General features: G+C 60.6%; 94 protein-coding genes, 4 tRNA genes and 2 rRNA genes (2 of these 100 cut by a window edge). 79 read left to right on the top strand and 21 right to left on the bottom strand.

All coding sequences use genetic code 11. The annotated features are described in order from the left end of the window. The 51 genes from M1D78_RS18020 to M1D78_RS17770 all read left to right on the top strand — a co-directional run. A 23S ribosomal RNA gene (locus tag M1D78_RS18020) occupies positions 1-1,238 on the top strand; it begins 1,653 nt to the left of the window's first position. Positions 1,239-1,373: 135 nt separating this feature from the next. Then, positions 1,374-1,489: ribosomal RNA gene (gene rrf / locus M1D78_RS18015) — 5S ribosomal RNA — on the top strand. A 128-nt stretch (positions 1,490-1,617) separates the two neighbouring features. Then, positions 1,618-2,580 carry a bifunctional biotin--[acetyl-CoA-carboxylase] ligase/biotin operon repressor BirA gene (birA, locus tag M1D78_RS18010; protein WP_437423011.1) on the top strand — a complete coding sequence of 321 codons (963 nt, stop codon included), beginning with the start codon at positions 1,618-1,620 and terminating at the stop codon, positions 2,578-2,580. Beyond that, a complete protein-coding gene (locus M1D78_RS18005) occupies positions 2,570-3,307 on the top strand; it encodes a type III pantothenate kinase (protein ID WP_437423012.1) in 738 nt (245 codons plus the stop codon). Before birA ends, M1D78_RS18005 begins: the two co-directional genes overlap by 11 nt. Before the next feature lie 12 nt (positions 3,308-3,319). After that, on the top strand, positions 3,320-3,979 hold the full coding sequence (locus M1D78_RS18000; RefSeq protein WP_437423013.1) for an SPOR domain-containing protein: 660 nt from the start codon (positions 3,320-3,322) through the stop codon (positions 3,977-3,979). A 142-nt stretch (positions 3,980-4,121) separates the two neighbouring features. Continuing rightward, a tRNA-Tyr gene (locus M1D78_RS17995) sits at positions 4,122-4,206 on the top strand. Positions 4,207-4,231: 25 nt separating this feature from the next. Continuing rightward, positions 4,232-4,305, top strand: a tRNA-Gly gene (locus tag M1D78_RS17990). 24 nt (positions 4,306-4,329) lie between these two features. Beyond that, positions 4,330-4,405 (top strand) — tRNA-Thr (locus tag M1D78_RS17985). 84 nt (positions 4,406-4,489) lie between these two features. Beyond that, on the top strand, positions 4,490-5,683 hold the full coding sequence (gene tuf, locus M1D78_RS17980) for an elongation factor Tu (RefSeq protein ID WP_423706861.1): 1,194 nt from the start codon (positions 4,490-4,492) through the stop codon (positions 5,681-5,683). Positions 5,684-5,735: 52 nt separating this feature from the next. After that, positions 5,736-5,811 (top strand) — tRNA-Trp (locus M1D78_RS17975). A 40-nt stretch (positions 5,812-5,851) separates the two neighbouring features. After that, entirely contained in the window at positions 5,852-6,220 is a 369-nt protein-coding gene (gene secE / locus M1D78_RS17970) for a preprotein translocase subunit SecE (RefSeq protein ID WP_437423010.1), read from the top strand. A 9-nt stretch (positions 6,221-6,229) separates the two neighbouring features. Further along, on the top strand, positions 6,230-6,763 hold the full coding sequence (gene nusG, locus M1D78_RS17965) for a transcription termination/antitermination protein NusG (protein ID WP_019342058.1): 534 nt from the start codon (positions 6,230-6,232) through the stop codon (positions 6,761-6,763). Positions 6,764-6,876: 113 nt separating this feature from the next. After that, positions 6,877-7,308: a 50S ribosomal protein L11 gene (gene rplK, locus M1D78_RS17960; protein ID WP_437423009.1), complete on the top strand. Its 432-nt coding sequence runs from the start codon at positions 6,877-6,879 to the stop codon at positions 7,306-7,308. After that, positions 7,309-8,004 (top strand): 50S ribosomal protein L1, encoded by a 696-nt coding sequence (rplA, locus tag M1D78_RS17955; protein WP_437423008.1) that lies wholly within the window; start codon positions 7,309-7,311, stop codon positions 8,002-8,004. It abuts the gene before it with no gap. Between the two features lie 212 nt (positions 8,005-8,216). Then, positions 8,217-8,717 carry a 50S ribosomal protein L10 gene (gene rplJ / locus M1D78_RS17950; RefSeq protein ID WP_437423007.1) on the top strand — a complete coding sequence of 167 codons (501 nt, stop codon included), beginning with the start codon at positions 8,217-8,219 and terminating at the stop codon, positions 8,715-8,717. A gap of 78 nt (positions 8,718-8,795) precedes the next feature. Further along, positions 8,796-9,164, top strand: coding sequence for a 50S ribosomal protein L7/L12 (gene rplL, locus M1D78_RS17945; protein ID WP_102852776.1), 369 nt, complete (start codon positions 8,796-8,798; stop codon positions 9,162-9,164). A 217-nt stretch (positions 9,165-9,381) separates the two neighbouring features. Then, complete coding sequence (gene rpoB / locus M1D78_RS17940; protein WP_437423006.1) at positions 9,382-13,452, top strand: DNA-directed RNA polymerase subunit beta; 4,071 nt, start codon at positions 9,382-9,384, stop codon at positions 13,450-13,452. A gap of 64 nt (positions 13,453-13,516) precedes the next feature. After that, a complete protein-coding gene (gene rpoC / locus M1D78_RS17935) occupies positions 13,517-17,716 on the top strand; it encodes a DNA-directed RNA polymerase subunit beta' (protein WP_437423005.1) in 4,200 nt (1,399 codons plus the stop codon). A gap of 139 nt (positions 17,717-17,855) precedes the next feature. Beyond that, the gene (rpsL, locus tag M1D78_RS17930; protein ID WP_437423004.1) at positions 17,856-18,227 is read left to right on the top strand and encodes a 30S ribosomal protein S12; all 372 of its coding nucleotides are present in this window, start codon (positions 17,856-17,858) and stop codon (positions 18,225-18,227) included. A 98-nt stretch (positions 18,228-18,325) separates the two neighbouring features. Then, entirely contained in the window at positions 18,326-18,796 is a 471-nt protein-coding gene (gene rpsG, locus M1D78_RS17925; protein ID WP_437423003.1) for a 30S ribosomal protein S7, read from the top strand. A 30-nt stretch (positions 18,797-18,826) separates the two neighbouring features. Then, on the top strand, positions 18,827-20,956 hold the full coding sequence (gene fusA / locus M1D78_RS17920) for an elongation factor G (protein ID WP_437423002.1): 2,130 nt from the start codon (positions 18,827-18,829) through the stop codon (positions 20,954-20,956). Between the two features lie 30 nt (positions 20,957-20,986). Further along, the gene (gene tuf / locus M1D78_RS17915) at positions 20,987-22,180 is read left to right on the top strand and encodes an elongation factor Tu (protein WP_423706861.1); all 1,194 of its coding nucleotides are present in this window, start codon (positions 20,987-20,989) and stop codon (positions 22,178-22,180) included. A gap of 148 nt (positions 22,181-22,328) precedes the next feature. Beyond that, on the top strand, positions 22,329-22,640 hold the full coding sequence (gene rpsJ / locus M1D78_RS17910) for a 30S ribosomal protein S10 (protein ID WP_003186070.1): 312 nt from the start codon (positions 22,329-22,331) through the stop codon (positions 22,638-22,640). Between the two features lie 80 nt (positions 22,641-22,720). Then, entirely contained in the window at positions 22,721-23,356 is a 636-nt protein-coding gene (gene rplC, locus M1D78_RS17905; RefSeq protein ID WP_437421308.1) for a 50S ribosomal protein L3, read from the top strand. 12 nt (positions 23,357-23,368) lie between these two features. Then, positions 23,369-23,971 carry a 50S ribosomal protein L4 gene (rplD, locus tag M1D78_RS17900; protein WP_019339977.1) on the top strand — a complete coding sequence of 201 codons (603 nt, stop codon included), beginning with the start codon at positions 23,369-23,371 and terminating at the stop codon, positions 23,969-23,971. After that, positions 23,968-24,267: a 50S ribosomal protein L23 gene (gene rplW, locus M1D78_RS17895; protein ID WP_437421307.1), complete on the top strand. Its 300-nt coding sequence runs from the start codon at positions 23,968-23,970 to the stop codon at positions 24,265-24,267. The genes rplD and rplW overlap by 4 nt, the downstream gene beginning before the upstream one ends. A gap of 14 nt (positions 24,268-24,281) precedes the next feature. Continuing rightward, the gene (gene rplB / locus M1D78_RS17890; protein WP_437421306.1) at positions 24,282-25,103 is read left to right on the top strand and encodes a 50S ribosomal protein L2; all 822 of its coding nucleotides are present in this window, start codon (positions 24,282-24,284) and stop codon (positions 25,101-25,103) included. Between the two features lie 16 nt (positions 25,104-25,119). Then, positions 25,120-25,395, top strand: a complete 276-nt coding sequence (gene rpsS, locus M1D78_RS17885) for a 30S ribosomal protein S19 (protein WP_065983037.1) — start codon at positions 25,120-25,122, stop codon at positions 25,393-25,395. A 13-nt stretch (positions 25,396-25,408) separates the two neighbouring features. Beyond that, positions 25,409-25,741: a 50S ribosomal protein L22 gene (rplV, locus tag M1D78_RS17880; RefSeq protein ID WP_003103908.1), complete on the top strand. Its 333-nt coding sequence runs from the start codon at positions 25,409-25,411 to the stop codon at positions 25,739-25,741. A gap of 13 nt (positions 25,742-25,754) precedes the next feature. Further along, complete coding sequence (rpsC, locus tag M1D78_RS17875) at positions 25,755-26,441, top strand: 30S ribosomal protein S3 (protein WP_131651934.1); 687 nt, start codon at positions 25,755-25,757, stop codon at positions 26,439-26,441. Positions 26,442-26,453: 12 nt separating this feature from the next. After that, positions 26,454-26,867: a 50S ribosomal protein L16 gene (rplP, locus tag M1D78_RS17870; protein ID WP_003176421.1), complete on the top strand. Its 414-nt coding sequence runs from the start codon at positions 26,454-26,456 to the stop codon at positions 26,865-26,867. Continuing rightward, positions 26,867-27,058, top strand: coding sequence for a 50S ribosomal protein L29 (rpmC, locus tag M1D78_RS17865; RefSeq protein ID WP_243605764.1), 192 nt, complete (start codon positions 26,867-26,869; stop codon positions 27,056-27,058). The genes rplP and rpmC overlap by 1 nt, the downstream gene beginning before the upstream one ends. Positions 27,059-27,060: 2 nt before the next feature. Beyond that, positions 27,061-27,327, top strand: coding sequence for a 30S ribosomal protein S17 (gene rpsQ, locus M1D78_RS17860; RefSeq protein WP_025240347.1), 267 nt, complete (start codon positions 27,061-27,063; stop codon positions 27,325-27,327). 23 nt (positions 27,328-27,350) lie between these two features. After that, the gene (gene rplN, locus M1D78_RS17855; RefSeq protein WP_003289207.1) at positions 27,351-27,719 is read left to right on the top strand and encodes a 50S ribosomal protein L14; all 369 of its coding nucleotides are present in this window, start codon (positions 27,351-27,353) and stop codon (positions 27,717-27,719) included. 11 nt (positions 27,720-27,730) lie between these two features. Further along, positions 27,731-28,045: a 50S ribosomal protein L24 gene (gene rplX, locus M1D78_RS17850; protein WP_019339971.1), complete on the top strand. Its 315-nt coding sequence runs from the start codon at positions 27,731-27,733 to the stop codon at positions 28,043-28,045. Positions 28,046-28,064: 19 nt separating this feature from the next. Beyond that, positions 28,065-28,604, top strand: a complete 540-nt coding sequence (rplE, locus tag M1D78_RS17845; protein ID WP_243605766.1) for a 50S ribosomal protein L5 — start codon at positions 28,065-28,067, stop codon at positions 28,602-28,604. Between the two features lie 13 nt (positions 28,605-28,617). Further along, entirely contained in the window at positions 28,618-28,923 is a 306-nt protein-coding gene (rpsN, locus tag M1D78_RS17840) for a 30S ribosomal protein S14 (protein WP_437421305.1), read from the top strand. Between the two features lie 183 nt (positions 28,924-29,106). Beyond that, positions 29,107-29,499, top strand: a complete 393-nt coding sequence (gene rpsH / locus M1D78_RS17835; protein ID WP_003281824.1) for a 30S ribosomal protein S8 — start codon at positions 29,107-29,109, stop codon at positions 29,497-29,499. 12 nt (positions 29,500-29,511) lie between these two features. After that, on the top strand, positions 29,512-30,045 hold the full coding sequence (gene rplF, locus M1D78_RS17830; protein WP_437421304.1) for a 50S ribosomal protein L6: 534 nt from the start codon (positions 29,512-29,514) through the stop codon (positions 30,043-30,045). A gap of 10 nt (positions 30,046-30,055) precedes the next feature. Beyond that, the gene (gene rplR, locus M1D78_RS17825) at positions 30,056-30,406 is read left to right on the top strand and encodes a 50S ribosomal protein L18 (RefSeq protein ID WP_019339967.1); all 351 of its coding nucleotides are present in this window, start codon (positions 30,056-30,058) and stop codon (positions 30,404-30,406) included. Positions 30,407-30,409: 3 nt separating this feature from the next. Continuing rightward, positions 30,410-30,910: a 30S ribosomal protein S5 gene (rpsE, locus tag M1D78_RS17820; RefSeq protein ID WP_243605769.1), complete on the top strand. Its 501-nt coding sequence runs from the start codon at positions 30,410-30,412 to the stop codon at positions 30,908-30,910. Positions 30,911-30,912: 2 nt separating this feature from the next. After that, positions 30,913-31,092, top strand: coding sequence for a 50S ribosomal protein L30 (gene rpmD, locus M1D78_RS17815; protein WP_003281818.1), 180 nt, complete (start codon positions 30,913-30,915; stop codon positions 31,090-31,092). 3 nt (positions 31,093-31,095) lie between these two features. Beyond that, the gene (rplO, locus tag M1D78_RS17810; protein WP_019339965.1) at positions 31,096-31,530 is read left to right on the top strand and encodes a 50S ribosomal protein L15; all 435 of its coding nucleotides are present in this window, start codon (positions 31,096-31,098) and stop codon (positions 31,528-31,530) included. After that, positions 31,531-32,859: a preprotein translocase subunit SecY gene (gene secY, locus M1D78_RS17805; protein WP_423706859.1), complete on the top strand. Its 1,329-nt coding sequence runs from the start codon at positions 31,531-31,533 to the stop codon at positions 32,857-32,859. A 27-nt stretch (positions 32,860-32,886) separates the two neighbouring features. Then, the gene (rpmJ, locus tag M1D78_RS17800) at positions 32,887-33,003 is read left to right on the top strand and encodes a 50S ribosomal protein L36 (protein WP_037025762.1); all 117 of its coding nucleotides are present in this window, start codon (positions 32,887-32,889) and stop codon (positions 33,001-33,003) included. A gap of 131 nt (positions 33,004-33,134) precedes the next feature. Beyond that, entirely contained in the window at positions 33,135-33,491 is a 357-nt protein-coding gene (rpsM, locus tag M1D78_RS17795) for a 30S ribosomal protein S13 (protein ID WP_003289190.1), read from the top strand. 30 nt (positions 33,492-33,521) lie between these two features. Further along, positions 33,522-33,911 carry a 30S ribosomal protein S11 gene (rpsK, locus tag M1D78_RS17790; protein ID WP_014854207.1) on the top strand — a complete coding sequence of 130 codons (390 nt, stop codon included), beginning with the start codon at positions 33,522-33,524 and terminating at the stop codon, positions 33,909-33,911. Between the two features lie 17 nt (positions 33,912-33,928). Continuing rightward, positions 33,929-34,549, top strand: a complete 621-nt coding sequence (gene rpsD, locus M1D78_RS17785; protein WP_102838124.1) for a 30S ribosomal protein S4 — start codon at positions 33,929-33,931, stop codon at positions 34,547-34,549. A 22-nt stretch (positions 34,550-34,571) separates the two neighbouring features. Next, positions 34,572-35,573, top strand: a complete 1,002-nt coding sequence (locus M1D78_RS17780) for a DNA-directed RNA polymerase subunit alpha (RefSeq protein WP_003289187.1) — start codon at positions 34,572-34,574, stop codon at positions 35,571-35,573. A 45-nt stretch (positions 35,574-35,618) separates the two neighbouring features. Further along, complete coding sequence (gene rplQ / locus M1D78_RS17775) at positions 35,619-36,005, top strand: 50S ribosomal protein L17 (protein ID WP_340555115.1); 387 nt, start codon at positions 35,619-35,621, stop codon at positions 36,003-36,005. Between the two features lie 164 nt (positions 36,006-36,169). Beyond that, the gene (locus M1D78_RS17770; RefSeq protein WP_437421303.1) at positions 36,170-37,627 is read left to right on the top strand and encodes a catalase; all 1,458 of its coding nucleotides are present in this window, start codon (positions 36,170-36,172) and stop codon (positions 37,625-37,627) included. A gap of 55 nt (positions 37,628-37,682) precedes the next feature. On the opposite strand, the gene uvrA is transcribed toward M1D78_RS17770, so the two are convergent. Continuing rightward, the gene (uvrA, locus tag M1D78_RS17765) at positions 37,683-40,520 is read right to left on the bottom strand and encodes an excinuclease ABC subunit UvrA (RefSeq protein ID WP_437421302.1); all 2,838 of its coding nucleotides are present in this window, start codon (positions 40,518-40,520) and stop codon (positions 37,683-37,685) included. 132 nt (positions 40,521-40,652) lie between these two features. Between uvrA and M1D78_RS17760 the strand changes: the two genes are divergently transcribed. From M1D78_RS17760 to M1D78_RS17745, 4 genes are all read left to right on the top strand, one after another. Further along, positions 40,653-42,020 (top strand): MFS transporter, encoded by a 1,368-nt coding sequence (locus M1D78_RS17760; protein WP_437421301.1) that lies wholly within the window; start codon positions 40,653-40,655, stop codon positions 42,018-42,020. 156 nt (positions 42,021-42,176) lie between these two features. After that, positions 42,177-42,662, top strand: a complete 486-nt coding sequence (locus M1D78_RS17755; protein ID WP_243605778.1) for a single-stranded DNA-binding protein — start codon at positions 42,177-42,179, stop codon at positions 42,660-42,662. Between the two features lie 10 nt (positions 42,663-42,672). Beyond that, complete coding sequence (locus tag M1D78_RS17750) at positions 42,673-43,557, top strand: sugar nucleotide-binding protein (RefSeq protein ID WP_437421300.1); 885 nt, start codon at positions 42,673-42,675, stop codon at positions 43,555-43,557. Further along, positions 43,550-44,479: an NAD-dependent epimerase/dehydratase family protein gene (locus tag M1D78_RS17745; RefSeq protein WP_437421299.1), complete on the top strand. Its 930-nt coding sequence runs from the start codon at positions 43,550-43,552 to the stop codon at positions 44,477-44,479. Before M1D78_RS17750 ends, M1D78_RS17745 begins: the two co-directional genes overlap by 8 nt. Before the next feature lie 77 nt (positions 44,480-44,556). Here M1D78_RS17745 and M1D78_RS17740 read toward each other — a convergent pair whose 3' ends face one another. After that, complete coding sequence (locus M1D78_RS17740) at positions 44,557-45,243, bottom strand: OmpW/AlkL family protein (protein ID WP_437421298.1); 687 nt, start codon at positions 45,241-45,243, stop codon at positions 44,557-44,559. Positions 45,244-45,520: 277 nt separating this feature from the next. On the opposite strand from M1D78_RS17740, the gene M1D78_RS17735 reads away from it, so the two are divergent. The 6 genes from M1D78_RS17735 to M1D78_RS17710 are packed head-to-tail and all read left to right on the top strand — an operon-like array spanning position 45,521 to position 50,394. Beyond that, a complete protein-coding gene (locus M1D78_RS17735; protein WP_437421297.1) occupies positions 45,521-46,291 on the top strand; it encodes a DUF3450 domain-containing protein in 771 nt (256 codons plus the stop codon). Further along, a complete protein-coding gene (locus M1D78_RS17730) occupies positions 46,288-47,634 on the top strand; it encodes a MotA/TolQ/ExbB proton channel family protein (protein WP_437421296.1) in 1,347 nt (448 codons plus the stop codon). Before M1D78_RS17735 ends, M1D78_RS17730 begins: the two co-directional genes overlap by 4 nt. Next, positions 47,627-48,172, top strand: coding sequence for a MotA/TolQ/ExbB proton channel family protein (locus tag M1D78_RS17725; RefSeq protein WP_437421295.1), 546 nt, complete (start codon positions 47,627-47,629; stop codon positions 48,170-48,172). The genes M1D78_RS17730 and M1D78_RS17725 overlap by 8 nt, the downstream gene beginning before the upstream one ends. 10 nt (positions 48,173-48,182) lie before the next feature. Next, positions 48,183-48,596 (top strand): ExbD/TolR family protein, encoded by a 414-nt coding sequence (locus tag M1D78_RS17720; RefSeq protein WP_243605785.1) that lies wholly within the window; start codon positions 48,183-48,185, stop codon positions 48,594-48,596. Beyond that, the gene (locus M1D78_RS17715) at positions 48,596-49,303 is read left to right on the top strand and encodes an energy transducer TonB (RefSeq protein WP_437421294.1); all 708 of its coding nucleotides are present in this window, start codon (positions 48,596-48,598) and stop codon (positions 49,301-49,303) included. Before M1D78_RS17720 ends, M1D78_RS17715 begins: the two co-directional genes overlap by 1 nt. Continuing rightward, complete coding sequence (locus M1D78_RS17710) at positions 49,303-50,394, top strand: tetratricopeptide repeat protein (RefSeq protein WP_437421293.1); 1,092 nt, start codon at positions 49,303-49,305, stop codon at positions 50,392-50,394. Before M1D78_RS17715 ends, M1D78_RS17710 begins: the two co-directional genes overlap by 1 nt. Positions 50,395-50,486: 92 nt before the next feature. Here the strand turns inward: M1D78_RS17710 and M1D78_RS17705 are convergent, their stop codons facing one another. The 4 genes from M1D78_RS17705 to M1D78_RS17690 form a co-directional block, all read right to left on the bottom strand. Beyond that, positions 50,487-50,999 (bottom strand): DUF3299 domain-containing protein, encoded by a 513-nt coding sequence (locus M1D78_RS17705; RefSeq protein ID WP_437421292.1) that lies wholly within the window; start codon positions 50,997-50,999, stop codon positions 50,487-50,489. Positions 51,000-51,007: 8 nt separating this feature from the next. After that, positions 51,008-52,273 carry an ABC transporter permease gene (locus M1D78_RS17700; RefSeq protein WP_437421291.1) on the bottom strand — a complete coding sequence of 422 codons (1,266 nt, stop codon included), beginning with the start codon at positions 52,271-52,273 and terminating at the stop codon, positions 51,008-51,010. A 2-nt stretch (positions 52,274-52,275) separates the two neighbouring features. Then, entirely contained in the window at positions 52,276-52,983 is a 708-nt protein-coding gene (locus tag M1D78_RS17695) for an ABC transporter ATP-binding protein (protein WP_437421290.1), read from the bottom strand. A 66-nt stretch (positions 52,984-53,049) separates the two neighbouring features. After that, positions 53,050-53,649, bottom strand: a complete 600-nt coding sequence (locus M1D78_RS17690; RefSeq protein WP_437421289.1) for a DUF2796 domain-containing protein — start codon at positions 53,647-53,649, stop codon at positions 53,050-53,052. Positions 53,650-53,758: 109 nt separating this feature from the next. Between M1D78_RS17690 and M1D78_RS17685 the strand changes: the two genes are divergently transcribed. Then, positions 53,759-54,109 (top strand): hypothetical protein, encoded by a 351-nt coding sequence (locus M1D78_RS17685; protein ID WP_437421288.1) that lies wholly within the window; start codon positions 53,759-53,761, stop codon positions 54,107-54,109. Here M1D78_RS17685 and ypfJ read toward each other — a convergent pair. Both ypfJ and M1D78_RS17675 read right to left on the bottom strand, forming a co-directional pair. Then, positions 54,106-54,957 carry a KPN_02809 family neutral zinc metallopeptidase gene (gene ypfJ, locus M1D78_RS17680; protein WP_437421287.1) on the bottom strand — a complete coding sequence of 284 codons (852 nt, stop codon included), beginning with the start codon at positions 54,955-54,957 and terminating at the stop codon, positions 54,106-54,108. The two genes, M1D78_RS17685 and ypfJ, sit on opposite strands and share 4 nt — an antisense overlap. A gap of 91 nt (positions 54,958-55,048) precedes the next feature. After that, complete coding sequence (locus tag M1D78_RS17675) at positions 55,049-55,483, bottom strand: DUF411 domain-containing protein (RefSeq protein WP_437421286.1); 435 nt, start codon at positions 55,481-55,483, stop codon at positions 55,049-55,051. A 148-nt stretch (positions 55,484-55,631) separates the two neighbouring features. Between M1D78_RS17675 and M1D78_RS17670 the strand changes: the two genes are divergently transcribed. Next, on the top strand, positions 55,632-56,192 hold the full coding sequence (locus M1D78_RS17670) for a DUF4345 domain-containing protein (RefSeq protein ID WP_437421285.1): 561 nt from the start codon (positions 55,632-55,634) through the stop codon (positions 56,190-56,192). Here the strand turns inward: M1D78_RS17670 and M1D78_RS17665 are convergent. Continuing rightward, positions 56,189-56,974, bottom strand: coding sequence for a type IV pili methyl-accepting chemotaxis transducer N-terminal domain-containing protein (locus M1D78_RS17665; protein ID WP_437421284.1), 786 nt, complete (start codon positions 56,972-56,974; stop codon positions 56,189-56,191). The two genes, M1D78_RS17670 and M1D78_RS17665, sit on opposite strands and share 4 nt — an antisense overlap. 253 nt (positions 56,975-57,227) lie before the next feature. On the opposite strand from M1D78_RS17665, the gene M1D78_RS17660 reads away from it, so the two are divergent. After that, entirely contained in the window at positions 57,228-58,481 is a 1,254-nt protein-coding gene (locus M1D78_RS17660) for a molybdopterin molybdotransferase MoeA (RefSeq protein WP_437421283.1), read from the top strand. Positions 58,482-58,500: 19 nt separating this feature from the next. On the opposite strand, the gene trmA is transcribed toward M1D78_RS17660, so the two are convergent. Then, a complete protein-coding gene (gene trmA, locus M1D78_RS17655; RefSeq protein ID WP_437421282.1) occupies positions 58,501-59,589 on the bottom strand; it encodes a tRNA (uridine(54)-C5)-methyltransferase TrmA in 1,089 nt (362 codons plus the stop codon). Between the two features lie 122 nt (positions 59,590-59,711). Continuing rightward, the gene (locus tag M1D78_RS17650) at positions 59,712-61,007 is read right to left on the bottom strand and encodes an NCS2 family permease (protein WP_437421281.1); all 1,296 of its coding nucleotides are present in this window, start codon (positions 61,005-61,007) and stop codon (positions 59,712-59,714) included. 278 nt (positions 61,008-61,285) lie between these two features. Between M1D78_RS17650 and M1D78_RS17645 the strand changes: the two genes are divergently transcribed. The 5 genes from M1D78_RS17645 (at position 61,286) to M1D78_RS17625 (ending at position 66,725) form a co-directional block, all read left to right on the top strand. Further along, the gene (locus tag M1D78_RS17645) at positions 61,286-62,263 is read left to right on the top strand and encodes an XdhC family protein (RefSeq protein ID WP_437421280.1); all 978 of its coding nucleotides are present in this window, start codon (positions 61,286-61,288) and stop codon (positions 62,261-62,263) included. Then, the gene (locus M1D78_RS17640; RefSeq protein WP_437421279.1) at positions 62,256-62,849 is read left to right on the top strand and encodes a nucleotidyltransferase family protein; all 594 of its coding nucleotides are present in this window, start codon (positions 62,256-62,258) and stop codon (positions 62,847-62,849) included. Before M1D78_RS17645 ends, M1D78_RS17640 begins: the two co-directional genes overlap by 8 nt. Before the next feature lie 158 nt (positions 62,850-63,007). Further along, positions 63,008-63,541, top strand: a complete 534-nt coding sequence (locus tag M1D78_RS17635) for a (2Fe-2S)-binding protein (protein WP_437421278.1) — start codon at positions 63,008-63,010, stop codon at positions 63,539-63,541. Further along, a complete protein-coding gene (locus M1D78_RS17630) occupies positions 63,538-64,524 on the top strand; it encodes an FAD binding domain-containing protein (protein WP_437421277.1) in 987 nt (328 codons plus the stop codon). Before M1D78_RS17635 ends, M1D78_RS17630 begins: the two co-directional genes overlap by 4 nt. Further along, complete coding sequence (locus tag M1D78_RS17625; protein WP_437421276.1) at positions 64,521-66,725, top strand: xanthine dehydrogenase family protein molybdopterin-binding subunit; 2,205 nt, start codon at positions 64,521-64,523, stop codon at positions 66,723-66,725. The genes M1D78_RS17630 and M1D78_RS17625 overlap by 4 nt, the downstream gene beginning before the upstream one ends. A gap of 56 nt (positions 66,726-66,781) precedes the next feature. Here the strand turns inward: M1D78_RS17625 and M1D78_RS17620 are convergent, their stop codons facing one another. Both M1D78_RS17620 and M1D78_RS17615 read right to left on the bottom strand, forming a co-directional pair. Continuing rightward, entirely contained in the window at positions 66,782-68,008 is a 1,227-nt protein-coding gene (locus M1D78_RS17620) for an MFS transporter (protein ID WP_437421275.1), read from the bottom strand. Positions 68,009-68,126: 118 nt separating this feature from the next. Next, complete coding sequence (locus tag M1D78_RS17615) at positions 68,127-69,254, bottom strand: methyltransferase (protein WP_437421274.1); 1,128 nt, start codon at positions 69,252-69,254, stop codon at positions 68,127-68,129. A 101-nt stretch (positions 69,255-69,355) separates the two neighbouring features. Here M1D78_RS17615 and M1D78_RS17610 point away from each other — a divergent pair, with 101 nt between their 5' ends. After that, positions 69,356-70,132, top strand: coding sequence for a ferredoxin--NADP reductase (locus tag M1D78_RS17610; RefSeq protein WP_437421273.1), 777 nt, complete (start codon positions 69,356-69,358; stop codon positions 70,130-70,132). A 543-nt stretch (positions 70,133-70,675) separates the two neighbouring features. On the opposite strand, the gene siaD is transcribed toward M1D78_RS17610, so the two are convergent. The 5 genes from siaD to ettA form a co-directional block, all read right to left on the bottom strand. Then, positions 70,676-71,461: a biofilm regulation diguanylate cyclase SiaD gene (gene siaD / locus M1D78_RS17605; RefSeq protein WP_437421272.1), complete on the bottom strand. Its 786-nt coding sequence runs from the start codon at positions 71,459-71,461 to the stop codon at positions 70,676-70,678. A 7-nt stretch (positions 71,462-71,468) separates the two neighbouring features. After that, positions 71,469-71,849 (bottom strand): biofilm regulation phosphoprotein SiaC, encoded by a 381-nt coding sequence (gene siaC / locus M1D78_RS17600; RefSeq protein WP_437421271.1) that lies wholly within the window; start codon positions 71,847-71,849, stop codon positions 71,469-71,471. Positions 71,850-71,868: 19 nt separating this feature from the next. Further along, positions 71,869-72,414 (bottom strand): biofilm regulation protein kinase SiaB, encoded by a 546-nt coding sequence (gene siaB / locus M1D78_RS17595; protein WP_437421270.1) that lies wholly within the window; start codon positions 72,412-72,414, stop codon positions 71,869-71,871. A gap of 28 nt (positions 72,415-72,442) precedes the next feature. Beyond that, positions 72,443-74,434, bottom strand: coding sequence for a biofilm regulation protein phosphatase SiaA (gene siaA / locus M1D78_RS17590; RefSeq protein ID WP_437421269.1), 1,992 nt, complete (start codon positions 74,432-74,434; stop codon positions 72,443-72,445). 157 nt (positions 74,435-74,591) lie between these two features. Further along, complete coding sequence (ettA, locus tag M1D78_RS17585; protein ID WP_437421268.1) at positions 74,592-76,259, bottom strand: energy-dependent translational throttle protein EttA; 1,668 nt, start codon at positions 76,257-76,259, stop codon at positions 74,592-74,594. A 243-nt stretch (positions 76,260-76,502) separates the two neighbouring features. Between ettA and M1D78_RS17580 the strand changes: the two genes are divergently transcribed. The 6 genes from M1D78_RS17580 (at position 76,503) to M1D78_RS17555 (ending at position 83,948) form a co-directional block, all read left to right on the top strand. Then, positions 76,503-79,427 carry an EAL domain-containing protein gene (locus tag M1D78_RS17580; RefSeq protein ID WP_457933088.1) on the top strand — a complete coding sequence of 975 codons (2,925 nt, stop codon included), beginning with the start codon at positions 76,503-76,505 and terminating at the stop codon, positions 79,425-79,427. A 132-nt stretch (positions 79,428-79,559) separates the two neighbouring features. After that, positions 79,560-80,813: a serine hydroxymethyltransferase gene (glyA, locus tag M1D78_RS17575; protein WP_437421267.1), complete on the top strand. Its 1,254-nt coding sequence runs from the start codon at positions 79,560-79,562 to the stop codon at positions 80,811-80,813. 161 nt (positions 80,814-80,974) lie between these two features. After that, positions 80,975-82,327 carry a cache domain-containing protein gene (locus tag M1D78_RS17570; RefSeq protein WP_437421266.1) on the top strand — a complete coding sequence of 451 codons (1,353 nt, stop codon included), beginning with the start codon at positions 80,975-80,977 and terminating at the stop codon, positions 82,325-82,327. 31 nt (positions 82,328-82,358) lie between these two features. After that, positions 82,359-82,991 (top strand): response regulator, encoded by a 633-nt coding sequence (locus M1D78_RS17565; RefSeq protein WP_437421265.1) that lies wholly within the window; start codon positions 82,359-82,361, stop codon positions 82,989-82,991. 66 nt (positions 82,992-83,057) lie between these two features. After that, positions 83,058-83,519 carry a methyltransferase family protein gene (locus tag M1D78_RS17560; protein ID WP_437421264.1) on the top strand — a complete coding sequence of 154 codons (462 nt, stop codon included), beginning with the start codon at positions 83,058-83,060 and terminating at the stop codon, positions 83,517-83,519. Between the two features lie 60 nt (positions 83,520-83,579). Then, a complete protein-coding gene (locus M1D78_RS17555) occupies positions 83,580-83,948 on the top strand; it encodes a PilZ domain-containing protein (protein ID WP_437421263.1) in 369 nt (122 codons plus the stop codon). Between the two features lie 2 nt (positions 83,949-83,950). Here the strand turns inward: M1D78_RS17555 and radA are convergent, their stop codons facing one another. Continuing rightward, on the bottom strand, positions 83,951-85,312 hold the full coding sequence (gene radA / locus M1D78_RS17550) for a DNA repair protein RadA (RefSeq protein WP_437421341.1): 1,362 nt from the start codon (positions 85,310-85,312) through the stop codon (positions 83,951-83,953). Between the two features lie 115 nt (positions 85,313-85,427). On the opposite strand from radA, the gene M1D78_RS17545 reads away from it, so the two are divergent. Continuing rightward, positions 85,428-85,862, top strand: a complete 435-nt coding sequence (locus tag M1D78_RS17545; RefSeq protein ID WP_437421262.1) for a CopD family protein — start codon at positions 85,428-85,430, stop codon at positions 85,860-85,862. A 55-nt stretch (positions 85,863-85,917) separates the two neighbouring features. Here the strand turns inward: M1D78_RS17545 and M1D78_RS17540 are convergent, their stop codons facing one another. Then, on the bottom strand, positions 85,918-86,187 hold the full coding sequence (locus M1D78_RS17540; RefSeq protein ID WP_437421261.1) for a YdcH family protein: 270 nt from the start codon (positions 86,185-86,187) through the stop codon (positions 85,918-85,920). Positions 86,188-86,447: 260 nt separating this feature from the next. Between M1D78_RS17540 and mscL the strand changes: the two genes are divergently transcribed. Next, positions 86,448-86,861, top strand: coding sequence for a large-conductance mechanosensitive channel protein MscL (gene mscL, locus M1D78_RS17535; RefSeq protein WP_437421340.1), 414 nt, complete (start codon positions 86,448-86,450; stop codon positions 86,859-86,861). Positions 86,862-86,889: 28 nt separating this feature from the next. Here the strand turns inward: mscL and M1D78_RS17530 are convergent, their stop codons facing one another. Then, positions 86,890-87,921: a cytochrome-c peroxidase gene (locus tag M1D78_RS17530; RefSeq protein ID WP_437421260.1), complete on the bottom strand. Its 1,032-nt coding sequence runs from the start codon at positions 87,919-87,921 to the stop codon at positions 86,890-86,892. A gap of 217 nt (positions 87,922-88,138) precedes the next feature. Here M1D78_RS17530 and M1D78_RS17525 point away from each other — a divergent pair, with 217 nt between their 5' ends. Further along, positions 88,139-88,870: the 5' end (the start) of a Lon protease family protein gene (locus M1D78_RS17525; RefSeq protein WP_437421259.1), read on the top strand. 1,719 nt of this gene lie beyond the right edge of the window; the window shows 732 of its 2,451 coding nt (coding positions 1-732); it begins with the start codon at positions 88,139-88,141; its stop codon lies beyond the right edge, outside the window.

Below are 88,870 nucleotides of genomic sequence, written 5' to 3'. Positions count from 1 at the left end.
AAGGAACTAGGCAAAATGGCACCGTAACTTCGGGAGAAGGTGCGCCGGTGAGGGTGAAGGGTTTACCCCGTAAGCTCATGCCGGTCGAAGATACCAGGCCGCTGCGACTGTTTATTAAAAACACAGCACTCTGCAAACACGAAAGTGGACGTATAGGGTGTGACGCCTGCCCGGTGCCGGAAGGTTAATTGATGGGGTTAGCGCAAGCGAAGCTCTTGATCGAAGCCCCGGTAAACGGCGGCCGTAACTATAACGGTCCTAAGGTAGCGAAATTCCTTGTCGGGTAAGTTCCGACCTGCACGAATGGCGTAACGATGGCGGCGCTGTCTCCACCCGAGACTCAGTGAAATTGAAATCGCTGTGAAGATGCAGTGTATCCGCGGCTAGACGGAAAGACCCCGTGAACCTTTACTATAGCTTTGCACTGGACTTTGAATTTGCTTGTGTAGGATAGGTGGGAGGCTTTGAAGTGGGGACGCCAGTTCTCATGGAGCCATCCTTGAAATACCACCCTGGCAACTTTGAGGTTCTAACTCTGGTCCGTTATCCGGATCGAGGACAGTGTATGGTGGGTAGTTTGACTGGGGCGGTCTCCTCCTAAAGAGTAACGGAGGAGTACGAAGGTGCGCTCAGACCGGTCGGAAATCGGTCGCAGAGTATAAAGGCAAAAGCGCGCTTGACTGCGAGACAGACACGTCGAGCAGGTACGAAAGTAGGTCTTAGTGATCCGGTGGTTCTGTATGGAAGGGCCATCGCTCAACGGATAAAAGGTACTCCGGGGATAACAGGCTGATACCGCCCAAGAGTTCATATCGACGGCGGTGTTTGGCACCTCGATGTCGGCTCATCACATCCTGGGGCTGAAGCCGGTCCCAAGGGTATGGCTGTTCGCCATTTAAAGTGGTACGCGAGCTGGGTTTAGAACGTCGTGAGACAGTTCGGTCCCTATCTGCCGTGGACGTTTGAGATTTGAGAGGGGCTGCTCCTAGTACGAGAGGACCGGAGTGGACGAACCTCTGGTGTTCCGGTTGTCACGCCAGTGGCATTGCCGGGTAGCTATGTTCGGAAGAGATAACCGCTGAAAGCATCTAAGCGGGAAACTTGCCTCAAGATGAGATCTCACTGGAGCCTTGAGCTCCCTAAAGGGCCGTCGAAGACTACGACGTTGATAGGTGGGGTGTGTAAGCGCTGTGAGGCGTTGAGCTAACCCATACTAATTGCCCGTGAGGCTTGACCATATAACACCCAAACAATTTGATGTTTGTGTGTCAGACGGTCGAAGTCGACAAACAAACCGAAAATCAGCATCACTCGCAAAACACCACATGCCCAATTCGGGGAAGCGACTCAACACCGACTCCCCAACCAGATTGCTTGACGACCATAGAGCGTTGGAACCACCTGATCCCATCCCGAACTCAGAAGTGAAACGACGCATCGCCGATGGTAGTGTGGGGCTTCCCCATGTGAGAGTAGGTCATCGTCAAGCTTATACACCAAACCCCCGACCATCTATGATGGCCGGGGGTTTGTCTTTGTGGGCTGGAAAAGGGAAATAGAAGTTCTGGGCCGCCTGGCACGGTCGTTATTATGCTCAGCTTGCTAAAGGAGTTCGACATGAACAGTATCTTGGGCTTACTTAGCGACGGGCAGTTCCATTCTGGCGAAGAGCTAGGCTTAGCGCTTGGAATAAGCAGGGCTTCGATTTGGAAGGGCTTGAAAAAACTCGAAGCCGAGCATGGAATCGAGGTTTTTCGAGTGCCAGGTAAGGGCTACAGGCTGGCTGAACGTTTGGATTTGCTCGACCAGGGTCGTCTGGAGGCTTTCTTAGGGCGTCAGGGATGGCGAGTCCACGTAGCGGAGCATCTCGACTCGACAAACGCTGAGGCGTTACGGCTACTCCAGCGCGGGGTGCCGCCGCCTTTTATCGTGATCTCTGAATGTCAGGTCAACGGCCGGGGCCGACGCGGGCGTCAATGGGTCAGTCCTGCATACAAAAACCTTTATTACTCTTTAGCGTGGAGTGTTTCGAACGGATCCGCAGGTCTCGCTGGCTTGAGTCTCGTGGTCGGACTAGCCGTGCTGGAGACGTTGACTCGTTGTGGGGTGGCCCGGGTTGGGTTGAAGTGGCCGAACGACATATATGCCGACGATAAGAAAATTGCCGGCATTCTTTTGGAGCTGATAGGTGATCCTGCAGACGTATGCTCTGTCGTTATTGGCGTAGGTATAAATGTAAACATGGTCGGCCAAGCACTAGAGATAGCCCAGCCGTGTATATCCCTTAGGGACGTTGTTAATCGGGTCTTTGATCGGAATGAGCTCTCATGTTTGCTCAGTGAAAGCTTGGAACGCTATCTGCGAAAGCACGCACTTTCTGGTTTCGCCAGCATGCGCGAGGAATGGGAGTCCAATCATCTATGGCAAGGAAAGGCCTGCGTGCTAAGTTCCGGCGTTGTTGAGGTGAAAGGGCGCGTCTTGGGTGTAGATGATCAGGGCGCTTTGAGGCTCGACGTTGATGGCGTCGAAAAACGTTTTAGTGGTGGTGAATTGAGCTTGAGGCTCGGCAATGATTCTTGAGCTCGACTGCGGCAACAGTTTTATCAAGTGGCGGATAGTATGTGGCGTCTATGGCAGGCCAGTCTTGCGTGGCATTGCGGCTGGGGTTGATGAATTGCTACAAGCCATCTCTGCAGCTGGCAGGCCGATCGACCATTGCCGGATGGTGAGCGTTAGGGGAGATGCTGAAACTGCAAGTCTTGTCAGTGCGGTTGGCGCCGCACTTGGAGTAGACGTATCGCGAGCAGTTCCATCACGAGCGATAGGTGCTGTCATCAACGGTTACCGAGATTTTGAGCGCCTCGGAATGGACCGTTGGCTCGCGATCATCGGCGCTTATCATCTCTGCGGTCGCGCATGCTTGGTAATCGATACGGGCACGGCGGTAACTGTGGACTTCGTTGGCGACGACGGGCGCCATATGGGTGGCTACATTGCTCCCGGAATCGGTTTGATGAGAGAGCAGCTATTAAGTCACACTCGAAAAGTCTATTACGGGACGCTAGAGGCGCAGGCTGCCTTATCTAATCTTGCCCCGGGTCGGTCCACTGCAGAGGCAGTTGAGCGTGGGTGCGTCAGGATGATGCGGGCTTACATTAAATCTCTGCTAGACGAAGCGAGCACGACTCTTGGTGAGAACTTCGATGTCTTCGTGACCGGTGGAGACGCGGCCCTGGTCGTCGATCTTCCAGGGGTGACGTTCGTTCCGGATTTGGTTTTCGACGGGCTGGCTGTTGTTTGTCCTTAATGCGAGGTGGCGATGCGTTGGCTTTTTTTTATCCTGGTCGCGCTGAACGTGCTTTTTTACGTCTACCAGGTGACTAATCCGACAAAGCAGCCTAGGCCGGTGATTAATCAGGAGCGAACAACCGATCGAGGCACGATAAAGCTATTAAGCGAAACTTCGGCCCCGGCGCGCAAAAGCGACTTGTCGGCGGGTGATTCGTGTCTCTTTCTGGGGGGGTTCGACGAAGAAGGGATAGCCACAGCTTTAGAGCAGCGTTTGCTTAGCTTAGATATTGATTCTGTTGTTCATCCGTTGGATATGCAGGCTGGGGTCGATTACTGGGTATATTTACCGCCGTTGGTTTCGCGGCAGGCCTCCCTGCGGCAGCTACGTGAACTCCAGTCAAGGAATATTGATAGCTATGTGATCACGGTCGGGGACCTTGCAAATGGCGTATCGCTCGGGATTTTCTCGCGTAAAGATTCCGCTGAGAGCGTCGTGTCTCGTTTACAGGCGCTGGATTACGCGGCGTCAATACGTGAATTGCCTCGTGCGCATCGTCGGTACTGGGTGAAGGTGGCTCAGAAAGGACAGCGTTTGCTGAGTAATCACATGCTTCAGAATTTGGCTAGAGACTTCCCGGCTCTTGAAAGCCAACAAATGCCGTGCTCCAGCGTTGCAACATTGGAATAGTTTAAATAGAATAGCGCCCGCTCCGAAGCGCAGGCTCTTACCTGTGTGACGTGAGTAGCCAAATAAAGCGCTAAGCTCAAGATTTTAAATGAGAAAGTGCTTGACAGTGAGGTGGTAGGCAAGCAGAATGCCGCCTCGTTTTGGAGGGGTTCCCGAGCGGCCAAAGGGATCAGACTGTAAATCTGACGTCATCGACTTCGAAGGTTCGAATCCTTCCCCCTCCACCAGATTTAAGCGTAGGCCTACAGATAGGCGGGTATAGTTTAGTGGTAGAACCTCAGCCTTCCAAGCTGATGATGCGGGTTCGATTCCCGCTACCCGCTCCAGTTTAGGTCTAGGCGGCATGTTTTGCTCATGTAGCTCAGTTGGTAGAGCACACCCTTGGTAAGGGTGAGGTCAGCGGTTCAAATCCGCTCATGAGCTCCAGGTACCCAAAGGCAGATATGAGAATATCTGCCTTTGTTTTAATGGTGGCGTGACTAGTCAATTCAACGGTGGGAGACGGTCTCGATGGCTAAAGAAAAATTCGAACGTAACAAACCGCACGTCAACGTCGGCACCATTGGTCACGTTGACCATGGCAAGACCACTCTGACTGCTGCTCTGACTCGCGTGTGCTCCGAGGTTTTCGGTTCCGCTCGTGTCGACTTCGACAAGATCGACAGCGCACCGGAAGAGAAGGCTCGCGGTATCACCATCAACACCGCTCACGTCGAGTATGACTCGAACGTTCGCCACTACGCGCACGTTGACTGCCCCGGCCACGCCGACTACGTCAAGAACATGATCACCGGTGCTGCGCAGATGGATGGCGCGATCCTGGTTTGCTCGGCTGCTGACGGCCCCATGCCGCAGACGCGTGAGCACATCCTGCTGTCCCGTCAGGTAGGTGTTCCGTACATCGTTGTGTTCCTGAACAAGGCTGACATGGTCGACGACGCCGAGCTGCTCGAGCTGGTCGAAATGGAAGTTCGTGACCTGTTGTCGACCTACGACTTCCCAGGTGATGACACGCCGATCATCATCGGTTCTGCGCTGATGGCGCTGAACGGCGAAGACGACAACGAGCTGGGCACCACTGCGGTCAAGAAGCTGGTCGAGACGCTGGATACCTATATCCCTGAGCCGGTTCGTGCCATCGACAAGCCGTTCCTGATGCCGATCGAAGACGTCTTCTCGATCTCCGGTCGCGGTACCGTAGTAACCGGTCGTGTCGAGCGCGGCATCGTCAAGGTTCAGGAAGAAATCGAGATCGTTGGTCTGCGTGACACCACCAAGACTACCTGTACGGGTGTTGAGATGTTCCGCAAGCTGCTCGACGAAGGTCGTGCGGGCGAGAACTGTGGTGTGCTGCTGCGCGGCACCAAGCGTGATGACGTCGAGCGTGGTCAGGTTCTGGCCAAGCCGGGCACCATCAAGCCGCATACCAAGTTCGAAGCGGAAGTGTACGTTCTGTCCAAGGAAGAAGGTGGTCGTCACACCCCGTTCTTCAAGGGCTACCGTCCTCAGTTCTACTTCCGGACTACTGACGTGACCGGTTCGTGCGAACTGCCGGAAGGCGTCGAGATGGTTATGCCGGGTGACAACATCAAGATGGTCGTTACCCTGATCAAGCCGATCGCTATGGAAGACGGCCTGCGCTTCGCTATCCGCGAAGGCGGTCGTACCGTTGGTGCTGGTGTGGTCGCCAAGATCGTCGAATAATCGATTGATCTGATCCATTCGGGCCGGCATAATAGTCGGCCTGACTCTTGTTAGGCCAGTAGCTCAATTGGCAGAGCGGCGGTCTCCAAAACCGCAGGTTGGGGGTTCGATTCCCTCCTGGCCTGCCAACTTCAAACGAATTTGGCAGTATTTACAGGGTTCTAGCAGATGAATGTCAAAGCAGAAGCCAAAGACTCGCGCTTCGATCTGTTGAAGTGGTTTGTTGTGGCTGCTTTGGTGGTTGTGGCTGTTGTGGGTAACCAGTATTACGCTGCAGAGCCGATTCTGTATAGAGTCCTTGCGCTAATCGTGTTTGCTGTGGTGGCAGCTTTTGTTGCTCTGCAGACGTCCAAAGGTCGCTCTTTTTTCATTCTTTTGAAAGAGGCGCGCGTCGAGATTCGAAAGGTCGTTTGGCCAACCCGTCAAGAAACCACGCAGACTACGTTGATAGTTGTTGCGGTTGTACTGGTTGTGGCGCTGCTGTTGTGGGGGCTTGACTCCCTGCTCGGCTGGTTGGTTTCTCTGATCGTAGGCTAAAGGTGTTCCGTGGCTAAGCGTTGGTATGTGGTGCATGCTTACTCAGGTTACGAGAAGCATGTCATGCGCTCCCTCATTGAGCGTATCAAGCTTGCTGGTATGGAAGATCATTTCGGTGAGATTCTGGTTCCGACCGAGGAAGTGGTCGAGATGCGTAATGGCCAGAAGCGCAAGAGTGAGCGCAAGTTCTTCCCCGGCTATGTCCTTGTTCAGATGGATATGGCTGAGGGAGCTTGGCATCTTGTCAAGGATACGCCCAGGGTTATGGGCTTTATCGGTGGTACCGCCGACAAGCCTGCGCCTATCACCGACAAGGAGGCGGAGGCCATCCTTCGTCGCGTTGCCGATGGCAGTGATAAGCCGAAGCCGAAAACGTTGTTTGAGCCGGGCGAGGTTGTCCGTGTTGCTGACGGGCCTTTTGCGGATTTCAATGGCGTCGTCGAAGAAGTCAATTACGAAAAGAGCCGGATTCAGGTGGCTGTCCTTATCTTTGGGCGATCCACCCCGGTTGAGTTGGAGTTCAGTCAGGTCGAAAAGGTCTAGCTGATCAAAGCATCCCATACCCCCGCAGCTGCTGGCTGCGGGGTTTTGTCGTCACCGGGATATTCGAGTGAACAGGGGAGCCGATAGGCGTTATCACCCGCAACGGAGTATTTATGGCTAAGAAGATTCAGGCTTACATCAAGCTTCAGGTCAAGGCCGGCCAGGCCAATCCGTCTCCGCCCGTTGGTCCTGCGTTGGGTCAGCATGGCGTGAACATCATGGAGTTCTGTAAGGCGTTCAATGCGCGCACGCAAGGTCAAGAGCCTGGCTTGCCTACCCCGGTGATCATCACCGTTTACAGTGACCGCAGTTTCACGTTCGAGACCAAGAGCACTCCAGCTGCCGTGTTGCTGAAGAAGGCCGCCGGTATCGCCAGTGGCTCCGCTCGCCCCAACACTCAGAAGGTGGGCACTGTTACGCGCGCACAGCTGGAGGAGATCGCAAAGACCAAGAATGCCGATCTCACCGCTGCTGATCTTGAAGCGGCCGTGCGGACAATTGCCGGCTCCGCTCGGAGCATGGGCCTGAACGTGGAGGGCGTGTAAATGGCTAAGTTGACTAAGCGTCAAAAAGCTATCGCTTCGAAGATCGAAGCGGGTAAGCAGTACGCATTTGAAGACGCCGCCAAGCTGCTGGCCGAGCTCTCAGCTGTGAAGTTCACCGAGTCGTTCGATATCGCCATCAACCTTGGTGTTGATCCGCGTAAATCCGACCAGGTTGTTCGTGGAGCCACTGTTCTGCCCAATGGCACCGGCAAGACTGTTCGCGTAGCGGTCTTTACTCAGGGTGCGGGTGCTGAAGCTGCTTTGGCCGCTGGTGCCGACCGCGTAGGTATGGATGAGTTGGCTGCTGAAATGAAGGGCGGCGACCTTAATTACGACGTGGTGATCGCTTCTCCTGATGCCATGCGTGTAGTCGGTCAACTGGGCCAGGTGCTAGGGCCGCGTGGTCTGATGCCCAACCCGAAAGTGGGTACCGTTACTGCTGACGTGGCTACTGCCGTCAAGAATGCCAAGGCTGGCCAGGTACGGTTCCGTACCGACAAGAACGGTATCATTCACACTTCCGTGGGTAAGGTTGGCTTCGAGGCGGGTCATGTGAAGCAAAACGTTGAGGCTCTCCTGTCAGATCTGAAGCGCCTGAAGCCATCCACGTCGAAGGGTATCTACGTCAAGCGCGTGACGCTTAGCACCACTATGGGGCCAGGGCTAGTCATTGATCAGGCTTCTCTCGAGGCCTAATACAGATATGTCGTGGCGACACTGCCACGGCTCACGATTGGGGTCCCTGCCTGGCGGGGGCTATCCAAGACCGTAGGCGGCAATTGTCTTAAACCGTCGAAGCAATGTTTCGTCAAGCCTACGCAGAGGTGCTCCCGATTCGTACCGAATCAGACACCAAAACCCGCCCGGTCTCGACTGGGCGAACCGGTAACATCCAGGAGTAAACACCCGTGGCAATTAAACTCGAAGACAAGAAGGCCATCGTCGCTGAAGTCAACGAGGCTGCCAAAGCTGCCCTGTCCGCTGTCGTGGCTGATGCCCGCGGCGTGACTGTAGGTGCCATGACCGGACTCCGTAAAGAGGCCCGCGAAGCTGGCGTATACGTACGGGTTGTACGTAATACGTTGCTGCGCCGCGCTGTTGAAGGCACTCAGTACGACGTGCTCAACGACGTGTTCAAAGGCCCGACCCTAATTGCGTTCTCCAACGAGCATCCGGGCGCTGCTGCCCGCATTTTCAAAGAGTTCGCCAAGGGTCAGGACAAGTTCGAAATCAAGGCTGCTGCGTTTGAGGGTCAGTTCATCGCAGCCAACCAGATCGACGCTTTGGCAACCCTGCCGACCTACGACGAAGCCATTTCCCAGCTGATGAGCGTGATGCAAGGCGCCACCAGCAAACTGGCTCGCACTCTGGCGGCTATTCGCGACCAGAAGGAAACAGCAGCAGCCTGAGGGCCCGCGCTGGATCTTTCGAATTTCTTTTCGCTTAGATGGCCGCAGGCCGTCACCTAATAGACAGGAACTAGAGTCATGGCTCTGACCAACGAAGATATCATCAACGCCGTTTCCGAAATGTCCGTGATGCAGGTTGTTGAACTGATCAAGGCAATGGAAGAAAAGTTTGGCGTAACCGCTGCTGCTGCTACCGTAGCTGCTGCTGGCCCGGCTGCTGCTGCTGCTGAAGAGCAGACCGAGTTCACCGTAGTCCTGGCTGAAGCCGGCGACAAGAAAGTAAACGTCATCAAGGCGGTTCGTGAATTGACCGGCCTGGGTCTGAAAGAAGCCAAGGCAGTCGTTGACGGTGCCCCGGGCGTTGTGAAGGAAGGCGTCTCGAAGGAAGAGGCCGAAGCGGCCAAGAAGGCTCTGGAAGAGGCAGGCGCCAAAGTCGAGCTCAAGTAAGCACGACCTTGCGTCTACAGCCTAAGCGAGTCGCGTAAGGCTGATGGCTGGTGGCTTATGCCACCGGCCTTTTTCCGTTATAGCTGCCTATGTTCAGTGCAGCGATGTGCGGAAAGCCGCTCAGTTGGGCGGAGCGAATCCCAGGGATTCGCAAGATTTTCTGGTTGCTCTCGTCGGGAGCAACCAAACAAGCAGGTGACCAAGCTGGGGAACGCTGATGGCTTACTCATACACTGAGAAAAAACGAATCCGCAAGGACTTTAGCAAGTTACCGCACGTGATGGACGTGCCGTATCTTTTGGCCATCCAGCTGGATTCGTACCGCGAATTCCTGCAGGCGGGAGCGACCAAGGATCAGTTCCGCGATATTGGCTTGCATGCAGCCTTCAAATCTGTTTTTCCGATTATCAGCTATTCCGGCAATGCGGCGCTGGAGTACGTCGGCTATCGCCTTGGCGACCCGGCTTTTGATGTCAAGGAATGTGTCCTGCGCGGCGTGACCTTTGCGGTTCCGCTGCGCGTAAAGGTTCGTCTGATCATTTTCGACAAAGAATCGTCGAGCAAGGCGATCAAGGACATCAAGGAACAGGAAGTCTACATGGGGGAAATCCCCCTGATGACCGAAAACGGTACCTTCATCATCAACGGCACCGAGCGCGTAATCGTCTCCCAGCTCCATCGCTCGCCTGGTGTGTTCTTCGATCACGACCGTGGCAAAACTCATAGCTCTGGCAAACTGCTGTATTCCGCTCGCATCATTCCTTACCGCGGCTCCTGGCTGGACTTCGAGTTCGACCCGAAGGATGCCGTGTTCGTCCGTATCGACCGTCGCCGCAAGCTGCCGGCGTCGGTGCTGCTGCGCGCCCTAAACTACAGCGCCGAGGAAATCCTCGACGCGTTTTATGACACCAATGTTTTCCATGTAAAGGGCGAAACCCTGAGCCTGGAGTTGGTTCCACAGCGGCTGCGTGGTGAGATCGCGTCCTTCGATATCAAGGACGAGAACGGTAAGGTGATCGTCGAGCAAGGTCGCCGCATCACTGCGCGCCATATCAACCAACTCGACAAGTCGGGCATCAAGTCGCTCGAGATGCCGATGGAATATGTCTTGGGCCGTACGACGGCGAAGGCAATCGTGCATCCGGCGACCGGCGAGATCATTGCCGAGTGCAATACCGAACTGACTGTCGATATGCTGGCCAAGTTGTTAAAGGCGCAGGTTGTCCGCTTCGAGACCCTCTACACCAACGATATCGACTGCGGTCCGTTCATTTCTGACACGCTGAAGATCGATTCGACCACCAATCAGCTCGAAGCGCTGGTTGAGATCTATCGGATGATGCGTCCTGGCGAACCGCCAACCAAGGATGCGGCCGAGACGCTGTTCAATAACCTGTTCTTTGCATCCGAGCGCTACGACCTGTCGGCCGTTGGCCGGATGAAGTTCAACCGTCGGATCGGTCGCGCCGAAATCGAAGGGCCGGGCGTCCTGAGTCGCGAAGATATCGTCGCGGTGCTCAAGACCCTAGTCGACATTCGCAACGGCAAAGGTATCGTCGACGACATCGATCACCTCGGTAACCGTCGTGTGCGCTGCGTTGGCGAAATGGCAGAGAATCAGTTCCGGGTGGGCTTAGTGCGTGTCGAACGTGCGGTCAAGGAACGTCTGTCGATGGCCGAGAGCGAAGGCCTGATGCCGCAGGATCTGATCAATGCCAAGCCGGTAGCGGCTGCGGTCAAGGAATTCTTCGGCTCTAGCCAGCTATCTCAGTTCATGGACCAGAACAACCCGCTCTCCGAAATCACCCACAAGCGCCGCGTTTCCGCGCTTGGCCCGGGCGGTCTGACCCGTGAGCGTGCCGGTTTTGAAGTCCGCGACGTACACCCGACGCACTATGGTCGCGTCTGCCCGATCGAAACGCCTGAAGGGCCGAACATCGGTCTGATCAACTCCCTGGCTGCCTATGCTCGCACCAACCAGTACGGTTTCCTCGAGAGCCCGTACCGCGTGGTCAAGGAAGGCGAGGTCACTGACGAGATCGTGTTTCTGTCGGCGATCGAAGAAGCGGACCATGTCATCGCCCAGGCCAGCGCCAAGCTGGACGGCCGCAAGCTGGTCGACGAGCTCGTGGCTGTGCGCCATCAGAACGAATTCACGGTCAAGGCGCCGGAAGACGTGACGCTGATGGACGTATCGCCGAAGCAGGTCGTTTCCGTTGCTGCATCGCTGATTCCGTTCCTCGAACACGACGATGCCAACCGCGCGCTCATGGGCTCGAACATGCAGCGCCAGGCCGTGCCAACCTTGCGTTCGGACAAGCCGTTGGTAGGCACCGGCATGGAGCGCAACGTTGCCCGAGATTCGGGTGTCTGCGTCGTGGCCCGGCGTGGCGGTGTGATCGATTCCGTCGATGCCAGCCGTATTGTCGTTCGTGTGCGTGACGACGAAGTCGAGACCGGTGAGGCCGGTGTCGACATCTACAACCTGACCAAGTACACCCGCTCCAACCAGAACACCTGCATCAACCAGCGCCCGCTGGTGAGCAAGGGTGACGTGGTCGCGCGTGGCGACATCATGGCGGACGGTCCGTCCACCGACATGGGTGAGCTTGCGCTCGGGCAGAACATGCGCGTCGCGTTCATGCCCTGGAACGGCTACAACTTCGAAGACTCCATTCTCCTTTCCGAGCGTGTGGTCCAGGAAGATCGTTTCACCACCATTCACATTCAGGAACTGACCTGCGTATCTCGCGATACCAAGCTCGGCCCAGAGGAAATCACCGCGGATATCCCCAACGTGGGTGAGGCTGCGCTGAACAAACTGGACGAAGCGGGCATCGTTTACGTTGGTGCCGAAGTTGGGCCGGGCGACATCCTGGTCGGCAAGGTCACGCCGAAAGGTGAAACCCAGCTGACCCCGGAAGAAAAGCTGCTGCGCGCCATCTTTGGTGAGAAGGCGTCTGACGTGAAAGACACTTCCCTGCGCGTGCCGACCGGTACCAAGGGGACGGTCATCGACGTGCAGGTGTTCATCCGTGACGGTGTCGAGCGCGACTCGCGCGCGCTGTCGATCGAAAAGATGCAGCTAGACGAGATCCGCAAGGACCTGAACGAAGAGTTCCGTATCGTCGAGGGCGCTACTTTCGAGCGTCTGCGTTCTGCTCTGGTTGGTACCGCGGTCGAAGGTGGTGCAGGCCTGAAGAAGGGTGCGGTCATTACCGACGAGACGCTCGACGGCCTCGAGCATGGGCAGTGGTTCAAGCTGCGCATGACCGACGATGCGCTGAACGAGCAGCTGGAAAAGGCTCAGGCGTATCTGTCCGACCGCCGTCAGCTGCTCGACGACAAGTTCGAGGACAAGAAGCGCAAGCTGCAGCAGGGCGATGATCTGGCGCCGGGCGTGCTGAAGATCGTCAAGGTCTATCTGGCCATCAAGCGGCGTATCCAGCCGGGCGACAAGATGGCCGGTCGTCACGGTAACAAGGGTGTTGTCTCGGTGATCATGCCGGTCGAAGACATGCCGCATGATGCCAATGGCACGCCGGTCGACATCGTGTTGAACCCGCTGGGTGTACCTTCGCGTATGAACGTCGGTCAGATCCTTGAAACCCACCTGGGCCTTGCGGCCAAGGGCTTGGGCGAGAAGATCAACCGCATGCTCGAAGAGCAGCGCAAGGTCGCCGAGCTGCGCAAGTTCCTGACCGAGATCTACAACGAGATCGGTGGACGCCAGGAGAATCTGGAAAGCTTCAGCGACCAGGAGATTCTGGATCTGGCGAAGAACCTGCGTGGCGGTGTGCCGATGGCGACGCCGGTGTTCGACGGTGCCAAGGAGCGTGAGATCAAGGCCATGCTGAAGCTGGCCGATCTGCCGGAAAGCGGCCAGATGCAGCTGTTCGATGGTCGTACTGGTAACAAGTTCGAGCGCACCACCACCGTCGGCTATATGTACATGCTGAAGCTGAACCACCTGGTCGACGACAAGATGCACGCGCGTTCCACCGGTTCCTACAGCCTGGTTACCCAGCAGCCGCTGGGCGGTAAGGCGCAGTTCGGTGGCCAGCGTTTCGGGGAGATGGAGGTCTGGGCGCTGGAAGCCTATGGCGCCGCCTACACCCTGCAGGAAATGCTCACGGTCAAGTCGGACGACGTGAACGGGCGGACCAAGATGTACAAGAACATCGTGGACGGCGATCACCGCATGGAGCCCGGCATGCCGGAATCCTTCAACGTGTTGATCAAAGAGATCCGCTCGCTCGGTATCGACATCGATCTGGAAACCGAATAACCACGCACCGCGATGCGGTGACCGGCATCAGCCGCTCACCGCAGGTCCGTGAGGAGGAAAGGCCTTGAAAGACTTGCTGAATCTGTTGAAAAACCAGGGTCAAATCGAAGAGTTCGATGCCATCAAGATTGCATTGGCTTCGCCCGAGATGATCCGTTCCTGGTCCTTTGGCGAGGTCAAGAAGCCAGAGACCATCAATTACCGTACGTTCAAGCCCGAGCGTGACGGCCTCTTCTGCGCCAAGATCTTTGGCCCGGTCAAGGACTACGAGTGCCTGTGCGGCAAGTACAAGCGCCTCAAGCACCGCGGCGTGATCTGTGAGAAGTGTGGTGTCGAAGTCGCACTGGCCAAGGTTCGTCGCGAGCGCATGGCGCATATCGAACTGGCTTCGCCGGTTGCCCACATCTGGTTCCTGAAGTCGCTGCCGAGCCGTATCGGCCTGCTGTTGGACATGACCCTGCGTGACATCGAGCGCGTACTCTATTTCGAGAGCTACGTGGTCATCGATCCGGGCATGACGACCCTGGAAAAGGGCCAGTTGCTCAATGACGAGCAGTACTTCGAAGCCCTCGAAGAGTTCGGTGACGACTTCGACGCGCGCATGGGCGCCGAAGCCGTGCGCGAGCTGCTGCATGAAATCGATCTGGAGCACGAGATCGGTCGGCTGCGCGAAGAGATTCCGCAGACCAACTCGGAAACCAAGATCAAGAAGCTGTCCAAGCGTCTGAAGCTGATGGAAGCCTTCCATGGCTCGGGCAACCTGCCGGAGTGGATGGTACTCACCGTTCTGCCGGTACTGCCGCCGGATCTGCGTCCGCTGGTTCCGCTCGACGGCGGCCGCTTCGCGACATCGGATCTCAACGATCTGTATCGCCGCGTGATCAACCGTAACAACCGTCTCAAGCGCCTGCTCGACCTGTCGGCGCCGGACATCATCGTGCGCAACGAAAAGCGCATGCTGCAGGAGGCCGTCGACGCACTGCTCGACAACGGTCGTCGTGGCCGCGCCATCACTGGCTCGAACAAGCGTCCTCTCAAGTCCCTGGCCGACATGATCAAGGGCAAGCAGGGTCGTTTCCGTCAGAACCTGCTCGGCAAGCGTGTGGACTACTCCGGTCGTTCGGTAATTACCGTGGGCCCGACCCTGCGTCTGCACCAGTGCGGTCTGCCGAAGAAGATGGCTCTCGAACTGTTCAAACCGTTCATTTTCGGCAAGCTGGAAATGCGCGGTATGGCGACCACCATCAAGGCTGCCAAGAAGATGGTCGAGCGCGAACTGCCTGAGGTCTGGGACGTTCTGGCTGAAGTCATCCGCGAACATCCCGTGCTGCTCAACCGCGCACCGACGCTCCACCGTCTGGGTATCCAGGCGTTCGAGCCCGTGCTGATCGAAGGTAAGGCGATCCAGCTGCATCCGCTGGTCTGCGCCGCGTACAACGCCGACTTCGACGGTGACCAGATGGCCGTGCACGTGCCGCTGACGCTGGAAGCCCAGCTCGAAGCGCGCGCGCTGATGATGTCCACCAATAACATTCTGTCGCCCGCCAACGGCGAGCCGATCATCGTTCCCTCGCAGGACGTGGTCTTGGGTCTGTACTACATGACCCGCGAAGCCATCAATGCCAAGGGCGAGGGCCGCGTGTTTGCCGACTTGCAGGAAGTCGACCGCGTATTCCGCGCTGGCGAGGCTTCTTTGCATGCCCGCGTCAAGGTTCGTATTAGCGAAACCATCAAGGCACGCGATGGCAGCATTACTCGCAATACCCGCATCGTTGATACCACCGTCGGCCGCGCGCTTCTGTTCCAGGTAGTGCCCGAAGGGCTGGCGTTCGAGGTAGTCAACCAGCCGATGAAGAAGAAGGCGATTTCCAAGCTGATCAACCTGTGCTACCGCACGGTGGGTCTGAAGGACACCGTCATTTTCGCCGACCAATTGATGTACACCGGTTTCGCTTACTCCACCATTTCTGGGGTATCGATCGGCGTGAACGATTTCGTGATCCCTGACGAAAAGGCTCGCATCATCGACGCGGCCACCGAAGAAGTGAAGGAGATCGAGTCGCAATACGCGTCCGGCCTGGTAACCCAGGGCGAGAAGTACAACAAGGTGATCGACCTCTGGTCCAAGGCCAACGATGAAGTGTCTAAGGCAATGATGGCCAACCTCTCGAAAGAGAAGGTCATCGATCGTGAAGGCAACGAGGCCGAACAAGACTCCTTCAACTCGATGTACATGATGGCTGACTCTGGCGCACGGGGTTCCGCAGCCCAGATCCGTCAGCTTGCTGGTATGCGTGGTCTGATGGCCAAGCCGGATGGCTCGATCATCGAAACGCCAATTACCGCGAACTTCCGTGAAGGTCTGAACGTACTCCAGTACTTCATCTCGACCCACGGTGCTCGTAAGGGTCTGGCGGATACCGCACTGAAGACGGCTAACTCTGGTTACCTGACTCGCCGTCTGGTTGATGTTGCGCAAGATCTGGTCGTTACCGAAATCGATTGTGGTACCGAACAGGGCCTGCACATGACGCCGCACATCGAAGGCGGTGACGTCGTCGAGCCGTTGGGCGAGCGTGTACTGGGTCGTGTCATTGCGCGTGACGTGCTCAAGCCCGGCAGCGACGATGTGCTCGTCCCGGCGGGTACCTTGATCGACGAGCAGTGGGTCGATTTCATCGAGCTGAACAGTATCGACGAAGTCGTTGTGCGCTCGCCGATCAGCTGCGAAACCCGCTACGGCATCTGCGCCAAGTGCTACGGTCGCGACCTGGCTCGGGGCCATCTGGTCAACATTGGCGAAGCGGTTGGTGTCATTGCCGCTCAGTCGATCGGTGAGCCGGGTACCCAGCTCACGATGCGGACATTCCACATCGGTGGTGCGGCGAGCCGTACCTCGGCGGTCGACAATGTCATGGTTAAGAACGGCGGCACCATCCGCCTACACAACCTGAAGTATGTCGAGCGTGCCGATGGCGCCCTTATTGCAGTTTCCCGCTCCGGTGAACTGGCGGTCGCTGACGACTATGGTCGTGAGCGCGAGCGTTACAAGCTGCCGTACGGTGCTGTCATTTCCATCAAGGAAGGCGACAAGGTCGATGCCGGGTCCGTTGTAGCGAAGTGGGATCCGCACACTCACCCGATCGTCACCGAGATGAAGGGTGTAGTGACCTTCGTGGGTATGGAAGAGAACATCACCATCAAGCGCCAGACGGACGAGCTGACTGGCCTGACCAACATCGAGGTAATGGATCCGAAGGATCGTCCAGCATCCGGCAAGGATATTCGTCCGGCAATCAAGATGGTCGATGCCAGTGGCAAGGAGCTGTTGTTGCCAGGTACCGACGTGCCGGCTCAGTACTTCCTGCCGGCTAACGCTTTGGTCGGTGTGGCCGATGGTGCTGAAATCAACGTCGGTGACGTTATCGCTCGTATTCCTCAGGAAACGTCGAAGACTCGCGACATTACCGGTGGTCTGCCCCGCGTTGCCGATTTGTTCGAAGCGCGTCGTCCGAAAGAGCCGTCGATCCTAGCGGAAATCAGCGGGACGATTTCCTTCGGCAAGGAAACCAAGGGCAAGCGCCGGCTGGTCATCACGCCTACCGATGGAACGGATCCTTACGAAGAGCTGATCCCGAAATGGCGTCACCTCAACGTCTTCGAAGGCGAACAGGTAAACAAGGGTGAAGTGATCTCCGACGGGCCGAGCAACCCGCACGACATCTTGCGCCTGCTGGGTGTCAGCGCGCTGGCCAAGTACATCGTCAATGAGATCCAAGACGTCTATCGCCTGCAAGGTGTGAAGATCAACGACAAGCACATTGAGACCATCCTGCGCCAGATGCTGCGCAAGGTCGAAGTGGCTGAGTCGGGAGACTCCAGCTTTATCAAGGGCGACCAGATGGAGCTGACACAGGTGCTGGAAGAGAACGAGCGTCTGTCCGAGGACGACAAGTTTGGCTCCAAGTACACCCGCGTCCTGCTGGGTATCACCAAGGCGTCCTTGTCGACCGAGTCCTTCATCTCTGCGGCTTCGTTCCAGGAGACCACTCGTGTCCTCACTGAAGCTGCCGTTACCGGCAAGCGCGACTACCTGCGTGGCCTGAAGGAAAACGTCGTCGTGGGTCGCTTGATTCCGGCTGGTACCGGTCTGCAGTATCACAGCGAGCGCAAGCGCAAGCGTGACGCGGACAAACCGCTCCGGGTGAGTGCGGACGAAGTGGAAGCGGCGCTCACCGAAGCGTTGAATTCCAGCGGCAATTGATAGGCACATGTCCCGGCGTGAGCCGGGCGCGCCTTGACGGTGTGCAGGAAGGTCTTTAGACTCTTGTACCCCTAATTTGGCGGGGCTTCATGCCCTGCCATTTTTCGTTTGTGTCGAAAGACAACAGTGGAGCTAGTAGATGGCAACGATCAACCAGCTGGTACGTCAGCCGCGTAAGCGCGTCGTCGAGAAGAGCGACGTCCCTGCGCTGCAGAACTGCCCGCAGCGCCGTGGTGTGTGCACTCGCGTGTACACCACCACGCCAAAGAAACCGAACTCTGCACTTCGTAAGGTGTGCCGTGTTCGTCTGACCAATGGCTATGAAGTCGCCTCGTACATCGGTGGTGAAGGTCATAACCTGCAAGAGCACAGCGTCGTACTGATTCGTGGAGGCCGTGTGAAGGACCTTCCAGGTGTTCGCTACCACACCGTGCGCGGCTCGCTGGATACCTCTGGCGTCAAGGATCGCAAGCAGGGCCGCTCCAAGTACGGCACCAAGCGTCCGAAGTAATCGTATCTTTTATTTTTTTGAGTCGATAAGAGTAAGGTCGGGCGTAACCTCAGCGTTATAGTTCCGAGCTAACCTGAAGACCGTTTGAGGGCTTATCAATGCCAAGACGTCGTGTAGCAGCCAAGCGCGAGATCCTTGACGATCCGAAGTACGGAAGTCTGATCCTGGCCAAGTTCATGAACCACGTGATGGAAAGCGGCAAGAAGGCCGTTGCCGAGCGCATCGTTTATGGTGCTCTGGAGAAGGTCAAGGAACGCAAGAATGGAGACCCCCTGGAAATCTTCGAAAAAGCACTCGACGCCATCGCTCCGCTGGTCGAAGTGAAGTCCCGCCGTGTTGGCGGTGCGACTTACCAGGTTCCGGTCGAAGTTCGTCCGTCCCGTCGTAACGCGCTGGCCATGCGCTGGCTGGTAGACGCTGCGCGTAAGCGCGGTGAGAAGTCCATGGCTCTACGTCTTGCAGGCGAGCTAGTGGATGCATTTGAAGGTAAAGGCGCTGCGGTCAAGAAGCGCGAAGATGTGCACCGTATGGCTGAAGCCAACAAGGCCTTCTCGCACTACCGCTTCTAATTTTCAGCGTCACTAACTCGCGAGGGCTTTATGGCTCGTACTACAGCAATTAACCGCTACCGTAACATCGGTATCTGTGCTCACGTTGATGCGGGCAAGACTACCACTACCGAGCGGATCCTGTTCTACACAGGCCTGAGCCACAAGATGGGCGAGGTGCATGATGGCGCCGCGACCACTGACTGGATGGTTCAGGAGCAGGAGCGTGGTATTACCATCACGTCAGCTGCCATCACTACCTTCTGGGAAGGTTCTCGTCGTCAGTACGATAAGTACCGCGTGAACGTGATTGATACCCCCGGTCACGTTGACTTCACCATTGAAGTAGAGCGTTCCCTGCGTGTGCTCGACGGTGCTGTTGTCGTGTTCTGCGGCACCTCCGGTGTCGAGCCGCAGTCCGAGACCGTTTGGCGCCAGGCTAACAAGTATGGCGTCCCGCGTATCGTCTACGTCAACAAGATGGACCGCGCCGGCGCCAACTTCTTGCGCGTAGTCGCTCAGATCAAGAATCGCCTGGGTCACACTCCGGTGCCGATTCAGATCGCTATCGGTGCCGAGGATAACTTCCAGGGCCAGGTCGATCTGATCAAGATGAAGGCGATCTACTGGAACGATGACGACAAAGGTACTACCTACCGCGAGGAGGAAATTCCTGCGGAGCTGGTCGATCTGGCGAACGAGTGGCGCTCCAACATGGTTGAGGCTGCTGCTGAGGCTAACGAAGAGCTGATGAATAAGTACCTCGAAGAGGGTGATCTCTCCGAGGAGGATGTCAAGGCTGGCTTGCGCCTGCGTACCTTGGCCAGCGAGATCGTCCCAGCCGTCTGTGGTTCGTCCTTCAAGAACAAGGGTGTTCCCCTGGTCCTTGATGCGGTCATCGACTTTCTGCCTGCTCCGACTGAAATCCCTGCTATTCAGGGCGTTCATCCAGACAGCACCGATGAAAACGAGATTCACGACGAGCGTCATGCGGACGATAACGAGCCGTTTTCGGCCTTGGCGTTCAAGATTGCTACCGACCCGTTCGTGGGTACGCTGACATTCGTTCGTGTTTACTCGGGCGTCCTCGAGTCCGGCCAGTCGGTCATCAACTCGGTGAAGGGTAAGAAAGAGCGTGTTGGTCGTATGGTGCAAATGCACGCGAACCAGCGTGAAGAGATCAAGGAAGTGCGCGCGGGTGATATCGCTGCTCTGATCGGTATGAAGGACGTCACTACGGGTGAGACCCTTTGTGATCCAGACAAGCCGATCATCCTCGAGCGCATGGATTTCCCTGAGCCTGTCATTTCGGTTGCTGTCGAGCCGAAGACCAAGGCTGACCAGGAGAAGATGGGTATCGCTCTGGGCAAATTGGCCCAGGAAGATCCGTCCTTCCGCGTCAAAACCGATGAAGAGACAGGTCAGACCATCATCTCTGGCATGGGTGAGCTGCACCTGGACATCCTCGTTGACCGCATGAAGCGCGAATTCAACGTTGAGGCCAACATCGGCAAGCCGCAAGTTTCCTACCGTGAAACTATCACCAAGGACGGCGTTGAGATTGAGGGCAAGTTTGTCCGTCAGTCCGGTGGTCGTGGTCAGTTCGGTCATTGCTGGATCCGCTTCTCGACGCCGGATGTCGATGACAAGGGCAACATCACCGAAGGTCTGGTTTTCACTAACGAAGTCGTCGGTGGCGTGGTTCCGAAGGAATATATCCCTGCTATTCAGAAGGGTATCGAAGAGCAGATGAAGAACGGTGTTGTAGCCGGTTATCCGCTCATCGGTCTGAAGGCGACCGTTTTCGACGGTTCCTACCACGACGTTGACTCTAACGAGATGGCGTTCAAGGTGGCGGCATCCATGGCGACCAAGCAGCTGGCCCAGAAGGGTGGCGGCAAGGTGCTCGAGCCGATCATGAAAGTCGAGGTTGTCACTCCTGAGGACTACATGGGCGACGTTATGGGTGACCTGAACCGTCGTCGCGGTTTGATCCAGGGTATGGAAGATACGGTTTCCGGCAAGGTCATCCGTGCCGAAGTTCCGCTAGGCGAGATGTTTGGTTACGCTACCGACGTCCGTTCCATGTCTCAGGGTCGCGCCAGCTACTCCATGGAATTCTCCAAGTACGCAGAAGCTCCGGCGAACATCGTCGAAGCACTGGTCAAAAAACAAGGCTAATCCCGCCCTTTAAGTAAGAGGTTTACTGTCGTGGCTAAGGAAAAATTTGAACGTAACAAACCGCACGTCAACGTCGGCACCATTGGTCACGTTGACCATGGCAAGACCACTCTGACTGCTGCTCTGACTCGCGTGTGCTCCGAGGTTTTCGGTTCCGCTCGTGTCGACTTCGACAAGATCGATAGCGCACCGGAAGAGAAGGCTCGCGGTATCACCATCAACACCGCTCACGTCGAGTATGACTCGAACGTTCGCCACTACGCGCACGTTGACTGCCCCGGCCACGCCGACTACGTCAAGAACATGATCACCGGTGCTGCGCAGATGGACGGCGCGATCCTGGTTTGCTCGGCTGCTGACGGCCCCATGCCGCAGACGCGTGAGCACATCCTGCTGTCTCGTCAGGTAGGTGTTCCGTACATCGTTGTGTTCCTGAATAAGGCTGACATGGTCGACGACGCCGAGCTGCTCGAACTGGTCGAAATGGAAGTTCGTGACCTGTTGTCGACCTACGACTTCCCGGGTGACGACACGCCGATCATCATCGGTTCTGCGCTGATGGCGCTGAACGGCGAGGACGACAACGAGCTGGGCACCACCGCGGTCAAGAAGCTGGTCGAGACTCTGGATACTTACATCCCTGAGCCGGTTCGTGCCATCGACAAGCCGTTCCTGATGCCGATCGAAGACGTCTTCTCGATCTCTGGTCGCGGTACGGTAGTGACGGGTCGTGTCGAGCGCGGCATCGTCAAGGTTCAGGAAGAAATCGAGATAGTTGGTCTGCGTGACACCACCAAGACTACCTGTACGGGTGTTGAGATGTTCCGCAAGCTGCTCGACGAAGGTCGTGCGGGCGAGAACTGTGGTGTGCTGCTGCGCGGCACCAAGCGTGATGATGTCGAGCGTGGTCAGGTTCTGGCCAAGCCGGGCACCATCAAGCCGCATACCAAGTTCGAAGCAGAAGTGTACGTTCTGTCCAAGGAAGAAGGTGGTCGTCACACCCCATTCTTCAAGGGCTACCGTCCTCAGTTCTACTTCCGGACTACTGACGTGACCGGTTCGTGCGAACTGCCGGAAGGCGTCGAGATGGTTATGCCGGGTGACAACATCAAGATGGTCGTTACCCTGATCAAGCCGATCGCTATGGAAGACGGCCTGCGCTTCGCTATCCGCGAAGGCGGTCGTACCGTTGGTGCTGGTGTGGTCGCCAAGATCGTCGAATAATTCGATCGGTCTCGAAAAGGGCCCCTCGGGGCCCTTTTTCTATTGTTGCTCATTTATTGACACCCCTAGGGCGCATCCGTACAATTGCGCCTCCTTTTACCAGGCGTATGCGTTTGGTAGGGATGGCTAATTGGAGTCTGAGGTCAAAATGCAAAACCAACAAATCCGTATTCGGTTGAAGGCTTTTGACCATCGCCTGATCGATCAATCAACCCAGGAAATCGTGGAAACCGCGAAACGTACTGGTGCTCAGGTGCGTGGTCCGATTCCACTGCCGACCCGCAAGGAGCGGTTCACTGTTCTGGTTTCCCCGCACGTCAATAAGGACGCGCGCGACCAGTACGAGATCCGTACTCATAAGCGAGTGCTGGACATCGTTCAGCCCACCGACAAAACCGTCGATGCGCTTATGAAGCTTGATCTTGCGGCCGGCGTGGAAGTGCAGATCAGCCTCGGCTAAAGCTCTAGCTTTGGTCGTGTAACGCTCTGAAATGGGCGGCCATAGCGGGTGAAAGCCCCGTACACTCAAGAGGTTACAACATGACTATTGGTGTAGTCGGTCGTAAGTGCGGCATGACCCGCATTTTCACCGAGGAAGGTGTCTCTGTTCCGGTTACGGTCATCGAGATCGAGCCGAATCGCGTCACTCAGTTCAAGAATGAAGAGAGCGATGGCTATCGCGCCGTGCAGGTTACTGTGGGCGAGCGTCGTGCCTCTCGTGTTACCAAGGCACAGGCTGGTCATTTCGCCAAGGCGAATGTGGCTGCTGGTCGCAGCGTTTGGGAGTTTCGCCTCGATGGCGAGGAGTTCCAGGTCGGTGATCAGATTAGTGCTGAGATTTTCCAGGCTGGGCAGATGGTGGATGTCACCGGGCAGTCCAAGGGTAAAGGCTTCGCTGGTACCATCAAGCGCTGGAACTTCCGTGGTCAGGACAATACCCACGGTAACTCCGTATCCCACCGCGTCCCGGGTTCCATTGGCCAGTGCCAGACTCCGGGTCGTGTTTTCAAGGGCAAGAAGATGTCCGGGCACATGGGCGCCGAGCGCGTAACCGTGCAGTCCCTGGAAATCGTGCGTGTCGATGCCGAGCGTAATCTCCTGCTAGTCAAGGGCGCAGTGCCCGGGGCCACTGGCGGTGACGTTGTCGTGCGTCCGGCTGCCAAGGCTCGCGGGTAAGGGGGAGTTCACATGCAATTGAATGTTAATGGCGCGCAAGCCATCGAAGTCTCCGAGCAAACCTTTGGTGGTGAGTTCAACGAGACGCTGGTGCACCAGGCAGTCGTCGCCTACATGGCTGGCGGGCGTCAGGGTAGCAAGCAGCAGAAGACTCGCTCCGATGTGTCCGGTGGCGGTAAGCGCCCCTGGCGTCAGAAGGGCACAGGCCGTGCACGTGCTGGTACTTCGCGTGGCCCGATCTGGCGTGGCGGTGGCGTGACCTTCGCGGCTCGTCCGCAGAATCACGAGCAGAAGCTCAACAAGAAGATGTACCGCGCAGCCCTGCGCTCCATCCTCTCCGAGCTGGTTCGCTCCGAGCGTCTGGTCGTGGTTGAAGACTTCGCTGTCGACAGCCCGAAGACCAAACTGCTGGCCAACAAGCTGACCGGCATGGGCCTGAACGACGTACTGATCGTTTCCGATGCCGTCGACCAGAACCTGTATCTGGCAGCTCGCAACCTGCCGCACGTCGATGTGCGCGATGTGCAGGGTTCGGATCCTGTCAGCCTGATCGCCTATGACAAGGTGTTGATCACCGTGTCGGCTGTGAAGAAATTCGAGGAGCTGCTGGGATGAACCAGGAACGCGTATTCAAAGTCCTGCTTGGTCCGCACGTCTCCGAGAAGGCAACCATGCTGGCTGATACCAAGAGCCAGTTCGTTTTCAAGGTTGCGACCGACGCGACCAAGCTGGAAATCAAGAAGGCCGTCGAAAGCCTGTTCAACGTGAAAGTGGCCAAGGTCAGCACCCTGAACGTTCAGGGCAAGACCAAGCGCACCGCTCGCGGTCTGGGCAAGCGCAATGACTGGAAGAAAGCGTACATCGCGCTTCAGCCGGGCCAGGATCTCGATTTCTCCGGCAATGCTGAGTAAGGAAGGGGTGCATCATGGCAATCGTTAAATGCAAACCGACTTCCGCGGGCCGCCGTTTCGTGGTCAAGGTGGTCAATCAGGAGCTGCATAAAGGCGCTCCTTATGCTCCGCTGCTCGAGAAGAAGTCGAAATCCGGTGGTCGTAACAACAACGGTCGCATTACCACTCGTCACGTTGGTGGTGGTCACAAGCAGCATTACCGTCTGGTCGATTTTCGCCGCAACAAGGATGGCATTCCTGCCGTCGTCGAGCGCGTCGAATACGATCCGAACCGTACTGCGCACATCGCGTTGCTGAAGTACGCCGATGGCGAGCGTCGTTACATTATTGCTCCGAAGGGCGTGACTGCTGGCGATCAGCTGCTCTCTGGTGTCAATGCACCGATCAAGGCTGGCAACAGCTTGCCGCTTCGTAACATTCCGCTGGGTTCAACCGTTCACGGTGTCGAGCTCAAGCCGGGCAAGGGGGCTCAGATCGCTCGCTCCGCTGGTGCTTCGGCTCAGCTGGTTGCGCGTGAAGGTGCCTATGTAACGCTGCGTCTTCGCTCTGGCGAGATGCGCAAAGTGCTGGCTGAGTGCCGTGCGACCCTGGGCGAAGTCTCGAACTCCGAGCATAGCCTGCGTTCGCTGGGTAAGGCTGGCGCCAAGCGCTGGCGTGGCGTTCGCCCGACCGTCCGTGGCGTGGCAATGAACCCGGTCGATCACCCCCACGGTGGTGGTGAGGGTCGTACCTCCGGTGGTCGTCATCCGGTGTCGCCGTGGGGCTTCCCCACTAAGGGCGCGAAGACTCGCTCTAACAAGCGCACCGATAACATGATCGTCCGTCGTCGCAAGTAACTAGAGGGATACGACAGTGCCGCGTTCTCTGAAAAAAGGTCCTTTTATCGATCTTCACCTACTGAAGAAGGTCGAAGTGGCGGCTGAAAAGAACGATCGCAAGCCGGTGAAAACCTGGTCGCGTCGTTCGATGATTCTGCCGCAAATGGTCGGTCTGACCATCGCTGTGCATAACGGCCGTCAACATGTCCCCGTTCTGGTGAGCGAAGACATGGTCGGTCACAAACTCGGCGAGTTCGCTGGTACCCGCACCTATCGCGGGCACGTAGCGGACAAGAAAGGCAAGCGCTAAGGGGTAAGGAAAGATGGAAGTAGCCGCTAAGTTGTCGGGCGCTCGCATCTCCGCCCAGAAAGCCCGCCTGGTCGCCGACCAGATCCGCGGGAAGAAGGTGGGCGAAGCGCTCAACCTGCTGGCTTTCAGCAGTAAGAAAGCCGCCGAGATCATGAAGAAAGTGCTGGAGTCGGCCGTTGCCAACGCCGAGCACAACGAGGGCGCTGACGTGGACGACCTGAAGGTATCCACGGTCTTCGTCAACGAAGGGCGTTCGCTTAAGCGCATCATGCCGCGAGCCAAAGGCCGCGCTGATCGCATCGTCAAGCGGTCTTGCCATATCACTGTCAAGGTTGCGGACAAGTAACGGAGTCGATCAGATGGGTCAGAAAGTACATCCCACTGGCATTCGCCTGGGAATCGTCAAGGAGCACACTTCCGTCTGGTACGCAGACGGTCGCACGTACGCCGATTATCTGCTTGCAGATCTGAACGTGCGTGAGTACCTCCAAGACAAACTAAAAAGCGCGTCCGTAAGCCGTATCGATATTCATCGCCCGGCTCAGACAGCACGCATCACCATCCACACCGCTCGTCCCGGCATCGTCATCGGGAAAAAGGGCGAGGATGTCGAGAAGCTGCGTCAGGACCTGACCAAGCAAATGGGTGTGCCTGTGCACATCAACATCGAAGAAATCCGCAAGCCGGAACTCGATGCAATGTTGGTAGCACAGAACGTCGCTCAGCAGCTGGAGCGTCGTGTGATGTTCCGTCGCGCCATGAAGCGCGCCGTACAGAACGCGATCCGCATTGGTGCCAAGGGCATCAAGATCCAGGTGAGCGGTCGTCTGGGTGGGGCTGAAATCGCCCGTACGGAATGGTATCGGGAAGGTCGTGTGCCGCTGCACACCCTGCGTGCCGATATCGACTACAACACCTACGAAGCGCACACCACCTACGGTGTGATCGGCGTCAAGGTCTGGATCTTCAAAGGCGAAGTTATTGGTGGTCGCCATGAAGAGCTCAAGCCGCAAGCGCCTGCGCCTCGTAAAAAAGCTGCCAAGTAAGGAGTACGCCAAATGTTACAACCCAAGCGTACAAAATTCCGCAAGCAGATGACGGGCCACAACCGTGGCTTGGCTCAGCGCGGTAGCAAAGTCAGCTTCGGCGAATTCGCTCTGAAGTCTGTCGCTCGCGGTCGTCTCACCGCGCGCCAGATCGAGTCCGCACGTCGTGCGTTGACCCGTCACGTAAAGCGTGGCGGCAAAATCTGGATCCGCGTATTCCCCGACAAGCCTATCTCCAAGAAGCCTCTTGAAGTGCGGATGGGTAAAGGTAAGGGTAACGTCGAGTACTGGGTAGCCCAGATTCAACCGGGCAAGGTGCTCTATGAGATCGAGGGTGTTTCCGAAGAGCTGGCGCGTGAAGCATTCGCCCTGGCTGCTGCAAAGCTGCCACTCGCCACCTCCTTTGTTAAGCGGACGGTGATGTGATGAAAGCGAGCGAGCTTCGTGAAAAATCCGCTCAGCAGCTGAACGAGCAACTGCTCGAGCTGCTGCGCGACCAGTTCAATCTGCGCATGCAGAAGGCAACGGGCCAGTTGGGGCAGTCTCACCTGCTCTCGCAAGTCAAGCGCGACATTGCTCGTGTCAAGACTGTGCTCAACCAGCAGGCAGGTAAGTGATCATGGCTGAAGTTGAAAAGACTGTCCGCACGCTGACTGGCCGTGTCGTCAGCGACAAGATGGACAAAAGCATCACCGTACTGATCGAGCGTCGCGTGAAGCACCCGATCTACGGTAAATACGTGAAGCGTTCGACCAAACTGCACGCGCACGACGAAACCAACCAGTGCCGCATTGGTGACAAAGTCACCATTCGTGAGACTCGCCCGATGGCGAAGACCAAGTGCTGGATGCTGGTTGATGTCGTCGAACGTGCCGTCGAAGTCTAAGGGTTAGGGGTCGGAGAAATTATATGATTCAGACTCAATCCATGCTCGATGTGGCGGACAACAGTGGCGCGCGTCGCGTCATGTGTATCAAGGTCCTGGGTGGTTCGCACCGCCGTTACGCCGGCATCGGCGACATCATCAAGGTTACCGTCAAGGAAGCGATTCCGCGTGGCAAGGTCAAGAAAGGCCAGGTAATGACTGCTGTTGTAGTCCGTACCCGCCACGGTGTTCGTCGTCCGGACGGCTCTATCATCCGCTTCGATGGCAACGCTGCTGTTCTGTTGAACAACAAGCAGGAGCCTATTGGCACCCGTATTTTCGGGCCAGTGACGCGTGAGCTTCGTTCCGAGAAGTTCATGAAGATCGTCTCGCTCGCGCCTGAAGTGCTGTAAGGAGAAGCCGCATGCAAAAGATTCGTCGCAACGACGAGATCATCGTCATCGCCGGCAAAGACAAGGGCAAGCGCGGTAAGGTGCTTCGGGTTCTCGCTGATGACCGTCTGGTCGTCGGTGGGATCAACCTGGTCAAGCGTCATACCAAGCCGAACCCGATGTCGGGCGTTCAGGGCGGTATCGTCGAGAAGGAGGCGCCATTGCACGCCTCTAACGTTGCTATCTTCAACGGTGAAACCAACAAGGCTGACCGCGTTGGGTTCAAGGTTGAAGACGGTAAGAAAATTCGTGTCTTCAAGTCGACCCAAAAGCCGGTTGAAGCTTGAGACTGCTAGGTAGATAACCATGGCACGACTAAAAGAAGTTTATCGGAAGCAAATCGCTCCCAAGCTGAAGGAAGAGCTCCAGCTTGGCAACGTGATGGAAGTTCCGCGCATCACCAAGATCACCCTGAACATGGGTCTCGGCGAGGCGATCGGTGACAAGAAGATCATCGATAACGCCGTCGCTGATCTGGAAAAGATCACCGGCCAGAAGGTCGTCGTGACTCACGCTCGTAAATCCATCGCTGGCTTCAAGGTCCGCGAGGGATGGCCGATCGGCGTCAAGGTGACCCTCCGCAGCGATCGTATGTACGAATTCCTGGATCGTCTGCTATCCATCTCCCTGCCTCGGGTCCGCGACTTCCGCGGCCTGAATGCCAAGTCGTTCGACGGCCGTGGCAACTACAGCATGGGCGTGAAGGAGCAGATCATCTTCCCGGAAATCGATTACGACAAGATCGATGCCCTGCGTGGTCTGGATATCACTCTGACCACTACTGCTCGGACGGATGAAGAAGGTCGCGCGCTGCTGCGTGCCTTCAACTTCCCGTTCCGTAACTGATTGGAGTAGGTGCATGGCTAAGCAAAGCATGAAGAACCGCGAGCTGAAGCGTCAGCAAACGGTTGCCAAGTACGCTCAGAAGCGTGCCGCGCTCAAAGCAATCATCGCAAGCCCGGAATCATCTCCGGAAGCGCGTTGGGAGGCTCAGGTTGCGCTGCAGAAGCAGCCGCGTGACGCCAGCGCTTCGCGTCTGCGCAACCGCTGCCGTCTGACCGGTCGTCCGCACGGTGTTTATCGCAAGTTTGGTCTTGCGCGTAACATGCTGCGTCAAGCGGCGATGCGGGGCGACGTTCCCGGTCTGGTCAAGGCCAGCTGGTAAAGCTGAGCCGGCTTGCCGCCGGCTCGGTGTTGTTCGAATCAAGCCCCTCATGGGGCTTGATTCGTTTCTAGGGTGTCTCTAGAATGTCCGGCTCGCCAGAGTCACGCCTGTGTGCGTTAGCTCGTTCTGTAGGCGACACGAGCCCAAACGGGCTTATTTTTTTGTATTAGGAGCCAAGAGCCCATGAGTATGCAGGACCCGTTAGCGGACATGCTAACTCGTATCCGTAATGCCCAGATGGCCGAAAAGTCCGTCGTAAGCATGCCGTCTTCCACGCTGAAGGTGGCTGTAGCCAACGTTCTTCAAGGTGAAGGCTATATCGCAGGATACAACGTCAGCAGCGACGCCAAGCCGCAGCTGTCTATCGAGCTGAAGTACTTCGAAGGCCGTCCGGTCATCGAGGAGCTCAAGCGTGTAAGCCGTCCTGGCCTTCGCCAGTACAAATCCGTTGATCAGTTGCCGAAAGTTCGTGGCGGACTGGGTGTCTCGATCGTGTCCACCAATAAAGGTGTGATGACTGATCGTGCTGCTCGTGCTGCCGGCGTTGGCGGCGAAGTGCTCTGCACTGTGTTCTAAGGGGGGATAAGCATGTCTCGCGTTGCTAAGAACCCCGTCAAGCTGCCTGCCGGTGTTGAATTCAATCTGTCCGGCCAGCGGCTTTCGGTAAAGGGTGCCAAGGGCGCTCTCGAACTGAACGTTCATTCTTCCGTTGAAGTGATTCACGAAGCGGGTGAGTTGCGTTTCGCTGCTCGTAATGGCGATCAGCAGAATCGTGCGATGGCCGGCACTACCCGTGCGCTGGTCAATAACATGGTGATCGGCGTCAGCCAAGGCTTCGAGCGCAAGCTCCAGCTTGTTGGCGTTGGTTATAAGGCGCAAGCCAAAGGTCAAGTGCTGTCCCTGGCTCTCGGCTTCTCGCATCCGATCGAGTATGAGCTGCCGCAAGGCGTTACCGCTGAAACTCCCAGTCAGACCGACATCCTGATCAAGGGTGTGGACAAGCAGCTGGTTGGTCAGGTGGCCGCTGAAATCCGTGATTTCCGTCGCCCAGAGCCTTACAAGGGCAAGGGTGTTCGGTACTCGGACGAAGTGGTTCGTCGTAAAGAAGCTAAGAAGAAGTAGGGCATAGCAAATGAGCGTAAAGAAAGTTACTCGTCTGCGTCGCGCTCGCAAGGCACGCCTGAAGATGCGCGAGCTGGAAACGGTACGCCTTTGTGTGTACCGCTCTTCCCAGCACATCTACGCCCAGGTCCTCTCCGCCGATGGCGGCAAGGTTCTGGCCAGCGCCTCGACGCTCGACAAAGAACTGCGCGGCGGTGCCACTGGCAACGTCGACGCTGCCAAGAAGGTTGGTCAGCTGGTCGCTGAGCGGGCTAAAGCCGCAGGTGTCACCCAGGTGGCGTTCGACCGTTCTGGCTTCAAGTACCACGGTCGTGTGAAGGCACTGGCTGATGCTGCTCGTGAAGGCGGGCTGGAGTTCTAAGTTATGGCATATAACGAGCAAAAGCGCGACGAAGGCTACATTGAGAAGCTGGTTCAAGTTAACCGCGTCGCCAAGACAGTAAAAGGTGGTCGTATCTTCACTTTCACCGCGCTTACCGTGGTGGGTGATGGAAAGGGTCGTGTTGGTTTCGGTCGCGGCAAGTCCCGTGAAGTGCCAGCGGCGATTCAGAAGGCCATGGAGGCGGCGCGCCGCAACATGATCCAGGTCGACCTGAACGGCAGCACTCTGCAGTACGCGACGAAAGCGGCTCATGGCGCTTCGAAGGTTTATATGCAGCCGGCATCCGAAGGTACCGGTGTCATCGCCGGTGGTGCAATGCGCGCCATCCTTGAGGTGGCCGGTGTTCAGAACGTTCTGGCTAAGTGCTATGGCTCTACCAACCCGGTGAACGTGGTTCATGCCACTTTCAAGGGTCTGAAGGCCATGCAGTCGCCTGAGTCGATCGCTGCTAAGCGTGGCAAGAGCGTCGAGGAGATTTCCTGATCATGGCTAACACCGTCAAGGTCACGCTGATCAAGAGTGTCAGCGGTCGTATCCCCAATCACAAGCTTTGCGTCAAGGGCCTCGGCCTGCGTCGTATCGGTCACACCGTAGAAGTTCAGGATACGCCTGAAAATCGCGGCATGATCAACAAGGCTTACTACATGCTCCGTGTGGAGGGCTAAGCCATGCAACTGAACGATCTGCGTTCCGCGCCGGGCGCTCGTCGCGAAAAGCTGCGCCCGGGCCGTGGTATCGGTAGCGGTCTGGGCAAGACTGGTGGCCGTGGCCACAAAGGCCAGACTTCGCGCTCCGGTGGCAAGATTGCCCCTGGTTTCGAGGGTGGTCAGCAGCCATTGCACCGTCGCCTGCCAAAGTTCGGCTTCGTATCGCTGAAGGCTATGGATCGCGCTGAAGTGCGCACGTCCGAGTTGGCCAAGGTTGAAGGCGATGTCGTTTCTGTGCAGAGCCTCAAAGACGCCAACATCATCAACCAGAACGTACAGCGTGTGAAAGTCATGTTGTCGGGCGAGGTTGGTCGGGCGGTCACCCTCAAGGGTATCGCAGCCACCAAAGGTGCGCGTGCGGCTATCGAAGCAGCTGGCGGCAAGTTCGAGGAATAAATGGCTAAGCAAGGTGCTCTCTCCGCGCTGAGTAATGGCGGGCTTTCTGAACTCTGGGCTCGTCTGCGTTTCTTGCTGATGGCGATCATCGTCTATCGGATAGGGGCGCATATCCCGGTGCCGGGTATCAATCCCGACAGGTTGGCCGAGCTGTTCCGTCAGAACGAAGGGACCATCCTTAGCCTGTTCAATATGTTCTCCGGTGGTGCGTTGGAGCGTATGAGCATCTTTGCTTTGGGGATCATGCCGTATATTTCGGCGTCGATCATCATGCAGCTCATGACCGCTGTTAGCCCACAGCTGGAGCAGTTGAAGAAGGAAGGCGAGGCTGGCCGTCGCAAGATTAGTCAGTACACGCGCTACGGTGCGCTGGTGTTGGCGATCGTGCAGGCGATTGGCATGTCTGTCGGCCTTGCCGGGCAAGGCGTCGCGTTCAGCAACGACTTCGGCTTTCATTTCGTCGCGATCACTACCTTCGTAGCGGGTGCGATGTTCATGATGTGGCTAGGTGAGCAGATTACCGAGCGGGGCGTTGGCAATGGTATATCCATGCTGATCTTCGCTGGTATCGTCGCTGGTCTGCCGGGGGCGCTTGGGCAATCCTTCGAATCGGCTCGTCAGGGTGATATCAATATCATTGCTCTGCTTGCGGTTGGTCTGTTGGCGGTCGCCATCATTGGTTTCGTCGTGTTCATCGAGCGCGGCCAGCGCCGTATCGCGGTGCACTACGCCAAGCGTCAACAGGGCCGTAAGGTCTTCGCGGCGCAGACTAGCCACCTGCCGCTTAAAGTCAACATGGCAGGCGTGATTCCAGCAATCTTCGCCAGTAGCATCCTGCTGTTCCCGGCTTCGCTGGGGCAGTGGTTTGGCCAGTCCGAGAGTATGGGCTGGCTGGCGGATATTTCTCAGGCAATTGCCCCCGGGCAGCCCTTGAATATTTTGCTGTTCAGTGCCGGGATCATATTCTTCTGCTTCTTCTATACGGCGTTGATGTTCAACCCGAAAGACGTCGCGGAGAACCTCAAAAAATCCGGTGCCTTTATTCCGGGTATTCGTCCTGGTGAGCAGTCCGCGCGTTACATCGATGGCGTGTTGACTCGTCTGACCATGTTCGGAGCTCTGTATATGACGGCTGTTTGCCTCCTGCCGCAGTTTCTGGTGGTGGCTGCAAACGTGCCGTTCTACCTTGGCGGGACATCGCTGTTGATTGTGGTTGTGGTTGTCATGGACTTTATGTCTCAGGTCCAATCGCACCTCATGTCTCACCAGTACGATTCCCTGATGAAAAAAGCCAACCTGAAGGGTTATGGCAGCGGCATGCTCCGCTAACTAGCCCGTAAGGTTCCAGGAGTTGTCATGAAAGTTCGTGCATCGGTTAAGAAGCTGTGCCGTAACTGCAAAATCGTGCGTCGCGATGGCGTCGTTCGGGTTATTTGCAGTGCAGAACCGCGTCACAAGCAGCGCCAAGGCTGAGTGTGAGCTAAGGCTCGAGCCCGGCAGCTAGTGCGCTGTCGGGTTGATTATTTGTTATTACAGCGTTAGTATCTCGCGCCCTTTTCTTGGCTTCCGGGGCGTTGGGTAGCTGTCAATTGGAGTTTCACTGAATGGCCCGTATTGCAGGCGTAAACATTCCAGATAACAAGCATACTGTTATCTCGCTGACCTACATCTATGGTGTTGGTCGCACTCGTGCGCAGGAAATCTGCGCGGCTACCGGCGTGAACCCGGCGGCTAAAATCAAGGATCTCTCAGACGAGCAGGTAGAGCTGCTGCGTGGCGAAGTAGGCAAGTTCATCGTTGAGGGTGACCTGCGCCGTGAAGTCAACATGAAGATCAAGCGCTTGATGGACCTGGGTTGCTACCGCGGCCTGCGTCATCGTCGTGGTCTGCCGGTTCGCGGCCAGCGTACCAAGACCAACGCTCGCACCCGTAAGGGTCCGCGTAAGCCGATCCGCAAGTAATCGCATTAGCGCATCGACAGGAATCTAATCATGGCTAAACCTGCTGCTCGTCCTCGTAAAAAAGTCAAAAAGACGGTGGTTGATGGCATCGCCCATATCCACGCGTCTTTCAACAACACCATCATTACCATCACCGACCGTCAAGGCAACGCGTTGTCCTGGGCAACTTCCGGTGGTTCTGGTTTCCGTGGCTCGCGTAAGAGCACCCCGTTCGCTGCCCAGGTGGCTGCCGAACGCGCCGGTCAAGCGGCACTGGAATATGGCCTCAAGAACCTCGACGTCAACGTCAAGGGTCCGGGTCCGGGTCGTGAATCTGCCGTTCGTGCTTTGAATGGCTGTGGTTATAAAATCGCCAGCATCACCGACGTGACGCCTATCCCGCACAACGGGTGCCGTCCGCCGAAGAAGCGTCGCGTGTAATCAGGAGACAGTGAGAAATGGCTCGTTATATTGGTCCCAAGTGCAAACTGTCTCGCCGTGAAGGCACCGATCTCTTCTTGAAGAGTGGTGCGCGCGCGCTCGAATCCAAGTGCAACATCGAAACCCCACCGGGTGTTCACGGTCAGCGTCGTGGTCGTTTGTCCGACTACGGTACTCAGCTGCGTGAAAAGCAAAAAGTCCGTCGTATCTACGGCGTTCTTGAGCGCCAGTTCAGTGGTTACTACAAAGAAGCAGCCAGCCGTAAGGGTGCTACCGGCGAGAACCTGCTGCAGCTGCTCGAGTGCCGTCTGGACAACGTCGTGTATCGCATGGGCTTCGGCTCCACTCGTGCCGAGTCGCGTCAGCTGGTATCGCACAAGTCGATCAGCGTTAATGGTCAGACTGTGAACGTCCCGTCCTACCAGGTTAAAGCCGGTGACGTGGTGGCTGTTCGCGAGAAGTGCCGCAACCAGCTGCGTATTGCTCAAGCCCTCGAACTGTGCGTACAGCGCGGTCGCGTTGAATGGGTCGAAGTAGATGCCGACAAGAAATCTGGTGTTTTCAAGAATGTTCCGGCTCGCAGTGATCTGTCCGCCGACATCAACGAAAACCTGATTGTCGAGCTCTACTCCAAGTAAGGGCTAGAAAATAGGTGTATCCATGCAGAGTTCGGTAAATGAGTTCCTGACCCCCCGCCATATCGATGTGCAGGTGGTCAGTCCGACCCGTGCCAAGATCACACTCGAGCCTCTCGAGCGTGGTTTTGGCCACACCCTGGGCAACGCGCTGCGTCGCATTCTGTTGTCCTCCATGCCTGGCTGCGCTGTGGTCGAGGCTGAGATCGACGGTGTGCTCCACGAGTACAGCGCAATCGAGGGCGTGCAGGAGGATGTAATCGAAATCCTGCTCAACCTCAAAGGTATCGCCATCAAGCTGCATGGCCGTGATGAAGTAACCTTGAGCCTGGTGAAGAAGGGCGCGGGCGCTGTTACCGCTGCCGATATCCAGCTGGATCACGATGTCGAAATCGTCAATGGCGATCACCTGATCGCTAACCTGGCGGCTAATGGCTCGATCAACATGAAGCTCAAGGTCGCTCGCGGCCGTGGTTACGAGCCTGCTGATGCGCGTCAGAGCGATGAAGATGAGAGCCGTAGCATTGGCCGTCTTCAGCTCGACGCCACCTTCAGCCCGGTTCGTCGCGTGGCTTATGTGGTTGAGAATGCTCGTGTCGAGCAGCGTACCAACCTGGACAAGCTGGTCATCGACCTGGAAACCAACGGAACCTTGGATCCTGAAGAAGCGATCCGTCGTGCCGCGACCATACTGCAGCAGCAGCTGGCCGCGTTCGTCGACCTCAAGGGTGACAGCGAGCCGGTCGTCGTCGAGCAAGAAGACGAGATCGATCCGATCCTGTTGCGTCCGGTTGATGACTTGGAATTGACTGTTCGTTCGGCCAACTGCCTGAAAGCAGAAAACATCTATTACATCGGTGATCTGATTCAGCGCACCGAAGTAGAGTTGTTGAAGACGCCGAACCTGGGCAAGAAGTCTCTGACTGAGATCAAAGACGTTTTGGCTTCCCGCGGTCTGTCCCTCGGTATGCGCCTCGATAACTGGCCGCCGGCAAGTCTCAAGAAGGACGATAAGGCTACGGCCTGATCGCCCCTAGTCACCGAACATATCGTTTGGTAAGGAATTTCAATCATGCGTCATCGTAAAAGTGGCCGTCACCTCAGCCGCACTAGCGCACACCGCAAGGCTATGTTCCAGAACATGGCGGTGTCGCTGTTCGAGCACGAACTGATCAAGACTACCCTGCCCAAGGCCAAAGAGCTGCGTCGCGTTGCCGAGCCGCTGATCACTTTGGCTAAGGAAGACAGCGTCGCTAACCGTCGCCTCGCTTTCGACCGTACTCGTTCGAAGGCCATCGTCGGTAAGCTGTTCAACGATCTTGGCCCGCGTTACGCGACCCGTCAGGGTGGGTATCTGCGTATTCTCAAGTGCGGTTTCCGTGCTGGTGATAACGCACCTATGGCCTATGTCGAGCTGGTCGATCGCCCAGTTACCGGCGAGATAGAGGCTGCTGAATAAGCCTCTCGCTTGTATAGAAAAGCCGGACCCTTGGGTTCGGTTTTTTTATGCCTGGTTCATTAGTCACAGACTATCGATGTTGTCAGGCCAATAAATTAGAGCTTATTCACCGTCTCGCTTAATGTTTTCCTCAAGCCCATTGAACGGTTTTCAGGAGATACAACATGAGCGAGACCAAGATCCTCACCACTGCTTCCGGCGCCCCGGTTGCTGATAACCAAAACTCTCGATCCGCTGGCGCCCGCGGCCCGCTGTTATTGGATGACTTTCATCTCGTCGAAAAGCTTGCGCACTTCAACCGGGAAGTCATTCCGGAGCGTCGAGTTCACGCAAAGGGTTCAGGCGCGTACGGCACCCTGACAGTAACGTCGGATATCACTCGCTACACCAGCGCCAAGCTGTTCGATACCGTCGGCAAGAAGACCCCGTTGTTCTTGCGGTTTTCGACGGTTGGCGGTGAGCGCGGTTCAGCCGATACGGAGCGGGACCCGCGCGGTTTCGCAGTGAAGTTTTACACCGAGGAAGGCAACTGGGACATCGTTGGGAACAACACGCCGGTTTTCTTTATTCGCGATCCGCTGAAGTTTCCCGATTTCATCCATACGCAGAAGCGGGACCCCTGGAGCAATCTCAAGAGCCCTCAGATGATGTGGGACTTCTGGTCCTTATCTCCCGAAGCGTTGCATCAGATCACCATCCTTTTTTCCGATCGTGGCATTCCAGATGGCTATCGGTTCATGCATGGCTTTGGTAGCCATACGTTCAGCATGATCAATGCCGAGGGCGAGCGCGCCTGGGTGAAGTTTCACTTCAAGAGCATGCAGGGCATCAAGAATCTCGCGCCGGACGAGGCTGCGCGGCTGGCTGGTACGGATCCGGACTACGCACAACGTGACCTGTTCGATGCGATCGAGCGTGCCGAGTACCCGCGCTGGCGGATGTGTATCCAAGTCATGAGCGAGGAACAGGCTGCGGATCGTGCGGAGAACCCGTTCGACGTAACCAAGACTTGGTCACAGACAGAGTTCCCGTTAATCGAGGTGGGCATCCTCGAGCTGAACCGTAATCCCAGCAACTACTTTGCTGAAGTCGAACAGGCGGCATTCGCACCAAGCAATGTCGTGCCCGGCATCGGGTTGTCGCCGGACCGGATGCTCCAGGGGCGCGTCTTTGCGTACGCTGACGCGCATCGCTACCGTGTCGGTACGAACCATCAGCAGTTGCCCGTCAACGCACCGCGTTGTCCTTATCAGAACTACCAGCGTGACGGAGCCATGCGGTTCGACGGCAATGGTGGGTCTGCGCCGAACTACGAGCCGAACAGCTATGCGGGCGCGCCGAAACAAGCGCCGCGCTATGCCGAGCCAGGCTTGACGCTGAGCGGCGCGGCAGGCCGCTACGATCACCGCGTCGATGAGGACTATTACAGCCATGCCGGCGCACTGTTCCGCTTGATGAATGCCGACCAACAGGCCTTGCTGGTCAGCAATATCGTCGGTGCAATGCGGTCGGTGACACGCCCGGTACAGCTGCGACAGTTGGGCCACTTTTTCAAGGCCGATCCAACTTACGGAGCGGGCATTGCAAAAGGGTTGGACATTGACGTCAGCGAAATCGCCTGACGCGGTCCCCAAGCCGGGCGCGCAACGTGCTCGGCTTGGGGCATCGGCGTGTTGTTCAGCCTCGATCCCTTTCAAGTAGCGGTTTGAGGAAGTGCCCGGTGTGTGACTGAGGCGCTGCCGCGACTTCTTCGGGTGTGCCTGTGGCGATAATCTGGCCGCCTTTCGATCCGCCCTCTGGACCTAGATCGACGAGCCAGTCCGCCGTCTTGATCACATCCAGGTTATGTTCGATCACTACCACTGTGTTGCCGTGGTCGCGCAATCGATGTAACACGTCGAGCAGCTGTTGGATGTCCGCGAAGTGTAGACCTGTCGTCGGCTCGTCGAGGATGTAGAGCGTCTTGCCAGTATCACGCTTGGACAGTTCCCGGGACAGCTTGACCCGCTGTGCCTCGCCGCCAGACAGCGTGGTCGCACTCTGCCCTAGTTTGATGTAAGAGAGGCCCACATCCATGAGCGTCTGAAGTTTGCGGGCGACGGCAGGGACTGGGTCGAAGAATTCGCGCGCCTCCTCGATGGTCATGTCGAGCACTTCGGTGATGCTTTTGCCCTTGTACTTCACTTCCAACGTTTCACGGTTGTAGCGCTTGCCTTTGCATACGTCGCACGGCACGTAGATGTCCGGCAGGAAATGCATTTCTACTTTGATCACCCCGTCGCCCTGGCAGGCCTCGCAGCGTCCACCCTTGACGTTGAACGAGAAGCGGCCTGGGCCGTAGCCGCGAGATCGGGCTTCAGGCACGCCGGCGAATAGCTCGCGGATTGGCGTAAACAGACCGGTATAGGTCGCGGGGTTCGAGCGCGGGGTGCGGCCGATGGGGCTTTGGTCGATGTCGACAACCTTGTCCAGGTGCTGTAGCCCATCGAAGCTGTCGTGAGCGGCGACTTCCAGCGTGGTCGCGCCGTTGAGCGCGGTCGCGGTGATGGGGAACAGCGTATTGTTGATCACGGTGGACTTGCCCGAACCGGACACGCCGGTAATGCAGGTCAATAGACCGACCGGAATCTCGAGATCGACGTTGCGCAGGTTGTTGCCCCTAGCCCCCTTGAGCTTTAGCAGGCGGGCAGGGTCGCGGGGCGTTCGCTGCGCGGGGTAGTTGATCCTGATCCGTCCGGACAGATAGCCTCCGGTGAGCGAGGCCGGGTCGTTCATAACTTCATCGGGCGTGCCCTCGGCAACGATTTGCCCGCCGTGCACACCCGCACCAGGGCCGATATCGACGACATAGTCGGCCAGGCGGATTGCGTCTTCGTCATGCTCGACCACGATCACGGTATTGCCGATGTCGCGCAGGTGCCTGAGGGTGCCGAGCAGGCGTTCGTTGTCGCGCTGATGCAGGCCGATCGAGGGTTCGTCGAGGATATACATTACGCCCACCAACCCTGCACCGATCTGGCTAGCGAGGCGGATGCGCTGTGCCTCTCCGCCGGAGAGCGTATCCGCGCTGCGATCAAGGGTGAGGTAATCGAGCCCGACGTTCACCAAGAATTGCAGGCGTTCGCGAATCTCCTTGAGGATCTTGTCGGCGATTTCGCCTCGGCGGCCCGTTAGCGTCAGGTCCGCGAAGTAATCCGTCGCATCGCCTATAGGCAGCGCGGTTACGGCAGGCAGGGTCTTGTCGCCCACCCATACATGTCGCGCTTCGCGACGCAGCCGCGTGCCGCGGCACTCCGGGCAAGGTTGTGTGCTGAGGTATTTGGCAAGCTCCTCGCGCACGGTGTTCGACTCGGTTTCGCGGTAGCGTCGCTCGAGATTCGGAACGATACCCTCGAACGGATGCGAGCGTTTCACGATGTCGCCGCGGTCGTTAAGGTAGCGGAACTCGACGTTTTCCCTACCGCTACCGCGCAGGATGACTTTCTGCTGATCGGCAGTCAGCGAATCGAACGGCACGTCGAGGCTGAAGCGGTAGTGAGACGCCAGCGAGCCAAGCATCTGGAAGTAGTAGACGTTGCGCCTGTCCCAACCGCGGATGGCGCCTTCGGCCAGCGTCAGCTCGCCGTTGACCAGCCGCTTGGCGTCGAAGAACTGCTTGACGCCGAGGCCGTCACAGGTTGGGCAGGCACCGGCCGGGTTGTTGAACGAAAACAGCTTGGGTTCGAGTTCGCTGATCGAATGGCCGCAGACGGGGCAGGCGAAGCGTGCGGAAAAGACCATCTCGTCGTGGCCGTCGTCGTCATCCATCGGGGCGACCAGGGCAAGGCCATCGGCTAGCTTCAGCGCCGTTTCGAAGGACTCCGCGAGACGCTGCTGTAGATCGCCTCGTACCTTAAAGCGGTCAACGACCACGTCGATGGAGTGCTTCTTCTGCTTGTCCAGTTTGGGGAGCTCGTCCAGCTCGTGAAGGCGCCCATTGATGCGTGCGCGGACGAAACCCTGCGCGCGCAGCTCGTCGAAGACCGCCAAATGCTCGCCCTTGCGCTCGCGGATGACCGGCGCGAGTAGCATGAGCTTGCGGCCTTCCTCGAGCGCCAGAACCTGGTCGACCATCTGGCTGACCGTTTGGGCTTCCAGCGGCGCGTCGTGGTCCGGGCAGCGAGGGGTGCCGACGCGGGCATAGAGCAAGCGCAGGTAGTCGTAGATCTCCGTGATGGTACCGACGGTAGAACGTGGATTGTGAGATGTGGATTTCTGCTCGATCGAAATGGCCGGCGATAAGCCTTCGATGGTGTCCACGTCCGGCTTTTCCATCATCGACAAAAATTGCCGGGCGTAAGCCGACAGGGATTCGACGTAACGGCGCTGGCCCTCGGCGTAGAGCGTGTCGAAGGCTAGCGAAGACTTGCCGGAGCCTGACAAGCCAGTGATTACGATCAGCTTGTCGCGCGGCAGGGTCAGGTCGATGTTCTTCAGGTTGTGGGTACGGGCCCCACGAATCAGAATCTTGTCCAAAGCAGCCTCGCGTGGCGGGCGGGAAACCCGAAATTATACGGCCGGGGCGACGGTGCGGCAAAAAGCGTGCGCCTGTGCCGAGCAGGGGATGGCTGCTAGAATCGCCGCCGGTTCATTCAAGCGAGACCCCACATGCAGGATCCCTACAGCGAGCGCATGAGCGCGAGCGAAACCCGTGCTGCTTCCGGTCTGGCCCTGGTTTTCGCGTTCCGCATGCTCGGCATGTTCATGGTCTTGCCGGTACTGGCAACCTATGGCACGGAATTGCAGGGGGCGACGCCAGCGCTTATCGGTCTCGCGATCGGTGCCTATGGTTTGACCCAGGCGGTGCTGCAAATTCCCTTCGGAATTTTGTCGGATCGAATTGGCCGGCTGCCAGTGATCTACTTTGGTCTGCTGATCTTCGCCGCTGGCGCAGCCCTCGCGGCCACGGCTGATTCGATCTGGGGCGTGATCGCTGGGCGCATCCTGCAGGGCGCTGGGGCGATTTCTGCCGCGGTGATGGCATTGTTGTCCGATCTGACGCGGGAGCAGCACCGGACCAAGGCAATGGCGTTGATCGGCATGAGCATCGGCGTCTCTTTCGCGGTAGCGATGGTCGTCGGGCCTTTAATGACGCGCGCGTTCGGGTTGTCAGGCCTCTTTTGGGCTACGGCAATCATGGCGCTAGCCGGCATCGGCGTAGTCGTGACCTTGCCCCGCGCCCACCAGCACCTTCGCCATCGGGAGTCGGGGGTGGCGGGCCAGGCGCTTTGGCCCACGCTGCGTCATCCCGATCTGCTGCGTTTGGATTTCAGCATCCTGGCCTTGCATGCAATCCTGATGGCCAGTTTCGTCGCGCTTCCTCTGGCGCTGGTCACCGAGGCCGGCTTGCCGCGGGACGAGCACTGGTGGGTCTACTTGTCGGCCCTGGTAACGGGCTTTTTCGGAATGGTGCCGTTCATCATCTACGGCGAAAAGAAGCGGCAGATGCGGCGGGTCGTGCTGGGTGCCGTAGGGGCGCTGTTGCTCACCGAGCTGTTCTTTCTGGCGCTGGGCGATCGCTTATGGTCGCTGGTGGCAGGGATGATCCTGTTTTTCACTGCCTTCAACCTGCTCGAAGCATCGCTGCCCTCGCTTATCAGCAAGGTGGCGCCAGCGGGCGGGAAAGGCACCGCAATGGGCGTCTACTCGACGAGTCAGTTCCTCGGCGCGGGCGCTGGCGGGATTCTCGGCGGCTGGATGTATCAGATAGGCGGCCTGGAGCTGGTGTTCGGCGGTTGCGCAGTGCTCTGCGCGCTCTGGCTGCTCGTCACCTGGCGCATGCGCGAGCCGCCCTACGTGACCGGCCTGCGGCTGCCGCTTTCGGCGCAGGCGGTGGATAACCCCCGCCTGGCCGAGCAGATGCTCGCGGTGCAGGGTGTCTCGGATGCGCTTGTCATCACCGAAGAGGCAGCGGCGTACCTGAAGGTCGATATGCAGCTGCTAGACCGCGCGGCACTGGACGGGCTCGTCGCCTAACTGGCCGTGAGCGGCGTCACGCTTGATGCCTTGCGAGGGCATCGCCTTGGCCGGCCACGGGCGGGTGGGGTAAGATTCGCGGTCATTGGCTTTTCCTGTCAGCAGGATCCGCTCCAGTGAGCCAACCTAAATTCGTGTTTCAGAAAGGAGTTACCCATGGCCAGAGGGGTGAATAAAGTCATCTTGATCGGCAATGTCGGCGGCGATCCGGAAACCCGCTACATGCCCAATGGCAATGCGGTGACCAACATCACGCTGGCCACCACCGACAGCTGGAAAGACAAACAGACCGGTCAACTGCAGGAACGCACCGAGTGGCACCGCGTTGTGCTGTTCGGCAAGGTTGCCGAGATTGCGGGTGAGTACCTGCGCAAGGGCTCGCAGTGCTACATCGAAGGGCGCCTGCAAACCCGCGAGTGGGAAAAGGACGGCGTCAAGCGCTACACCACTGAAGTCGTCGTGGACATGGGCGGCACCATGCAACTACTCGGCGGCCGTGGCGGCAGTTCGGACGACTCCCCACGTCAGTCGCAGCCTCGCCCGCAGCGCGAAGCGCAACCGCAGCAGTCGCGTCCGCAGCCTCAGCCGGCGCAGCAGCCGGCACCGGACTACGACAGCTTCGACGACGATATCCCCTTCTAGAGTCTTCTCGATGCGAATGCGCCTGATGCTGTTGGGCGGCGGCAATGCCCTGGGTCAGGCGCTCATCCGCCTGGGTGCGGAGGAGGACATCGGCTTTCTCGCGCCGCGTCCTCCGTCTCAGGGCTGGGATGCGGCCAGCCTCACCGAATTGCTCGACGGCAACCGACCGGATGTCGTCATCAACCTCGCCTATTACTTCGACTGGTTCCAGAGCGGCCACGTAGAGGACGCCCAACTGGCGCGTCAGGAGCGTGCCGTGGAGCGTTTGGCCGAGCTTTGCCAGCACCACGATTTCATTCTCGTTCAGCCGTCCAGTTATCGCGTCTTCGACGGTGCTCGCACGACTGCTTACAGCGAGAAGGATGAAGTGGCTCCCCTGGATGCCCGTAGCAAGGCGCTGTGGCGTACCGAACAGAGTGTACGGACGCTGTGCCCCCGGCATGTGCTGTTGCGCTTTGGCTGGCTGCTCGACGACAGCGCAGATGGGTTGTTGGGCCGGTTTCTCCACCGGCTTGAAACGTGCGAGGCGCCGAGCCTGGCCGACGACCGGCGAGGCAATCCGACACCAGTCGAGGACGCCGCGCGGGTCATGTTGGCGATCCTCAAACAGCTTGATTGTCAGGCGCCGCTGTGGGGCACCTACCACTATGGCGGTCATGAGGCCTCGACACCCTTGGTTGTTGGGCAGGCATTGATGGCGGAGGCTGCGCAGCATCGGCGGCTCGCGGTGGAAACCCTGACCCCCGTCGCGCATGCGGACTGTCCCGATGCTGCGGACGAGCCTCAGCATGGGGTGCTCGCCTGCAAGAAGATATTCAACACGTTCGGCATAAAGCCGCGCGCCTGGCGCGCCGGGCTGCCGGGCCTTCTGGAGCGATATTATCGACATGGATAGATCACCCGTTCTGGTTACCGGTGGCGCTGGCTTCATCGGCTCCAACCTGGTCGATGCCCTGGTCGCGCGCGGCTACCGGGTGCGTGTTCTGGACAACCTCTCAATGGGCAAGCGCCGCAATCTGCCGACAAGCGAGTGCGTCGAGTTCATCGAAGGTGACGTGGCCGATGCACACCTGGTGCGTCACGCAGTGCAAGGTTGCTGCGCCGTGGTACACCTGGCGGCAGTGGCCTCGGTGCAGGCGTCTGTCGACGATCCTGTCGCTACGCACCAAGGCAATTTCGTCGGCACCTTGAACGTTTGCGAGGCGATGCGCGATGCCGGCGTTCGGCGGGTGGTGTTTGCCTCCAGCGCGGCGATTTATGGCAACAATGGGGAAGGCAAGGCGATCGACGAGGACACGCCCAAAGCACCGCTGACCCCTTACGCGGCGGACAAGCTCGCCAGTGAGCACTACCTTGATTTCTATCGTCGCCAGCATGGTCTGGAGCCAGCGGTGTTCCGCTTCTTCAATATCTACGGGCCTCGTCAAGACCCGTCTTCACCGTACTCTGGTGTGATCAGCATTTTTACCGAGCGCGCGCGGAAGGGTTTGCCTATCACGGTATTCGGTGACGGTGAGCAGACGCGGGACTTTCTCTTCGTCGGCGATCTGGTCGAGCTGTTGGTGCAGGCGATCGAGCAGGACAAGGTCGAGGTCGGTGCTGTCAATGTCGGGCTAAATCGCGCGACCAGCCTGAACCAGCTGCTCGCGGCAGTTGGCGAGGTGATCGGCGGGTTGCCTCCGGTCAGCTATCAGGCGGCGCGAAGCGGGGATATCAGGCATTCTCGAGCGGACAATTCTCGGCTGCTGGCGCGTTATCGCTTGCCAGAGCCCGTGACCGAGATGCGCGACGGGCTTGCTCAATTACTGGCGTGTTAGTTCGTCGTAGTCCAACGGCTGAAAGATGAAACCCCGCCAGTTGGCGGGGTTTCATCTTTGGTTCCGGTTTTGCTCGGTCAGAACTTGTAGCCGAGGCCGACCATGTAAACCATCGGGTCGACATCTACGTCGACTTTGACCTTGGCTCCACCAAAATTCGTGGTGCCGGTGGTATCGATGTCGATGTAACGCACCTGGGCGTTGATCATCAGTTTGTCGGTGAGCATGTAGTCCATGCCTACCTGTGCGGCCAGCCCCCAGGAGTCCTTCATGTCCAGCCCGCTGAAGCCCTTACCTTCGGCCTCGCTGGAGAGCTTGTCATCGAAGAACCAGGTGTAATTGATACCTGCGCCCAGGTAGGGCTGAAATGCCGATTTGCTGTCCAGTGGGTAATAAACGACGCTGAGCGTCGGTGGCAGATGCTTGAGCTCACCCAGCTTGCCATTCAGGCCGGAGAAACCACCGGGCATTCCTGCTACGCCAACGTCGTGGCTGAACGGCGTGGCAGCAAGCAGTTCGATACCGACCTTGTCGGTGACCATATAAGCAAAGTTGAGACCGAGCTGGGTGTCGCTGTCCAGCGTGGCCTTGGTTCCCGCGACGCTGGTTGAAAGCGCACCGACGTAGATGTCGCTGCTGTCTTCTCGCGGATCGACGGTCACCGCACCGGCTCGAACGATCACATCACCTGCCTGATGGGCCTGGGCGAAAGGGGCGGCGACGGCCAGGGCCAGGACGGACGCGGTAAACAGGGTCTTGCGCATAGTGGTACTCCATCGAGACAGGATGTGTTGCGATTGGTGCCCATGGTAGGTCGCTGCTCCGGGCCCATTTTGATCCAGCTCAATAAAGCCAACCGCAGCGGAACAGAGCCTTCGCGCTGGTTGCTTTGTCCTCGACTTGCAGATGATAATGTTTCTCTTTCTGAATCCGCTGCGGCAAGACGCATCGTGGCTCGCCTTGGGATAGGCTGCCTCGTGCATCGTAAAAGTGTTATAGCGTAACACTCTAAAGCTGCTGTGAACTGAGGGTCCACTCCGCATGAATCCGCACCCGACTCGCTTGCTGGCAGGCGTGCTCTTGTCGTTATGCCTGCCCCTGCAGGCCGCCCCATTGGATGAGGCGCTGAATGAAAGCCAGCGCCTGGCCAGCGAAGCCCAGGCCTCGCAGGCGCGCATCGAGCAACTCGATGATGCGACCCGGCAGATGCTCAATGACTACCGCAACGCTGTGCAGCAAGCCGAAGCGCTGAAGGCGTACAACGCCCAATTGACGGAGCTCACCGCAGCGCAGCGCAAGGAGCTGGAAGGATTCCAGCGTCAACTCGATAGCATTGAGCGGACCCAGGAAGCTGTAGCCCCGCAAATGGGTCGCATGATCGACGTGTTGGAAGAATTCATCGCCGCCGACCTGCCGTTCCTGCCGGAAGAGCGGGCCGACCGCCTGGCCAGCCTGCAGGACATGGAGGCGCGCGCGGATGTCAGCTTGGCGGAGAAATATCGCCGCATCCTCGAGGCCTATCAGATCGAGAGTGATTACGGGCGGACGCTTGAAGCCTGGCGCGGGGAGTTGCCGACCGAGGGCGGCAGCCGCAGTGTCGAATTCCTCAGGCTGGGCCGCACGATGCTCTATTACCAGACCCTCGATGCGCACGAGAGTGGTTGGTGGAATCCGCAAACGCAGAGCTGGCAGGTGCTGGACGGCAGCGCGCGTCGGCCGCTCACCAAAGCAATCGCCATTGCTCGCCAGCAGCAGGCTCCGAGCTGGCTCGAACTCCCCGTGAAGACCCTGGCCAAGGAGGCTGCGCAATGACTCGCCTGCTGACATCGTTGCTCATCGGCTGCCTGCCGGTGTTCGCCATGGCTGCCGAGCCGTTGAGCCCGGACCAGTTGCTGCAGCGCATCCGTAGCGAGCGCGCAGCTGAGGTCGAGGCCATGCAGGCGCGCGAACAACAGTTCATCCAGAACCGTGGCGAGCAGGCGCAACTGCTGGCTCGGGCGACGGCTGCGCTCGAAGCGCAGAAAGCCGAGGCCGAGCGTCTTAAAGCGGAATTCGATCGCCAGGAGGCCGAGCTGGCCGAGCAGGAGAAACTCCTGGCGCAGCGCGTCGGCCATCTAGGCGAGTTGTTTGGCGTCGTTCGCCAGAGTGCAGGCGATATCGCCGGTCAATGGCAGGACAGCCTGCTGAACGTGCAGTACCCCTATCGCGTCGAGCGACTGCGCACCCTAGCCGAAAGCCGTGCGTTGCCGTCGGCCGAAGACCTTGATGGCTTCTGGATGACGCTGCTCGAAGACCTCGCCGCGAGCGGGCGCATCGAGCGGGTCGAACTGCCCGTCGTGCACGCGGATGGCCAGCGCGGTACCGAGCAAGTGCTGCGCGTCGGCGGGTTTGCCGCTTATACGGATGATGCCTTCCTGCGCTACGACAGTGACGCGGGTGAATTGCTGGCACCGGCGCGCCAGCCTTCGGGCATCGGGCAGGTCAACGATTACCTGAGCAGCAACGATGCATTGGCGACGCTGCCGGTCGACCCCAGTCGCGGCACGCTTCTGGCGCAGTTGCAACGCCAGCCCCAGCTTTGGGATCGGGTACAGCAGGGTGGGCTGGTTGGCTGGGTGATTCTGGCGCTCGGCGTGGTGGGCTTGCTGCTGGCTATCTGGCGCATGGTGTACCTCTCAGGCGTCGGTCGGGCGGTTGGTCGGCAGATGCGTGAACTGGGTACGCCGCGCGATGACAATCCATTGGGCCGCATCATTGGCGTGCTTGGGCCTAAGCCGCAGCTGTCCGATCTGGAGACGCTGGAGCTGAAGCTCGATGAGGCAATCCTGCAGGAGACACCCCCGCTCGAGCGCGGCCAGCCGCTGCTCAAGCTGCTCAGCGCCGTTGCACCGCTGCTTGGGCTACTCGGCACCGTTACCGGGATGATTGTCACGTTCCAGGCGATCACTCAGAGCGGTGGTGGCGACTCGCGCCTGATGGCAGACGGTATTTCTCAGGCGCTGGTGACGACGGTGCTTGGTCTGGTGGTAGCAATTCCGCTGCTGTTCCTGCACAGCCTGCTCGCCAGCCGCAGCAAGGCGCTGATCCAACTGTTGGAGCAGCAGAGCGCTGGCCTTATCGCCCTTCATCTGTCGGGGACGCCTCGCCGTGACTGATCTGCATCTGCGCTGGCTCAGCCTGGTCGACGGCGCCTACGCGCTGCTCGACTTCATGGCCGCAGGCGGTGCGGTCATGTGGGCGCTGGCCGCGCTGTGCGTGCTCTATTGGACGCTGGTGTTCGAGCGCCTCTGGTTCATGCGGCAAGTTTTCCCGCGCTGGGTCGAGACGCGCCGGCAGGCCTGGGCTCGCCTCGATTCGGAACCGGGCAGCTGGCAGCGAGCCATACGCAGCGCCTGGCTCGCTGAAGCACAGCAACAGCTGGCTGGGCCGCTGCGCATGAGCAAGACCCTCGTAGCCATGTACCCGCTGCTCGGCCTGCTCGGCACGGTGACCGGCATGATCGCCGTGTTCGATGTGCTGGCGCTGAACGGCACCGGTAACCCGCGCGGCATGGCAGCGGGCGTCTGGCAAGCCACTCTTCCAACCATGGCGGGGATGGTTCTGGCCATCACTGGATTGTTCAGCCTGGCGCGTCTCGAACGTATTTCGCGACAGGCTCTCGACCGGCTGGCCGACCAGCTGCGTCACGATTGAGGATTACAGGATGCGTATGCGTCGTCACCACTACCAGCAGGAAGAAGACACCGGCATCGACCTGACGCCGATGCTCGACGTGGTCTTCATCATGCTGATCTTCTTCATCGTTACCAGCTCCTTTATCAAAGAGTCTGGTGTCGAGGTCCAGCGCCCGCAGGCCGAAACAGCCAGTGCGCAGGACAAGGGCAACATTCTGATTGCCGTGACCGCTGACGGGCAGGTCTGGATCGACAAACAGGCGGTGGACGTACGCAGCGTGCGTGCGCATGTCGAACGGTTGCGCGTCGACCAGCCGGAAGGCGCCGTAGTCGTGCAGGCGGACCAGGACGCCCGCACCGGTTTGGTCGTGCAGGTCATGGACCAGGCGCGGCAGGCTGGTGTTCAAGACGTGGCGCTCGCCGCCAGTTCGGGAGTGCAGTGATGGTAAACGGACTGACCCGGGTCGGGCTGTCCTTCATCGGCGCCTGCGTGGTGGCGGTGCTGTTGTTCGTGTTGATGCTGAGCATGGTTAACCCTCCGCGCGACGACGTGGTCGAGGATCCGATCGCGATCGCCAATTTCGTGCGTATGGACACTCAAAACGAGAGCACCGCTACGCGCTCCCGGCAGCAAGCACCGCAACCGCCGCAGCCCAAGACGCCGCAGCCACCGACCCCACCGACGCCAGACATGGCCACTCCTAACGCCAGCCTACCCAAGCTCGACCTGCCGTTGCCGAACATCGACACCGGCATGGCAGTGGCCAGTGCCCCAGCGCCGAGCCTGTCCGGCCTCGCGGCTGCTGAAACCGCACCCGCTCCGCCAGCGCCTGCGCCTGCCGCAGCGGATGCCGGGCGTTCAGGTGGGCCGGAGCAGGAAGTGATGCCATTGAACGATGTCCGCCCCGAGTATCCCTATCGGGCCCGGCAGCGTGGCATCGAAGGTCATATCAAGCTGGCCTTCACCATCACCCCGGCTGGGCGGGTGGAGAACATCCGTGTGGTAGAGGCTTCGCCACCCAATGTCTTTGATCGGGAGGCTCGCCGTGCTGCGGCGCGCTGGCGCTTTGCCCCGCGTACCGAGAACGGTGCGGCGGTGGCACGCGAGGCTGTCAAGACACTTCATTTCCGACTGCAAGGAGATCGCTGATGCGCCCTTTACTGCTGTTGGCTTCTTTGTTGTTCATGGCTTCTGCGCATGCCGCGCAGAGTATCGATCCCGCGGTGTTCAAGGCGTTAGAGCGCGCCCGAACTGCACAGGACAAGGGTGAGTACAGCGCGGCGCGCCAGGCACTGAGTGGGGCTGAGGCGAGGGCTGGCAGCCTTGAAGAGGCTTTGTTGTGGCGCAGCCGTGCGTACTTGGCTTGGGCTGAAGGTGACAACCGACAGGCGCTGGAATTGCTCGAGAAGGCAGTCAACAGCGGCAAGCTCGACGACACGATGCTGCCCAACGAGCACCTGAACCTTGCCAAGCTGAACCTCGTCGAGCGGCGCTACGCGAAGGTGGTCAGCCTGCTGGGCGCGCAGGCCAAACCGAGCGAAGAGGTGCTGCAGATGCTTGTGCAGGCTTATCAGGGCCTCGGTCAGCATCCCAAGGCGCTGCCACTGGCCGAGCGCTATGTGCAGGCGAATCCGAACGCCGGTGAAACCTGGATCCAGTTCCTCGTCGGTGCCAACGCCGAGCTGAAGCGCTACGAGGCGGCTGAGCGCTGGCAGCGTCGTTTGCTGGAGAAGCACCCTAATGATGCTAAGAGCTGGCGCCAGTTGGCAGGTTTGCAGCAGCTCGCCGGCGACGAAGATAAGGCGTTAGCGACGCTGCGGGCCGCCCATACCAAAGGGCTGCGCTTCAGCGAATCGGAGCTGGATAACCTCGTCCTGCTCGCGGGCGCAACGGGCCAGCCTTGGCAGGGCGCCAAACTGCTGCAGGGCATGCTCGACTCGCAACTGCTAGCCATGACCGCTGCCCGTCGCGAGCGGCTCGGCCAGCTCTGGTGGCAGGCGCGCGAGCGGCAAGCCGCTGCGGGAATCTACCGTGACTTGGCTGCGCAATCCGGATCGGCAAAGCTCTGGCTCAACGTGGCGCAACTCGAACTGGAGCAGTCGCGTTGGCAAGCCGGCCTTGATGCGTTGCGCCAGGCCGAACGCGCTGGTGCTGAACGCCGCAAGGTCAGGGCATGGCGCGAATGGGCCGAGGGTGAGTTGAACTTCGAGCGCGAACGCCAGGTCGCCAGTGTTCGCTGATCTGTTTCAGTGTGCGCCGTGCGCAAGGCACGGCGCATGTTCCGTAGCCGCTAGTTGGGCTCGCCAGGCTTAGCTCGGGTTCGAGCGCAGCGCTATTCGAGTTCGTATAGATAGATCTTCTGCGCGGCCATGCGATAGCCCGCTTCGGCGAGTTCGCTGCTGGCGTGCTCGACCCTGAGCGGGCCCTCGATCCAGAACGGCTGGTAGAGCGCGTCCATTTTCACGCCGAGCTCGCTGGTGGCATGCACGATCTGGTTCGAAGGCGGTGGGGGCACATGAATGCAGGCGCCGAAATAAGGCACCAGCAGGAACTCCGTAACGCGGCCGTCTTCAGTCATGTCCAGCGGCACGATATAGCCTGGCAGCTTGACCTGAACGCCATCGAGCGCTCCGACCACCGGCTCGGCTGGCGACTGTTGGGCGGCTGCAGGACCGGCTTCGGCGGCCAGTGCATCGGCCAGTTGCGACATATCATGCATGGCCACCGGCGGGGGTGGCGGTGGGGCATCGGCAGGAATCAGATCGGACCATTGCAGCTCCCGTACCTCGGCCGAGGCAAACGGGACGATTAGCGCGAGCAGCGCAGCGGACAGCAGGCGTGGCATGGTTTACCTCATAGTCGGATCGACAAGCCATCGGCAAGGGATTGGCGGTAAGCGCGCCAGGCTGGAACCGCACCCATCAGTAGCCCGGCCAGCAAAATGCCGCTCAGCAGCGACCATTCATAAAGGCTCGGCCAGGCCAATGGCAGATAGAGCCCATAATGGGCCTGCACCGGTTCCTGCGCCAGGATCAGCGCTACGTAGAGCAGGGCCAGCCCCAGCAGAGCACCGGCGAGCGCGAGGGCGAAAGCCTCGAGCACCAGCAGTGTCGCGACATGCCAGGGGCGTGCGCCGACTGAGCGCAGTATCGCCATCTCACGACGACGCTCGTTGAGGCTGGTAAGGATCGCCGTGAGCATGCCGATCAAACCGGTCAGCACGACAAACAGCGACACCACGAAGAGTGCTTTTTCCGCTGTTCCCATGAGACTCCAGAGCTCCTGAAGCGCCACGCCAGGCAAAATCGCCAGCAGCGGCTCGCCCCGATAGCCATTGATTTCACGCTGCAAGGTAAAGGTCGCAATCTTGCTGTTCAGGCCGAGCATGAACGCCGTGATCTGGGCGGGCTGCAAATTCATCTGCCTGGCCTGTTCCGCGTCGATCCGTGCAGCGCCGCGTGCGGGCATGCCGTTCTGCCAGTCGACGTGCAGCGCCTCCATGCCGGCGAGGTTGATGTGCAGGGTCCGGTCCACGGGTGTGCCGGTGCGTTTGAGAATGCCGACCACGCGAAAGGGCTTGTCGTCGTGTTGCACCAGGCTGACGGTAGAGACGCCGTGTGCCAGAACGAGCTCGTCGCCGAGCCTGTAGCCGAGTGCCTGCGCCACCTCTGCACCGAGCACGACGTCGAACGGGTCAGTGCCGAAGGGGTGCCCCTCTGCCAATTCCAAGGGCTGTTTGCGGCCGTAGCGGTAGTGTTCGAAATAGGCGGCGCTGGTACCCATGACGCGATAGCCACGGTGCGAGTCGCCTAGGGATATCGGGATTGCCCAACTGACGCGCGGGTGGTTGGCGAAATGTTCAAAGCTGTCCCAGCGGATGTTGTTAGTCGCATTGCCGATACGAAACACCGAATAGAGCAGCAGGTTGATCGAGCCGGAACGGGCACCCACGATGAGGTCGGTACCGCTTATGGTGCTGGCGAAGCTGGCGCGGGCTTCGGTCCGAACACGCTCGACGGCCAACAGCAGGCACACCGACAGGGCGATGGCGAACACCGTAAGCAGGGCGGTGAAGCGGCGATTGTTCAGGCTCGCCAGGGCAATACGCAACAAGGGCATGTTCAAATCTCCGCCGGGCGGGCGGCTCGGTTGAGTTCGGCGAGCGACAGGTTGCGGTCGAACAGCGGGGCGAGGCTTTGATCGTGGCTGACGAACAGCAGGCTGGCCCCCGCCGCGCGACATTCGGCGAACAATAGCTGGATAAAGGCTTCGCGGCTGTCGGCGTCAAGTGCAGACGTGGGTTCGTCGGCAATGACCAGCTCCGGCTGGCCGATCAACGCACGGGCCGCGGCGACCCGTTGTTGCTGGCCGATCGACAGCGCATCGGCACGCCGCTCAAGCAGGGCCGCAGGCAGTCCGAGATGCGCTAGCAGGTGTGCAGCCGCCTGATCGACGCTTCCAAAACGCGCCTTCGCCCGGGTCGCACGCAAGGTCGAAAAGTGACATGGCAGTCGGACGTTTTCCGCCACCGAAAGGAACGGAAGCAGGTTGAACTGCTGGAAAATGTAACCGGTGTGGTCGACGCGGAAGCGATCACGCGCACCGGCTGGCAGGGTGCCGAGGTTGGTGCCCAGTAGGCGCACCTCGCCACGTCCAGCCATTTGCACGCCGCCAATCAGGCCCAACAGCGTCGTTTTGCCGCTGCCAGAAGGCCCTCTCAAAAACAGGCTTTGGTCCGCCTCCAGGCGAAAACTTGGTATGTCGAGGAGCTCCGGCTGGCCGGGCCAGGAGAACCCGAGGTCGTGGAGTTCGAGAAGCGCTGTGGTCATCGAAGGCCGTCTTTCGTCAGGTGGCGCAAGTGTACTGCCTGGACGGGTGGCCAGGCAGGGGCGGGCTTAGAAAGGCGCGTTAGCGCCGGCTTTGGTCAACTGAACACCGCGCTGGCCGTTGGGGCCGATCAGTTGGGCCTGGATTTTCTCGGTGCCCGGGAAGGCTTCGAATAGGCGGGCCAGGTCGAGCGCCTCAAGCGCGGCCGGCGTAGCGCAGTCGTAGCGGTATGCTGCGTGGATGTCGCTATGTTCATGTTCATGTTCATGTTCATGTTCATGTTTATGGTCTGCATGCGCGTCCTCGAAGAGCGGGCTTTCCAGCTCGGTCTTGGTCAGTGAGCAACCCGCGCTTGCCGGCAGGCCGAACAGGGTGTCGGGCTGCTGCAGCTGGCGTTGTGCGTCCGCAACGGCTTTCTTGTCGGCGTCGCTGCTTGGCATGTGCTCGAAACCGACCAGGTTCATTGCCGGGGTCCGCAGTTCGATTTCCAATGTCGAGCCATCGAGTGCGGCGTCCAGCTCCGCGGCGCCATGCTCATGGGCCCCTAGGCTGCCATGTTCGTCGTGATGGGCATGGTCGTGATCATGGCCATGCTCATGATTATGCTCAGCAGCTACGGCGAAGCTGGACAGCAACGCAAAGGGCAGGGCGATCAATAGCGGGCGCATGTATAACTCCAAAACGGGGGTGGAGTTACGTTATAACAAATGCGAGATCCGGCTGGCCAGCGTGGCGCAGCCCATGGGAGCATTCTGGTTCGCCGATGGGAGGGTTGGGATGATCAGAATACGCGGGCGGATTGGTGATTGGCCGGTGGATCTGGCTGTGGAGCTGGATGAGGGCGATTGGGATGAGCTGGCGCGACGGTTGCCGGCAAGCGCATCTCAGCCTGCCGAGCCAGTGAGGGCAGAGCCCGATCCGCTGTGGGCCGGTGCACAGCGGGTATTGCGTGAGGCTGGGAAAATGGACGGCCCGCAACTGCTGGCCGAGCTGCAGGCGCTAGCGGGGAGCCCGCAGGCCGGTAAGCGACTGCTGGTCCGCTTGCGCCACGCTGCCCAGGTGAAAGTGCACAACAGCGGCGACGCACCGCTGTACCAATGGCTCGAGCCGGAGACACCGGCTGACTAGAGCTGGCTGGCCTGGAAGGTATCGCAGCGCCCCGGCTCGCCGCTGTTAAAGCCGGTACGGAACCAGCGCACTCGCTGCGCCGAGGTGCCATGGGTAAAGGCATCCGGGACTACCCGACCTTGCGTCTGCTGCTGAAGGTTGTCGTCGCCGATTGCGTTGGCTGCGTTCAATGCCTCCTCCAGATCGCCTTCTTCGAGCCAGTCGTGGCGCTGCTGCGCATGATGCGCCCACACACCGGCTAGGCAGTCGGCCTGTAGCTCCTGGCGAACCAGCAGGCCGTTATCACCCTCCATGCGCTCGCCGCGCTGGCGGGCAGCCTGCATTTGTTGCGAAACGCCGAGCAGGGTCTGCACGTGATGGCCGACTTCATGGGCGATGACGTAAGCCTGGGCAAAATCGCCGGATGCTTGAAAGCGTGAAGCCATCTCATCGAAGAACTGCAAGTCCAGGTAAACCTGTTGGTCGCCCGGGCAATAGAAGGGGCCCGCCGCGGCATTGGCGAAGCCGCAGGCAGAATTCACGCCGCCGCGAAATAGAACGAGCGTGGGGTCGCGATACTGCTCGCCACCTTGTTTGAATAGCGCTCGCCAGGTGTCCTCCGTGTCGCCAAGAATGGCCTGGACGAACTGAACCTGCGGGTCGTCTCCAGCCGCCGGGCGCTCCTGCGTGGGCGGCGCACTGCCCTGGCTGGCCAACTGGCCGAGGATCTGCATCGGGTCCTGACCCGAAAGCAGGCCGATCACCACGACGATTGCTACGCCGGCGAGACTCAGCTTGCCGCCGCCGATTCCGCTGCGGCCGCGGGCGTCCACTACGTTGTCGCTGCGCCGAGCCTTGTTCCAACGCACGTCACGAATCCTTCTGTCTGAACGGTCCCTACTTCAGACCCGGCGGGCTGCCAGCAAATTCAGCTTGCCGGTAACTTTGCGCGACGAACGTTCAGCGGGCGGGATAGTCCGCCAGCACCTCTTCGGTGCCGTCCTTACCGAGGCCAATGACCTGATAGGCGTCCTGGCGGCCACCCATCTCCATCCCCGGCGACCCGGCCGGCATGCCTGGGACCGCTGCGCCGATCAGGTCGGGCTCGGCGCGCAGCTTGAGGATGTCCTGCGCTGGGACGTGGCCCTCGACGAACTTCCCGTCGATCACTGCGGTATGGCACGAGCCCAGGCGATGCGGTACGCCCAGGCGCTGCTTGACGGCTGCCATATCCGTTTCGACGTGATCCTCAACCACGAAACCGTTCGCCTCCAGATGCTTGATCCAGGAGGTGCAGCAGCCGCAATTGGCGTCGCGGTGCACGTCGATGGCAATGGGCTCGGCGGCCTGGGCGAGGCTGGTCAATAGGCTGATGACTAGAAGCAGGCGGCGCATGAGATTTCTCCATCGACAGATGCGCGCAGCTTACCTGCGCACCGGCCGTTACCCAAGCCGCGCCGGACGGACCGGCGCGGCGAACCAACGGCCTGAGATCCGGTCCGATTACCGTCGTGCTGAGCAGCCGTCATCAGGAGTGTTTTCGATGCGATTCGCCCGTTTCGTTCTCATCGCCCAAGCGCTGATCATGCTGGGTTTCAGCATCGCGTATTGGCTGCGTCCGTACGAAATGGCCAACCTGAACGGCATGCTGCTGATGGAAACGGCGTCGGTTAGCCACATGCGCGTCTATTACGGTGGGCTGCAGCTGGCGCTCGGGCTGTTCCTGCTGTGGGCGATACGGGTGCATGAGCATGCGCGGGCGGCGCTGGCCATGTTGGTGATCGTCATGCTCGCGCTGGTCGCCGGGCGCCTCGGCTCGTTGTGGCTCGACGGCGGCGACCTCGTTGGCTTTGACCTAGCCTCGCTCATCTATCGAGTGATCGCGGCGCTGCTGGCAGGTTTCGCTTTGCTGAAGCTACGCGCTGCCGCCGGTCCTGAGGCGGAGCCCGAACGCATCGAACCCGCAACGCGTCGGCTCGCGACCGAATCGCCCAAGCCCTTCCAGGTCGGCGATGTCCCATCTTCGCTCGATGCCGCCGAGCCTGCGGCGATCCCCGCTGACACCAGCCCGCAACCCTTCCGACGTGGCGACCCAGCGGGCTAGCGTGCCCCCTCAGCCAACTGCTCGTAGTCATGCGTTAGCTGTTCCATCTTGCGCAGCAGCGAATCGCTTGTAGTAACGATCACGGTCGGCACGAAACGCGACTGGTCCGCCAGGGTGAACCCCGCCCGCGCGAATCGCCATTGCGCCTCGACCTGCTCCAATTGGCGGATGACCGTTTGCGTGTTCTGCGGGGCCTGGCGCAGCTCATCGAGCCCGCGTTCGAACTCGCCGACTGCCGCCTCGAACTGCCCGGGCAGCGCCTCGTTGGGCAGCTTCCAGGCCATGGCAAGGTAAAGCATGGCGATCCGCTGGCTCAGCATGCGCTGACGGCCACTCCGGTTGACGAGTCGAGTAGATTGGTTGCCGCTCTCCCTTTCGATTGCCTGGACCAATGCTTCGCTATCGCCCAGAAAACGCTCGGCCAGCGCCAGCAGCTCGGCTGAGCGCGCCGGGTCCGGCGTTGTGAGCGCAAGCTGGCGATATTGCGCCCAGGTCTCGTTGGCCTTGGCCAGGGCGCGCTTGGTGCTGTCGCTGTTGGCATAGTCATCCAGTAGAAGCGCATTCTCCTCGACGGCTGCAACGCTTGTATCGAGTTGGTTGGCGGCCAACTCGACGCGCGTCTCGGTGCCGAGCATCAGGTAGCTACGGGCGATGCGTTGGCCCAACATGCGCTGCATGCCGGCGCGGTTGACGGCTTCAGCGTCGCTGATGGCGGCGTGTGCCGGCGCGCTGGCGAACAGCAGCGGCAGCAGAAGCGAGGCGGTGGCGAAAGTCTTGTTCATGACGTTGGCTCGTGTACATGACCGGGCGGTCGATGGGGCGGGACGATAGCCCCCCACGCCGTTTCGCCCTTGACGATGGTCAAGGGGCGTCGCTCGGATACCGCTGTTGCGCGTTCGCTCACAGCCCCGTTCGATGTACGGCTCGCGACGCGTGGTCGCAGCGGGGTGCGTATGGCCCCGAGAGCAGCTAGGGTGAGTTCCGACCCGGCTCCGCAGCCCCCTGGCGACGAGCCCTTCCCCTCGGAGAACACGCATGCCTCACCAAACTACGTCCACCAGCAGTTGTGGTTGCGACGGCACCGACCTGCGGCCCGTCGATGCGGCGATTACCGAGTTGCTTGGGCGCGTACCGGCGCCTCCACCGGTAGAACGGGTCGCTTTGCCCGACGCCCTCGGACGGGTGCTTGCCGAGCCGCTGGTCGCGCCCTTTGCCGTGCCTGCCTGGGACAACAGCGCGATGGACGGCTATGCCCTGTGCGCTGCTGATCTGCCGGCGGAGGGCGGCGCCCTGTTGTTGGCAGGCCGAGTCGCCGCCGGGGATGCAGCAGACGCCCAGCTACCCCATGGCCATGCGGTACGGATCTTCACGGGTGCGCCGTTGCCGCCAGGCGCCGATACGGTGGTCCCGCAAGAAAACTGCCGCCTCGAAGGCGATCGGGTGCTGTTACCGAGTGTGCGCGTAGGCGAGCACGTGCGGCGCCAGGGGGAGGAACTTCAACCTGGCAGCCCGGTGCTGGCTGCGGGGCAACGCATCCGCGCGCAAGAACTCGGGGTGCTCGCCAGCTTTGGTATCGACCGGGTCGCTGTGTATCGCCGCCTGCGGGTGGGTCTGCTGTCGAGCGGCAATGAACTGAGGGAACCTGGCGAGCCGCTGGCGCCTGGGCAGATCTACAACGCTAACCGCTACAGCCTGCTTGGCGTGCTGCGCAGCCTCGGGCTGGAGGTCCACGATTATCCGATCCTCGTCGACGAGTTGGCGGCCAGCCGTGACGCTTTGTCGTTGGCTGCTTCGGAATGGGATGTGCTGATCACCTCGGGAGGCGTGTCGGTTGGAGAAGAGGATCACCTCAAACAGGCCATCCGCGAGCTCGGCAAGTTGCACCTGTGGCGGCTGGCGATCCAGCCCGGCAAACCGCTTGCCTTCGGCGAAGTAGGGGGCAAACCCTGGATCGGCCTTCCTGGCAACCCGGCGGCAGCACTGATCACCGCGCTGATCGTCGCTCGGCCCTTTCTGCTTCGCGCTCAAGGGCGGCGCGACGTGCTACCGACGCCCATCCCGATGCCGGCGGGTTTCACCTGGCGCAAGGCCAACGGGCGCCGGCAGTACTTGCGAGCACGGTTGGAGGAGCGCGCGGGTGAGCTGCGTGTGTGCCTTCATCCAGGGCAGGGCTCGGCAATGCTGGCCTCCGCATGCTGGGCCGAAGGGCTGGCAATCATCGATTGCAACCGCACCCTGAACGAGGGCGAGCCGGTGGGTTACCTGCCATTCAGCGAGCTCTTGGCTTAAACCGTGACGCGGGTGCTTCTCAGCGACGCACCAACAAAACGCCCGACTCCATATGGTGGGTGTAGGGGAACTGGTCGAACAGGGCGCAGCGCTCGATGCGGTGGGTGTCGTGCAGCTGGGCAATGTTCTGCGCTAGGGTTTCGGGGTTGCAGGAAATGTAGAGGATGCGCTCGAAGCGGCGCGTGAGCTCGCAGGTATCCGGGTCCATGCCAGCGCGTGGCGGGTCGACGAACACGCTACCAAAGCTGTAACTCTTGAGATCGATCCCGGCCAGGCGGCGGAACGGCCGCACCTCGTTCAGTGCCTGTGTCAGTTCCTCGGCCGACAGGCGAACCAGGCTGACATTGTCGATGCCATTGTCATCGAGGTTAGCCAGCGCGGCGTTTACCGAAGACTTGCTGATCTCCGTGGCCAGCACCTTGGGAACACGGGTCGCCAGCGGCAGGGTGAAGTTACCGTTGCCGCAATACAGCTCAAGCAGGTCGTCGCTGCGTTCGCCTAGCACCTCAAACGCCCAATTCAGCATCTTCTGGCAGACCTCACCGTTGGGCTGGGTGAAGGCGCCCTCTGGCTGCCGGTAGCTGAAGGTGCGGCCCGCAACGGTCAGCTGCTCAGTGACGTAGTCGCGGCCAATGACGATGCGCTTGCCCTTGGAGCGCCCCACGATACTCACGCCAAGCTTCTCGGCGAGCTGTTCAGCTTCGGTCTGCCACGCGTCGTTCAACGGGCGGTGGTAGGCGAGGGTGATCAGCGCGTCGCCGGATAGGGTGGTCAGAAACTCGACCTGGAACAGCTTGAAGCTCAACGTCTCGCTGGCCTGCCAGGCGGCTTTTAGCTGCGGCATCAGCTCGTTGATGCGGCGGCTGGCAATGGGAAAGCTATCGATCAGGATCGGTGTGTGCTTGTCGCCCTGCTCGAACATCGCGTAATGACGTTGGCCGTCTTCGCGCCAAAGACGAAACTCGGTGCGCAGGCGATAGTGTTCACGTGGCGAGTCGAATATGTCTGGTGCGGGTGCGTCGAAGGGTGCCAGCAGTTCCACCAGCCGCGCGGCTTTCTCGGCGAGTTGGGCGTCGTAAGTGGCGGGGTCGAATTGCGGTGCGCTCATGAAATCTCTTGGAATGGTAGGTAAATCGTCGGGTGGATCGGGGCGCGCAGCTGGCGCGTGATCCATCCACCGTCGCCGTGTGAACGAGGTGGATGAAAAAGCGTCATCCACCCTACGGAACGTCAGCCGGTAAACCAGCCCAGCTTGACCACGAACAGAACCGACAGCACCCACATCGCTGGGCTCAGCTCGCGCCACCGGCCGGCCAGCAGCTTGATGGCGGTCCAGGCAATGAAGCCGAAGGCGATGCCATTGGCGATGGAGAAGGTCAGCGGCATCGCCAGCGCGGCGATGGCCACCGGCGCGGCGACGGTGAGGTCGTCCCAGTCGATGCCGGCCAGGCTGCTCATCATCAACACGGCGACGAACAGCAGCGCCGGTGCCGTGGCGTAGGCCGGGACGGCGCCAGCCAGCGGCGCGAAGAACAGGCTAAGCAGGAAGAGCAGCGCGACCACACAGGCGGTCAGGCCGGTGCGGCCACCGGCGCTGATGCCCGCCGCCGATTCGATATAGCTGGTGGTGGTCGAGGTGCCCAGCGCGGCGCCGGCCATGGTCGCGGTGCTGTCGGCCAGGAGGGCGCGGCCCAGGCGTGGCATGTGGCCGTCCTTGTCCAGTAGGTTGGCCTTTTGCGCCACGCCGATCAGGGTGCCGGAGGTGTCGAACAGGTCGACGAACAGGAACGCGAAGATCACGCTGAGCAGGCCGATGTCCAGCGCGCCGGCAATATCCAGTTCCATGAAGGTCGGCAGCAGCGAAGGCGGCATCGATACCACGCCTTTGAGCTCCGACAGGCCAAGGGCGATTGACAGCACGGTGACCAGGATGATGCCGATCATCACCGCGCCGGTTACGCGCAGATAGGCCAGCGCCGCGATCACGAAAAAGCCCAGGCACGCCAGCAGCGGACCGCCAGCGGTCATATCGCCTAGGGTCACCATGGTGGCCGGGTGGGCGACGACGATGCCCGACTTCTGCAGTGCGATGATCGCCAGGAACAAACCGATCCCCGCGGCGATGCCCGCGCGCAAGGCCAGCGGGATGCTGTGGATGATCCACTCGCGGATCTTGAAAATCGATAGCAGGAAGAAGATCGCGCCCGAGAGGAACACCGCACCCAGCGCGGTCTGCCAGGTGTAGCCCATGGTCAGCACGACGGTATAGGTAAAGAAGGCGTTCAGACCCATGCCCGGCGCCAGCGCGATTGGGTAGTTGGCGATCAAGCCCATCACGGCCGAGCCGATGGCAGCGGCCAGGCAGGTAGCAACGAAGACCGCGCCGTGGTCCATGCCCGTTTCGGCGAGGATGCTCGGGTTGACGAACAGGATGTAGGCCATCGTCAAAAACGTAGTGAGACCGGCGAGGATCTCGGTGCGCACCGTGGTGTTGTGCGCCTTGAGTTGGAACAGCTTCTCCAGCATGGTCAATCCTCTCGTGTGCCGGTCGTTGGCGGGCGGCGTTGGCTGCCTCTGGCGGGCAGTGGTTCGTTACAGCAAAGCCCATCGGGGCGTGTGCCGCAAAAGCCGCGCATCTTACACCGCCCCCGCGGCAGGTTGAATTTCCGAGCGGCTGACCGGCCGGTTCCGCAGCAGATCGGGCCTGTGGCTCGGCGTCGCAGCGCGAACTAACCCATTGCGGAGCCAGTCATTGAAAGCATGCCGGTGCATCCGGCACCTGTTGCGATTTCACGAGGAAGACGATGGACAGTGTCGATCTGGGCGTGCTGCGCCGCGCCCGCGACTGGCTGCGTGACGGCCACCGCGTGGTGCTTTACACGGTGCTCGAGACCTGGGGCAGCGCACCTCGGCCCGTCGGAGCGCTGCTGGCGCTACGTGAAGACGGCCGCGTCGAGGGCTCCGTCTCAGGGGGGTGCGTCGAAGACGACCTGCTGGCGCGACGCATGGCGTCGACTGAGCGTGGCGAGGGCTGCCAACTGGTCACTTACGGGGTGAGCAAGGAAGAGTCGGCGCGTTTCGGGCTGCCCTGTGGCGGCACCTTGCGCCTGCTGGAAGAGCCGCTCGTCGACGCGCATTGGCTCGATGAACTGCTGCAACGCTGTGCCGCTCATGAGCGGCTGGTGCGTTGCCTGGAGCTGGCCACCGGGCACGTTCACCTGGAGCCGGCCGAGCGAGGCGCCCAGCTGCAGTTCGACGGCACGACGCTGCACGCGCCCTTCGGTCCTACCTGGCGGCTGCTAATGATCGGCGCCGGCCAACTGTCGCGCTACACCGCCGAGCTGGCGGTAAGCCTGGGCTTCGAGGTGCTCATCTGCGACCCACGCGAGGGCTACGACCACGACTGGAGCGACACGCAGGTGCGCTTCATCCCGGGTATGCCAGACGATGCCGTGCTCGCCATCGAGCCGGATGCGCACACCGCCATTGTCGCGCTCACCCATGACCCTCGGCTGGACGACATGGCACTGCTCACCGCGTTGCAGTCCGATGCCTTTTACGTTGGTGCGTTGGGCTCGCGGGTCAACAGCGAAAAGCGCAAGTCGCGCTTGCTCAGCCTCGGCCTCAGCGAACGAGACGTCGCCCGGCTGCACGGCCCGATCGGACTACCGATCGGCAGCCGCACACCAGCGGAAATTGCGTTGTCACTCATGGCTCAAGTGGTGGCAATCAAGAACGGTGTGCGCGTCGCGCCCGTGGCCGAGGCGCGCCGTTGTGCCTGAGGCCCTCTGCACGCTGGTTCTGGCGGCCGGGCAGGGCAGCCGCTACCGCGAGCGCAGCGACGAAGACAAGTTGCTCGCCGGCTGTACATCAGCGGCCGATGCCGAGCCGATCCTGGCGATGACGCTTCGCGCCCTGTCCGGCATTGCCGAGCGCATGCTGATCGTCACGCGCGCAGACAACCATGAGCTTCGCGCGTGGCTCGAGCGCGAGGCACCGGCCTACGGTGCCAGCGTGCTCGTGATCCGCAGCAATGGGTTGGGACACAGCCTGGGTCAGGCCGTGTCGAGTTGCGAGACTCGCCGTGGTTGGCTGGTCGCGCTCGCTGACATGCCCTATGTCCGGCGAGACACCCTCGAACGCCTCGCCGCCGCGATCCAGCCTCAGCGCCTGGTCGTGCCGGTGTACCGGGGGCAACGGGGCCATCCGCGAGGCATTGGGGCTGATTTTGGTGCGTTGCTGCGGGTGTTGTCTGGGGACCGGGGCGCGCAGGCGCTGTTCGATAGCCCTTCGGTAATCGAGATCGAGGTAGACGACCCGGGCGTATTGCACGATATCGACCGACCTGAGGATCGCCTGCCCGGTTGATACACATGCTCGCGCCAAGGGTCAGCCAGGCAGGCTGAACGTTTTTTCCGCCAGGGTAGTCGTACCCCTAGGCGCACGGAAAGCGCATCGAATGCCTGAGGTCTTCGGTGATCCTGCACAGAACAGGCGCACGAAGCCCCCCAAACCGTGAGGCTGCCATGAGCGAAACGTCTACCGCTGCAGGTGGGATTTCCGCCTGTTCCATCACCCTCCAACTGAACGGCCAGCGCCGGGAAGTCGAGGTCTATCCCTGGACCACACTGCTCGATCTGCTGCGTGAGCAACTGCACCTCACCGGCACGAAGAAGGGCTGTGACCACGGCCAGTGCGGTGCCTGCACCGTGCTGCTCAACGGCAAGCGCATTAACAGCTGCCTGACGCTGGCCGTGATGCATGACGGCGCCAAGCTGACCACCATCGAAGGGCTGGCAGAGGGCGAGGAACTGCACCCGATGCAGGCCGCCTTCGTCAAACACGACGCCTTCCAGTGCGGCTATTGCACGCCCGGGCAGATCTGCTCGGCGGTGGGGATGGTGGCCGAAGGGCGCGCAGAATCCCGCGATGACCTGCGCGAACAGATGAGCGGTAACGTCTGCCGCTGTGGCGCCTACCCGAACATCGTCGCAGCCATCGAGGAAGCGACCGAGGAGACGCGTGAACGGCTCGCGGGTGCGAAGGAGGTGACGCCATGAACCCCTTCAGCTATGCACGCCCAAGCAGTGTCGTAGAAGCCATCGGGCAGTTCCGCCCGGACAGCCGTTACATCGCCGGTGGCACCAACCTGCTCGACCTGATGAAGGAAAACGTCACGCGTCCGTCGCAGCTGATCGACATCACTCAGCTGCCCCTGGCCGACATCGAAGAGACTGACGACGGCGGCCTGCGTATCGGGGCGTTGGTCAGCAATGCGGATCTGGCCTGGCATCCGCTGGTGGAAGCCCGTTACCCGCTGCTGTCCCAGGCGATCCTGGCCGGCGCCTCGCCGCAGTTGCGCAACATGGCCACCACGGGCGGCAATTTGCTGCAGCGCACCCGTTGCTATTACTTCTACGACGCCACTACGCCGTGCAACAAGCGCGAGCCCGGCACCGGCTGCTCGGCGCGCGATGGGCTCAATCGCATCCACGCGATTCTCGGCCACAGCGACGCCTGCATCGCGGTGCATCCGTCCGATATGTGCGTAGCTCTGGCGGCGCTGGAAGCCGTGGTGCACGTACAAGGGCCGCACGGCGAGCGGCGTATCCCCATGGCCGAGTTTCATCGCCTACCGGGCCAGACGCCGGAAGCCGACAACACGCTGGTCGACGGCGAGCTGATCACTGCGGTGGAGCTGCCGGCACAGGATTTCTCTGCACACAGCAGCTATCTGAAGGTTCGCGACCGGGCCTCGTACGCCTTTGCGCTGGTGTCGGTTGCGGCTGCATTGGACATGGACGGCGGGAACATCCGCAGCGCCCGCATCGCCATGGGGGGTGTGGCCCACAAACCCTGGCGCAAGACCGAAGCGGAGTCCGTGCTGGTCGGCAAGGCGGCTGACGAAGCCGCGTTCACCGCCGCTGCCGATATCCTGCTCCAGGGTGCCAGTGGCTTCGAACACAACGCGTTCAAGATCGAACTGGGCCGGCGCGCCATTGTTCGCGCCCTGACCGACGCCGCCAAAGGAGCCGCCCAATGAAGCCAGCCAATTCCCCTTTCGGCCAACCGCTCAACCGCGTCGACGGGCCGCTCAAGGTGACCGGCCAGGCGCACTATGCCGCCGAGTTCGATGTGCCCGGCCTGCTCTACGGCAGCGTGGTCAACAGCAGCATCGCCCGCGGGCGGATCGTCAGCATCGACGCCAGCGCAGCTGAAGCCGTCCCAGGCGTGGCGCTGGTATTGACCCACCAGAACCGTCCCCCGGTCGCCAGTTATGACGACCCCTACGAGGACGACGATGCCGCAGATGGATCGCCGTTCCGCCCGCTGTTCAACGATCGCATCCTCTACAGCGGCCAGCCGATCGCCTTGGTGGTTGCGGAAAACCTCGAGCTGGCGCGTTACGCCGGCAGCCTGGTACGTGTCGAATACGAGCGCGAGCCCCATCGCACCGATCTGCTCAGCGAACTGGAAACCATGCACAAGGCGCCGGCCGAGCTGCCGCCGCCCCGTGGCGACGTGGACAGTGCCTTGCGCAGCGCAACCGTGCGGGTCGATGTCGAATACACCACACCGGTCGAGCACCACAATCCGATGGAGCCCCATGCCTCCACGGTGCATTACCTGCCCGAAGGCAATCTGGAGATCTACGACAAGACCCAGGGTGTGCAGAATTGCATGCGCTACTTGGAAAACGTGTTCGGGATGGAAGGCAAGATCCGCATCCTCTCGCCCTTTGTCGGCGGTGCTTTCGGCTCCGGTTTACGTCCGCAGTATCAATTGCCGCTGGCGGTAATGGCTGCGCTCAAACTCAAGCGTTCGGTGCGGGTCGCGCTCAAGCGCCAGCAGATGTTCACCTTCGGCTACCGGCCGCGCACGGTGCAGCGCCTGTCCATCGGTGCTGGAGCGGATGGCCAGTTGCAGGCGATTACCCACCAGGCCATCGGCCAGACGTCCTCATTCGAAGACTTCACCGAGCATGAGGTGGAGTGGTCAGGGATGCTCTACACGTGTCCGAATGTGAAGCTGGATTATCAGCTGGTGCCGCTGGACGTCTACACCCCGCTGGACATGCGCGCACCGGGCGCAACGATCGGCGTTTTCGCGCTGGAGTGCGCCATGGACGAGTTGGCGTACGCCGCGAAGGTCGATCCGCTGGCGCTGCGTCTGACCAACTATTCCGAGCGCAACGGTAATGAGGACAAACCCTACTCCAGCAAGGAGCTGCGTAAGTGCTACGAGCAGGGCGCCGAGCGCTTTGGTTGGTCGCGCCGCTCCATGGAGCCGCGCTCCATGCGTGACGGCAACCAGCTGATTGGCTGGGGCATGGCGACCGGCGTCTGGGAGGCCATGCAAATGCCAGCCGCCGCCAAGGCCTGCCTGGGCCCCGACGGGCGGCTGGTGGTTAGCAGCGCGACATCGGATATCGGCACCGGCACCTATACCGTCATGACGCAAATTGCGGCTGCGGCCATGGGCATGCCGATGGAGCGCGTGGAGTTTCGTCTGGGCGATTCGAGCCTGTCGCAGGCACCGCTGGAAGGTGGCTCCTTCACGGTATCTTCGGTCGGCACTGCGGTGGAACAGGCTTGCGAAGCGTTGCGTCAGAAGCTGCTGGACGCAGCCCAGCAATCGCCTGTCTCGCCCTTTACAGGGGCGAAAGCGGAGGACGTGGAGTTTGCCGATGGGCAGATGCGTCTGAAAGCAGCGCCTGACAAGTGCGTCGACCTGGAACAGATCGTTGCGGTCAGCGGTGAGCTGGAGGCTGAGGTCAGCGCCAAGCCCGGCGAAAAGCGTAACGGCTACTCGACGGCGACGCATTCGGCCATCTTCGTTGAGGTGCGGGTGGACGAATCGCTGGGCACCGTGAAGGTCAGCCGGGTGGTGAGCGCGGTTGCTGCCGGACGGGTCGTCAACCCGAAAACGGCAGGCAACCAGATCGCCGGCGGCGTGGTGTGGGGCATCGGCCAGGCGCTGCACGAGGAGACCATGATCGACCACAACCTGGGTCGCTACATGAACCACAACCTGTCCGAGTACCACGTGCCGGTGAATGCCGACATTGGCGAGATCGATGCCTTCTTTGTCGAGGAGAAGGACGAGATCGTCAACACGCTGGGTTCAAAAGGCGTGGGTGAGATCGGCATCGTGGGTGTGGGCGCTGCGGTGGCCAATGCGATCTACCACGCGACGGGGAAGCGGGTGCGGGATCTGCCGATCACCATGGACAAGCTGTTGTAAGCAGCCGCTCGGGGGCGGTTGGCCGAGCGGACAGCTCCGCCAACTGCCCGTTGGGCCTAGTCAAGATCTCGATGCAGTTGGTCGCGGTTGGCCAATGTCGGAAAGAGTTTCATCCAGGTACCCGTTATGATCAGCGTGCCAACGCCGCCGATCACCACTGCCGGTACGGTGCCGAACCAGTGTGCGGTGAGGCCCGACTCAAACTCACCGAGCTGGTTCGACGCGCCGATGAACAGGCCGTTCACGGCGCTGACTCGACCGCGCATGGCGTCGGGTGTTTCCAGCTGAACGAAGGCGCCGCGGATGACCATGCTGATCATGTCGGCCGCACCCAATACCACCAGTACGCCCATTGACAGCCAGAACGAAGTCGACAGCCCGAAGGCGATGGTCGCCAGGCCGAACACCCCAACGGCGGCAAACATGACGCGACCCACCCGGCGGTTGATCGGGTAACGCGCCAGCCAGAACGACATCAGTAACGCACCCACTGCCGGCGCCGAACGCAATAGACCAAGCCCCCAAGGGCCGGTCAGCAGAATGTCTTTGGCAAACACTGGCAACAGCGCAGTGGCGCCACCCAGCAGCACGGCGAACATGTCCAGCGAGATGGCGCCGAAGATGTCCGGTCGGCTACGGATGAAGCGCATGCCGGCGAGCAAATTGTCCATCGCCGGGCCGGTTTGCTTGGGCGGAGCCGGCCGTTTTGGCAGGCTCAGCATCAGGCTGCAGGCGAGGGCGAAGAGCAGCGCAACCGGGCCATACACCCACAGCGGGCCGATGGCGAAAAGCAGGCCTCCCAGTGCTGGCGCAACGATCGTCGCCGTCTGCATCGCTGAAGAGGAAGCGGCCACGGCAGCGGGGAACAGGGACGTCGGCACCAGGCTCGGTAGTAATGCCTGGGTCGCCGGCCCCTCAAAGGCGCGGGCGGTGCCCAGCAGAAAAGCCAGCACGAAGATTATTTCTCGCGTCACGCCCAGCCCGCCACTGCCCAGCACCAGGGCCAACGCAATCAAACCCTGCAAGCCTTGGCACAGCGCCGCGACCCGACGTCGGTCGAAGCGGTCGGCGACATGCCCGGTCCAGAGAATGAACAGCAGGCGGGGGAAGAACTCAGCCAGCCCGACCAACCCGAGATCCAGCACGCTCCCGGTCAGTTCGTACATATGCCAGCCAATGGCCACGGCAAGCATTTGAAAACCGCTGGCGGTAAATACGCGAGCAAACCAGAACTTGATGAAAGGGTGTTGATGGCGCAGCAGGAGTTTGGCGTGGGTCGACATCAGGCGGGCGCAAGAACGGCAGGGTCGGCGAGATTAGCACGCCGCCTAGGGACAAGCAGGGTGCGCTCGATTTCGGGTTCGCTATTCGCACCGATTCGGGCGGTTCACTAATGCTGGCTCAGCCCTTAATCGCTCTGAGGATGACGAATTTCGGCGTCGCGGCCACCTGCTCGACCTTGCCGAACAGGCGCTTGAGCTTGAGGTGATAGCCGAGGTGACGGTTGCCGACGATCCATAGCTCGCCACCTTTGCACAGCGCCGTCTTGGCCTGGGTGAACATGCGCCAGGCGAGAAAGTCGCCGACGACTTGCTGCTGGTGGAAGGGAGGATTGCACAGCACCAGATCAAGCGAATCCATCGGTTGCTCCGCCAACCCATCGCCGGCTCGGATATCGGCGGGGCGGTCGCCGAGGATGGCTTGCCAGTTTTCCTGCGCCGATTGCACCGCCATGTAGCTCTCGTCGACGAGGGTCAGCGACGCCTGCGGATTGCTCTGCGCGTACACAATGCCCAGCACGCCGTTACCACAGCCCAGATCCGCTGCGCGCAGGTTGCCGAGCGCGCGGGGCAGGTGCGGAAGAAAGGCGCGGGTGCCGATATCGAGATCTTCGCGGCAGAACAGGTTGGCGTGGTTGAGGAGCTCGATTTTTTGCTGGTCGAGGCGATAGCGCGTCGGATAGGGCGAGCGGGGCACTGGCTTGTCTACTGGTGTTGCGGTCAGCAGACGCGCCTTCTTGATTGCCAGCGAGGCTTGCACGGGGCCGATGTATTTCTCCAGCAAGTCGCCGGCCGCACGCGGCAGATGCTTGATCATCGAGGCTGCGATCACTTGTGCATTTGGCGCCAGCTGACCGTGCAGGCGGATCAGCTGTTCCTCCAGCAAGGCAAGGGTCTTCGGCACACGGATCAGTACGCGGTCGAACGGGCCCTGGACCGCTTCGCTGGCGGGAATGAACGTCACGCCGTCGTTGGCCAGCGCGTTGCGCTGCAGGTTCTTATCCAGCGCCATATGTGCCAGGTGCGAATCGCCACTGCTGGTGACCTGTGCATGCTGTGCCAGCGAACAGGCGAGGGCGCCGAAGCTGTCGTTGAGTACCAGCACGCGGCAATCCGCCGCCAGCCCCTGATCATGGAGCTGTGCCAGCAGGTATTCGTCCGCCGCATCGAAGGCCTGCAGTGGCTCGTTGGGCTGCTCCGGCTGGCGGACCAGGTCGAGGCGGGCGTAGGGCGTTTCGAGAATAGGCATAAGAACTGGCGGTGTTTGTGAGCGTCGGAATGGAGTATCAAGGGGTAGTCCGTGGCAGAACCAGCCCTCGAACCCGCAGATGTCCGCAAAGGGAGCGAAGTATGACCGCCAGCGAAGAGAAGTTCACCCGTCAGCGCCTGCTCGAGGTGCAGACGCTGACGCCCAATCTGTTCACCTTGCGCACCACCCGTGACCCGGGGTTCCGCTTCACCGCCGGACAGTTCGCGCGCCTTGGCGTCCGTAAGCCGAGCGGTAGCATTGTCTGGCGCGCTTACTCGATGGTGTCCGCGCCGCACGATGAGTTTCTCGATTTCTTCTCCATCGTGGTGCCAGACGGCGAATTCACCAGTGAGCTCAGCCGCCTCGAACCGGGCGACGAATTGCTGGTGGACAGACAAGCGTTCGGCTTCCTGACGCTCGACCGTTTCATCGACGGCCGCCATCTCTGGCTACTGGGCACCGGCACCGGCATCGCGCCGTTTCTTTCGATCCTGCAGGACTTCGAGGTCTGGCAGCGGTTCGAGCGGATTGTGCTGGTGTACAGCGCGCGCACCGCATCGGAATTGGCGTATCAGCAGCTAATCCATGAACTCCCGCAGCGCGAGTACCTGGAGGGACTGGGTTCGAAACTGACCTACCTGCCGGTGGTGACCCGCGAGGCGGTGCCCGGTGCCTTGAGCGGCCGCGTGACCACGCTGATCGAGAGCGGCGAACTGGAGCGGGCCGCCGATCTGAAGCTGGAGCCCGAGCACTCGAGGATCATGTTGTGCGGCAACCCGCAGATGATTGAGGACACTCGCACCCTGCTTAAAGCGCGCGACCTCAACCTGAGCCTTACCCGGCGGCCTGGGCAGGTAGCGGTAGAGAATTACTGGTAGCGCAGGCCCGGCGTCCTTGCGTCAAACGCTCCCGACCGTGTTCTCGCTGCGGGATGAGGAGGAGCGGGCTCTGCCCGCGGCTTGGGGCGTGGTTCGGAAACCGCGGTCGCAGGCAGAGCCTGCTCCTACAAGTGCGGCGTGAGGGTGGTGGGAGGGATTAGCGTTTGCCCCTGTAGGATTCGGGCTCTGCACGCGACTTGGGGCGTGGGCGGAAACCGCGGTCGCAGGCAGAGCCTGCTCCTACAAATGCGGCGTGAGGGTGGCGGGAGGGGTTGGCGTTCGCCCGGTAGGAGCGGGCCCCGCTCGCGACTTGGGGCGTGGTTCGGAAACCGCGGTCGCAGGCCGAGCCTGCTCCTACAAGTGCGGCGTGAGGGCGGCGGGAGGGGTTGGCGTTTGCCCCTGTAGGAGCGGGCTCTGCTCGCGACCTGGGCGTGGTCGGAAACCGCGGCCGCAGGCAGAGCCTGCTCCTACAAAGGCTGCGTGGATGCCGGTGCTGCGACGAGGCATTAAGGCGTCATCCAGGGGTCGTGGCGGCAGTGGTCGTCAGTCCGCCAGTTCGTAGCGGTTGCGGCCGTTGCGCTTGGCGCGCATCAGGGCGGCGTCGGCGCGGTTGATGGCGTTGGCATAGCTCTCGTCCGCGCGCAGTTCGGCCATACCCAGGCTCACCGTGACTGACAGGGTACGGTCGCCAATTGTCACCTTGAGATCAGCGACTGCGCGGCGCAGCCGTTCCATCACGGGGATTGCGTTGGCTGTCTCAGTCTCTGGCATCACCACGAGAAACTCCTCGCCTCCCCAGCGCCCGCAGAGGTCGTGCTCACGGATTTGCGCCTCCATCACCCGCACCACTTCGACCAGCACGTTGTCGCCTATTTCGTGGCCGTGATCATCGTTGATGACCTTGAAGTGATCGATATCGACGACCGCGACGCACAGTGGGCGCCCGTAGCGGCGCGCCCGTTCGGTTTCCTCGCGCAACCGCTCGGTGAGCAGGCGCCGATTGGCGATGCCGGTGAGGGCGTCGTGGGTTGAGGCCTCCCGGAGCGCGATGTTCAGGTCTTGCATCATCATCTGGTAGCGATCAGAGATGCGGGCCACCTTCTCCAACTGGCGCAACTGTTTGTCGAAGCGCGCGGAGAGCGTCATCTCCCGGTCGCGGGCAATGCTCTGGTAACCATCGGAGACACGTGCAATGCGCTCGATGCGGTTGAGCAGTGCGTGGTGCGCCTCCCAAAGCTGGTGCAGCGTCTCGTGCAGTGGATGGCCATGGTGCGCGGGGTCGGCGAGCGACTCCACCACCTGGGCTTCCAGCGGATTATGGCCGCGCATAGGGCACCTATTGGTCGTCGCTGATGATCAGGAAGGGGAAGCTGCAGTCTTCCTTGAATTCTTCGGCCAGCTCCATGACGCGTTCGTTTCGGCGATCGTAATGCCAGTTGACCGCCACAGGTTGGCCGGCCTGGTGAGCGGCTTCGAGTAGATCGAAAATATCCATCATGGCCTTGATGCTGCTGGTGTTGAGGTACAGCAGGTGCAGATCCAGGCGCAAAGGGCGACCTGCCTCGGCGAGGAAGCGCTCGATCCACTCGATGACGTGATGAAAGAGTTCGTAGGAATTTTCCGGATAGGAGTCGCCCTGCATGACGAGCACGCCGTTTTCCCAGTCGGAATCGATGGCAGGCGAGGATTGGCTGCCGGCGATAGAGAAGTCATTCATGTGCATTGGCTCTTGTCTGTCAGATGACCGCGCTCAGGCTGATGAAGGAGCGGCCGTTGGCGACGGGTTGCAATGAGGCTTTCAGCGGTTCGCTGGATTTGCGCGCGATGTCGATCAGGCCCAGACCGGCGCCCGACACGGTGTTGTCTTCGCGCGGTTTGCGCAATTGTTCTTTGTACCTGGCCTTGAGCTGCGCCTTGTCCAGGCTGGCAAGCTCTTCAATGGCGGCGATCAGCGCCTCGCCATCGGCCGTCTCGATCAGGTTGCCTGCCGAGACCACATAGCGGCCATCAGCATCGTTACGTGCAACCACCACCGTCGCGCCAGCTTCCTGATCGGCCCAGTTTCGGACCTTGGCGTAGTGGCGAATGTTCTGTGTCATCTCGATATAGACGGCAAACACATCCATGGCCGACGACGGGTTGGCGTGGTCGGCAGCCAGGTAGTTGCGCAGTGCGTTGCCGATTTCCTCGATCAGGCTGCGCGAAATCGGGCCGTTGAAGCAGAGCATGATCTGCTGCCGGTTGTAGCTTTCGCGCATGGCGAAGAGGTCAAGGTTTTCCATGGGGCAACTCGACTCCGGTGGATGGCGCTCAATCGAAACGGAAACACAGCATGGTGATGTCGTCGCGCTGGGGGTAATCACCCTGATACTCCGCCAGCGTTGCCTTGAAAGCCTGCCCTTGCTCTGCCAGCGGCAGGCGCGCGTGGCGCAGGATCATTTCTGCGAAGCGGCTATTGCCGAAGCCGTAGCCTAGTTCACCTCCGGCCTGATCAAGGAAACCGTCGGTGGCCAGATAGAAGGTACGACCGGGCTTTAGTTCGGCCTCGGCATTGGCGTACTCGCCGACGCGTCGATCGCCGATCGCCCGGCGGCCGGCCGGGAGCTCGTCGAGCGTCTCGCCATCGCTGAAATAGAGCGAGATTTTTGCGCCGGCGTAGATCACGCGGCGGCTGTCGAAATCGACGTAGGCCAGGCCGACATCCATATTGGTCGCCAGCGCATGCCCGCTGCTGTCGCCGTGCAGCATGCGGCGGACGATGCTGTCGGTGCGGCTGAGGATCGCGGCCGGGTCGTGCATGCCCGCATCCGCGATGGCCTGCTCGATCGCGGCATGGGCGAGCATGGTCATCAACGCACCTGGAACGCCATGGCCGGCGCAATCGACAACGCCGAGCAGGCAGCCTCGAGAGGTGGCGCGATAGACGTAAAAGTCGCCGCCAACCACGTCGCGTGGGTGCCAGAGCACGGCATGCCGCTCGTCCAGGTCGGCAACCAGCTGGCGCTTGGGCAGGATGGCGTGCTGGATCAGGCTGGCGTAATCGATCGAGTCGTCAATCTTCTTATGCGCGGCGGCCATGTCGCGGTTGGCCTGCTCGAGCTCGCGGGTGCGCTCTTGTACGCGGCTCTCCAGTTCCCCGGTATGGCTACGAATCTTCTGCGCCATGCTGCGAAAGGCGGTGCTGAGTTCGCCGATTTCGTCGTCGCGATCAGTTGGCAAGGGTGCGTTGTACTGGCCAGCCGCGATGGCTTGCGCACTCTTGCGCAGCTGGCGCAACGGACGTAGCACCCGGTGATCGACTAACCAGGCGCCAATCAAGATCAGCAGCAAGAAAAGCAGGACCACTGCCGTCAGCGCTGGTAGCAGCGGACGGATCTCGATGACTTGAGCGGTGCGCAGGTCCACCGCGCTTGCCACGAACCACTCGAGCTCTGGTATCCAGGTGAGCGCCAGTAGGCGGGGCTCGCCGTCGAGCTGCAGCGTCAGTGCCGTTGTTTCGTTCGGGTGCTCCCGGGCGAAGGCCATCCGTTCACGAAGGGCGCTGGCCTGCTCGATGTCATCGAGCAGGCCTAGCACGTTGGTCGCCAAAGAACGCCCCTGGGCCGTGTCGGCGTTAAGGGTGACGAGCGTTTGGTCCGGGTGAACGAGGATAGAACCGTGGGCGTCGAGCACCATCGACTCGACCCCGGTTTTGTCGACGTTGATGAAGTCGTCGATGAACGATTTCAAATTGATGCCTGAGCCAACGATGCCGAGCGGTTGGTCGCCATCGCGCACGACAATGTTGAACCAGATCTTCAGGTCGCCGGTGACGGCCGAACGGTCGACGTTGAGGTGATAAGGCGCAGGCGAACGCAGCGTGGTGAAGAACCACTCGTCGGCAGGGGCGTCGGGTGACATCCGGTAGCGCAGCGATTGGCTGGATGGCTGGCTATCGTCATTGGAATAGTAGGCATGGCTGATTGCCGAGGCGGCGAAGTACGAATGATCGCTCAGCGCTCGCTGATAGCCGGCAGCCTCGCGAAAGAACAGGTCGCGTTTGGTAACGTCCTGTTCGTCGAGCAACCAGGCCCGGGTGAGCTGGGATTCGGCCAGGCGTTGGGCCAAGGCTAGCTCGCGAGTAACCGGAGCGAACAATCGTTCACGGTTGAGTTGCACCACATTACGCGCATAGGCCTCACCGAAACGTTGCTGCACGCCGATCAGGGCTTCGCGCCCCACCAGAGCCGTCACGCTGATCGCCAGAAAGAATGTCAGCAACAACGCCAGTAAGGATTTACCGCGTAATCCCAACGCCGCCATGTGGATGTCGTCCTAATCGCGTTATCGCCAAATAGCCGCAAAGTGCATGCCAGGCCGGCAAAGTGCGCGATTATCCGCAATCCGGCACTTTGCCACCAGTGGCGGTTGGCCGCGCAAAAAAGAACGGAGCCCGAAGGCTCCGTTGGTGGTGTTGCGCTTACTGGGCCAGCTTTTTGTACTTGACCCGGTGCGGCTGCGAGGCGGCATCGCCGAGGCGCTTCTTGCGGTCGGCTTCGTACTCGGTGTAGTTGCCTTCGAAGAACACGATGTCGCCGTCGTCCTCGTAGGACAGGATGTGCGTGGCCACGCGGTCCAGGAACCAGCGGTCGTGGGAAATCACGATGGCCGCACCGGGGAAGTCCAGTAGCGCTTCTTCCAGCGAGCGAAGGGTTTCCACGTCAAGGTCGTTGGAGGGTTCGTCGAGCAACAGCACGTTGGCGCCTTCCTTCAGCGTCAGCGCCAGATGAAGGCGGCCGCGCTCACCCCCGGATAGGTCTTTGACGAACTTCTGCTGATCGCCGCCCTTGAAGTTGAAGCGCCCCACATAGGTGCGCGACGGGACTTCGTAGCTGCCGATACGGATCATGTCGGCGCCGTCGGACACCGCTTCCCAGACGGTCTTGCCTCCATCCAGGTCTTCGCGGCCCTGGTCAACGCAGGCGACCTGAACGGTGTCGCCAATTTCGATGGTGCCCGAGTCCGGCTGCTCCTTGCCCATGATCATGCGGAACAGCGTGGATTTGCCCGCACCGTTACCGCCGATCACGCCAACGATGGCGCCCTTCGGCATGCTGAAGGACAAGTCTTCGATGAGGATGCGATCGCCGTAGCCCTTGGTCACGTTCTTGAAGTCGATAACCTTGTCGCCCAGGCGCGGACCGGCAGGAATGTAGATCTCGTTTGTTTCGCTGCGCTTCTGGAATTCCTGCGATTGCATTTCTTCGAAGCGTTGCAGGCGCGCCTTGGATTTGGCCTGGCGGGCCTTGGCGCCCTTGCGCACCCACTCGAGTTCTTCCTTCATCGCTTTTTCATGGGCCGACTGCTGTTTGGATTCCTGCGCCAGTCGTGCGGATTTGGCTTCCAGCCAACCGGAATAGTTGCCCTCATACGGGATGCCCTGGCCCCGGTCGAGTTCGAGAATCCAGCCGGCAACGTTGTCGAGGAAGTAACGGTCGTGGGTGATCGCGACGACGGTGCCGGTGAAGTCATGGAGAAAGTGTTCCAGCCAGGCCACCGAGTCGGCGTCCAGGTGGTTGGTCGGTTCGTCCAGCAGCAGCATGTCCGGGGCCGACAGCAACAGGCGGCAGAGCGCAACGCGGCGCTTCTCGCCACCGGATAGGTGTTCGACTTTCGCGTCCCACGCCGGCAGACGCAGGGCATCGGCAGCGACCTCAAGTTGGCGCTCGAGGTTGTGACCGTCGCTGGCCTGCAGGATGGCTTCGAGCTTGGCCTGCTCGGCGGCAAGCTTGTCGAAGTCGGCATCGGGCTCGGCGTACGCGGCGTAGACCTCGTCCAGGCGGGCTTGAGCGTCCTTGATGCCACTGACCGCTTCCTCGACGACTTCACGCACGGTCTTGCTCGGGTCGAGCTCCGGCTCCTGCGGCAGGTAGCCGACGTTCAGCTCGGGCATGGCGCGGGCTTCGCCATCGAACTCCTGGTCGACGCCGGCCATGATCTTCAGCAGCGTGGATTTACCCGAGCCGTTGAGGCCGAGGACGCCGATCTTGGCGCCCGGGAAGAACGACAGGGAGATGTTCTTGAGAATTTCGCGCTTCGGCGGAACGACCTTGCTCAGCCGATGCATGGTGTAGACGTATTGAGCCATGGAGACGAATGCCCGTGACAGAGGAAATAGAGGAGGCGAATCCCGCCGCCGCGGGCGGGTCGAGCCGGATTGGCAAAACTACCGGAATGCTCAGAGCAGGGCAAACTGGCCCATCCTGCAGTGCTGGCGCTTTAGTGGCATCCGAGGCATGCTTGACGCCGTTTCGGCGCCTGGCATTTGGCGCCGCACGTAGCCTTCACGAAGGGACTTCGACGCTTGGCCGGTTCAGATCCTTCTTCACTTATGCTCATCCTTTATCGCCGGCTGGCCCGTTGGCTGGCGCGGGTCGGCGTCTGCGTGCCTGTGCCGCGCCGCCTGGCGATGCACTGGCGTGCGTTGCGCTATTCGGCCGAAGCGCTGGGCGCCATTGAAGAGCGCATCCTGATCAGCGATTTTGCCGGCCGGCTGCAGTTTCTCAATAACCGGGCCGAGGTGATGTTCGGCATCGACAGCCGTTACGCCCGCCGCTACCGCCTGCAGGAGCTGCTGCCCGGCCTCGATGCGCTGGCATTCGATGCGACGAACACCAGCGTCGACCTCTGCCTCGAAGCGGTGCGGCTGCTGCAGGACGGTGAAGAGAGGCTGTTTTCCATCACCCGGCGCACGCTGCGGCTGCTTGGCGCGTCGCAGCCCTCGGGCTTCGTCTGGGTGATGCGCGACATCACCCGCGAGCAGCAGGCGCAGGCGGCGCTGATCGAGCGTGAGCGGTTCTGGTCCGAAGTGCTGCGTGCGGTGCCCGATACCCTGTATGTGCAGGACCTGTCCACCGACAAACTGCTGTTCGGCAACAGCAACCTTGCGGCCCGCCTGGGCTACAGCGAGGAGGAGCGGGGTAATGATGGCAACCTGTTCTGGCGCCGCATCAGCCATCCCGACGACCAGGAGTACATCTGGCGGTTGCTGGCGCTGCGAGGCTCCATGCGCGATGGCGCCGAGCAGGAGGCGTTGCTGCGCTGGCGCCACCGCAACGGCAAGTGGCACTGGTTCTGCGTGACCGAGCGGGTGCTCGCGCGCGATGCTGACGGTCGGGTGCAGCGTCTAATCGGCGTGGCGCGGGACGTCACAGCCAATATCGAACACAGCCATTCGCTGCGTGACAGCGAGCGGCGTTACCGGATGCTCGCCGGCAGCCTGCGCGATCTTATCTTCACCACCGACAGCTCGGTGCGCATCGACTACATCAGCCCCTCAGTGCAGACGATGCTTGGTTACAGTCCCGAGTGGGCGGCCCGCCATGGGCTCAATGGCGTCGTCACCAAGCCGCGGCAGGCCGCGCGCTTCTACGATCTGATGCGACGCGTGCGCAAGGCATCGGCCAACCCGGCGGCGCTCGCCGAGCTGGGGCGCAACCTGCAAGGCCAGACCCTGTACTTCGACTGCCGCGCGGCCGATGGTCGGTTCGTCGCGATAGAGCTGCGCATCATGCTGATCTGGGACGAGAACAACCGGTTCGACGGCGCGCTGTGTATCGGTCGGGACATCAGTGAGCAGCGCCAGGCAGAGAAAGAACTGCGCCGCGCCGCGACGGTGTTCGATCACTCCACTGCCGCCATCGTGGTGACCGACCCGGCCGGGCGAATCGTGCAGGTCAATGCCGCCTTTGTGCGCATCACCGGCTTCAGCGGCGAGGAGGTCTACGGTCAGTTGCCCATGGTGCTCAGCGCCGACCGGCAGCAGGCCAACCAAATGGATTACGTGCACAGCCAGGTCATCCAGACTGGCAGCTGGGAGGGCGAATTCTGGTTAAAGCGCAAGGGCGGCGAAACCTACCCCTGCTGGGTCGGGATCACTGCGGTACGCGATGCCGAGAACGAGCTGGTCAGCTACGTCTGCTTCTTCAGCGACATGAGCGAGCGCAAGGCCAGCGAGAAGCGCATCCACCGCCTGGCCTACTACGACAGCCTCACTCAGCTGCCCAATCGCACCCTGTTTCAGGACCGCTTGCACAGTAGCCTGCAGCTGGCCGCGCGAAGGCGCGGCTGGGTGGTGCTGATGTTCCTTGATCTGGACCGCTTCAAGCCGATCAACGATTCGCTCGGCCACGCTGCCGGTGACCGCATGCTCAAGGACGTCGCCGTGCGGCTGGCGTCTTGCGTCGACGAGGATGACACCGTCGCGCGCATGGGCGGCGATGAGTTCACCTTGCTGCTGCATCCCGGTGGCGATCGTGACGAAGCCCTGACCCGCGCCATCCATGTCGCCGAACGGATTCTCGAAAGCCTCGCGGAGCCTTTCGTGCTGTCCGGACGCGAATTCTTCGTTACCGCCAGCATCGGTATTGCACTGAGTCCGCAGGATGGAAACGATCTCAGCCAACTGATGAAGAATGCCGACACGGCCATGTACCACGCCAAAGAGCGCGGCAAGAACAATTTTCAGTTCTATCAAACAGAGATGAACGCCAGCGCGCTGGAACGTCTGGAGTTGGAAAGCGATCTGCGCCACGCACTGGAACAGGGCCAATTCGTTCTGCATTACCAGCCGCAATATCGGGTCGATGGCCGTACGCTGACCGGTGTCGAGGCGCTGTTGCGCTGGCAACATCCGCGACGGGGGCTGGTGCCGCCTGGTGAGTTTATTCCGGCGCTGGAAGAGCTGGGGCTGGTCGTGGAGGTGGGCGACTGGGTGCTGACCGAGGCCTGCCGGCAGATCGTCGCCTGGGAGCGCGAGGGTATTTACGTGCCGAAGATGGCGGTCAACCTCTCGGCCCGCCAGTTCGCCGACGGCAGGCTTGGCCAGCGTATCGCCGCTATCCTGGCTGCGAGCGGCATCGCCCCGGGCCGGCTAGAGCTTGAGCTGACCGAGAGCATCCTCATGCAGGACGTCGGCGAAGCCATGCGCATCCTCGAAGCGCTTAAAGAGCTCGGACCGTCCATCGCCGTCGACGATTTCGGCACCGGCTATTCCTCGTTGAATTACCTCAAGCAATTCCCCATCGACGTGCTCAAGATCGACCGCAGCTTCGTCGATGGCTTGCCCGAAGGCGAGCAGGACGGCCAGATCGCCCGGGCGATCATCGCGATGGCGCACAGCCTCAGCCTGTCGGTCATCGCCGAGGGCGTCGAGACGCAGGCGCAGCTCGCGTTTCTCCGTGAGCATGGCTGCGACGAAGTGCAGGGTTTCCTGCTCGGCCGGCCGGTGGTTGCGCAACAGCTCTGCCGCGCCTGAGCGCGCCCGGCGGGGCCATGTGCTTGGCCTGGGCTCATGCGCCACATGACCAAGGCTCATACCCGCTGACAGCGGGATGGGGTAGAATCCGCGCCTCTCTTTATTACCGCCAGCTGATCTCAGAGGACTGCCATGTTCAGCCGTGATTTGACCCTCGCCAAATACGACGCCGAGCTTTTCGCTGCCATGCAGCAGGAAGCCAAGCGCCAGGAAGACCACATCGAGCTGATCGCCTCGGAGAACTACACCAGCCCGGCGGTGATGGAAGCCCAGGGTTCGGTACTGACCAACAAGTACGCCGAAGGCTACCCGGGCAAGCGCTACTACGGCGGTTGCGAGCACGTCGACGTGGTCGAGCAGCTGGCTATCGAACGTGCAAAGCAATTGTTCGGCGCCGACTACGCCAACGTCCAGCCGCATGCCGGTTCCCAGGCCAACGCCGCGGTCTACCTGGCCCTGCTCAATGCCGGCGACACCATCCTCGGCATGAGCTTGGCCCACGGCGGTCACCTGACTCACGGTGCCTCCGTTTCCTCCTCCGGCAAGCTGTACAACGCCGTGCAGTACGGCATCAACGACCAAGGCCTGATCGACTACGACGAAGTCGAGCGCCTGGCCGTCGAGCACAAGCCGAAGATGATCGTTGCTGGCTTCTCCGCCTACTCGCAGAAGCTGGATTTCGCTCGCTTCCGTGAAATCGCGGATAAGGTCGGTGCCTATCTCTTCGTCGACATGGCTCACGTGGCCGGCCTGGTTGCCGCGGGTGTCTACCCGAACCCGGTGCCTTTCGCCGATGTCGTCACGACCACCACTCACAAGACCCTGCGCGGCCCGCGCGGTGGCCTGATCCTGGCGCGCGCCAACGCCGAGATCGAGAAGAAGCTGAACTCCGCTGTATTCCCCGGTGCCCAGGGTGGCCCGCTGGAGCACGTCATCGCCGCCAAGGCCGTATGTTTCAAGGAAGCGCTGCAGCCCGAGTTCAAGGCCTATCAGGAGCAAGTGGTGAAGAATGCCCAGGCCATGGCCCAGGTATTCATCGAGCGCGGCTTCGATGTGGTCTCCGGCGGCACGCAGAACCACCTGTTCCTGCTCAGCCTGATCAAGCAAGACATCACCGGCAAGGATGCGGACGCCGCCCTCGGCCAGGCGCACATCACCGTGAACAAGAACAGCGTGCCGAACGATCCACGCTCGCCGTTCGTTACCTCGGGCCTGCGCATCGGCACCCCAGCCGTGACCACCCGCGGATTCAAAGAGGCTGAGTGCCGCGATCTGGCCGGCTGGATCTGCGACATTCTTGGCAACATGGGCGACGAGTCAGTAATCGCTACCGTACGCAGCAAGGTCGAGGCGATCTGCGCCAAGCTGCCTGTTTACGGCCAGTAACACTGTCGTTGTACCGAGAAGCCCGGCCCAGTGCCGGGCTTTTTCGTTTCAGGCGAACCACAGCGATTACGGCAAGATGCCATCAGATACTGTGCGTGTCGGCCGGGGTGGGTTAACGTTCACGCCAGTTTTCGCCCGAGGCCGGGCCGATGGAGGGCTCGATGCAGCTCAAGCACAAGATCGCCGCGCTCAGCATCCTGCCGCTGCTGTTGGCCGTGGCGGTGGTATGCGCGCTGGTGCTGATCCAGAACCAACGGCTGGGTGAGCAGCAGGCAAAGCTGATCGAGCGCAGCATCCTGGCGAGCAAGCAGGCCGAGCTGAAGAACTACGTCGAGATGGCGCTCAGCACCACTGCGCCGCTTTATGACAGCGGGCGTGACGATGAGGAAACCCGTCAGAAGGTGCTCGCAACCCTAGGGCGCTTCAGCTTCGGCAGTGATGGATATTTCTTCGTCTACGACCGCGACGGGCGCAATCTCATGCATCCGCGCCAGCCTGAATTGGTCGGCAAGCAACTGTGGAATATGACCGACCCCAACGGGCTGCGTGTGATTCAGGCGCTGATGGACAGCGCGCAAAGCGGTCGCGGCTTCCAGCGCTACGCTTGGCAAAAGCCGTCCACGGGGCAGTTCGCTGAAAAGCTGGCCTATGTGGTGATGCTCGACCGTTGGGGCTGGATGCTCGGGACGGGTATCTACCTGGAGGATGTCGACGAGGCGATCCAGCAAGTGCGCGAGGAAGTTGCCGGTGGCATCCATACCACGATGCTGGCCATCGCCGGTGTGGCGCTAGTCGCCGTGCTGCTCGTGTTTGCCAGCGGCCTGACCCTCAATGTGAGCGAGCGGCGCCTGGCCGACCGCAAGCTGCAGTTGCTCACCCAGCGCATCGTCAGCCTGCAGGAAGAAGAGCGGTCGCGGGTCTCGCGTGAGCTGCACGACGGCATCAGCCAGCTGCTGGTATCGATCAAGTTCCAGTTCGAACTGGCCAGCCACGAGCTGTCCAGTGGCAATCCCAAGGCGCAGCAGACGCTCGATCAGGGCACTGAGCGCCTCGCCGGGGCCATCGGTGAGGTGCGACGTATTTCCCATGACCTGCATCCGTCGTTGCTCGATACCCTGGGCTTGCCGGCGGCCATTGGCCAGCTTGTGGCAGAGTTCGAGCAGCGCAGCGGGTTGAAAATGCTATACACCGACGGTTTGGGCGATCAGGCGCCGGACGACGCCGTCGCGGTCGCACTTTTCCGCGTGCTGCAAGAGGCACTGACCAATATTGAGCGTCATGCCCGAGCGCAATCGGTGCATATCAGCCTGGACGGTAATGGCCGCACGGTGCGCTTGCGGGTTGCCGACGATGGCGTGGGCTTCAATCCGCGACGGCTCGATGCGATCAAGGGTGGCGGCATCGGGCTGCGTAACATCCGCGAGCGGGTCGAGCACTTCGGGGGACGCTTCAACCTGGCGTCCGCTCCCGGCGGCACCGAACTGGACGTGACTCTGCCGACGCGCTCGAGCTGACGGCGCACCGCACAACGAGAGGCTTTGCTCCATGCAACGATCCATCAAGGTGGCATTGATCGACGACCACGTCCTGGTGCGCGATGGCATTCGCGCCTTGCTGATGGCCGTGCCCGAGCTCGACGTGGTCGGCGAAGCCGGCAGCGGTGAAGAGGCACTGGCATTGCTCGAGCGGGTCGAGGTCGACGTGGTGCTGATGGATATCGGGCTGAAGGACGTCAATGGCCTCGAACTGACCCAGGCGCTGCGGCAGCGCTTTCCCACGATCCGCGTGCTGATCCTGAGCATGTACGACAACCAGGAGTACGTGAACACCTCGCTGAAGGTGGGCGCCTGCGGCTATGTGCTCAAGGATGCGCCGTCCCGCGAGATCATCGTGGCCATCGAGGCGATTGCCGCTGGCGGCACCTACTATAGCCAAGGCATCGCCGAAAAACTCGCCAGCCGCGGCGCCGAAGAGCGCGAGCTAACGCCTCGCGAGCGCGAGGTGCTGCTCATGCTTGCGCAGGGACATAACAACAAAGCGATGGCCCGTGCGCTGAAGATCAGCGTTCGCACCGTCGAAACGCACCGGCTGAGCATTCGTCGCAAACTCGATATCGACCGCCCGGCCGACCTGATGAAGCACGCCATGGTGCACGGCTGGTTGCCGGGGCAGCATTGAGGCCGCGCCATGGCGTCAATCGCCTCTGCGCGCTATCGACCATCACGACTCTTCCATGGAGATGCCATGTCCGCTCGCAACGCCGGCCTGATTCCGCCGCCACCGCTGGTCTATCTCGCCTTCATCGCTTGCGGCTGGTGGCTTGCCGGCCGGGTGCCGCTCGACCTGCCGCCACACGCTGCGACGGACCTGGGCGGATGGGTGCTGATGCTCGTCGGTGTAGCCCTGATGGGCTGGGCGGCGCTGGCAATGCATCGGCACCGCACAACGATCAATCCGTACGGCACCCCGAAGCGGCTATTGCAAACCGGCCCGTTTCGGTTCTCGCGCAACCCGATCTATCTGGCCGACACGCTGGTCTACTGTGCTGTCGCGTTCTGGTTGGATAGTCTCTGGCCTTGGTTGCTGTTGCCGGCGCTGATTCTGACCATGCAGCGCTCGGTAATTGTGCCGGAGGAGCGCTTGCTCTCGCGGCTGTTCGGCGATGAGTACCGGCGCTACCAGGCGCAGGTGCGCCGTTGGCTCTAGTGCCAATCGGTTCCGCCAAGCGTGGCCTATAGTGTCCTAACCACCCCAGGAGCCTGACCGATGAGCGAACACCCCAGTGACCGTCGACGTTTCCAACGCTTCGCCTTCGACGCGGCTACCGAGCTCGTGCAGGGCGAGCGGCGCTGGACGGTGCAGTTACATGACCTGTCCCTGAAGGGCCTGCTGATCCATCGCCCGGTGGGTTGGGATGCCGACCCCAGCGTGCCATTTCAAGCCCGTATTCGCCTGGCCGACGATGCCGAAGTGCTGATGGAGGTCGAGCTGGCGCATGCCGAAGGCGAGCTGATCGGCCTGGTTTGCCGACATATCGATGTCGATTCGATCAGCCATCTGCGGCGCCTGGTCGAGCTGAACCTGGGCGACGAGGCCCTGCTCGAGCGTGAGCTGGCTGCGCTGAGCGCCGAGTGACGTTATTCGAATAGCGCGTCGAGTGCCTGCTCGAGCCTGGTCACAGCAATGATCTGCAGGCCGGCCGGCGATTCTTTTGGAGCGTTACCCTTGGGCACGATGGCACGCTTGAACCCGTGCTTGGCGGCTTCCTTCAGACGTTCCTGGCCGCTCGGCACCGGGCGAATCTCGCCCGACAGGCCCACCTCGCCGAACACCAACAGGTCGGTGTCCAGCGGCCGGTTGCGCAGGCTGGAAATGACCGCGGCCATCAAGGCCAGGTCCGCTGCTGTCTCCAGCACCTTCACGCCGCCCACCACGTTAATGAACACATCCTGGTCATAGGTTGGGATGCTGCCGTGGCGGTGCAGCACGGCGAGCAGCATGGCAAGGCGGTTTTGGTCCAGGCCCAGAGTGACGCGGCGCGGATTGGCCAGGTGGCTGGTGTCGACCAGCGCCTGCACTTCAACCAACATCGGTCGGGTACCTTCCCAAGTCGCCATTACTACGCTGCCCGGCACTGCCTCCTGCGCGCGGGTGAGGAAGATCGCTGACGGGTTGGTGACTTCTTTCAGTCCCTTGTCAGTCATGCCGAACACGCCGAGTTCGTTGACAGCACCGAAGCGATTCTTGACGGCGCGCAACAGGCGCAGGCGGCCGTCCGACTCACCTTCGAAATAGAGCACCGTGTCGACCATGTGCTCAAGCACGCGTGGGCCGGCCAGTGCGCCTTCCTTGGTCACGTGGCCGACGAGGAAGATCGCCGTGCCGCTCTGCTTGGCGAAACGCACCAGTAGCGCCGCGCTTTCGCGGACCTGGGCGACGCCGCCCGGCGCTGACTGCAGCTGCTCGGTGAAGATGGTCTGGATCGAGTCGATCACCATGACCTTGGGCTTTTCCAGCCGCGCGGTCGCGATGATCGATTCGATACAGGTTTCGGTCATTACCTTGAGCTTGTCTTGGGGGAGGTCGAGCCGCCGCGCACGCATCGCCACCTGCTGTTGCGATTCCTCGCCGGTGACGTACAGCGCCGGGAAGCGCTGAGCTACGGCGCAAAGGGTCTGCAGCAGGATGGTGGACTTACCGATGCCCGGGTCGCCGCCAATCAGCACGACCGAGCCGTCGACCAGGCCGCCGCCGAGCACGCGGTCCAGTTCGCCGGAAGCGGTGGAGAAACGCGGCACTTCCTCGATGCTGACCTCGGCCAGGGTCTTGATGTTGGCCTGGTCACCGGCCCAGCCGGCACGCCCGGAAGGCGGCGGGGCCCCGTCGATGACGGTTTCGACTAGGGTGTTCCAAGCGCCGCAGTCGCCGCATTGGCCAGCCCACTTGGGAAAGGTCGAGCCGCACTCGGTGCAGCCATACATGCGCTTGGCCTTGGCCATGGGGAACTCCGGGTCGCGTAGCGGGAGTCGCATGATAGCGGCTGACTTGATCGCCATCAGCCACAAGCGCGCAGCGAGCCCCCAGACTGTAAACAAATCGAACAGGAGCCAGACCATGCGGTACGTGCTGTTTCTTCATCTTTTTGGGGCCAGCGTCTGGGTTGGCGGCCATTTGATCTTGCTATTCAGCGTCTTGCCGGGCGCGCTGAAGCGACGTGACGTACAGCCTGTCCGCCAGTTTGAACGGCTGTACGAGCGGGTTGGCATTCCTGCCTTGCTGATTCAAGTCGTGTCCGGTTTCTGGCTTGCTGGGCAGTGGCTGCCCCATGGGCAATGGCTCGGCGACTCGCCGGTCGCTCACCTGATACAGGCGAAGCTGGTGCTGTTAGGCGCCACGGTGCTGATGGGCGTGCATGCTCGGGTGGCGCTGATTCCTCGGCTAGATGAGCAGCGTCTGCCTCATCTGGGCGCGCATATCCTGCTGATCACCCTGACCGCTGTAGCATTCGTCTGGGTTGGAGCCGGGTTTAGGTTCGGTGGGCTGTTCTGACGATGTCATTGACAAAAAAGCCCGCTAAAGCGGGCTTTTTCTATAGGCGGGGCTATCAGCCGCAGCAACCGCCGCAGCAGCTGCCACTGGCGCGCTTGAGGTCTTTGGCGATGGCGTCCTTGAGCGTTACGCGCTCGAGCTTCAGCGCCGTCAGCGCATCCTCGTCGAGACGCTCGACGCCGTCCTCGACGCGGCAGATCTGCTTGTCCAGCGCTTCGTATGCTTCGGCTTTGCGAGCAAAGGCCGGGTCTTGCTGGCGGAGCATCTGCAGTTGCTCGCGCTTCTCGGGGAAGTCCTTGATCAGAGGGTGATGTTCGACGTGCATAGACGGCTCCGGAGGTGTGCTTGGGTGCTGTACCTTAGCCGCGCGCATGCGGATTGCTGTTGACGGCGATCAAGCCAGTTGCATCGGGTTTCTCCGCTCGTCTTTCTGTGCGTTTAGCTCAGCCATTGAACCCGACCTATGCTGCTCATTGTCGAAGCGGGACGGTGGTCGCCCGGCACCGCGAAGCGACGGCCGTGTTCGTGGCAGTTCTTTGCGGCCACCTGCGGCCAGGCTTCTCAATAGTTAGAGGAAACACACAGATGGGCATGCTCAGCGAGTTCAAGGCATTTGCGGTCAGGGGCAACGTAATCGACATGGCGGTGGGGATCATCGTCGGTGCGGCATTCACCAAAATCGTTTCGTCGTTCGTCGCCGACGTGGTGACGCCGCCACTTGGCCTGTTGATCGGCGGGGTGGATTTTTCTGACCTGGCGATTGTGCTCAAGCAAGCCGTAGGTGACACACCGGCGGTCACGCTGAGCTATGGGCGATTTATCCAGACGGTGTTCGATTTCACCATCGTCGCCTTCGCCATCTTCCTCGCGGTCAAAGGCATCAATCACCTCAAACGCAAGGAAGCCGAAGCTCCCTCCGCGCCGCCGGCGCCGAGCAAGGAAGAGTTGCTGCTGACGGAAATTCGCGATGCGTTGCGCGAGCAGAACCGCCGCCCCTGACGTTGAGGTTGCCAGGGGCGGTGCGACATCATTCGGGCCGCGGGGTGTCTGCCGAGCTCGGCGGCAGGACGGGGTAAGCGACCTGCGGCTGTTTACCGGTCAGGCTGCGCAAGAATGCTGCGATTGCGCTGGCTTCCTCCGGCTTGAGCGTACGCCCGAGCTGGCTATCTCCCATGATCGCCACGGCCTGCTCTAGCTCCCAGACCTCACCGCTGTGGAAGTAAGGCGGAGTCAGCGCAACGTTACGCAGCGGCGCGGCGCGGAATACGTACTCATCGGTCGCGGTATTGGTTACGGTGAAGCGGCCCTTGTCACCCGACGGCAGAATCTCCGCGCCGGGCTTCTTGATCACGCCGAACGGGAAGTAGCCTTGGCCGCCGACATTCACGCCGCTATGGCAGGCCGAGCAACCGCTGTCCATGAACAGCGCCAGGCCCTCCTTTTGTTTTGCATCGAGCGCCTTGTCGTCACCCTTGAGGTAGCGATCGAAGGGGGAGCCAGGCGTAGTGAGGCTGACTTCGAAGGCTTCCAGGGCATACGCCATGTTGTCGAAGCTGACCGGCTCCTTGTCATGTGGGAAGGCTTTTTTGAACTCATCGGCATATTCCGGAATGCTCTTGAGCGTCGCAACAACGCGCTCGGGCGTGTTGTTCATTTCGACTCCCGCCTGTACGGGGCCCTTGGCTTGGGCCTGTAGGTCCTCTGCGCGGCCATCCCAGAACTGCGCGGCGTTGAACACCGCGTTGAGGACAGTCGGAGAATTGCGGGGGCCTTTTTGCCAGCCATGGCCGATCGAGGTGGTGACGTTGTCGCCGCCGCCCAGGCTGAGGTTATGACAGGTATTGCAGCTGATCACGTGACTGCGTGACAGACGCGGATCGAACCAGAGCTTGTGGCCGAGCCTGGCCTGGTCTTCGCTGACGGCTTGGCCACGTATCTGGGTGACCTCCGCGGGCACGGGTTTGAAGATCGCATTGGCGCGCTCGCGCAGTTCGTTGGCGACAGCTCCATTGGCCATCAGCATCAGTCCGCTAAGCAGAAAGGGAATAGGGCAGCGCATCACGGGATTCCTTTTTCGATGTTGGCTGCTCTAGGAGGCGCCTGGCGGGCGGCTGGAGGGTTGATCTGAATCAAGGTGAGCCAGGCTTGAGCGTGGTCCTGAATGTCGCACCCCTCGCGCCGCGACCCGGCGCGGCCAGCCTTGCAGCCCGGCATGGGCATCGCCAGAATGGCGGCATCATTCGTGGCCGTGCGGCCACCTCCAGCAAGGATTTCCGATGCCCGAAACTGTCGCTCCCGGCCTGCGCCTGGCGCCCGATGCGCTGACCCGTCCCTTCGAACCCAGCCAGTTCAATTTCAAGACCACCGACGAGCTGGAGCCCTTCCTTGGCGTGCTCGGACAGGAGCGCGCCGTCGAGGCGCTTCAGTTCGGTGTAGCCATGCCGCGTCCGGGCTACAACGTCTATGTGATGGGTGAGCCGGGGACCGGCCGCTTTTCCTTCGTGCGCCGGTACCTCAAAGCCGAGGGCAAACGGCTGGATACGCCGTCTGACTGGGTCTATGTCAACAACTTCGACGAGCCACGTGAACCACGGGTCGTGGAACTGCCGAAAGGCGGGGCGGGCGAGTTCATCGCCGACATCGGCCAGTTGATCGACAACCTTATGGCGACCTTCCCTGCGGTGTTCGAGCACCCGAGCTTCCAGCAAAAGAAGAGCGCCATCGACCGTGCCTTCAATCAGCGCTACGACAAAGCGCTCGACGTCATCGAGAAGCTGGCGCTGGAAAAGGAGATTGCCCTCTACCGCGACAGCAGCAATATCGCCTTCACGCCGATGAAGGACGGCAAGTCGATGGACGAGGCTGAGTTCGCTCAGCTGCCGGAAGCCGAGCGCGAACGCTATCACGAGGATATTTCCGCGCTGGAGGTGCAGCTCAACGAGGGGCTCGCCAGCCTGCCGCAGTGGAAGCGTGAATCGAGCAATCAGCTGCGCCAGCTCAACGACGAA

Source organism: Pseudomonas sp. SA195 (assembly GCF_054131565.1).
This window is presented reverse-complemented; position numbering and strand designations above follow the sequence as displayed.

Coding starts and splice junctions, on each gene's coding strand:
- birA (WP_437423011.1), top strand. CDS start 1,618: ATGAACAGTATCTTGGGCTTACTTAGCGACGGGCAGTTCCATTCTGGC.
- M1D78_RS18005 (WP_437423012.1), top strand. CDS start 2,570: ATGATTCTTGAGCTCGACTGCGGCAACAGTTTTATCAAGTGGCGGATA.
- M1D78_RS18000 (WP_437423013.1), top strand. CDS start 3,320: ATGCGTTGGCTTTTTTTTATCCTGGTCGCGCTGAACGTGCTTTTTTAC.
- tuf (WP_423706861.1), top strand. CDS start 4,490: ATGGCTAAAGAAAAATTCGAACGTAACAAACCGCACGTCAACGTCGGC.
- secE (WP_437423010.1), top strand. CDS start 5,852: ATGAATGTCAAAGCAGAAGCCAAAGACTCGCGCTTCGATCTGTTGAAG.
- rplK (WP_437423009.1), top strand. CDS start 6,877: ATGGCTAAGAAGATTCAGGCTTACATCAAGCTTCAGGTCAAGGCCGGC.
- rplA (WP_437423008.1), top strand. CDS start 7,309: ATGGCTAAGTTGACTAAGCGTCAAAAAGCTATCGCTTCGAAGATCGAA.
- rplL (WP_102852776.1), top strand. CDS start 8,796: ATGGCTCTGACCAACGAAGATATCATCAACGCCGTTTCCGAAATGTCC.
- rpoB (WP_437423006.1), top strand. CDS start 9,382: ATGGCTTACTCATACACTGAGAAAAAACGAATCCGCAAGGACTTTAGC.
- rpsL (WP_437423004.1), top strand. CDS start 17,856: ATGGCAACGATCAACCAGCTGGTACGTCAGCCGCGTAAGCGCGTCGTC.
- rpsG (WP_437423003.1), top strand. CDS start 18,326: ATGCCAAGACGTCGTGTAGCAGCCAAGCGCGAGATCCTTGACGATCCG.
- fusA (WP_437423002.1), top strand. CDS start 18,827: ATGGCTCGTACTACAGCAATTAACCGCTACCGTAACATCGGTATCTGT.
- rpsJ (WP_003186070.1), top strand. CDS start 22,329: ATGCAAAACCAACAAATCCGTATTCGGTTGAAGGCTTTTGACCATCGC.
- rplC (WP_437421308.1), top strand. CDS start 22,721: ATGACTATTGGTGTAGTCGGTCGTAAGTGCGGCATGACCCGCATTTTC.
- rplD (WP_019339977.1), top strand. CDS start 23,369: ATGCAATTGAATGTTAATGGCGCGCAAGCCATCGAAGTCTCCGAGCAA.
- rplW (WP_437421307.1), top strand. CDS start 23,968: ATGAACCAGGAACGCGTATTCAAAGTCCTGCTTGGTCCGCACGTCTCC.
- rplB (WP_437421306.1), top strand. CDS start 24,282: ATGGCAATCGTTAAATGCAAACCGACTTCCGCGGGCCGCCGTTTCGTG.
- rplV (WP_003103908.1), top strand. CDS start 25,409: ATGGAAGTAGCCGCTAAGTTGTCGGGCGCTCGCATCTCCGCCCAGAAA.
- rpsC (WP_131651934.1), top strand. CDS start 25,755: ATGGGTCAGAAAGTACATCCCACTGGCATTCGCCTGGGAATCGTCAAG.
- rplP (WP_003176421.1), top strand. CDS start 26,454: ATGTTACAACCCAAGCGTACAAAATTCCGCAAGCAGATGACGGGCCAC.
- rpmC (WP_243605764.1), top strand. CDS start 26,867: ATGAAAGCGAGCGAGCTTCGTGAAAAATCCGCTCAGCAGCTGAACGAG.
- rpsQ (WP_025240347.1), top strand. CDS start 27,061: ATGGCTGAAGTTGAAAAGACTGTCCGCACGCTGACTGGCCGTGTCGTC.
- rplN (WP_003289207.1), top strand. CDS start 27,351: ATGATTCAGACTCAATCCATGCTCGATGTGGCGGACAACAGTGGCGCG.
- rplX (WP_019339971.1), top strand. CDS start 27,731: ATGCAAAAGATTCGTCGCAACGACGAGATCATCGTCATCGCCGGCAAA.
- rplE (WP_243605766.1), top strand. CDS start 28,065: ATGGCACGACTAAAAGAAGTTTATCGGAAGCAAATCGCTCCCAAGCTG.
- rpsN (WP_437421305.1), top strand. CDS start 28,618: ATGGCTAAGCAAAGCATGAAGAACCGCGAGCTGAAGCGTCAGCAAACG.
- rpsH (WP_003281824.1), top strand. CDS start 29,107: ATGAGTATGCAGGACCCGTTAGCGGACATGCTAACTCGTATCCGTAAT.
- rplF (WP_437421304.1), top strand. CDS start 29,512: ATGTCTCGCGTTGCTAAGAACCCCGTCAAGCTGCCTGCCGGTGTTGAA.
- rplR (WP_019339967.1), top strand. CDS start 30,056: ATGAGCGTAAAGAAAGTTACTCGTCTGCGTCGCGCTCGCAAGGCACGC.
- rpsE (WP_243605769.1), top strand. CDS start 30,410: ATGGCATATAACGAGCAAAAGCGCGACGAAGGCTACATTGAGAAGCTG.
- rpmD (WP_003281818.1), top strand. CDS start 30,913: ATGGCTAACACCGTCAAGGTCACGCTGATCAAGAGTGTCAGCGGTCGT.
- rplO (WP_019339965.1), top strand. CDS start 31,096: ATGCAACTGAACGATCTGCGTTCCGCGCCGGGCGCTCGTCGCGAAAAG.
- secY (WP_423706859.1), top strand. CDS start 31,531: ATGGCTAAGCAAGGTGCTCTCTCCGCGCTGAGTAATGGCGGGCTTTCT.
- rpmJ (WP_037025762.1), top strand. CDS start 32,887: ATGAAAGTTCGTGCATCGGTTAAGAAGCTGTGCCGTAACTGCAAAATC.
- rpsM (WP_003289190.1), top strand. CDS start 33,135: ATGGCCCGTATTGCAGGCGTAAACATTCCAGATAACAAGCATACTGTT.
- rpsK (WP_014854207.1), top strand. CDS start 33,522: ATGGCTAAACCTGCTGCTCGTCCTCGTAAAAAAGTCAAAAAGACGGTG.
- rpsD (WP_102838124.1), top strand. CDS start 33,929: ATGGCTCGTTATATTGGTCCCAAGTGCAAACTGTCTCGCCGTGAAGGC.
- M1D78_RS17780 (WP_003289187.1), top strand. CDS start 34,572: ATGCAGAGTTCGGTAAATGAGTTCCTGACCCCCCGCCATATCGATGTG.
- rplQ (WP_340555115.1), top strand. CDS start 35,619: ATGCGTCATCGTAAAAGTGGCCGTCACCTCAGCCGCACTAGCGCACAC.
- M1D78_RS17770 (WP_437421303.1), top strand. CDS start 36,170: ATGAGCGAGACCAAGATCCTCACCACTGCTTCCGGCGCCCCGGTTGCT.
- M1D78_RS17760 (WP_437421301.1), top strand. CDS start 40,653: ATGCAGGATCCCTACAGCGAGCGCATGAGCGCGAGCGAAACCCGTGCT.
- M1D78_RS17755 (WP_243605778.1), top strand. CDS start 42,177: ATGGCCAGAGGGGTGAATAAAGTCATCTTGATCGGCAATGTCGGCGGC.
- M1D78_RS17750 (WP_437421300.1), top strand. CDS start 42,673: ATGCGAATGCGCCTGATGCTGTTGGGCGGCGGCAATGCCCTGGGTCAG.
- M1D78_RS17745 (WP_437421299.1), top strand. CDS start 43,550: ATGGATAGATCACCCGTTCTGGTTACCGGTGGCGCTGGCTTCATCGGC.
- M1D78_RS17740 (WP_437421298.1), bottom strand. CDS start 45,243: ATGCGCAAGACCCTGTTTACCGCGTCCGTCCTGGCCCTGGCCGTCGCC.
- M1D78_RS17735 (WP_437421297.1), top strand. CDS start 45,521: ATGAATCCGCACCCGACTCGCTTGCTGGCAGGCGTGCTCTTGTCGTTA.
- M1D78_RS17730 (WP_437421296.1), top strand. CDS start 46,288: ATGACTCGCCTGCTGACATCGTTGCTCATCGGCTGCCTGCCGGTGTTC.
- M1D78_RS17720 (WP_243605785.1), top strand. CDS start 48,183: ATGCGTATGCGTCGTCACCACTACCAGCAGGAAGAAGACACCGGCATC.
- M1D78_RS17715 (WP_437421294.1), top strand. CDS start 48,596: ATGGTAAACGGACTGACCCGGGTCGGGCTGTCCTTCATCGGCGCCTGC.
- M1D78_RS17710 (WP_437421293.1), top strand. CDS start 49,303: ATGCGCCCTTTACTGCTGTTGGCTTCTTTGTTGTTCATGGCTTCTGCG.
- M1D78_RS17705 (WP_437421292.1), bottom strand. CDS start 50,999: ATGCCACGCCTGCTGTCCGCTGCGCTGCTCGCGCTAATCGTCCCGTTT.
- M1D78_RS17700 (WP_437421291.1), bottom strand. CDS start 52,273: ATGCCCTTGTTGCGTATTGCCCTGGCGAGCCTGAACAATCGCCGCTTC.
- M1D78_RS17695 (WP_437421290.1), bottom strand. CDS start 52,983: ATGACCACAGCGCTTCTCGAACTCCACGACCTCGGGTTCTCCTGGCCC.
- M1D78_RS17690 (WP_437421289.1), bottom strand. CDS start 53,649: ATGCGCCCGCTATTGATCGCCCTGCCCTTTGCGTTGCTGTCCAGCTTC.
- M1D78_RS17685 (WP_437421288.1), top strand. CDS start 53,759: ATGATCAGAATACGCGGGCGGATTGGTGATTGGCCGGTGGATCTGGCT.
- M1D78_RS17675 (WP_437421286.1), bottom strand. CDS start 55,483: ATGCGCCGCCTGCTTCTAGTCATCAGCCTATTGACCAGCCTCGCCCAG.
- M1D78_RS17670 (WP_437421285.1), top strand. CDS start 55,632: ATGCGATTCGCCCGTTTCGTTCTCATCGCCCAAGCGCTGATCATGCTG.
- M1D78_RS17665 (WP_437421284.1), bottom strand. CDS start 56,974: ATGAACAAGACTTTCGCCACCGCCTCGCTTCTGCTGCCGCTGCTGTTC.
- M1D78_RS17660 (WP_437421283.1), top strand. CDS start 57,228: ATGCCTCACCAAACTACGTCCACCAGCAGTTGTGGTTGCGACGGCACC.
- trmA (WP_437421282.1), bottom strand. CDS start 59,589: ATGAGCGCACCGCAATTCGACCCCGCCACTTACGACGCCCAACTCGCC.
- M1D78_RS17650 (WP_437421281.1), bottom strand. CDS start 61,007: ATGCTGGAGAAGCTGTTCCAACTCAAGGCGCACAACACCACGGTGCGC.
- M1D78_RS17645 (WP_437421280.1), top strand. CDS start 61,286: ATGGACAGTGTCGATCTGGGCGTGCTGCGCCGCGCCCGCGACTGGCTG.
- M1D78_RS17635 (WP_437421278.1), top strand. CDS start 63,008: ATGAGCGAAACGTCTACCGCTGCAGGTGGGATTTCCGCCTGTTCCATC.
- M1D78_RS17630 (WP_437421277.1), top strand. CDS start 63,538: ATGAACCCCTTCAGCTATGCACGCCCAAGCAGTGTCGTAGAAGCCATC.
- M1D78_RS17625 (WP_437421276.1), top strand. CDS start 64,521: ATGAAGCCAGCCAATTCCCCTTTCGGCCAACCGCTCAACCGCGTCGAC.
- M1D78_RS17620 (WP_437421275.1), bottom strand. CDS start 68,008: ATGTCGACCCACGCCAAACTCCTGCTGCGCCATCAACACCCTTTCATC.
- M1D78_RS17615 (WP_437421274.1), bottom strand. CDS start 69,254: ATGCCTATTCTCGAAACGCCCTACGCCCGCCTCGACCTGGTCCGCCAG.
- M1D78_RS17610 (WP_437421273.1), top strand. CDS start 69,356: ATGACCGCCAGCGAAGAGAAGTTCACCCGTCAGCGCCTGCTCGAGGTG.
- siaD (WP_437421272.1), bottom strand. CDS start 71,461: ATGCGCGGCCATAATCCGCTGGAAGCCCAGGTGGTGGAGTCGCTCGCC.
- siaC (WP_437421271.1), bottom strand. CDS start 71,849: ATGAATGACTTCTCTATCGCCGGCAGCCAATCCTCGCCTGCCATCGAT.
- siaB (WP_437421270.1), bottom strand. CDS start 72,414: ATGGAAAACCTTGACCTCTTCGCCATGCGCGAAAGCTACAACCGGCAG.
- siaA (WP_437421269.1), bottom strand. CDS start 74,434: ATGGCGGCGTTGGGATTACGCGGTAAATCCTTACTGGCGTTGTTGCTG.
- ettA (WP_437421268.1), bottom strand. CDS start 76,259: ATGGCTCAATACGTCTACACCATGCATCGGCTGAGCAAGGTCGTTCCG.
- M1D78_RS17580 (WP_457933088.1), top strand. CDS start 76,503: ATGCTCATCCTTTATCGCCGGCTGGCCCGTTGGCTGGCGCGGGTCGGC.
- glyA (WP_437421267.1), top strand. CDS start 79,560: ATGTTCAGCCGTGATTTGACCCTCGCCAAATACGACGCCGAGCTTTTC.
- M1D78_RS17570 (WP_437421266.1), top strand. CDS start 80,975: ATGCAGCTCAAGCACAAGATCGCCGCGCTCAGCATCCTGCCGCTGCTG.
- M1D78_RS17565 (WP_437421265.1), top strand. CDS start 82,359: ATGCAACGATCCATCAAGGTGGCATTGATCGACGACCACGTCCTGGTG.
- M1D78_RS17560 (WP_437421264.1), top strand. CDS start 83,058: ATGTCCGCTCGCAACGCCGGCCTGATTCCGCCGCCACCGCTGGTCTAT.
- M1D78_RS17555 (WP_437421263.1), top strand. CDS start 83,580: ATGAGCGAACACCCCAGTGACCGTCGACGTTTCCAACGCTTCGCCTTC.
- radA (WP_437421341.1), bottom strand. CDS start 85,312: ATGGCCAAGGCCAAGCGCATGTATGGCTGCACCGAGTGCGGCTCGACC.
- M1D78_RS17545 (WP_437421262.1), top strand. CDS start 85,428: ATGCGGTACGTGCTGTTTCTTCATCTTTTTGGGGCCAGCGTCTGGGTT.
- M1D78_RS17540 (WP_437421261.1), bottom strand. CDS start 86,187: ATGCACGTCGAACATCACCCTCTGATCAAGGACTTCCCCGAGAAGCGC.
- mscL (WP_437421340.1), top strand. CDS start 86,448: ATGGGCATGCTCAGCGAGTTCAAGGCATTTGCGGTCAGGGGCAACGTA.
- M1D78_RS17530 (WP_437421260.1), bottom strand. CDS start 87,921: ATGCGCTGCCCTATTCCCTTTCTGCTTAGCGGACTGATGCTGATGGCC.